100 protein-coding genes and 1 pseudogene (2 of these 101 running past the window's edge) are annotated in these 115,343 nt (G+C 66.5%); 58 read left to right on the forward strand and 43 right to left on the reverse strand.

All coding sequences use genetic code 11. The features are described from left to right. Positions 1–621, forward strand: a pseudogene (locus AruPA_RS09790) (IS5 family transposase); the annotation flags it as partial. Positions 622–976: 355 nt separating this feature from the next. On the opposite strand, the gene msrB reads toward AruPA_RS09790, so the two are convergent. The 5 genes from msrB to AruPA_RS09815 form a co-directional block, all read right to left on the reverse strand. Then, on the reverse strand, positions 977–1,378 hold the full coding sequence (msrB, locus tag AruPA_RS09795) for a peptide-methionine (R)-S-oxide reductase MsrB (protein WP_265636495.1): 402 nt from the start codon (positions 1,376–1,378) through the stop codon (positions 977–979). Positions 1,379–1,461: 83 nt separating this feature from the next. Beyond that, positions 1,462–3,237 (reverse strand): DEAD/DEAH box helicase, encoded by a 1,776-nt coding sequence (locus AruPA_RS09800; RefSeq protein ID WP_265636650.1) that lies wholly within the window; start codon positions 3,235–3,237, stop codon positions 1,462–1,464. Positions 3,238–3,372: 135 nt separating this feature from the next. Beyond that, positions 3,373–3,840, reverse strand: coding sequence for a DUF427 domain-containing protein (locus tag AruPA_RS09805; RefSeq protein ID WP_265636496.1), 468 nt, complete (start codon positions 3,838–3,840; stop codon positions 3,373–3,375). 1 nt (position 3,841) lies between these two features. Continuing rightward, a complete protein-coding gene (locus tag AruPA_RS09810) occupies positions 3,842–4,246 on the reverse strand; it encodes a VOC family protein (protein WP_265636497.1) in 405 nt (134 codons plus the stop codon). A 139-nt stretch (positions 4,247–4,385) separates the two neighbouring features. Continuing rightward, entirely contained in the window at positions 4,386–5,744 is a 1,359-nt protein-coding gene (locus AruPA_RS09815) for a carbohydrate porin (protein WP_265636498.1), read from the reverse strand. Positions 5,745–6,134: 390 nt separating this feature from the next. On the opposite strand from AruPA_RS09815, the gene AruPA_RS09820 reads away from it, so the two are divergent. Next, a complete protein-coding gene (locus AruPA_RS09820) occupies positions 6,135–7,340 on the forward strand; it encodes an ROK family transcriptional regulator (protein ID WP_265636499.1) in 1,206 nt (401 codons plus the stop codon). Between the two features lie 348 nt (positions 7,341–7,688). Here the strand turns inward: AruPA_RS09820 and hpnE are convergent, their stop codons facing one another. The 5 genes from hpnE to hpnA are packed head-to-tail and all read right to left on the reverse strand — an operon-like array spanning position 7,689 to position 12,790. Beyond that, entirely contained in the window at positions 7,689–8,921 is a 1,233-nt protein-coding gene (gene hpnE, locus AruPA_RS09825; RefSeq protein ID WP_265636500.1) for a hydroxysqualene dehydroxylase HpnE, read from the reverse strand. Beyond that, positions 8,918–9,775: a presqualene diphosphate synthase HpnD gene (gene hpnD, locus AruPA_RS09830; protein ID WP_265636501.1), complete on the reverse strand. Its 858-nt coding sequence runs from the start codon at positions 9,773–9,775 to the stop codon at positions 8,918–8,920. Before hpnD ends, hpnE begins: the two co-directional genes overlap by 4 nt. Next, complete coding sequence (gene hpnC, locus AruPA_RS09835; RefSeq protein WP_265636502.1) at positions 9,772–10,638, reverse strand: squalene synthase HpnC; 867 nt, start codon at positions 10,636–10,638, stop codon at positions 9,772–9,774. The genes hpnD and hpnC overlap by 4 nt, the downstream gene beginning before the upstream one ends. Continuing rightward, positions 10,635–11,759, reverse strand: coding sequence for a glycosyltransferase (locus AruPA_RS09840; RefSeq protein ID WP_265636503.1), 1,125 nt, complete (start codon positions 11,757–11,759; stop codon positions 10,635–10,637). Before AruPA_RS09840 ends, hpnC begins: the two co-directional genes overlap by 4 nt. Beyond that, complete coding sequence (hpnA, locus tag AruPA_RS09845; RefSeq protein ID WP_265636651.1) at positions 11,756–12,790, reverse strand: hopanoid-associated sugar epimerase; 1,035 nt, start codon at positions 12,788–12,790, stop codon at positions 11,756–11,758. Before hpnA ends, AruPA_RS09840 begins: the two co-directional genes overlap by 4 nt. Positions 12,791–13,353: 563 nt before the next feature. Here hpnA and AruPA_RS09850 point away from each other — a divergent pair. From AruPA_RS09850 to AruPA_RS09860, 3 genes are all read left to right on the forward strand, one after another. Continuing rightward, positions 13,354–14,343 (forward strand): lysylphosphatidylglycerol synthase domain-containing protein, encoded by a 990-nt coding sequence (locus AruPA_RS09850; protein ID WP_265636504.1) that lies wholly within the window; start codon positions 13,354–13,356, stop codon positions 14,341–14,343. Positions 14,344–14,413: 70 nt separating this feature from the next. Then, entirely contained in the window at positions 14,414–14,671 is a 258-nt protein-coding gene (locus AruPA_RS09855) for a GlsB/YeaQ/YmgE family stress response membrane protein (protein WP_029311132.1), read from the forward strand. A gap of 44 nt (positions 14,672–14,715) precedes the next feature. Next, a complete protein-coding gene (locus AruPA_RS09860; RefSeq protein ID WP_265636506.1) occupies positions 14,716–15,918 on the forward strand; it encodes an acyltransferase in 1,203 nt (400 codons plus the stop codon). Here the strand turns inward: AruPA_RS09860 and AruPA_RS09865 are convergent. From AruPA_RS09865 to hemC, 4 genes are read right to left on the reverse strand one after another with little or no spacing between them, the layout of a single operon-like run. Beyond that, positions 15,860–17,047 carry a heme biosynthesis HemY N-terminal domain-containing protein gene (locus AruPA_RS09865; RefSeq protein ID WP_265636508.1) on the reverse strand — a complete coding sequence of 396 codons (1,188 nt, stop codon included), beginning with the start codon at positions 17,045–17,047 and terminating at the stop codon, positions 15,860–15,862. The two genes, AruPA_RS09860 and AruPA_RS09865, sit on opposite strands and share 59 nt — an antisense overlap. Further along, positions 17,047–18,042, reverse strand: a complete 996-nt coding sequence (locus tag AruPA_RS09870) for a hypothetical protein (RefSeq protein WP_265636510.1) — start codon at positions 18,040–18,042, stop codon at positions 17,047–17,049. The genes AruPA_RS09865 and AruPA_RS09870 overlap by 1 nt, the downstream gene beginning before the upstream one ends. After that, a complete protein-coding gene (locus AruPA_RS09875) occupies positions 18,039–18,737 on the reverse strand; it encodes a uroporphyrinogen-III synthase (protein WP_265636511.1) in 699 nt (232 codons plus the stop codon). The genes AruPA_RS09870 and AruPA_RS09875 overlap by 4 nt, the downstream gene beginning before the upstream one ends. Then, positions 18,730–19,728 carry a hydroxymethylbilane synthase gene (gene hemC / locus AruPA_RS09880; protein WP_265636512.1) on the reverse strand — a complete coding sequence of 333 codons (999 nt, stop codon included), beginning with the start codon at positions 19,726–19,728 and terminating at the stop codon, positions 18,730–18,732. Before hemC ends, AruPA_RS09875 begins: the two co-directional genes overlap by 8 nt. Positions 19,729–19,751: 23 nt before the next feature. Here hemC and tsaD point away from each other — a divergent pair, with 23 nt between their 5' ends. From tsaD to glgA, 4 genes are all read left to right on the forward strand, one after another. Further along, positions 19,752–20,861, forward strand: coding sequence for a tRNA (adenosine(37)-N6)-threonylcarbamoyltransferase complex transferase subunit TsaD (gene tsaD / locus AruPA_RS09885; protein WP_265636513.1), 1,110 nt, complete (start codon positions 19,752–19,754; stop codon positions 20,859–20,861). Between the two features lie 29 nt (positions 20,862–20,890). After that, the gene (locus tag AruPA_RS09890; RefSeq protein ID WP_408858590.1) at positions 20,891–23,410 is read left to right on the forward strand and encodes a glycogen/starch/alpha-glucan phosphorylase; all 2,520 of its coding nucleotides are present in this window, start codon (positions 20,891–20,893) and stop codon (positions 23,408–23,410) included. Positions 23,411–23,472: 62 nt separating this feature from the next. Next, on the forward strand, positions 23,473–24,744 hold the full coding sequence (glgC, locus tag AruPA_RS09895; RefSeq protein WP_265636514.1) for a glucose-1-phosphate adenylyltransferase: 1,272 nt from the start codon (positions 23,473–23,475) through the stop codon (positions 24,742–24,744). Further along, positions 24,744–26,186, forward strand: a complete 1,443-nt coding sequence (gene glgA / locus AruPA_RS09900) for a glycogen synthase GlgA (protein WP_265636515.1) — start codon at positions 24,744–24,746, stop codon at positions 26,184–26,186. Before glgC ends, glgA begins: the two co-directional genes overlap by 1 nt. A 261-nt stretch (positions 26,187–26,447) precedes the next feature. Here the strand turns inward: glgA and AruPA_RS09905 are convergent, their stop codons facing one another. From AruPA_RS09905 to AruPA_RS09925, 5 genes are all read right to left on the reverse strand, one after another. Then, positions 26,448–29,540 (reverse strand): efflux RND transporter permease subunit, encoded by a 3,093-nt coding sequence (locus AruPA_RS09905; protein WP_265636516.1) that lies wholly within the window; start codon positions 29,538–29,540, stop codon positions 26,448–26,450. Positions 29,541–29,542: 2 nt separating this feature from the next. Continuing rightward, complete coding sequence (locus AruPA_RS09910; protein WP_265636517.1) at positions 29,543–32,782, reverse strand: efflux RND transporter permease subunit; 3,240 nt, start codon at positions 32,780–32,782, stop codon at positions 29,543–29,545. Further along, positions 32,779–33,945: an efflux RND transporter periplasmic adaptor subunit gene (locus AruPA_RS09915; protein ID WP_265636518.1), complete on the reverse strand. Its 1,167-nt coding sequence runs from the start codon at positions 33,943–33,945 to the stop codon at positions 32,779–32,781. Before AruPA_RS09915 ends, AruPA_RS09910 begins: the two co-directional genes overlap by 4 nt. Positions 33,946–33,947: 2 nt before the next feature. Continuing rightward, positions 33,948–35,408: an efflux transporter outer membrane subunit gene (locus AruPA_RS09920; protein ID WP_265636520.1), complete on the reverse strand. Its 1,461-nt coding sequence runs from the start codon at positions 35,406–35,408 to the stop codon at positions 33,948–33,950. A gap of 99 nt (positions 35,409–35,507) precedes the next feature. Continuing rightward, positions 35,508–36,062: a histidine phosphatase family protein gene (locus AruPA_RS09925; RefSeq protein WP_265636653.1), complete on the reverse strand. Its 555-nt coding sequence runs from the start codon at positions 36,060–36,062 to the stop codon at positions 35,508–35,510. 116 nt (positions 36,063–36,178) lie between these two features. Between AruPA_RS09925 and AruPA_RS09930 the strand changes: the two genes are divergently transcribed. The 8 genes from AruPA_RS09930 to AruPA_RS09965 all read left to right on the forward strand — a co-directional run bounded on the left by AruPA_RS09930 (position 36,179) and on the right by AruPA_RS09965 (position 45,336). Continuing rightward, on the forward strand, positions 36,179–36,847 hold the full coding sequence (locus tag AruPA_RS09930; RefSeq protein ID WP_265636654.1) for a Tim44/TimA family putative adaptor protein: 669 nt from the start codon (positions 36,179–36,181) through the stop codon (positions 36,845–36,847). A 3-nt stretch (positions 36,848–36,850) separates the two neighbouring features. Next, positions 36,851–38,077 carry a murein transglycosylase A gene (locus AruPA_RS09935; RefSeq protein ID WP_265636521.1) on the forward strand — a complete coding sequence of 409 codons (1,227 nt, stop codon included), beginning with the start codon at positions 36,851–36,853 and terminating at the stop codon, positions 38,075–38,077. Then, a complete protein-coding gene (locus AruPA_RS09940; protein WP_265636522.1) occupies positions 38,074–38,868 on the forward strand; it encodes a (Fe-S)-binding protein in 795 nt (264 codons plus the stop codon). Before AruPA_RS09935 ends, AruPA_RS09940 begins: the two co-directional genes overlap by 4 nt. After that, positions 38,865–40,757, forward strand: a complete 1,893-nt coding sequence (locus AruPA_RS09945) for a potassium transporter Kup (protein ID WP_265636523.1) — start codon at positions 38,865–38,867, stop codon at positions 40,755–40,757. The genes AruPA_RS09940 and AruPA_RS09945 overlap by 4 nt, the downstream gene beginning before the upstream one ends. A gap of 5 nt (positions 40,758–40,762) precedes the next feature. Next, positions 40,763–41,254, forward strand: a complete 492-nt coding sequence (locus tag AruPA_RS09950) for a hypothetical protein (protein ID WP_265636524.1) — start codon at positions 40,763–40,765, stop codon at positions 41,252–41,254. After that, positions 41,242–41,586 carry a hypothetical protein gene (locus AruPA_RS09955; protein WP_265636525.1) on the forward strand — a complete coding sequence of 115 codons (345 nt, stop codon included), beginning with the start codon at positions 41,242–41,244 and terminating at the stop codon, positions 41,584–41,586. The genes AruPA_RS09950 and AruPA_RS09955 overlap by 13 nt, the downstream gene beginning before the upstream one ends. Positions 41,587–41,604: 18 nt before the next feature. Next, a complete protein-coding gene (locus tag AruPA_RS09960; RefSeq protein ID WP_265636526.1) occupies positions 41,605–44,202 on the forward strand; it encodes a bifunctional acetyl coenzyme A synthetase (ADP forming), alpha domain/GNAT family N-acetyltransferase in 2,598 nt (865 codons plus the stop codon). Positions 44,203–44,454: 252 nt separating this feature from the next. Next, positions 44,455–45,336 carry a DMT family transporter gene (locus AruPA_RS09965; RefSeq protein ID WP_265636527.1) on the forward strand — a complete coding sequence of 294 codons (882 nt, stop codon included), beginning with the start codon at positions 44,455–44,457 and terminating at the stop codon, positions 45,334–45,336. Between the two features lie 12 nt (positions 45,337–45,348). Here the strand turns inward: AruPA_RS09965 and AruPA_RS09970 are convergent, their stop codons facing one another. The 5 genes from AruPA_RS09970 to AruPA_RS09990 all read right to left on the reverse strand — a co-directional run bounded on the left by AruPA_RS09970 (position 45,349) and on the right by AruPA_RS09990 (position 51,762). Next, complete coding sequence (locus tag AruPA_RS09970) at positions 45,349–45,978, reverse strand: hypothetical protein (RefSeq protein ID WP_408858593.1); 630 nt, start codon at positions 45,976–45,978, stop codon at positions 45,349–45,351. Continuing rightward, positions 45,944–46,831 carry a 3-hydroxybutyryl-CoA dehydrogenase gene (locus AruPA_RS09975; RefSeq protein WP_265636529.1) on the reverse strand — a complete coding sequence of 296 codons (888 nt, stop codon included), beginning with the start codon at positions 46,829–46,831 and terminating at the stop codon, positions 45,944–45,946. Before AruPA_RS09975 ends, AruPA_RS09970 begins: the two co-directional genes overlap by 35 nt. A gap of 1 nt (position 46,832) precedes the next feature. Next, complete coding sequence (locus tag AruPA_RS09980; protein ID WP_265636530.1) at positions 46,833–47,768, reverse strand: FAD-binding protein; 936 nt, start codon at positions 47,766–47,768, stop codon at positions 46,833–46,835. Between the two features lie 2 nt (positions 47,769–47,770). Next, positions 47,771–48,520, reverse strand: a complete 750-nt coding sequence (locus tag AruPA_RS09985) for an electron transfer flavoprotein subunit beta/FixA family protein (RefSeq protein ID WP_265636531.1) — start codon at positions 48,518–48,520, stop codon at positions 47,771–47,773. A gap of 122 nt (positions 48,521–48,642) precedes the next feature. Next, positions 48,643–51,762 (reverse strand): AsmA-like C-terminal region-containing protein, encoded by a 3,120-nt coding sequence (locus AruPA_RS09990; protein ID WP_265636532.1) that lies wholly within the window; start codon positions 51,760–51,762, stop codon positions 48,643–48,645. A 17-nt stretch (positions 51,763–51,779) separates the two neighbouring features. On the opposite strand from AruPA_RS09990, the gene AruPA_RS09995 reads away from it, so the two are divergent. The 8 genes from AruPA_RS09995 (at position 51,780) to AruPA_RS10030 (ending at position 60,806) form a co-directional block, all read left to right on the forward strand. Continuing rightward, positions 51,780–54,722: a bifunctional [glutamine synthetase] adenylyltransferase/[glutamine synthetase]-adenylyl-L-tyrosine phosphorylase gene (locus AruPA_RS09995; RefSeq protein WP_265636533.1), complete on the forward strand. Its 2,943-nt coding sequence runs from the start codon at positions 51,780–51,782 to the stop codon at positions 54,720–54,722. Further along, complete coding sequence (gene bcp, locus AruPA_RS10000; RefSeq protein WP_265636534.1) at positions 54,713–55,180, forward strand: thioredoxin-dependent thiol peroxidase; 468 nt, start codon at positions 54,713–54,715, stop codon at positions 55,178–55,180. The genes AruPA_RS09995 and bcp overlap by 10 nt, the downstream gene beginning before the upstream one ends. Beyond that, positions 55,177–55,680 carry a disulfide bond formation protein B gene (locus tag AruPA_RS10005; RefSeq protein WP_265636535.1) on the forward strand — a complete coding sequence of 168 codons (504 nt, stop codon included), beginning with the start codon at positions 55,177–55,179 and terminating at the stop codon, positions 55,678–55,680. Before bcp ends, AruPA_RS10005 begins: the two co-directional genes overlap by 4 nt. After that, positions 55,677–56,231 carry a demethoxyubiquinone hydroxylase family protein gene (locus tag AruPA_RS10010; RefSeq protein ID WP_265636536.1) on the forward strand — a complete coding sequence of 185 codons (555 nt, stop codon included), beginning with the start codon at positions 55,677–55,679 and terminating at the stop codon, positions 56,229–56,231. The genes AruPA_RS10005 and AruPA_RS10010 overlap by 4 nt, the downstream gene beginning before the upstream one ends. Before the next feature lie 213 nt (positions 56,232–56,444). After that, positions 56,445–57,080 (forward strand): TetR family transcriptional regulator, encoded by a 636-nt coding sequence (locus AruPA_RS10015; RefSeq protein ID WP_265636537.1) that lies wholly within the window; start codon positions 56,445–56,447, stop codon positions 57,078–57,080. Positions 57,081–57,297: 217 nt separating this feature from the next. After that, positions 57,298–57,774 carry a phasin family protein gene (locus AruPA_RS10020; protein ID WP_265636538.1) on the forward strand — a complete coding sequence of 159 codons (477 nt, stop codon included), beginning with the start codon at positions 57,298–57,300 and terminating at the stop codon, positions 57,772–57,774. Positions 57,775–57,822: 48 nt separating this feature from the next. After that, positions 57,823–60,003: an excinuclease ABC subunit UvrB gene (uvrB, locus tag AruPA_RS10025; protein ID WP_322784397.1), complete on the forward strand. Its 2,181-nt coding sequence runs from the start codon at positions 57,823–57,825 to the stop codon at positions 60,001–60,003. Next, positions 60,000–60,806: an EipB family protein gene (locus AruPA_RS10030; RefSeq protein ID WP_265636539.1), complete on the forward strand. Its 807-nt coding sequence runs from the start codon at positions 60,000–60,002 to the stop codon at positions 60,804–60,806. The genes uvrB and AruPA_RS10030 overlap by 4 nt, the downstream gene beginning before the upstream one ends. 99 nt (positions 60,807–60,905) lie before the next feature. Here AruPA_RS10030 and AruPA_RS10035 read toward each other — a convergent pair whose 3' ends face one another. Together AruPA_RS10035 and AruPA_RS10040 are read right to left on the reverse strand one after the other, a co-directional pair. After that, the gene (locus AruPA_RS10035; RefSeq protein ID WP_265636540.1) at positions 60,906–61,574 is read right to left on the reverse strand and encodes a hypothetical protein; all 669 of its coding nucleotides are present in this window, start codon (positions 61,572–61,574) and stop codon (positions 60,906–60,908) included. Next, positions 61,571–61,762, reverse strand: a complete 192-nt coding sequence (locus AruPA_RS10040; RefSeq protein ID WP_265636541.1) for a hypothetical protein — start codon at positions 61,760–61,762, stop codon at positions 61,571–61,573. Before AruPA_RS10040 ends, AruPA_RS10035 begins: the two co-directional genes overlap by 4 nt. Positions 61,763–62,175: 413 nt before the next feature. On the opposite strand from AruPA_RS10040, the gene AruPA_RS10045 reads away from it, so the two are divergent. The 8 genes from AruPA_RS10045 to AruPA_RS10080 all read left to right on the forward strand — a co-directional run bounded on the left by AruPA_RS10045 (position 62,176) and on the right by AruPA_RS10080 (position 73,527). Continuing rightward, complete coding sequence (locus AruPA_RS10045) at positions 62,176–62,628, forward strand: DUF983 domain-containing protein (RefSeq protein WP_265636542.1); 453 nt, start codon at positions 62,176–62,178, stop codon at positions 62,626–62,628. Beyond that, the gene (locus AruPA_RS10050) at positions 62,621–63,109 is read left to right on the forward strand and encodes a UPF0262 family protein (protein WP_265636543.1); all 489 of its coding nucleotides are present in this window, start codon (positions 62,621–62,623) and stop codon (positions 63,107–63,109) included. The genes AruPA_RS10045 and AruPA_RS10050 overlap by 8 nt, the downstream gene beginning before the upstream one ends. Positions 63,110–63,162: 53 nt before the next feature. After that, positions 63,163–64,266, forward strand: coding sequence for an S-methyl-5-thioribose-1-phosphate isomerase (gene mtnA / locus AruPA_RS10055; RefSeq protein WP_265636544.1), 1,104 nt, complete (start codon positions 63,163–63,165; stop codon positions 64,264–64,266). 38 nt (positions 64,267–64,304) lie between these two features. After that, positions 64,305–65,090 carry a DUF2272 domain-containing protein gene (locus AruPA_RS10060; protein WP_265636545.1) on the forward strand — a complete coding sequence of 262 codons (786 nt, stop codon included), beginning with the start codon at positions 64,305–64,307 and terminating at the stop codon, positions 65,088–65,090. A gap of 183 nt (positions 65,091–65,273) precedes the next feature. Continuing rightward, entirely contained in the window at positions 65,274–66,602 is a 1,329-nt protein-coding gene (locus AruPA_RS10065; protein ID WP_265636546.1) for a replication-associated recombination protein A, read from the forward strand. Next, entirely contained in the window at positions 66,599–67,585 is a 987-nt protein-coding gene (locus tag AruPA_RS10070) for an RluA family pseudouridine synthase (protein WP_265636547.1), read from the forward strand. The genes AruPA_RS10065 and AruPA_RS10070 overlap by 4 nt, the downstream gene beginning before the upstream one ends. A gap of 75 nt (positions 67,586–67,660) precedes the next feature. Then, complete coding sequence (locus tag AruPA_RS10075; RefSeq protein ID WP_265636548.1) at positions 67,661–69,574, forward strand: autotransporter assembly complex family protein; 1,914 nt, start codon at positions 67,661–67,663, stop codon at positions 69,572–69,574. Then, positions 69,574–73,527 carry a translocation/assembly module TamB domain-containing protein gene (locus tag AruPA_RS10080; protein WP_265636549.1) on the forward strand — a complete coding sequence of 1,318 codons (3,954 nt, stop codon included), beginning with the start codon at positions 69,574–69,576 and terminating at the stop codon, positions 73,525–73,527. Before AruPA_RS10075 ends, AruPA_RS10080 begins: the two co-directional genes overlap by 1 nt. Before the next feature lie 69 nt (positions 73,528–73,596). Here the strand turns inward: AruPA_RS10080 and AruPA_RS10085 are convergent, their stop codons facing one another. The 8 genes from AruPA_RS10085 to AruPA_RS10120 form a co-directional block, all read right to left on the reverse strand. Next, entirely contained in the window at positions 73,597–74,424 is an 828-nt protein-coding gene (locus tag AruPA_RS10085; protein ID WP_265636550.1) for a patatin-like phospholipase family protein, read from the reverse strand. 58 nt (positions 74,425–74,482) lie between these two features. Further along, positions 74,483–75,229, reverse strand: coding sequence for an SDR family NAD(P)-dependent oxidoreductase (locus AruPA_RS10090; protein WP_265636551.1), 747 nt, complete (start codon positions 75,227–75,229; stop codon positions 74,483–74,485). Positions 75,230–75,281: 52 nt separating this feature from the next. After that, positions 75,282–76,346 (reverse strand): alkene reductase, encoded by a 1,065-nt coding sequence (locus AruPA_RS10095; RefSeq protein ID WP_265636552.1) that lies wholly within the window; start codon positions 76,344–76,346, stop codon positions 75,282–75,284. A gap of 10 nt (positions 76,347–76,356) precedes the next feature. Continuing rightward, positions 76,357–76,722, reverse strand: a complete 366-nt coding sequence (locus AruPA_RS10100; protein WP_265636553.1) for a helix-turn-helix transcriptional regulator — start codon at positions 76,720–76,722, stop codon at positions 76,357–76,359. A gap of 86 nt (positions 76,723–76,808) precedes the next feature. Then, complete coding sequence (pstA, locus tag AruPA_RS10105; protein ID WP_265636554.1) at positions 76,809–77,678, reverse strand: phosphate ABC transporter permease PstA; 870 nt, start codon at positions 77,676–77,678, stop codon at positions 76,809–76,811. Beyond that, a complete protein-coding gene (gene pstC / locus AruPA_RS10110) occupies positions 77,662–78,678 on the reverse strand; it encodes a phosphate ABC transporter permease subunit PstC (protein WP_265636556.1) in 1,017 nt (338 codons plus the stop codon). Before pstC ends, pstA begins: the two co-directional genes overlap by 17 nt. Before the next feature lie 259 nt (positions 78,679–78,937). Continuing rightward, positions 78,938–80,014: a phosphate ABC transporter substrate-binding protein PstS gene (gene pstS, locus AruPA_RS10115; protein WP_265636558.1), complete on the reverse strand. Its 1,077-nt coding sequence runs from the start codon at positions 80,012–80,014 to the stop codon at positions 78,938–78,940. 165 nt (positions 80,015–80,179) lie between these two features. Further along, a complete protein-coding gene (locus AruPA_RS10120) occupies positions 80,180–80,770 on the reverse strand; it encodes a hypothetical protein (RefSeq protein ID WP_265636560.1) in 591 nt (196 codons plus the stop codon). Here AruPA_RS10120 and AruPA_RS10125 point away from each other — a divergent pair. The 3 genes from AruPA_RS10125 to AruPA_RS10135 all read left to right on the forward strand — a co-directional run bounded on the left by AruPA_RS10125 (position 80,769) and on the right by AruPA_RS10135 (position 82,643). Beyond that, positions 80,769–81,314: a chromate transporter gene (locus AruPA_RS10125; protein ID WP_265636561.1), complete on the forward strand. Its 546-nt coding sequence runs from the start codon at positions 80,769–80,771 to the stop codon at positions 81,312–81,314. The two genes, AruPA_RS10120 and AruPA_RS10125, sit on opposite strands and share 2 nt — an antisense overlap. Further along, positions 81,311–81,826 carry a chromate transporter gene (locus AruPA_RS10130; RefSeq protein WP_265636562.1) on the forward strand — a complete coding sequence of 172 codons (516 nt, stop codon included), beginning with the start codon at positions 81,311–81,313 and terminating at the stop codon, positions 81,824–81,826. The genes AruPA_RS10125 and AruPA_RS10130 overlap by 4 nt, the downstream gene beginning before the upstream one ends. A 187-nt stretch (positions 81,827–82,013) precedes the next feature. Beyond that, a complete protein-coding gene (locus AruPA_RS10135) occupies positions 82,014–82,643 on the forward strand; it encodes a hypothetical protein (RefSeq protein WP_265636563.1) in 630 nt (209 codons plus the stop codon). Between the two features lie 43 nt (positions 82,644–82,686). Here AruPA_RS10135 and AruPA_RS10140 read toward each other — a convergent pair whose 3' ends face one another. The 3 genes from AruPA_RS10140 to AruPA_RS10150 are packed head-to-tail and all read right to left on the reverse strand — an operon-like array spanning position 82,687 to position 85,594. Further along, positions 82,687–83,154, reverse strand: coding sequence for a CinA family protein (locus AruPA_RS10140; RefSeq protein WP_265636564.1), 468 nt, complete (start codon positions 83,152–83,154; stop codon positions 82,687–82,689). Next, entirely contained in the window at positions 83,151–83,606 is a 456-nt protein-coding gene (locus tag AruPA_RS10145) for a phosphatidylglycerophosphatase A (protein ID WP_265636565.1), read from the reverse strand. Before AruPA_RS10145 ends, AruPA_RS10140 begins: the two co-directional genes overlap by 4 nt. Next, positions 83,603–85,594 (reverse strand): lytic transglycosylase domain-containing protein, encoded by a 1,992-nt coding sequence (locus AruPA_RS10150; protein ID WP_265636566.1) that lies wholly within the window; start codon positions 85,592–85,594, stop codon positions 83,603–83,605. Before AruPA_RS10150 ends, AruPA_RS10145 begins: the two co-directional genes overlap by 4 nt. Positions 85,595–85,685: 91 nt before the next feature. Here AruPA_RS10150 and dapA point away from each other — a divergent pair, with 91 nt between their 5' ends. The 10 genes from dapA (at position 85,686) to motA (ending at position 94,427) form a co-directional block, all read left to right on the forward strand. Next, positions 85,686–86,564, forward strand: coding sequence for a 4-hydroxy-tetrahydrodipicolinate synthase (gene dapA / locus AruPA_RS10155; protein ID WP_265636656.1), 879 nt, complete (start codon positions 85,686–85,688; stop codon positions 86,562–86,564). Then, positions 86,564–87,046 (forward strand): SsrA-binding protein SmpB, encoded by a 483-nt coding sequence (smpB, locus tag AruPA_RS10160; RefSeq protein WP_265636567.1) that lies wholly within the window; start codon positions 86,564–86,566, stop codon positions 87,044–87,046. Before dapA ends, smpB begins: the two co-directional genes overlap by 1 nt. Before the next feature lie 151 nt (positions 87,047–87,197). Beyond that, complete coding sequence (locus AruPA_RS10165; RefSeq protein ID WP_265636568.1) at positions 87,198–87,653, forward strand: cupin domain-containing protein; 456 nt, start codon at positions 87,198–87,200, stop codon at positions 87,651–87,653. Between the two features lie 11 nt (positions 87,654–87,664). Next, entirely contained in the window at positions 87,665–88,339 is a 675-nt protein-coding gene (locus tag AruPA_RS10170) for a sulfite oxidase-like oxidoreductase (RefSeq protein WP_265636569.1), read from the forward strand. 75 nt (positions 88,340–88,414) lie between these two features. Then, positions 88,415–88,900, forward strand: coding sequence for a peroxiredoxin (locus tag AruPA_RS10175; RefSeq protein ID WP_265636570.1), 486 nt, complete (start codon positions 88,415–88,417; stop codon positions 88,898–88,900). 2 nt (positions 88,901–88,902) lie between these two features. After that, on the forward strand, positions 88,903–89,997 hold the full coding sequence (locus tag AruPA_RS10180; protein ID WP_265636571.1) for a glycosyltransferase family 2 protein: 1,095 nt from the start codon (positions 88,903–88,905) through the stop codon (positions 89,995–89,997). Beyond that, the gene (locus tag AruPA_RS10185; RefSeq protein WP_265636572.1) at positions 89,994–91,427 is read left to right on the forward strand and encodes a glycosyltransferase family 39 protein; all 1,434 of its coding nucleotides are present in this window, start codon (positions 89,994–89,996) and stop codon (positions 91,425–91,427) included. Before AruPA_RS10180 ends, AruPA_RS10185 begins: the two co-directional genes overlap by 4 nt. Then, positions 91,424–92,401: a threonine/serine dehydratase gene (locus tag AruPA_RS10190; protein WP_265636573.1), complete on the forward strand. Its 978-nt coding sequence runs from the start codon at positions 91,424–91,426 to the stop codon at positions 92,399–92,401. Before AruPA_RS10185 ends, AruPA_RS10190 begins: the two co-directional genes overlap by 4 nt. A 52-nt stretch (positions 92,402–92,453) precedes the next feature. Then, positions 92,454–93,518, forward strand: a complete 1,065-nt coding sequence (locus AruPA_RS10195) for a flagellar motor protein MotB (protein WP_265636574.1) — start codon at positions 92,454–92,456, stop codon at positions 93,516–93,518. Between the two features lie 39 nt (positions 93,519–93,557). Then, positions 93,558–94,427, forward strand: coding sequence for a flagellar motor stator protein MotA (gene motA, locus AruPA_RS10200; protein WP_265636575.1), 870 nt, complete (start codon positions 93,558–93,560; stop codon positions 94,425–94,427). Positions 94,428–94,439: 12 nt separating this feature from the next. Here the strand turns inward: motA and AruPA_RS10205 are convergent, their stop codons facing one another. Next, a complete protein-coding gene (locus tag AruPA_RS10205) occupies positions 94,440–94,943 on the reverse strand; it encodes a GNAT family N-acetyltransferase (RefSeq protein ID WP_265636576.1) in 504 nt (167 codons plus the stop codon). A gap of 316 nt (positions 94,944–95,259) precedes the next feature. Here AruPA_RS10205 and AruPA_RS10210 point away from each other — a divergent pair, with 316 nt between their 5' ends. The 10 genes from AruPA_RS10210 (at position 95,260) to AruPA_RS10255 (ending at position 109,998) form a co-directional block, all read left to right on the forward strand. Beyond that, on the forward strand, positions 95,260–97,503 hold the full coding sequence (locus AruPA_RS10210; RefSeq protein ID WP_265636577.1) for a peptidase domain-containing ABC transporter: 2,244 nt from the start codon (positions 95,260–95,262) through the stop codon (positions 97,501–97,503). A 4-nt stretch (positions 97,504–97,507) separates the two neighbouring features. Beyond that, positions 97,508–98,926 carry an HlyD family type I secretion periplasmic adaptor subunit gene (locus tag AruPA_RS10215; protein ID WP_265636578.1) on the forward strand — a complete coding sequence of 473 codons (1,419 nt, stop codon included), beginning with the start codon at positions 97,508–97,510 and terminating at the stop codon, positions 98,924–98,926. Positions 98,927–98,944: 18 nt separating this feature from the next. Next, positions 98,945–100,729 (forward strand): SEL1-like repeat protein, encoded by a 1,785-nt coding sequence (locus tag AruPA_RS10220; protein WP_265636579.1) that lies wholly within the window; start codon positions 98,945–98,947, stop codon positions 100,727–100,729. Next, positions 100,726–103,653, forward strand: a complete 2,928-nt coding sequence (locus tag AruPA_RS10225) for a glycosyltransferase (protein WP_265636580.1) — start codon at positions 100,726–100,728, stop codon at positions 103,651–103,653. Before AruPA_RS10220 ends, AruPA_RS10225 begins: the two co-directional genes overlap by 4 nt. Positions 103,654–103,666: 13 nt before the next feature. Then, a complete protein-coding gene (locus tag AruPA_RS10230; RefSeq protein WP_265636581.1) occupies positions 103,667–104,527 on the forward strand; it encodes a hypothetical protein in 861 nt (286 codons plus the stop codon). A 10-nt stretch (positions 104,528–104,537) separates the two neighbouring features. After that, entirely contained in the window at positions 104,538–105,893 is a 1,356-nt protein-coding gene (locus tag AruPA_RS10235; protein ID WP_265636582.1) for a glycosyltransferase, read from the forward strand. Continuing rightward, entirely contained in the window at positions 105,893–106,552 is a 660-nt protein-coding gene (gene upp, locus AruPA_RS10240; protein ID WP_265636658.1) for a uracil phosphoribosyltransferase, read from the forward strand. Before AruPA_RS10235 ends, upp begins: the two co-directional genes overlap by 1 nt. A 181-nt stretch (positions 106,553–106,733) precedes the next feature. Next, positions 106,734–107,690, forward strand: a complete 957-nt coding sequence (gene speB, locus AruPA_RS10245; RefSeq protein WP_265636583.1) for an agmatinase — start codon at positions 106,734–106,736, stop codon at positions 107,688–107,690. 114 nt (positions 107,691–107,804) lie between these two features. Further along, a complete protein-coding gene (locus AruPA_RS10250; protein WP_265636584.1) occupies positions 107,805–108,830 on the forward strand; it encodes a cation diffusion facilitator family transporter in 1,026 nt (341 codons plus the stop codon). Between the two features lie 7 nt (positions 108,831–108,837). After that, the gene (locus AruPA_RS10255; RefSeq protein ID WP_265636585.1) at positions 108,838–109,998 is read left to right on the forward strand and encodes a hypothetical protein; all 1,161 of its coding nucleotides are present in this window, start codon (positions 108,838–108,840) and stop codon (positions 109,996–109,998) included. Positions 109,999–110,017: 19 nt separating this feature from the next. Here the strand turns inward: AruPA_RS10255 and AruPA_RS10260 are convergent, their stop codons facing one another. The 5 genes from AruPA_RS10260 to AruPA_RS10280 form a co-directional block, all read right to left on the reverse strand. Beyond that, positions 110,018–110,971: an inorganic phosphate transporter gene (locus tag AruPA_RS10260; RefSeq protein WP_265636586.1), complete on the reverse strand. Its 954-nt coding sequence runs from the start codon at positions 110,969–110,971 to the stop codon at positions 110,018–110,020. A gap of 223 nt (positions 110,972–111,194) precedes the next feature. Further along, on the reverse strand, positions 111,195–111,911 hold the full coding sequence (gene flgH, locus AruPA_RS10265) for a flagellar basal body L-ring protein FlgH (protein ID WP_408858594.1): 717 nt from the start codon (positions 111,909–111,911) through the stop codon (positions 111,195–111,197). 53 nt (positions 111,912–111,964) lie between these two features. Then, the gene (gene flgA / locus AruPA_RS10270; protein ID WP_265636588.1) at positions 111,965–112,993 is read right to left on the reverse strand and encodes a flagellar basal body P-ring formation chaperone FlgA; all 1,029 of its coding nucleotides are present in this window, start codon (positions 112,991–112,993) and stop codon (positions 111,965–111,967) included. Positions 112,994–113,009: 16 nt separating this feature from the next. Continuing rightward, on the reverse strand, positions 113,010–113,792 hold the full coding sequence (flgG, locus tag AruPA_RS10275) for a flagellar basal-body rod protein FlgG (protein WP_265636589.1): 783 nt from the start codon (positions 113,790–113,792) through the stop codon (positions 113,010–113,012). A gap of 26 nt (positions 113,793–113,818) precedes the next feature. Continuing rightward, a complete protein-coding gene (locus AruPA_RS10280) occupies positions 113,819–114,562 on the reverse strand; it encodes a flagellar hook-basal body complex protein (protein WP_265636590.1) in 744 nt (247 codons plus the stop codon). 287 nt (positions 114,563–114,849) lie between these two features. Here AruPA_RS10280 and AruPA_RS10285 point away from each other — a divergent pair, with 287 nt between their 5' ends. Continuing rightward, positions 114,850–115,343, forward strand: partial view of an ImuA family protein gene (locus tag AruPA_RS10285; RefSeq protein ID WP_265636591.1) — the 5' portion only. 67 nt of this gene lie beyond the right edge of the window; the window shows 494 of its 561 coding nt (coding positions 1–494); its start codon is at positions 114,850–114,852; its stop codon lies beyond the right edge, outside the window. After that, on the forward strand, positions 115,328–115,343 hold the beginning of the coding sequence (locus tag AruPA_RS10290; protein WP_265636592.1) for a DNA polymerase Y family protein. 1,286 nt of this gene lie beyond the right edge of the window; 16 of the gene's 1,302 nt are visible here — the first part of the coding sequence; the start codon lies at positions 115,328–115,330; the stop codon falls past the right edge of the window. Before AruPA_RS10285 ends, AruPA_RS10290 begins: the two co-directional genes overlap by 83 nt.

The following is a 115,343-nucleotide window of genomic DNA, read 5'->3' on the forward strand; positions in this document are numbered from 1 at the left end:
GGCGTGCCGGGCGGCCGAAGCCACCAGAACTGGCTGACCGACAGCTAGTGCGGCCGACACCCGCTGCGGAGGGCAGGCCGATAGAGGGCGCGGACGTACTGGTCCTGCACTAACTACGAGGCGTCGCCCACAGCCGGCGTGATCGACAGCCAGTCGGTCAAGACCACCGAAGCCGGCGGGCCGTGCGGGTTCGATGCCGGAAAGAAGATCAAGGGCCGCAAGCGCCACATCATCACCGATACAATCGGCCACCTCGTCGGTGCGATCGTTCATCATGCCGGCATTCAGGATCGGGATGGGGCGCCCGACGTGCTCAAATCGGTCAAATCCCTGTATCCCTGGTTGCGGCACGTGTTCGCCGACGGCGGCTATGCCGGTCCCAAACTCAATGGACGCCTCGCCAAAATCGGCAAATGGACCATACAGATCGTCAAGCGCTCCGACACCGCCAGCGGGTTCGAACTCCTGCCGCGACGCTGGGTCGTGGAAAGAACCTTCGCCTGGTTCGGCAGATGCCGACGTCTTGCAAAGGATTTCGAGGCCACCGTTACCAGCGCCACCGCATGGCTCTTCCTTGCCCATATCCGCCTGCTCACACGGAAAATCACACGCAACCGATAGCCGCACTGCCATTCAGATTCGGGCTCTGAGAGCAAGTAAGGGCAGGGGCTCTCCCTCCGGAGCCATTCCAGCGATGAAGAGCATCGCTGGAACCTTCGGCTCCTCCGCCCCTGGACCCCGTTAAAGGCGGAGCCTTTAAAATCCATTAGTTTTAGGCAAGGGGAGGGCGACCCAGGCCAGATCGACGGAAAGTCCCAGGCAGCGCCCTCCCCTTGCCTAAAACTAGCGGGTTCTAAGGGATCGAGGCGACCGTGGCCGAAGGCCGCGTAAGCGCCGAGATGCCCTTAGTGGGGGTCGAGGGAGCAAAGCTCCACGCCTTGCTTACTCTCAGGCACCACCCCACAAGCGTCCGGTATCAGGCTGGGGTGAAATTCATGGCGATGCCGTTGATGCAGTAGCGGTGGTGGGTGGGGGCGGGGCCGTCGTTGAAGACGTGGCCGAGGTGGCTGCCGCAGGTGGCGCAGTGGACTTCGGTGCGGACCATGCCGTGGCTGCGATCGGTCGTGGTGGCGACGGCGTGGGGGAGCGGGGCGTCGAAGCTGGGCCAGCCGGTGCCGCTTTCGAATTTGCCTTCGGTGTCGAACAGCGGGGCATCGCATCCGGCACAGGTGAAGCGGCCCGGGCGTTTTTCGTGCAGGAGGGCGCAGGTGCCGGGGCGTTCGGTGCCGTGGGCGCGCATGACGGCGTATTGTTCGGGGGTGAGTTTCTGACGCCATTCGGCGTCGGACAGGACGAAGCGGTAGGTGGATTGTTCCATTGGTGTGGCTCCTTGGGTCCGGTGCGCGGCGTTGCAGACAGTGTGGGGATGGTCAGCGCGCGATCAAGGCGCCGGCGGCGGGCTCAGGCGCCGGATTTGGCCTTGTTGCGCCGGCGGCGGGCTTGTTCGTTGGGTTTGACGGGATCGGTGCCGGTGGTTTTGAAATGGGGTGGAGTGGCGGCTTTTTTGCGCCAGGGCGGGGGTGCGCCCGGCTTGCGGGTGCCTGGGCGGGTGGCGCCGATCGCATCCGGCGTGGGGCCGGTGGTGGTTTCGATGTGGATTTCGGGGTTGTTGACCGCGATGACGGATTTCATGAAGTCATCGGCGACGGATTGGTGGATTTCGAATTTGGTTTCACGGTCGAAGATGCGGATGGCGCCGATATCGCGTTTGGTGACGCCGCCGACCCGGCAGATCAGGGGGAGCAGCCATTTCGGATCGGCGTTCTTGCGGCGGCCGACGTCGGCGCGGAACCAGACCATGGGGGCGCCGCCCGGGGTGGCGGTGTGGTGGCGGGGTTCGCGGGTATTTTCGAAGCGGGGGCGGTCCGGCGGGAGGGGCGAGATATCTTCGGGTGAGGGCAGGCGGCCGCGGTAGAGGCGGATGAGGGCGGTGGCGATGGTTTCGGGCGTGTAGGTGCCAAGCAGCTCGCGGCCGGCAGTGAGATCGTCATCGAGCGGCGGTTCGGTCAGCAGCGGGTCGGTGAGCAGGCGGGCCTGATCGCGGGCGCGGATGGAGTCGGCCGAGGGTGGTTCGTCCCAGCTGGCCTTGATGTTGGCCGAGGCGAGCAGGGCTTCGGCCTGGCGGCGGCGGCTGTTGGGCACGAGCAGGACGCAGAGGCCTTTGCGTCCGGCGCGGCCGGTGCGCCCGGAGCGGTGGGTGAGGATGGCCTTGTTGTTGGGCAGGTCGGCGTGGATGACCAGATCGAGGTTGGGCAGATCGAGGCCGCGGGCGGCGACGTCGGTTGCGATGCAGACGCGGGCGCGGCCGTCGCGCAGGGATTGCAGGGCGGTGTTGCGTTCGGTCTGACTGAGTTCGCCGGAGAGGGCGACGACGGCGAAGCCGCGTTCCTGCAGGCGACCGTGCAGCTGGCGGACGGCTTCGCGCGTCGAGCAGAACACGAGGCAGCCGCCGCGTTCGTGAAAGCGCAGCAGATTGACCAGGCCGTGTTCGATTTCATGGGCCGCGACGCGGATGGCGCGGTATTCGATATCGGCGTGGGGCTGGTTGCGGGCGACGGTATCGATCCGGAAGGCGTCGCGCTGGTACTGGCGGGCGAGGGCGGCGATTTCGCGGGCGATGGTGGCGGAAAACAGCAGGGTGCGCCGCTCGGCGGGGGTGGTGCCGAGGATGAATTCAAGCTCGTCGCGAAAGCCGAGATCGAGCATTTCGTCGGCTTCGTCGAGCACGACGACTTTCAGGGCGCTGACATCGAGGTGGCGGCGTTCGAGGTGATCCTGCAGGCGGCCGGGGGTGCCGACGACGATGTGGCAGCCGGCGGCGAGGGCGCGTTGTTCGCGCCGGGGGTCCATGCCGCCGACGCAGGAGACGACGCGGGCACCGGTGAATTCGTAGAGCCAGGCGAGTTCGGCGTGGACCTGGATTGCGAGTTCGCGGGTTGGCGCGATGATCAGGGCGAGCGGGGCGGTGGGCGGCGGGAGGGCGCCGTCGTTCATGATGGTGCTGGCGAAGGCGAGGCCGTAGGCGATGGTTTTGCCCGAGCCGGTCTGGGCGGAGACCAGCAGGTCGCGCCCGGTGGCGTCGTCGGCGAGGACGGCGCTTTGGACGCTGGTGGGTTCGATGTAGCCGCGCGCGGTCAGCGCGCGTTGCAGCGCGGGGATTTCGATCGGGAAATTCATGACGGGATCGGTTTCGGCGGGGGAGTTCATGGGGGCTGATAGCGCGCGGGCGATCGTGCGGCAACCGGTGCGATCGGCTGGCTGCCGCCCGTTATCGGAGGCGTTTTACCATCTCATCATGCCGGAGGCGCGTCTTCACCACCCCATCGTGCCCGGACTGCCTTTGAAGGGGCCGATCAGATTGGCGGTGACCCAGCCGCCGTAGAAGCCGCCGGGCTGCGGGGTGACCTGTTCATCGCCGACGAAACAGGCGTCGACCTTGCCGGCGTAGACCGCGAGGTAGTCGCGGATCGGCATGAAAGCTTGTGTGGGGGTTGGGTAGCTCCAGGCGGCGTCGACCGCGATCCGGTCGCCCTGGCGCAAGGACCAGTAGGAGGCGCGGCCTTTCCATTCGCAGAAACTGCCGCCGCTGCGGGGTTCGATGCCGCAGGAGAAGGCGGCGCGCGGGAAGTAATAGACCGGCGGGTGGCTGGTTTCGAGCACGCGAAAGCCTTCGGTCGTTGCGGCGATGGTGGTGCCGTTGAAGTCGATGTGGAGCGGCAGCGGGACGGGTTCGAGCCGGGGCGGGCGCGGATAGTCCCAGACGTTTTCGATCGCTGGCATGTCAGGCCGGCTCGGCCCAGGGGTCGTAGGAGCCGAAGCTCCAGATGTTGCCTTCGCTGTCGTGTGTTTCGTAGCCGCGGCCGCCGTAGTCGTTGTCGTGCGGTGGGGCGATGATGGAGGCGCCGGCGGCGCGGGATGCTGCGTAATGTGCATCGGGGTCGGCGATGACGACGTAGATCCAGAATTTGGCGCGTCCGCTGGGGGGTGAAGCGGTTTCGTGCGCATGGGGTGAGCTGACCATGACCATGCAGCCATTCAGGACCAGTTGGGCGTGCGCGATTTCGTGCGGTTGTTCGCCGGGTACGACGATGTGGCGCTGAAAGCCGAAGGCGTCGCAGAGGAATGCGATACCGGCGGGGGCATTTTCATAGACGAGGCCGGGGATGATGGCGGGGCGGAGGGCCATGCTGAAACTCCATTCCTGCAATGCGGTGATGGTTCAAATCACATGGGGCGGCAACGGGCAAACGGAATGTGGTCCGGGTATAAAAAAACCCCGGGGACTGGCCCCGGGGTTCGTGGTTCGATCGCGTGATCGGTACCGGTTACGACTTGGTCGGGATACCGAACAGGGTCGGCAGATCGACGTAGAGCTGGATGCCGAACACGGCAGAGTTCGGCAGGTTGTGGGTCGCGTAGGTCGAGAAGCCCTGGCCGTCGGGATTGATGACGTACTGGAAGTTCGGCATCACGTTCAGCCATTTGTTGACCTGAATGGCGTAGTGGATTTCGGTCATGATCAGATTGTGATCCGGCCGGTCCACGCCGCCTTCGGCGAGGCGGGTCTGGTACAGCGAGTTCAGGTAGCGGTTGTTGTAGTGGAGACCGCTGACCGCGAGGCCGATGTTGTCGTTGGGGCGGCTGGCGAGCGGGCCTTCCCAGATCATGCCGGCTTCGGCCTGCAGGTTCGAGACCTGTTTGCCGCCGGCGGTGCCGACCATGGCTTCGCCGAACAGATAGACACCGCGCGGCGAGTTCGGTGCGGTCTGATAGACCATTTGCTGCGCCTGGGCGTAGATCGCGGCCCGGCCGAACTGGGTGTTCGGGCTGTAGAAGGCGGCATTGTAGTGGGTGCGATCGATCAGGGCGCCGACATCGTAACGGTTATTGGCGATGGCACCGGGGGTTTTAAACTTGTAGCCCAGTTCGATTGGCAGCATGTAGCCGCTCGATCCCGCCGTGCCGAAGTAGAAACCGTGATGGGCATCGGGGTTCTGGTTGTTGGTGGCCTGATAGGCCCCGACCTTGAAGTAGACGTTCGGGGTCGGCGTGATCAAAAGGCGACCGCCCCAAACCGAAATGGGGTAGAACGAGGTCGAGACAATCTTGCCCATGTCCGGCGGATTGCCGCACAGCGCGTTCGACTGGAAGTCGCAATAGAACGAGGAGACGTCAAAGCTGTCGCCCACATCGGTGCGGCCGAACTCGATATCGGCCATGTTGTTGAAGAACTTCTGTTCATAGGTCAGAATCGTCAACTGCGCGGTTTGTCCGCCGCCGTAGATCTGCTGGACCGAGACGCTGTTGTTGATCGCATCGAACGCGAGCGCGCGGCCATGGCGCTGGGTGAACAGCACATGGAACGAACCGCCCTGGATGCCGGCGAGTTTTTCCATGTCGAACGTCGCGCCGAAGTTGAGTTCGCCGGCGTAATCGGTCCCCTGGCGCTGACCGCCGCTGACCGAACCCGCGAATTCACCGAGGTAGCGCGAATTCAGATAGATGCCGTCGTTGTAGAGCGACTGGCCGAGGCTTTGGATCGGCGAGGGTGCCAGATTGACCTCGGGCGCGGCCTGCTGGGCCTGGGCGGGGCTGCTGACGCCAAGAACCGTTGCGAACAGGGCTGCTGCGGCGAATGTGCCTGCGAGCCGGTTCCGGAGCTTGGCTGGTGGGTTATGGTTCAAAACGGACCTCCATGTTGCGTGACTTTAGTTTGCGGCGAAACCTGTTTTGGTGGCGCAAAGACACCCCGGTACCGCGCCATCGGCGCCGGGCAGGACCTGGTGATGGCGGCTGCAAGGCAGCCGCCGAGTGGGCGCGGGCGATGGGAGCGCCGCGCGGGAAACATGCGCGGCGTGTGACAGAGCAGTGGTGATTGCGTGTGTCATCGTTTCGTCCCCGCTTCGATCCACGCAATTTAAAACATCATGTAGCTTGCGTGAATTATTTTTACTCTTTAAAAAACCCTTAATGAGGAGCGTCTGCGGTGTCAATGCGAAATTCAACCGGCCGGCGAAACGCCGTGCCGAAGCCATGAAACCGGCTGGAATCGCACTCGGTTTCGCGCCCGCCACATGAGTCGCACGCGTGTCAATTCGGCGCTGATCCGGCGCATCAACACGGGCCGGCTGTTTCACATCATTCGCCAGAATCCCGGGATTTCGCAGCAGAAACTCTCGCAGCAATCCGGCATCGATCCGGCGACGATTTCGATTATCATTACCAATCTGGAAGCAACCGGCATTGTGCGCCGTACCACCGATGCGCCGACCGGGCGCGCCGGACGGCCGACGGTTGCCTTGAACATCGATGCGCGCGCGGGATTTCTGGCCGGGATCGGGATCGAGCCGGATGCGATCCGTATTACGCTCGCAACGATCGACGGGACGGCGTGCGCCGATGTTACCGTTTCCGGCAGCACCGAGCCAGAACGGGCGGCGCTGGCGGCGCACGAGGGGGTGCTGGCGGCGCTGCGCAGCGTGAAGGCCAGGCGCGATGCGTTGCTGGGCGTTGGCATCGCGCTGCCGGGGCTGGTCTCGCTCGACGGCAGGGTGGTGTTCGCGCCCAACCTCGGGTGGCGCGATCTCGATATCGCGGCGATGTTGGCGCGGCATCTGAAATGCCCGATCCGGCTGGAAAACGACGTGAAGGCGGCATCGATCGCCGAGCATCTGTTCGGGGCGAGCCGCGACATCACCGATTTCGTCTATATCATGGGGCGGTCGGGCATCGGCGGCGGTTTGTACATGATGGGCGAGGTGTATCGCGGGCCGCATGGTCTGGCCGGCGAGATCGGCCATATGAAGATCGTGCCGGGTGGGCGGGCGTGTGGTTGCGGCGCGCGCGGCTGCCTCGAGGCTTATGTGTCCGAGCGCGCAATTCTGGCCGAACTGGCGGCGAAGGCGCATCCGGCGCGGGATGTTGCGGGGATTTTGCGCGGCTTTGAGCAGGACGATGCGATCATGCATGCGGTGCTGGGCGAGGCCGGCTATTACCTGGGGCTGGGGCTGGCCAATCTGATCAATATCGTGAGTCCACGCCGTATCGTGCTGGGCGGCAGCCTGGGGCGGCTGGCACCCTGCCTGCTGCCGGCCGCAATGGACTCGCTGCAAGCCAATGCGCTGGCCGCGATCATGCGCGATGTCGAACTCGTGGTGTCCGTGCTCGGCGACGATGCCGCGCCGATGGGCGGTGTCGCGCTCGCGCTGCATCAGTTTCTCGATGATCCGCCGATCAGACTGGGGCGCGGCCGCGACAGCGGGGCTGCGCTGCCCGCGTGATACCTTCGCGCGTGCCTCCGATATCGTGCATTGATGATCCAGCCGACCGGCCAAATTCCATTTCCCCCTGGGTTTGCTGTTCTTTGTAGTTTTGTGACAAATCTACCCGGGTGCTGGTCGGGTCAAGCCAATTTTGTGGAACTTGGCCCGAACGGCTGCAAATACTTGCAGGTGTTGCAAAATTACCGGTGTTTTCAACAACGACAGCGCGGCTGACTTGGTTTCGGTCCTGTCACGACGATGCCGTGTGGTGCGGCGCAGTTCGGGACGGACCGGCGGTCGGGCGCTGGCGCAGGGCGCGGTTCGACCGGTTGGTTTTCGGGTTGGCGGAACACCGTAACCGGCGTGCTACGTCATGGACGCGGCGGTTTCGCCTGAGCGGATCGCGCCTTCGATGGTCGAGGGCAGGCCGGTTGCGGTGTAGTCGCCGGCGAGTTTCAGGTTGAGCAGGCGGGTGGCAGGACCCGGGCGGCGGGCGAGTTGGGCGGGCGTGGCGGCGAAGGTTGCGCGTTTTTCGCGCACCACCCGGTAGGGCGGCATGGTGCGCGGCAGGCCGAAGCCGCGCCGGAGATCCGACCATACCTCGGCCGCGAGGGCTTCGGAATCGGTATCGAGCCGGTCGTTGGCGGCGCTGATCGTGACGGAGACGACCTCGGTCTTTTCGAATACCCACTCGGCGACGCCACCGAGCAGGCCGTAGAACCCGGCCTTGCCGGGATCGATGCCCGCGCGGAAATGCAGGTTGAGGATGGCTTCGAACGCGGTGGGCACGATCAGGCCGGGCACCAGCTCGGCCGCGACCCAGGGTGGGGTGGCGAGGATGACGCGGTCATCGGGGTCGATGATTTCATCGACGTTCGGGCCGACCAGACCGGTGACGCGATCGGCCGAGACAGTGAGCCCGGCGACGCGCGCGCCAAAACGGAACGCGGCGCCGTGCGCACGCAGGAAGGCGAGGGCGGGATCGACGAAGCTTTCCGACAGCCCGATCGCCGGGTAGCGCGGCATCGAGGCGGCGCCGCCGCGCGCGATGCTTTCAGCGACCACGGTGGCGAGCGGGGCGGCGGCGGCGATGTCGGGCTTGGTGTTGAGGGCTGCGATCGACAGCGGTTCGAGCAAGCGATCGTACAGCGGGCCGAGCGTGCCGAGCAGGGGTTCCACCAGATCATCGGGTTTGGCGCGTTGCAGGCGGCGCAGCGCCCAGTAGTCGCGCGGGCTGGTGCCGGGGACGCGCCAGGTTTTGCGCAGCACCCACCACGGTGTGGCGCCGCGGTTGAGGCGCAGGGTCCAGGCCGTACCCGACACCAGGTCGATGAAGGGGAACAGCGGTTTGTCCGGGCCGACCAGCGTATCGGCCGCGCCGATGCGGTCGAGATAGGTCATGGTGGAGCGATTACCCGACAGCAGCAGGTGGTTGCCGTTGTCGAGCCGGCAGCCGAGCGTGGCATCGTCGTACGAGCGGCAGCGGCCGCCGCCCCATTTCGCCGCCTCGTACAGGACGACGCTGACCCCGCGCGCGGCCAGCGATGTGGCGGCAGACAGGCCGGCCATGCCAGCGCCGATGACATGCACCCGGCTCATCGGCGGCGATCGGTGAGGAGGAACAATTGCGCGGCGAGCAGGAGTTTGCGCGCGGTGGACAGGCGGGGCCGGCGCTCGGGGTGGGCGAAGCCTTCGCGCCGCATCCGGCTGAGCAGGGGGCGGTAGGCGCCAGCCATCATGCGGGCGGGGCGCACCGCGCGCGGGTTGCACAGGCGCATCGCCTGCGCGGCGGCGGCGAAATGGGCTTCGGCCTGGGTGCCGATGGCAGCCATCGCGCGGGGCAGGCCGGGGTTGGTGAGGATGCGTGACGCATCGAGCGGTACATCGGCTGCGAGCAGGGCTTCGCGCGGCAGGTAGATGCGGCCCCGCGCGGCATCCTCCGCGACGTCGCGCAGGATGTTGGTGAGTTGCAGGGCGCGGCCGAGATGATGCGCGACATCGTCGCCGGCCAGGGAAACCTCGCCGAACACGCGGATGGCGAGGCGGCCGACCGCCGAGGCGACGCGGTCGCAATAGAGATCGAGAAATGCGGCATCGGGGGCGATGATCGGCGCGCCGGCGTCCATCGCCATGCCATCGATGATCGCGTGGAAATCCTCGCGGCGGAGGGCGTAGCGCAGCGAGGCGTCGCGCAGAACGCGGGTGACCGCATCCTCGCCGCCCGCGGCGAGGCGGTCGATGCGGCCACGCCAGGCGTCCAAGCCCGCCTGTTTGGCGGCGAGCGGGGCGTCTTCATCGGCGATGTCATCGACCGCGCGGCAGAACGCGTAGATGCCGTACATGGCGACGCGGCGGCGCGGTGAGAGCACGGCCATGCCACGGTAGAACGAGGTGCCGGCGGCGCGGGTCGCCGCGGTGACGGCGGCGGCATCCTCTGCGGCGCGTTCGTTCATCCGAGCGTCCGGGTCAGGCCGGCGAGCAGGGCGGCGGCGGCATCGGCCGGACGCAGTTTCACCCGCATCGCCAACGGGTCCTGCCGGCACAGGCGGGCGTGCAGGCGGCGGGCGAGGGTGAGGATGACGGCGGTTTCCACCCGCAGGCCGGGCGCGCGGACCTGGCCGGGCAGGGGGGTTGCGGCGCGATTGAGGTCGGCGGTTGCCGCCAGCATCGCATCGAGCACGCGGCGCAGGGCGGGGGATGTCGCGGGATCGGTCACGGCGGCGGCGGTCAGGCCCTCGTGGGTCAGCCAGTCGTCCGGCAGGTAGGAGCGGTCGAGTGCTGCGAAATCCTTGGCGCAATCCTGGATGTGGTTGAGCACCTGCAGGCTGGCGCACAGCGCATCGGAGGCGGGCCAGCTTGCCGCGCTCTCGCCGTGCAGCGCGAGCACGTAGCGCCCGACCGGGGCGGCGGAGTAGCGGCAGTAGTGCATCAGCTCGGCCCAGGAGGCGTAGCGGTGCTTGGTCGCGTCCTGGCGGAAGGCGATCAGCAATTCGGTGGCGTGGACCGGATCGACCCCGGTTTCGGCGAGGCTGGCGCGCAGGCGGAGTGCCGAGGTCGAGCCGCGATCGGTCGCACCGGTCAGGACCGCTTCCATCACATCGAGCCGGGCGATCTTGTCGTCGGGTTGCAGCGTCGGGTGGTCGGCGATGTCATCGGCGTTGCGGGCGAAGGCGTAATAGGCGTGGACGTGGCGGCGCAGATCGCGCCGGATCAGCCAGGAGCCGACCGGGAAATTCTCGTCGCCCTTGCCCTTGCCGGAGGCCAACTCGACATCGCCGCCGGCCGCCTGGTTCGGGTTGGTTGCTGTCACGCTCATGTCTGCGCCCCGTAATCGCGGTTTTTCCACGCCGCCCCGGCACCGCGCGCGTAGCGCCAGGCCGAGGCGATGGTGGCTTCGATATAAATGAGCGCGATCAGCGGCAATGCCAGCGCCCAGACCGCGGGCAGATGGTAGCGGCGCAAGGTGGGTTGATAGCTCAGCACGGCGAGCCCGCAGGCGAGCAGGCCGCACAGCCGCACCGCACCGGCACCGAACAGCAGCGCCAGGGGTGGTGCGAGCCAGACCAGGGCCATGCCGAGGATGGTCAACGCGAGGAGTGTATAGGAATAGCGCAGCTGGGTGAAGGCGGTGCGCGCGATCATCGCGCGGATGTCGCGATAGTGCGGATAGGGGCGGATCGAGCGGGCTAGATTGCTGTGACCGAGATAGATCGCACCCGCCTGTTTGACCCGCTGCGCCAGGGTGACATCGTCGATCAGGGCGCGTCGGATGCTCGCGATGCCGCCGATGCGCGCCAACGCCGTGCGCCGGATCAGAACGACGCCGCCAGCCGCCGCCGCCGTGCTTGCCAGCGGGTCGTTCACCCGCGCGAACGGATAAAGCATCTGAAAGAAATAGACGAAGGCGGGGATCAGCGCGCGTTCCGCCGTGCTGGTGCAGTTCAGCCGGACCATTTCGGAGACCATGTCCAGCCGCGTGCCGCGCTGGGGCGTGCTGATCCGTGCCATCAATGTGGCGAGATGGCGGGGATCATGCGTGATGTCGGCATCCGTCAGCAGCAGGAACCCGGCGTCGCTGTGGCCGACGCCCTGGTCCAGCGCCCATAATTTGCCCGACCAGCCGGGCGGTTTCGGCGCAGCGGTGATCAGGTGAAAGCGCGGATCATCGCCGGCCGCCGCAAGGGCCGCGGCGGCGGTGCCATCCGTGCTGCCATCATCGACCAGAAACAGCCGGAGCGGGCCGGCGTAATCCTGCGCCAGCAGCGAGGCGACCACCGCGGCGATGCTGCCCGCCTCGTCGCGCGCGGGCACGATGATGTCGACCGGCGGGGCTTCGGGGGGGCGTTCGGGCGCCAGCTCGGGCGTGCTGCGCCAGAAGTTGCCGTGCAGCGCATAAAGATAGAGCCAGATCAGCGCGGCCAGACCGGCGATGATCATGAAACCGCCAGCACATCGGGGTGGAACCGCGCGCGGTCGAGCAGGCCGCGCCGGCTGAAATCGGCCAGCGCATCACGCACCGCGATCGCGGCCGGGCGGGGTGCATAACCGAGCGCGCCGATCGCCTTGGCCGAGGAAAAGAACATCCGCTTGCGCGCCATGGTCAGCGTATCGCGCGTCATCAACGGTTCGGTGCCGGAAAGGCGCGCCCATGCCTCCATGGCCGCCGCCAGCGGCATCAACGGGCCGATCGGCAGCTTCACACGCGGCGGCTTGCGGCCGGCCAGGCGGGTGATCAGGCCGATGATGTCCGATAGCATCAGATCCTCGCCGCCGAGAATATAGCTCTCGCCCGATCGCCCGCGCTGCAATGCCAAAAGATGCCCCGCTGCGACATCGTCGACATGCACGATGTTCATGCCGGTTTCGACATAGGCGGGCATTTTGCCGCGCGCGGCATCGAGCACCATGCGCCCGGTCGGCGTCGGTTTGATGTCGCCCGGCCCGACCGGCGCCGTGGGGTTGACGATCACCACATCCAAACCCTGTGCGGCGAGCGATCGCACCGCCACCTCCGCCTCGTATTTCGAGCGCTTGTATGGGCCGACGTGATCGGCCGCCTCGTTCGGCGTCGCCTCGTCCGCCGGCGTCCCATCGCCGATCAGGCCAAGGGCGGCCACGCTGCTGGTATAGACCACACGCTCGACACCCGCCGCCTGCGCCGCACGCAACAACGCAACCGTGCCGTCGATGTTGATCCGCCGCATCGCCGCCGGGTCCGGCACGAACAAGCGATAATCGGCGGCAACATGAAACACATACCGACACCCCGCCACCGCGCGACCCAACGACGCCGGATCGGTCAAATCGCCCACCACACGCTCGCCCGCAAGCCCGGCCAGATTGGTCAGATCACTGCCCGCCCGATGCATCAGCCGCAGCGAAATCCCCCGCTCCGCCAAGGCACGCGCTACCGCCGCCCCGACAAACCCCGTCGCCCCCGTCACCAACACCAGCCCCGCCGCCGCAATACCGCTCACACCCGCACCCACCACTCCAAAACCCAATCCACACCCGCGCCGCATACCGGCAAAACCCCCGCCCTGCAAAAAATACCGGCGCGTGGGGCCGGGTGGCGGGGGCGTTGCCTGGAGGAAGTAAGGCCAGGGGCTCTCCCTCCGGAGCCATTCCAGCGATGAAGAGCATCGCTGGAACCTTCGGCTCCTCCGCCCCTGGATCCCGTTAAAGGCCCCGCGGGCAAGATGCCCGCTATCATACGATGAGGCGCGCGACGCGCGCCGGGCTTTAAAATCCATTCGTTTTAGGCAAGGGGAGGGCTGTCCAGGCCAGACACGCGATAAGTGCGAGGTAGCGCCCTCCCCTTGCCTAAAACTAGCGGGTTCTAAGGGATCGAGGCGACCGTGGCCGAAGGCCGCGTAAGCGCCGAGATGCCCTTAGTGGGGGTCGAGGGGGCAAAGCCCCCCGCCTTGCTTTCTCCCGGCGGCACCCCGGCCACCCGGCCCCACGCGTCGGTATATTTTGCAGGGTGCGGTGGGGTTTGGTAGGGGGTGGGGATGCGGGATGGGGGTTTTTGGTGAGTGGGTTCAGGGGGTGGCCGGCGGCGTTTGCTTTGCTTGGGCTGGTTTTGTTTACGGCGACGATTGCCTGGCTGGGGTGGGGCGGGGTTGTGCGGGCGATCGACCGGGTGAGTCTGGTTGGGTTTGCGGTGTATTTTGGTGTGCAGCTGGTGGTGATTGCGGGTTTGGCGGGGGCGTGGCGGCTGTTGCTGGATCGGGCGCAGGGCGGGCGGTATTGGCTGTTGTATTATGGGCGAATGGTGCGGGATTCGGCGGGTGAGTTTCTGCCGTTTTCGCATGTTGGCGGGTTCGTGTTGGGCGGCCGGGCGATTGCGTTGGGCGGGGTGAATGTGGCCGCAGCGACGGCTTCGACGCTGGCGGACATCACGGTGGAGTTTCTGGCCGAGCTGGTTTTTATCGCGACGGGTGTTGTGTTGCTGGCGCGGCTGGCGCCGGGCAGTGATTTGCTGGTGCCGGTTGCGGGCGGGCTTGGGGTTGCGGTGTTGGGGGCGGCGGGGTTTTTGCTGGTGCAGCGCGGCGGCGGGTGGGTGTTCCGCGGCCTTGCGATGCGGATTGCCGGGCGTTCGGCGGACGGCGTGACGGTGCGGCTGGAGCGGTTGCAGGCGGCGATCGATGCGATTTATGCCCGGCCGGGGCGGATTTTTGCGGCGGGGTTGTTGCATCTGCTGTGCTGGTTTGCAGCGGGCGTGACCTCCTACGTAGCGTTTCATGCGCTGGGGACCGCGATCAGTCTGGTTGATGCGTTGACGATCGAGGCATTGCTGCATGCGATTCTGGCGGCGGGTTTTTTCATTCCCGGGCGGATCGGGGTGCAGGAGGCGGCGTACACCCTGCTGGGGACGATTTTCGGGATTCCGCCGGATATTGCGTTGTCTGTGTCGTTGTTGCGACGGGCGCGGGATCTGATCATTGCGGTGCCGGTGTTGCTGGTATGGCAGGGGATCGAGGCGCGGCGGCTGCATCTGGCAGGCACCGACATTCGTTGAGCGTGGCGCACGGGTATGCCATAAACCGGGGTACGTGATGACATCGAGACTGCCATAAGGAGCGTGCCCCATGGGATTGCTGGCTATTATCGTTCTGGGTCTGATCGCCGGCTGGATCGCGAGCCTGATTGTGGATAACGCGGGCAAGGGGCCGCTGGTGGACATGGTGCTCGGCATTATCGGCGCGCTGGTCGGCGGCTCGATCTTTTCGGCGCTGGGCGCGGCACCGATCACCGGGTTCAATTTATATAGCCTGTTCGTCGCGGTGATCGGGTCGGTGGTGGTGCTGGTGGTGTATCACGCGATTTCGGGGCGGCGTCGCCTCTGATTTTGGTTTAGTTCGACTTAAGGTTGTGCTACTACCGCGTCATCATGGCGCGGTTTCATTTTGATTCGCCCAGGCAGACGATCGGCCGGTTGACCCGGCTGGATGGCCTGCGCGGTGTGCTCGCCGTTTATGTAATGCTGGGGCATACGGCGCCGTTCATTCCATGGCCGCCGACGGTCGGGCGCGTGATCGAAGCCTTGGTCAGTCACGGACTCGCGGCGGTAAATCTGTTTTTCGCGTTGTCGGGATTGGTGATCGTGCAGTCGATGGCGCGGTTTGGCGGGCGGGCGCGCGCGTTTCTGATGGCGCGGGGATGGCGGTTGCTGCCGGTGTATTTCGTGGTGCTGGTGCTGGCGACGGTTGGGCTGGCGTGGCGGTCGCCGTTCGATGTCATGCCCTGGGTTCATGCGGGCAACGTGGAGTATCAGTTTTGGGAGGGCGCGCTGCCGCACCCCGTGTTTGCGCATATCGTGCTTCATCTGGCGTTGCTGCAGGGATTGATGCCGCATGGTGTGCTGCAAGGTCTGGAGTTTTCGTTGCTCGGGCCGGCCTGGAGTTTGTCGACCGAGTGGCAGTTCTATGTGGTGATCGCCCTGGTGATGCCGCTGGTCGGCAGTGACGATCGGGGGTTGCGGCGGCTGGTATGGCTCTGTTTGGCGATGGCGGTGGCGGGGCGGGGTTATGCGGCGATGATGCCGTTGGATTGGCGGTTCCATCGGGCGTTTCTGCCGAACGAGGCGGCCTATTTCGCAATCGGGATTGCCGCGGCGCGGTTGTGGCGCGGGGGGGCGGGGCTGCTCGGGTTCGGGGCCGCGCTGGTGGTGGCATCAGGGATCGGTGCCAGCCATGGCAGCGGGTTTTCAATGATCGCCAAGGCGTTGCCGCCGCTGGTCTGGGCGGTTGCGGTCGCGGCTCAACGCAGGCCGGATCATTGGCTGGTCCGCCCGATCGCCCGCGCGCTGGATCATCCGGCCGTGTTGTGGCTGGGGGCGATTTCCTATCCGTTGTATCTGGTCAACGAGCCGGTCGGCCGGGCCTTGGCGGTCGTGGTGGGCGGGGCGGCCGGGGGTAATCCGGTATGGTTTTCACTCATGTGGGGCCCGCTGACGCTCGCGGGATCGATCGGGGTGGCCGCGGCGCTGCACTACACCATCGAACGGTGGTGTCTTGATTGGGCGAAAGCGCGGATCACGCCGCCGGCTGCGGTGACGCCAGCAGTACAGTCGCCGGGTCCGGCGGCGGTTTGACCCAGCCGAGGCTGCCGATCGTGCCGCATTTGCGGCAATTGGCCTGCCATTCGGCGTGTCTGGTGTCGCAGGCCGCACAGACCCAGGCGCTGCCGGCGGCGGCCATCGCGCGGGCTTCGTGGCGCTGGGCCTCGCCGGCCAGGTCGGCCGCTCTGGCGGTGCGGGCGAGCAATGCCTCGCTTTCCGGATGACCAGGATTGGCGCTGGCGAGTTTCTGCGCGGCGCGGGCGCGATCGAGCGGCAGGTTGATCGCGGTCAGGTAGGCAGCGGCGAGATCCGGGTGTGGGGCGGCTTTCCAGCCGGCGACCAGGGCGCGTTTGGCGCGCCACAGATGACCCGCGCGCTCGTGCGCGGCGTAGAGCGCGAGATAGGCGGGGGCGAGTGCCGGAGCGGCGCGGACGGCTTCGCGCGCCCAGTCGATTGCCAGCCGTTCGCCCTCGGCGGTGCGGGATGCCATGATCGCGAGGGCCGCGCGGGCCGCGGGGTCGGTCGCGAGGCGTGCGGCGTCGGCGTAGAGACCCTGGTTGAAGGCGAGTTGCACGCGCTGGTCGCGCAGCCAGGCCGAATTGGGATAGGCGACGGCGGCCTGGCGGGTCTGCGCCTCGGCTTCGGCCAGGGCGGCGGCATCGCCACCGCCCTGCGTGCGGTGTGTGACCAGACCGCGCCAGCCGAGAAACCCGGCGTCCTTATGGCGGGCCAGGGCGGCGAAATGCCGGTCGGCGGTGGCGTGATCGCCGGCACGACGCGCGGTTTCACCCGAGACGTAGAGGGTGAGTGGGGCGTCGGGCGCCTGGCGCTGGGCGATGCGGGCGTGGTTGACGGCGGTGCGGTCATCGCCGGCGGCCATGGCGGACAGGGCGCGGAGGGAGGCGGCATCGGCGTTGTTGCGGCGCGCGAGGCTGCGGCGCGCGGCGACCCGTGCGGGCGTGCGCAGCAGGGCGCGGATGATGCCGACGAACAGGATGAGGATGACGACCAGGATGGCGAGCAGCAGGATGGCGATCGGTGTCGAGGCGGTGGCGGCGTAGCTGCCGAAATCGACCGTGATGTGCCCGGGCAGCATCGCGACATACCAGACCACGCCGAGCACGATCAGGGCGACGATGGCGAAGCCGAATGCGCGCAACATCAGTGCGACCCCGCCGCGCCGGCGGCGGGCGACGCCGCCATGGTGGCCAGGGCGGTCCGCGCCGCGACGAGGTGGTTTGCCCTGGTGATCCAGGGCGCCATCACCGCTGCGGCGCCTTGGGGCAGTGGTTTCAGAGCGGTCAGTGCAGCGGTGAGATTGTTGTGATCGAGGTCGGTCTGCGCGGCGCCGAGGATGCCGGCGGCGCGGCTGCCGACCAGCACGCGCGCGTTGTGGCGGATGGTGACCATGCTTTCCACCCGGCCCTTGACCCGCTGCCAGAAGCCGCCGGATGCCGCGACATCGCCGCCTGCGACGGCAGCTTTCTGCGCGTAGCCGGGGAAACTGGCCTTGAGGCCGGCGAGGGTGGGCGGAGCGGTGGTCGCGTAGCGGACCAGGGCTTCCGGCGCGTTGGGAATGGTGCCGAGCGGCATGCCGTTTTCCAGCGCGAGGCTGGCCTGGGCGAGTTGCGCCAGCATCTGCGCCTTGGCGACCTGCTTGGGCAGGTCGGCGGCATTGGTCTGCAGCGTGGCAAGGGCGGCGTGATCGGCGAGGGCGGTGGTCGAGAGCGAGGCGATGCCGGCCTGCATGGTCTTGATCTGATCGGCCAGGGCGCTCGGGATTTTGGTCTCGACCTTGACCTGGGGTGCCGGTGGCGCCGGTGCGGGGCGGTTCGCGAGGCCCGCGACCTTGGTATTGATCGTTTCCAGCCGGGATTGCAGGGTCGCGACCTCGGATTTCAGGCTGTCGACCTGCTGATTGAGGGCCGCGATCGTGCCGGTCTGGTCGGATGCGGTGCCCTGGGCGTGAAACAGCCAAGCCTCGCCGGCCGCGAGCAGCAGGAACAGGACGATTCCGGCCACGATCGGGCCGCGATTGTCGGTGCGTTCGGGGGTCGCGGCGGGCGTTGCGGCCGGGTCCCCGATCGGGGCGGTGATCGGATGTTCGACAATCGGGTCGCCTTGCGGCGGTATCGGCTGGGTCTCGGGTTCGCTCATGGCAGTATCGCTAGCATGTGATCCTGATCCGGTGAAATCGCCGCGCGGATGGCGTGGAACGGCAGGCGGGTGAGGGGGGCGGCGGCGGCGGGGCTGATCGCGATGGCGATGGCGCGGCGGAGGGTGCCGGCGAGCGATTCGTGATCGATCAGGCTGACGAAGCGGCGGGCCGTGGCGGGGGAAAAGATCATGACGCGATCGACCGCCTCGGCGGCGAGGGCGGCGATCGCGGCGGCGGCGAGACGTTCGGCGGGGCGCGAGCGGTAGACGACGCGGCGGGTGACGCGAAACCCTGCCGTGCGCAAGGCGGCGGTGAGTTCAAGACTGTGACCGGCGCCGCAGGGCAGCACGATGGCGGCGCGCGGCGGGAGTTTCCGTGCGACCAGCTTGGCCAGGTCCCGCGCCGTGCCCGAGGCGCTTTCGACCGTGATGAAACCCATGTCGCGCGCACGGGCAGCGGTGGCATCGCCGACCGCGAACAGCGGGATGGCGCGCCATGCGGCGGGCAGGCCGGGCAGTGCCTGGGCGCTGGCGATCACGATGGCATCGCATGTGTAGGGCAGGCTGGCGGGCAGGGCTTCGATGTCGAGGCAGGGTGAGAGCACCGGCACGTGGCCGCGGGCGCGCAGCAGATCGGCCGTGGCGGAGCCGCCGGGCTCGGGCCGCGTGACCAGGATCGTCAGCGGCTCAGTCAAGAAAGATATCGGCCGGGCTGTCGCGCCGCAGGGAGGCGCCGAGTTCCCGTCCCAGGCGTTCGGCATCGGCGGCATCGGCGGTTTCGCTGCGTTTGAGCAGGAAGCTGCCGTCGGCACGGGCGGTCAGCCCCGTGAGATGCAGCGTGCCATCCGGCAGCAGACGGGCATAGCCGCCGATCGGCGTGCGGCAGGAGCCATCGAGGGCGGCGAGCAGGGCGCGCTCGGCGGTGGCGACGGCCTTGGCTTCCTTGTCCTCGATCATGGCGAGCAGGTGGCCCAGGGCGGCGTCTTCCGCGCGCACGGTGATGCCAACGATGCCCTGGCAGGCGGAGGGGACCATCGCTTCCGGGTCGATCGCGGCGGAGACCTCCGACTCGAAGCCGAGGCGGCGCAGCCCGGCGAGGGCGAGCAGCGTGGCGTCGAACTTGCCGGTGCGCGCGGCATCGAGCCGGGTGCGGACGTTGCCGCGCAGCAATTCCATTTTCAGATCGGGCCGGGCGTGCAGCAGCTGCGCCTGGCGGCGGACCGAGGAGGTGCCGATGCGGGCGTTGGCGGGCAGGGCCGACCAGATTTCGGCACCGTCCTCGATTTTGTATTCATCGGACAGGATCAGCGCGTCGCGGGCATCTTCGCGCTTCATGGTGCAGGCGAGGATGATGCCTTCGGGCAGCGTGGTTTCCAGATCTTTCAGCGAGTGGACGGCGAAATCGATTCGCTTGTCGAGCAGCGCCTCGTGGATTTCCTTGGCGAACAGGCCCTTGCCGCCAAGATCGGCCAGCGGGCGGTCGAGCACCTGATCGCCCGTGGTGCTGATGATCTCGGCGGCAAAGGCATCCGGCGCGTAGCCGAGTGCGGGACAGATCTCGCGCAGGGCGGCCAGGAACATCTCGGTCTGTTTTCGCGCGAGCGGCGAGCCGCGGGTGCCGACCCGCAGGGGCAGGCGGCCGGTATGGGGGGCGACTTTCGGTGTAGCCGTGGTTTCCTGGTCCATGCCCCTTGCTTTAAAGGATCGGCATGGAAAGAAAAGCCGCAAAGATCGGGCATGATGCCGCAGCACTGGTGCTGGGGATCGAGACCTCGTGCGATGAGACTGCCTGCGCCGTGCTGGACGGCGCCGGGGTGGTGCGGGCCGAGCTGGTGGCGAGCCAGATCGCGGATCATGCGCCGTTCGGCGGCGTGGTGCCGGAGATTGCGGCGCGCGCGCATCTGGCGGCGCTGGGACCGATGGTCGCATCCGTGCTGCGCACCGCCGGGGTGTGCGCCACCGATCTGAGCGCCGTGGCCGCGACGACCGGGCCTGGCCTGATCGGCGGGCTGATCATCGGCAGCGGTTTTGCCAGGGGCATGGCGCTCGCGACCGGGGCGGATTTTTATGCGATCAATCACCTCGAGGCGCATGCGCTGACCGCGCGCCTGCCAGGGCTTTCGGCGGTGCCGCCGGCGTTTCCTTATGTGTTGTTGCTGGTTTCGGGTGGGCATACCGCGCTGATCGCGGTTGAGGGGGTCGGGCGGTATCGCCAGCTCGGCACCACGCTCGATGACGCGGCGGGCGAGGCGTTCGACAAGGTGGCGAAGCTGCTGGGGCTCGCCTATCCGGGCGGACCGGCGCTGGAGTTGCTGGCGGCGGAAGGCGATGCGGCGCGGTTTGCCCTGCCGCGCCCGATGCTGGGGCGGCCCGGGTGCGATTTCTCGTTTTCTGGACTGAAGACGGCGGTGGCGCAGCAGGTCGCTTCCCGGCCGGCCGGCGCGCTCGACCGTGATGATGCCGCGGCGATCGCCGCTTCGTTTCAGGCCGCGGTGGTGGCGACCATGGCGGATCGGCTCGCGCATGCGCTGGCGATGATGCCATCGGCCAGCGGCGTGGTGGTGGCGGGCGGGGTTGCGGCCAACCAGGCGATCCGCGCTTCATTGCAGGCGGTTGCCGCGCGCACCGGCCATGCGCTGTTCGCACCCCCCCTGCGCCTGTGCACCGACAATGCGACGATGGTGGCGTGGGCGGCGATCGAGCGGGCGCGGGCCGGGCTCGGACCCGATGCGCTCGCGACGCCATGCCGGCCGCGCTGGCCGCTCGATATGACAGCGCAAAGTTTCATTGCAGGGAGGCGCGCTTCCGTGTCAGTCTGATCGGCAGGACAACGAGAGGTAGGCCCCTGATGAATAACACGCCTGTGCAGGATCGACCCGATCAGACCCAGCGCGCGAAGAAAATGCTCTCCAACGATCCGCCGCCTCTCGCCCCGATCCGCACCGGCCAGGACTGGCGTGAGGCGATCGTTGCCAAGCTGATCTATGGTGTCGGCAAGAACGTGGTCACGGCGAATGACCGTGACTGGTTCGTGGCACTCGCGCTTGCGCTGCGCGACCGTGTGGTGGAGCGCTGGATTGCCAGCACTAACAAAATCTACGAGCGTGGCCACAAGCGCGTGTATTACCTGTCGCTCGAGTTTCTGATCGGCCGGCTGATGTTCGACACGTTGACCAATCTCGGCATGGTCGATGTGACGCGCGCGGCACTCGCGGAACTCGGGGTTGATCTCGACCGGGTGCGCGACGCCGAGCCCGACGCCGCACTTGGCAACGGCGGGTTGGGACGCCTCGCCGCGTGTTTCATGGAGAGCATGGCGACGCTTGCGATCCCCGGCTATGGTTACGGTATTCGTTACAACAACGGATTGTTCAAGCAAGCTATCGACGATGGCCGCCAGCTCGAATTTCCCGAAGACTGGCTCGCGGTCGGCAATCCCTGGGAGTTCGAGCGACCGGAGGTTGCCTATGACATCGGCTTCGGCGGGCATGTCGAAGCGGTGCGCGACGACGAGGGCGAGGTTCGGCACGTCTGGCATCCGGGCGAGGTGGTGCGTGCGGTGGCGTACGATACGCCCGTGGTCGGCTGGCGCGGCCGGCATGTGAATTCGTTGCGCCTGTGGTCGGCCCGCGCGGTCGATCCGCTGCAACTCGAAACGTTCAACGCGGGCGATTATGTCGGCGCGCTGGCGCAGGACGTGCGCGCGCAATCGATCTCGCGGGTGCTCTACCCGTCGGATGCGACGGCGGCGGGACAGGAATTGCGGCTGCGCCAGGAGTATTTTTTCGCGGCCGCCTCGCTGCAGGACATGCTGCGCCGGCATATCACGCAGTTCAAGGATCTGCGGCTGCTGCCTGAGAAGGTTGCGATTCAGCTGAACGACACGCACCCCTCGATCGCGGTGGCCGAGTTGATGCGTCTGCTGGTCGATGTGCACGGGCTTGAATGGTCCGAGGCGTGGGAGATCACGAAAGGGACGTTCTCGTACACCAACCACACGCTGCTGCCCGAGGCGCTGGAGACCTGGCCGGTGCCGCTGATGGAGCGGATGCTGCCGCGCCAGATGCAGATTATCTATCTGATCAACGCCGATCATCTGGACCAGGTCCGCGTGCTGGGTATGGGCAGCGATGAAAAACTCGCGGGCCTGTCGCTGATCGATGAGACCCATGGCCGGCGGGTGCGCATGGGCAACCTCGCTTTCATCGGTTCGCACCGGATCAACGGTGTCTCGGCGCTGCATACGGATTTGATGCGCGAGACGGTATTTGCCGATCTGCACAAGATGTTTCCCGAGCGGATCACCAATGTCACCAACGGCATCACGTTCCGCCGCTGGCTGTATGAAGCCAACCCCGGCCTGACGCGATTGCTGGTCGAGGCGCTCGGCGAGCATGTATGCGACGACCCCGCTGAGCTTGCGGCACTGCGCGACCTTGCTTTGGACGCGGGGTTTCGCAATCGTTTGACCGCATGCCGGCGCAGCCATAAAATTATACTTTCGAAATGGGTGCGCGACCGGATGCGGATCAAGCTCGATCCGGATGCGATGTTCGATATCCATGTCAAGCGCATTCACGAATACAAGCGGCAATTGCTCAATATTCTGGAAACCATCGCGCTGTATGATGCGATCCGTGCGCGGCCTTCGGCCGGGTGGGTGCCGCGCGTCAAGATTTTCGCGGGTAAGGCGGCGGCGAGCTATCACCAGGCGAAGCTGATCATCAAACTGATCAACGATGTCGCCAAGGTGATCAACAGCGACCCGACGGTGCGGGGACTGCTGAAGGTCGTGTTCATGCCGAATTTCAACGTCAGCCTGGCCGAGATGATCATTCCGGCCGCCGATCTTTCCGAGCAGATCTCGACCGCCGGCATGGAGGCATCAGGCACCGGCAATATGAAATTTGCCCTGAACGGCGCCTTGACGATCGGCACGCTCGACGGTGCCAATGTGGAAATCCGCGACCATGTCGGCGATGAGAACATTTTCATCTTCGGCCTCACCGCCGCCGAAGTGGCCGATCGCAAGCGTGATGGCTGGCGGCCGCATCATTCGATTTCGGCCTCGCCCGCGTTGGCCGAGGTCATCGACGCCGTGTGGTCGGGCGTGTTCTCACCTGACGATACCAGCCGGTTTCACCCGCTGGTGCATGAACTGCGTGGCGATGACCGGTTTCTGGTGACTGCCGATTTCGACTCCTACGCGCAGGCGCAGCGCCGGGTCGATCGGCTGTGGGGCGACCAGGAGGCGTGGTGGCGCGCATCGATCATGAACACTGCCGGCATGGCGTATTTTTCGTCCGACCGCGCGATCAATGATTACGCCCGCACCATCTGGCGCACGACGGGTCTGGAGACCACATGAGCAAGACATAATCACAAGCCCGACCGGGAAACCCGGCGGGTGGCACGGGAAGGAACACCGCCATGAACAATCGAGACAGCCTCAACACACCGCTATCGCGCAATGCGATGGCATATGTTCTGGCCGGGGGGCGGGGATCGCGCCTCTACGATCTGACCGACAAACGAGCGAAGCCGGCCGTGCATTTCGGGGGTAAATGGCGGATCATCGATTTCGCGCTGTCGAATGCGCTGAATTCGGGTATCCGCCACATCGGTGTTGCGACACAGTATAAGGCGCATAGCCTGATCCGCCATTTACAGTTGGGCTGGACCTTCTTTCGGCGCGAACGCAATGAAAGCTTCGACATATTGCCTGCAAGCCAGCGGGTTTCGGAGAACAGCTGGTATCTGGGTACGGCCGATGCCGTGTATCAGAACATCGAGATCATCGAGAGCATCGCACCCGCGCATATCATCATTCTTGCGGGCGATCATATATATAAAATGGACTACGAGGTTCTTCTGCAGCAGCACGTCGCCCAGCAGGCGGATGTGACGGTTGCCTGCGTCGAAGTGCCTCTGGCCGAGGCGACCGGCTTTGGCGTGATGCACACCGATGCGAGCGACCGGATCATCGAATTCCTCGAAAAACCGGCCAACCCGCCGCCTATGCCGGGGCGCAGCGATGTCGCGCTCGCGAGCATGGGCATTTACGTGTTCGACACCAAATTCCTGTTCGACGCGTTACGGCGCGATGCCGCCAACCCCGATTCCGAACATGATTTCGGCAAGGATATCATCCCCGACCTGGTGCGCAACGGGCGGGCCATGGCGCATCATTTCTCGCGCTCCTGCGTGCGGTCCAGCAAGGAGGCGGAGCCGTATTGGCGCGATGTCGGCACGGTCGATGCGTATTGGGAGGCGAATATCGATCTTACCGACTTCGTGCCCTCGCTCGATATCTATGACCGCAGTTGGCCGATCTGGACCTATACCGAAGGCACGCCGCCCGCCAAATTCATTCATGACGAAGATGGCAGGCGCGGGCTTGCGGTTTCATCGCTGGTGTGCGGCGGCTGCGTGGTCTCGGGAGCGGCGCTGCGGCGCAGCCTGTTGTTCACAGGCGTGCGGGTCAATTCGTTCGCGCAGGTCACCGCCGCGGTGCTGCTGCCGGATGTCGATGTCGGGCGGTACGCGCGCCTGACCAATGTGGTGATCGACCGCGGTGTGCGTATCCCCGAAGGCCTGGTGGTCGGCGAGAACGCGGCCGAGGACGCGCTGCGGTTTCGAAGGACCGACAAAGGCGTCTGCCTGATCACCCAGGCGATGATCGACCGGCTGGATAGCCATTAGTGCTCAAGGTCCTGTCGGTCGGTTCGGAGGTCTATCCGCTGGTGAAAACCGGCGGGCTCGCCGATGTGATGGGCGCGTTGCCGGGCGCATTGGCGCCCGAGGGCGTCGCCATGCGGGTCCTGGTGCCAGGCTATCCCGCCGTGATGGCGGCGCTCGCGGGGGCGGAGACGGTGCTGCCGATCGCGGATTTATTCGGCGGGCCAGCACGGGTCGTGGCGGGCGCGCCGGATGGATTGCCGATGTTCGCGCTCGATGCGCCGCATCTGTTCGCCCGGCCCGGCAACCCGTATCTCGCCTCGAACGGTGCCGACTGGCCGGATAACGCACAACGCTTTGCCGCCCTCTGCCGCGCCGGTGCGCTGATCGCGCAGGGTGCGATCGCCGGCTTCGTGCCGGATGTGGTGCACGCGCACGATTGGCAGGCCGGGCTGCTGCCCACCTATCTGCACTATGCGCCTGGCGGCGGCCCGCCCTGTGTGATGACGGTGCATAACCTGGCCTATCAAGGCCAGTTTCCCGCCGCTCTGCTCGGCGCGCTCGGGCTGCCGGCGTCGGCCTACACGATCGATGGTGTGGAATACTACGGCAGTATCGGGTTTCTGAAGGCGGGCCTGCAGTTTGCCGATGCGATCACCACCGTCTCGCCGCGCTACGCGGTCGAGATTGCCACACCCGAAGGCGGCATGGGTCTCGATGGGTTGATCCGCGCCCGGGCCGGGGTGATGCACGGCATTCTGAACGGGCTCGATACCATCGCCTGGAACCCGGCGCGCGATCCCCTGCTGGTCGCACCCTTCGGACCCGGCGATCTGTCACCGCGCGCCACGAACAAAGCCGCGCTGCAGGCGCGCATGGGGCTGGATGTGCGGCCGGATGCGCTGCTGTTTGGCGTGATCAGCCGGCTGGCCGGGCAGAAGGGGATCGACCTGATCATCGAGGCCTTGCCGCTGCTTACCGCACTCGGCGCGCAACTGGCGGTACTGGGCAGCGGTGAGCCCGCGCTCGAGGCCGGGTTGCGCGCGGCCATGGCACGCTGGCCGGGATCGGTCGCCGCGGTCATCGGTTTCGAGGAACGATTGTCGCACCTCATCCAGGGCGGCGCCGACGCCATCCTCGTGCCGTCACGCTTCGAGCCATGCGGCCTGACCCAGCTCGCCGCACAACATTACGGTGCCATCCCCGTCGTCTCGCTGGTCGGCGGCCTGGTCGATACCGTGATCGACGCCAATCCCGCAGCACTCAGCGCCGGCGTCGCAACCGGCATCCAGTTCGGCCCCGTCACCACCAACGGCCTCGCCGACGGACTGCGGCGCACCGCAGCCCTGTTCGCCGATCAGCCCCGCTGGCAACAAATACAAACCAACGCCATGACACTCGACGTCTCCTGGACCCAACCCGCCAAACACTACGCCACCCTGTACCACGCCCTGGTGCTCGAATAACGCCCGGCTTGGGTGGGTGGGTGCCGGTGAGGAAGCAAGGCCAGGGGCTCTGCCCCTGGACCCCGTTAAAGGCGGAGCCTTTAAAATCCATTAGTTTTAGGCAAGGGGAGGGCTGTCGAGGCCAGATCGACGGAAAATCCGAGGCAGCGCCCTCCCCTTGCCTAAAACTAGCGGGTTCTAAGGGCTCCGCCCTTAGTGGGGGTCGAGGGGGCAAAGCCCCCCGCCTTACTTCCTCACCGGCGCCACCACTCAAGCTGGGCGTTATTCGGCAGGCATGGTGGTGATGCGGCGGGCGCGGCGTTTGCCGAAGCCGCCGAGGGCCAGGTAGATGACCGGCGTGGTGTAGAGGGTCAGGGCCTGGCAGACGATCAGGCCGCCGATGACGGCGATGCCGAGGGGGCGGCGGAGTTGTTCGCCGGTGCCGACGGCGAAGGCGAGGGGCAGGGCGCCGAGCATGGCGGCGATAGTGGTCATCATGATCGGGCGGAAGCGTTCGATGCAGGCGGCGCGGATGGCTTGTTGGGGTGTCATGCCGCCGATACGTTCCGCGTTGAGGGCGAAATCGACCAGCATGATGCCATTTTTTTTCACAATGCCCATCAGCAGGAACACGCCGATCACGCCGATGACCGACAGGGGTGTGCCGGTGATCAGCAAAGCGAGCAGGGCACCGACGCCGGCGGAGGGCAGGGTGGAGAGGATGGTGAGCGGCTGGGTCAGGCTTTCGTAGAGCACGCCGAGCACGATGTAGATGGCGACGAGGGCTGCGGCGATCAGCAGGGGTTCTTTTTCGATCGACGCGAGGAAGTATTTCGCGTTGCCGCCGAACTGGATTTTGACAGTATCGGGCAGCGGCATCGAGGCGATGGCGGCTTTGACCTGCGCGATCGCGGGGCCGAGTGAGGTACCTTTGCCGACGTTGAAGCTGATGGTGCCGGCGGGTTCGCCATCGAGATGGGTGACGGAGAGTGGCGCGGTGGTGCGGCTGTAGGTTGCGACCTGATCGAGCGGGACCGGGCCCTTCGAGCCGTTGACGAAAAGGTGGCTGAGGTCGCTCGGTGCACGGTCGAGCCTGGCGGGGACTTTCATAACGACTTCGTACTGATTTTGCGCCTGATAGATGCGCGAGATCTGCTGTTGGGCGTAGGCGTTCTGCAAGACACCGTCGATCGCGGCGATCGAGACGCCGAGGCGAGCGGCGGCGTTGCGGTTGATCTCGATCATGATTTCGGTCTGGGCCTTGTCCTGGTCGGTGCCGATATTGTTGATCGATTTGAGCGTGCGGAGTTTGGCTTCGATCTGGCGGGTCACGGTGTCGAGCCCATCGAGCGAGGGATCGACCACGGAGAAACTGTATTCGCCGCCGTTCGACTGGCCGCCGAAAAATATGTCCTGGGCGACCTGCATGTTGGTGGTTATGCCGGGAATCCGTTCGAGTTTTTTCTGCAGGCGCAGGATGACGTTCTGCGCCGAGATCGAGCGGTCCGACAGCGGTTTCAGGCCGATGAACATGGTGCCGCGGTTTGCGGTGGAGAAGCCGTTGGCAACGCCGATGCGTGAACTGACGGTAGCGACCGCATTGTCGTGCAGCACGATTTTGACAACGCGCGCCTCAAGCCGCTGCATGCGGTTGAACGAGACATCGGTGGGTGCGAGGGTTTGCGCAATGATCAGGCCGCTGTCTTCCTCGGGGATGAAGGATTTCGGCACCTTGATGTAGAGGAAAATGGTGAGGACCAGGGTGAGCGCGAAGCTGATCAGCATCAGCCAGCGGTGGCGGAGCGCCCAGTCGAGGCTGCGGGCGTAGGCTTCCAGCGTGTTGCGGTACAGGCGGTCGATGCCGCGGGCGAGGCGGGAATCGCGGCCGATGGTCGGGGTGCGGCCCATGAAATGCGCGCAGATCATGGGCGTGACGGTGAGCGATATGATCCCGGAAATCACGATCGCGACCGAGAGTGTCATTGCGAATTCGTAGAACAGGCTGCCGATGATGCCGCCCATCAGGGTAAGCGGCAGGAACACGACGACGAGCGATACGGTGATCGAGAACACGGTGAAGCCGATCTGCCGCGCGCCGATCAGCGCGGCTTGTACGCCGGACAACCCGCGTTCGTGTTGGGCGACGATGTTTTCGATCATGACGATCGCATCGTCGACCACGAAGCCGACGCAGATGGTCAGGGCGAGCAGCGAGAAATTATCGAGCGAGAAGCCCATCGCCCACATGACGGCAACGGTCCCGGCGAGGGAGAGCGGCACGGTGATGCCGGCGGCGATGGTGGGTGTGAGGCGGCGCATGAACAGCGTGACGACGGCGAGCACCAGCAAAATGGTGATCAGCAGGGTCAACTGGATATCGGCGACGCTGGCGCGGATGGTGGTGGTGCGGTCAGTCAGGACTGTTAGTTTGACCGAAGGCGGCAGAAATTTGCGAACTTCCGGCAGCAGCGCCTTGATGCCTTCGACGGTCTTGATCACGTTGGCCTGGGCGGTCTTGGTGATTTCGATGGTGATGGCGGGGTGGCCATCGGCCGAGGCGGCGAGCTGGGTGTTGGCGACGCTGTCAACCACCGAGGCGACATCCGACAGGCGCAGCATGGCGCCGGATTTCGATTTCAGGACGATGCGGCCATATTCGGCCGCGGTGTGCAACTGACCGTTGGTTGCGATGATCGAGGCGGTGCGCCTGCCTTGCAGCACGCCGATCGGCTCGATTTCATTGGCGGATCGGACCGAATTATAGACATCCGTGCTGGTCAGCCCGGCCGCGGCGAGAGCCTGGGTGTTGAGGCGGATGCGCACGGCCGGCGAGCCGCCGCCATAAAGGTTCACCTGGGCGACGCCGGGGATTTGCGCAAGGCGCTGATCGAGCGTGGTGTCGGCAACGTTGTAGATATTGCCGAGGCTCATGGTTTTCGATGACAGCGCGATGGTCATCACCGGGCGGGATGCCGGGTTGAACTCCTTGTAGAACGGCCGGCTGGGCATGGATGAGGGCAGGTTGGGCAGGGCCGCGTTGATGGCGGCCTGCACGGCGTGGGCATCGGCAGTGATGCTGGTGCCGGTATCGAACAACAGGATGACCGAGGCTGAGCCTGTGGAATTGATCGAGCGGACATCATCGATGCCGGGAATGGTTCCGAGCGTGTGTTCGAGCGGCGAGGCGATGGTGCTCGCCATGATGCTGGGCGATGCGCCGGGTTCGGAGGCGAACACCACGATCGCGGGGATCGGGATGCTGGGTACGGCGGCGACCGGTAACTGGAAGTAGGCGAGGGTGCCCGCGATCAGAATGCCCAAAGCGAGCAGGGCGGTGCCGATCGGCCGGCGGATGAAGGGGTCGGAAAACCCCATCGCTATTCGGCCGGAACGGGCGTTGCGCCGAGGCTGCGGCGGGCGGAGGGGCGCAGCCGCTCCATTGCGAGGTAGACGACGGGCGTGGTGAACAGCGTGAGCAGCTGGCTGACCAGCAGACCGCCGATGATGGCGATGCCGAGCGGTGCGCGCAGCTCCGAGCCGGCGCCGCCTTCGAGCACCAGCGGCACCGCGCCGAACAGGGCGGCCATGGTCGTCATCATGATCGGGCGAAAGCGCAGGATGGCGGCTTCCATGATCGCGGCCTCGGGGGTAAGGCCGCGGTCGCGTTCCGCCTCGATCGCGAAATCGACCATGATGATGCCGTTCTTTTTCACGATGCCCATCAGCAGCACGATGCCGACCAGCGCCACCAGGGTGAATTCGGTGCCGGTCAGCATGAGCGCGAGCAACGCGCCGATGCCGGCGGAGGGCAGGGTGGAGAGAATCGTGATCGGGTGGATCACGGATTCATAGAGCACGCCAAGCACGATATAGATAACGACAAGGGCGGCGGCGATCAGCCACGGTTCCTCGGAGAGGGCGGTCTGGAATTCGGCGGCAGCGCCGGAGAACGTGCCGCTGATGGTCTGCGGCACGCCGAGCGCCTGCTGGGCCTTGGCAATCGCCGTCTCGGCGCTGCCCAGCGAGGCGCCGTTGGCCAGGTTGAAACTCAGCGTCACCGAGGGGAACTGGTCTTCGCGGGTGATCGCGAGGGGGCCGAATTTGCGCTGGATCGTGGCGATCTGGAGCAGCGGCACTTGCGATGCGACGGCGCTGGCGCTCGCCGTGCTGGTGCCGGCGTTGTTCGAACCGCTGGTGGTGGTGCCGCTGGTCGCGCCGAGCGTGGTGGTGCTGTTGCCGCTGACCGACCCGCCCGGGCCGAGCGCCGCGGTGCTGGTGCTGGTGGTCAGGTTGCCGGTCGGCACGAACAGATTGGCGAGCGCCTGTGGCGATGCGGCGTAGCCGGGATCGACGCCGAGGATGACGCGGTATTGCGCGTTCTGGGTATAGATGGTCGAGATCTGGCGCTGGCCGAATGCGTCGTACAGCACGGCCTCGATCGTCGCCATGCTGATCCCGAGCCGCGATGCGGCGGCGCGATTGACATCGACATAGGTCTCAAGCCCCTGATTCTGCTGGTCGCTCGCGAGATCGGCGATCTGCGGCAGTTTTTTCAGCGCGGCCTCGATTTTGGTGGTCCAGCGATCGAGCTCGGTCTGGTTGGTATCGGTCAGGGTGTATTGGTACTGGGTCGGTGAAATGCGGGACGACAGCGTGATATCCTGCACCGGCTGCATGTAGATGCTGAACCCCGGAATGCCGCTGAGCGCGGCTTGCAACTGGCGCATCACGGTGCCGATGGCCGGCCGCGTGCCGAACGGTTTGAGGGTGATGTTCAGCCGCCCGGTGTTCGGCGTCGGGTTGGTCAGGCCCGAGCCGAGCAGCGAGGTGACGCCGGCCACCGCCTTGTTGTGCAGGATGATGCCGACCGCCTGGGTCTGGAGCGTGTTCATCGCATCGAGCGAGACGCTCTGCCCGGCCTCGGTCACCGCGACGATCGCGCCGGTGTCTTCCTGCGGCAGCAGCGCCTTGGGGATCACCACGAACAGCAAGCCGGTAATCACCACGGTTGCGGCGAACACCAGCATCATGAAACGCTGATGCGCGAGGCTCCAGTTCAGGCCGCGCTGATATGAATTGCGCACGCGCAGCAGCACCGCCTCGGCGCCACGGGCAATCCGGCCCGGCCGGGCATCGTTCGCGGGGCGCAGCAGGCGCGCGCTCATCATCGGTGTCAGGGTGAGTGAGATCACCGCCGAAATCACCACGGCGACCGCGAGTGTCACCGCGAATTCCGAGAACAGCCGGCCGATCACGCCGGGCATGAACAGCAGCGGGATGAACACCGCGACCAGCGAGATGGTGAGCGAGACGATGGTAAAACCGATCTGGCGCGACCCGAGATAGGCCGCGCGCATCGGTGTCTCGCCGGCTTCGATGAAGCGGACGATGTTCTCGATCATGACGATCGCATCATCGACCACGAATCCCGATGCGACGGTGAGTGCCATCAGCGACAGATTGTCGAGCTGATAGCCAAGCTCGCTCATCACCGCGAAGGTCGCAACGATCGAGAGCGGCAGCGCGACCGCGGGGATCAGCACCGCGCGCGGGTTGGGCAGGAACAGAAAGATCACCAGCACCACCAGCAGGGCCGAGGTGAGCAGGGTGATCTGCACGTCGTTGACCGAGGCCTTGATGGTGCCGGTGCGGTTCGCGACGATTTGCAGCTTGATGCCGGGCGGCAGATCCTTGCCCAGATCGCTGAGCGCGGATTGCACGTTCTGCACCGTGCTCACGATATTGGCGCCGGGTTGGCGCTCGATATCGATCACCACCGCCGGCGTGTTGTTATAGCTTGCGATCTGCTGGTTGTTTTCCAGCCCGTCGGTCACCGAACCGACCGCTGAAAGCCGCACCGGTGCCTTGTTCTGGTAGGCGATGATCACGTTGCGATATTGCGCGGGATCGGTGATCTGGTCGTTGGCACCGAGCGTGTAGGCCTGGTTGGTGCCGTTGAACGCGCCCTTGGCCCCGCTCTGGTTCGCATTGGCGATCGCGTTGCGGACGTCTTCAAGCGAAATGCCATAGGCCGCGAGGCGCGCGGGATTGACGTTGATGCGGATCGCCTTGGTCATGCCGCCTTCGACCGAAACATTGCCGACGCCGCTGATCTCGGACAGTTTCGGCACAATCTGCGTCTGGGCGGCGTTGGCGATTGTGTAGATCGGCACGGTTTTCGACGTCAGCGCCAGGGTGATGATCGGCGCATCGGCCGGGTTCACCTCGGTGTAGGTCGGCGGATACTGCAGATTGGGCGGCAGTGTGCCGGAGGCGGCGTTGATCGCGGCCTGCACGTTCTGCGCGGCGGTGTCGAGCGAAACCGACAAATCGAACCGCAGGGTGATCGCGCTGGTGCCCTGGCTCGAGATCGAACTCATCGAGGCGAGGCCGGCGATTTCGCCGAACTGGCGCTCGAGCGGAGCGGTCAGCAGTTTCGATGCGGTATCGGGCGAGGCGCCGGGCAGTTTGGTGACCACCTGGATGGTCGGGAAATCGACCTGCGGCAGGGATGAGACCGGCAGCGCCTGATAGCCGAGGACGCCGAGCAGAAAGATCGCAATGGCCAGCAGCGTGGTGGCAACGGGGCGGCCGATGAAAGGGCCCGAAATGTTCACGCCGCGTCGGCTTTCGGGGCGGTGACGATCTTGATCTTGGCCCCATCCTTCAGGCGCGAATTGCCTTCGGTGACGACCTGATCGCCGGCGGCGAGCCCCTTGGCGACCACGACCAATTGTTCGGTTTCGTAGCCGATCGTGATCGGCTGATCGACCACGGTGGCGTCTTTATGTCCCGCCGCGGCAGGCTTGACCAGAAACACGAAACTGCCGCCCGGCCCCTGCTGCACCGCGACCGGCGGCACCGTGACGGCGTTTGGAATGCTGCGCACCAATGTGCGCACATTCACATAGGCGCCGGGCCAGAGTTCGAGCTTCGGATTGGGGAATTTGCCTTTCAGCGTCAATGTGCCGGTGTTGGCGTTCACCGTGTTGTCGAGCACCGACAATGTGCCGTGATCGAGTACGGTCGCGGTTTGCGGATCGCCTTCGGCCGTCGCCACCAGTCTCACCGGCGCGCCACCCTGCATCGCTGCCGTGATCTGCGACAGATCCTGCTGCGGCAGGCTGAACTGTACCGAGATCGGCTGCAGCGTGTTGATCACGACGATACCGTTGGCGAGGTTGGGATTGACGATATTGCCGGCGTTGACCTGCAGAATGCCGGTCAGGCCCGAAATCGGCGCCCTGATTTTCGTATAACCCAGGTTGATCAGGTCGGTCTCGATCGCGGCCTGATCCTGCTTGACCAGCGCGCGATCTTCGGCGGCCGTGGCGTTGGCGGTCGCGGCCTGTTGTTTCGAGGTATAGTTCTGCGCCACCAGCGAGGCATATTGCCGCGCCTGCAATGCCGCGTTGAGCAGGCTTGCCTTGTCCTGCGCCAGTTTCGCTTTGGCCTGATCGAGCGTCGCCTGATACGGTGCGGGGTCGATCTCGGCGATCTCCTGGCCCCGCTTGACGAACTGGCCCTCGTGGAACAGCACTTTTTTCAGCGGCCCGGTGATCATCGGCTGCACCGTCACGGTGCGGTAGGGCACGACGGTGCCGAGCGCATCCAGATAGACCGGCACGGTCTGCACGACCGATTGCGCGATTTTGACGGGGATTGCGGTGGAGGCGACATGCTTTTTCTTGGCGCCGCCATGGTGCAGCCGGATCACCACGATGGCGACCAGCACCAGCACCACCACGACGGCAATTATCGTTCCGCGTCGCTTCGCCATGATCATCGAACCTCGTTTGTCGGAATAGCCCAGCCGCCGCCCATCGCCTTGTATAAATTCACCGCCGCATCGAGCCGCGTCAGCCGCGCCTGTTCCAGCGTGTTTTCATCCGACAGCAGGGTTTCCTCGGCGTTCAGCACGGTGCTGACATCGACCACGCCGGCCCGCAACTGCGCCCGCGCGCCGGCGAGTGCTGCCTGCGCGCGCTGCACCGCAATGCGCTGCAGATGTTCCTGATCGGTCGCGTAATGCAGCGCGGTCATCGCGGTCTCGACATCGGTGAACGCCTGCACCACCGCCTGCTCGTATTTCGCGACATCCTCACGATACGTCGCGCGATCGACACCAAGCGTACCCGTGAGCGCACCGCCCTCAAAGATCGGTTGGCTGAGCGATGCCGCGGCCGAGAGCAGCAGCGAGCCCGGGTTGATCAGCGTGTTCAGCGCCGTGCTCTGCCACCCCGCAGACCCGGTCAGGCTGATCGCGGGAAAGAACGCGGCAATCGCGCCGCGCACCGTGGCATTGGCGCCGATCAGCGTCGCCTCCGCCTCCGCGACATCCGGCCGGCGGGTCAGCAATGCCGAGGGCACACCGGGGCGGAGCGGCGGGACGGTAATGTCGTTCAGCGAACCGCCCTGAACGCGCAGAAACTCCGGCGCCTCGCCGGTCAGAATCCCCAGCCCCAGAGCCTGCTGGCGCAGTTCCGAGACCAGGTTGGGGATCGTCGCGCGCTCCGAGGCCACCAGCGCGGCCTGCTGTGCGACGGTCGGTTGATCAACCACGCCGGCATGGAACTCGGCGTTCAGCTGATCGAGCAGACCTTGCGCGGCACTCAGATTCCGGCGCGCGATCGCCAGCTCGTCCTGATAGGCGAGCACCTGGAAATAGGTGGTCGCGACCGCGGCTTCCTCGGTCAGCGCCACCGTGGCGGCGTTGAACTGCGCGGCGGCGGCGTTCGCCTGGGCGGCGCGCAGCGCATCATAATTCTTGCCCCAGAAATCGAGCTGATAGGACGCCTGGAAATTCGCCGAATAATTATGGGTGGTGGAATTCTTGTTCGAACCCAGGCCGCCGAATTGCGAGAACGACGAGCGTGACGACGCCCCGGCCGCACCGGAACCGGCCTGCTGGAAATTACCGCTGCCGGCGCCGGTGATGGTCGGCAGCAACGATGATCCTGATACCTCGATCTGGGCGTTGGCGGCTTCGAGCTGATCGATCGCCTCGACCACCGAGAAATTGTGCTGTTTCGCGGCGGCCACCAGCGTATCGAGTTCAGCCGAGCCGAAAGTCCGCCACCAGCCGGGCTTCGGCCAGGCGGGTTGTGCCGAAGCCGGCGCGACGAACGCGGTCGGCACCGCGGTTTTCGGCGCGTGAAACGCGGGGCCGACGACGCACCCCGCCAGGAGCAGCGGCATCAGGACCGGGCCCAGGCGACGGAACCGCCGGTTTTGCAGGATCATCGGCGGCGGTATCCGTCGGATAAAAAAGCGGGTCGGTAAATCACCATGGCCGACGGGTCATATCGATCAATTGTAACAGCCGCATTGCGCCGGGTCGGCTCAAGGATGCCATACCAGATCGGTCGGTGCCGGGGTGTTCGGGTCATACACCATCCAGGTGCCGTTCATCAGCGAGCGCCCGGTCAGGGCCAGAATGAATGCCCAATGGCTGACCACGATGGTCTCCCGCCAGTCGGGCCGCGTGGCCATTCGTGCGCGGAACTGCGCCGCCCGTTCGATCACCGCGGCCTCGGGTTCGAACCCGGCGGGCCACCACGGGTCAGGCAGATGCGCGAAATCGTGATCCGGAAACCGCGCCCCCAGGGTGCGCGGGCTGGTGCCGATGTCGCAGCTGAACGCGTAGCGCTCGCGGATCAGCGGATCGATCTCGATCGTCAGGGCCCGACTCGCAATGATCGGCGCGGCCGTCTGCAACGTCCTCGTATAGGGCGAGATGATCATGCGGGTCAGGTTCATGTCGCGGAGCGCGGCGGCCGCCGCCTGCGCCTGGGCATGACCCTCCGGGGTGAGCTGCGGGTCCTCGATTCCGGGATCGCGCCGGGTCGCGCTGAAATGCAGGTTGAATTCGCTTTGGCCGTGGCGGAGCAGGATCATCCGGGATCGATACATGGCTGCGCGAGCCTCGGCAAACAGCCCGAAGGTTGCGGCATCGCGCCGCACGGCCTATCACCTCCACCCGGGTTGCATCCCGAACAAGGTGCTTGTCAGCCATGTATAACGGATTTCCGATCGACCTCATTCTGCTCGCCCTGGTGGCGGGCTTCCTGGTGCTGCGCCTGCGCAGCGTGCTGGGCAAACGGACCGGCTATGAACGCCCGCCGCTGCCCGACCAGCAGGCTGTCGGCCTGCGTGGTCCCGCCGCACCGGTGATCGATGGTTTCGCCGAGGCGCCGCGCGCACGGCCGGGCCGGCCGATCCCCTCGCCGCACACCGCCGTCGGTCAGGTGCTCGGCCGCATCGCGCAATCGGATCTCGGGTTCGACCCCGTCAAATTCATCGACTCGGCCGAAGCGTCGTTCCGCCGGATCGTCACCGCCTTCGCCGCCGGCGATCTGACCACGCTGCGCAGCCTGTTGACGCCGACGGTGTATGCCACTTTCGAACACGCGATCACCCAGCGCGCCGAGGCGGGCGAAACCCAGCAGACCGAAATCAAACAGATCGTCGAGGCGAGCATCGACGAGGCCGAGATGCTCGGCGATCACGCCGTCATCGTCGTGCGTTTCGTCTCCGATCAGGAAAACTTCACGCGCGACCGCACAGGGCAGGTGGTCGCCGGGACCGAGGCCGTGACCGAGATCGTCGATCTGTGGAGTTTCGAGCGGAGCGTGAACGGCTCGGACCCGGTCTGGCGCCTCGCCGCGGCGCGCAGCGGCTGAACCATGCCGAGACCAGCGATCGGCTTGACGGCCCGCCTCTTTATCGTGCCCGCAATTCTGTCACTCGGCCTCGCCGGTTGTGCGATCAAGCCGGCCGCGACCACAGGGGGGCCGGGCACCGCATCGCTCAGGCCGGTGGCGTTCAGCGCCCTGCCGGGCTGGGGGCCTGCAACGGCAGCGGCTGGCCTGCCCGCTTTCGTCCGGTCGTGCCGCGCCATCGCGGTGATGCCGGAGGACCAGAGCCTGGGTGGCGATGGCGTGGCTGGATCGCTCGGCGGCAAGGCAGGGTTGTGGCGCGGTGTCTGCGCAGCCGCACGCGCCGTGCCGCCCGATGATGCCGCGGCGGCGCAGAATTTTTTCCAGACCTATTTCGTGCCGTACCAGGTCGCCCACCCCACCCGCATCAGCGGCTATTACGAGCCCGTCTATGCCGGGTCGGAAGTAAAACTGCCCGGCTACGATGTGCCGCTCTATGCCAAGCCGCGCGATCTGGTCGCGGCCAACCTCGCCGGATTTCACGACAGCACCGGCAAGCAGCGCATCGTCGGCCGGCTGCGCTACGGCAAGCTGGTGCCCTATTACAGCCGTGCGCGGATCGAGGCGGGCGCCATCCGCCATCAGGCGCATGTCGTGGCCTGGCTGCGCGACCCGGTGGATGCCTACATGGCAGAGGTGCAGGGCGCGGCACGGCTGCGCCTGCCGGACGGCACGTTGATCGACCTCGGCTTCGACGGCACCAACGGGCGCGCCTACACGCCGATCGGCAAGCTTATGGTCAAACAGGGCGATCTCGCAGCGAACGATGTGTCGATCCAGTCGATCAGCGCCTGGCTGCGCGCGCATCCGGCCCAGGCGCAGGGCGTGATGAACGCAAACCGCAATTATGTATTTTTCAAACGCCTCCATGATGTGCCGGATGGTCTGGGTGCCCCCGGCGCGCTCGGCGTACCGCTGACGCCGGAAGGCTCGATCGCGGTCGATCAGAAAGCGATCCCCCTCGGTGCGCCGGTGTTCGTTGCCACCACGACGCTCGACCGGCTGACCACGGCGCAGGATATCGACGTCGGCGCCAAAGGTGCCACCGCGGCCCAGATATTCTTCGGCATCGGCCGCAACGCTGCCCAAATGGCCGGCAGCACGGATGCGGCGGGCACATTGTTCGTGTTGCTGCCGCGCCCGATTCAGCAATCCAGTCCCACCACCGCGCCCGCGACAGGAGCAACCTCGTGACCCAACCCTCTTCGGCCCGCCCGCGCGTGGCGCTTTTCGTGACCTGCCTTGCCGATCTCTATCGGCCCAGCGTCGGGTTTGCCGCGATCAAGCTGCTCGAAGCCGCCGGCTGCACGGTGGAAGTACCGCGCGCGCAGACCTGCTGCGGCCAGCCCGCCTATAATTCGGGCGATCGTGCGACCGCGCGTGCCCTGGCGGAAGGGCTGCTCACCGCCTTCGCCGGGTATGATTATGTCGTGGCGCCCTCTGGCTCATGCGCAGGCATGCTGCGCAAACACATGCCCGAATTGTTCGATCAGGACCCCGATCTGCGCAGCCGCGCCGAGGCGCTCGCCGCGAAAACCTGGGAACTCACCGGGTTTCTGGTCGATGTCATGGGGTTCGCCGGGCTCGAATCCAGCCTGAATATCCGCGCGACTTACCACGACAGTTGCGCCGGCCTGCGGGAACTCGGCGTCAAGACCCAGCCGCGCGCCCTGCTCGGCAAGATTGCCGGACTCGAGCTGGTCGAAATGAGCGAGCCCGAAATCTGCTGCGGCTTCGGCGGCACGTTCTGCGTCAAATATCCCGACATCTCCGCGCGCATGACCGCCGATAAAACCAACGACATCGCCGCGACCGGGGCCGATCTGCTGCTCGCGGGCGACCTCGGCTGCCTGCTCAACATGGCCGGCAAGCTCTCGCGCGAAGGCAAGCCGATCGCGGTGCGCCATGTCGCCGAGGTGCTGGCCGGCATGACAGGCGATGTCGCACCGATCGGCGCCGCGGCACCCGGCGGGGGGCGCGGTTGAGCGACGTCGCGATCGAACCGTCCACCCCGGCCGAACAGCTCAAATTCGCCGCGGTGATCGGCGCGCTCGGCATCGTGTACGGCGATATCGGAACCTCGCCGCTGTACGCACTGCAGGCCTGCCTCGGTTATGTCACCAAGGGCGGCTTGAAACCCGAGGACGTGCTCGGTTTGCTCAGCCTGATCTTCTGGGCGTTGATCATTACCGTGACGCTCAAATACGTCACCTTCGTGATGCGCGCCGATAACAACGGCGAGGGCGGGATTCTCGCACTGATGGCCCTGGCCCAGCGCGTCGCCCGGACCGATCGGGTCCGTTACGGGCTGATGGTGGTCGGCATCGTCGGTGCTGGGCTGTTTCTCGGCGATGGCGTGATCACGCCGGCGATTTCGGTGCTTTCGGCGGTCGAGGGGCTGAGCGTCGCCTCGCCCGATTTCAGCCGGTTCGTGCTGCCGATCTCGGTTGCCATCATCATCGGCCTGTTCCTGGTGCAGCGCCGGGGCACCGGCGCGGTGGGCAAGCTATTCGGCCCGATCATGGTGATCTGGTTCGTCACGATCGCCGGGTGCGGTCTGTATCGCATCATTCTCAACCCGCATGTCCTGGCAGCGATGATCCCGTTTCAGGGCATCAGGTTCATCGTCCGGCACGATGTGCTGGCGTTCGTGGCGCTTGGCGCGGTCGTTCTCGCGGTCACGGGTGCCGAAGCGCTATATGCGGACATGAGCCATTTCGGCCGCCGGCCAATCCGGGCGACGTGGCGCTTCTTTGTTCTACCCGCGCTGGTGCTGAACTATTTCGGTCAGGGCGCCCTGGTGATCGCGAACCCGCAAGCCGCCGACAACCCGTTCTATCTGCTCGTGCCGCACGCTGTCTTGATCCCGATGGTCATTCTCGCGACCATCGCCACGATCATCGCGAGCCAGGCGGTGATTTCGGGCGCATTCACCCTGGGCAGCCAGTGCGTGCAGCTCGGCCTGCTGCCGCGCATGGAAATCCGCCATACCTCGGTCACCACCGAGGGGCAGGTCTATGTGCCGCAGATGAACGCGGCCCTTGCGGTCGGCGTGCTGATCCTGGTGCTCGGGTTTCGCTCCTCCAACGCGCTCGCCTCGGCCTACGGTATCGCGGTGACCGGCACGTTCCTCTGCACCAATGTCCTGTCCGCTCTCGTGTTTCACCGGCATTTCAACTGGCCGCGGTGGAAGACCGGCCTGGTCTGGGGGTCGTTCTTTGCGGTCGATGCCGCGTTCTTCGGCGCGAATATCCTCAAGATTTTCGAGGGCGGCTGGGTGCCGCTGGTAATCGGGCTGAGCATCGTCACGCTGATGACCACGTGGCGGCGTGGCCGCAGCCTGCTGTTCGCCCGCTGGCAGCAGGACAGCCTGCCGCTCGCCTCGTTCCTGGGGCGGCTGCCGCAATCGCGCATCGTCCGCGTGCCGGGTATCGCGGTATTCCTCACGGGCAGTCCGGAATACACGCCCGCCTCGCTGCTGCATAACCTCAAGCACAACAAAGTGCTGCATGAGACGGTGTTTTTCGTCACCGTCCGCAATCTCGATGTTCCGACCGCGAGCGGCGCGGACCGGGTGCATTGCGAGGAGCTGGCGACCGGCATCTATCGGGTCGGCATCGGCTACGGTTTCATGGATGTGCCGAACCTGCCGGGCTCGCTCGATCTGCTGCGCGAGCAGGGTCTGCCGTTCAACCCCATGCAGACCAGCTATTTCCTCGGCCGTGAAACCGTGGTGCCGGCAACCGTGCCGAAACTGGGCTTCGTACGCCGCGCCCTGTTCCTGTTCATGCTGCGCAACGCGATCTCGGCCACCGAATTTTTCCAGATCCCGTCCGACCGGGTCGTGGAACTCGGCGTGCGCGTCGCCATTTGATAATCATGTCAGGGCCGATCCAGCGTGAAATCGCCGCCGACGGCACGGAGTTGCATCTGGTGCCGATTGCGCCCGCCCGTCTGCCGCGCGTCGCCAAGCGCGACCTCGAGCAGGCATGGGATGCCGCACACGATGCCGCCCGCGCCGGCTACGACGGCCCGACCCGCGGCTTTCGCTTCGCCGGCGGCCCGGATGTCGTGCTGCGCGACCGCGATGCCCGGGCCTGGGCGTCATCGGTCGATCGCATCGCCGATCTGTCGACGCCGCATGGTGTTTCGGTCTGCCTGCGCCTGCTCGGTCTGGTCGCGCTGATCGGCGATGCCGCCTGGCTGGCCCCGTTCATCCAGATCAGGCGCGGCGCCGCCGCGATCGACGGCGCGCTGCTCCAGGCCGCCGCGCTCACCCGCTTGACCGACACCGGCGGTCTCGATGAAACTGAACTCCGCGCCATGCTGATCACGCGCCCTGCCGAGGACAATGCCCCATGCTCCGCCTGACCCTGATGCTCACGGCGATCGCGCTGCCGCTCGCTTCATGCAGCTTCGGCGCGCCGCCGCCGCAATCCGCCGCCGACAAGGCCGATCTGGCAGCATGCACGCAGCAGGCGAGGCAGATCGATACCGCGCGTCACTACGCCTATCTCTCGCGCACCGACCAGTTCGCGACCCCCTTCATCGGCTCGCCCAACCCCGCCTACATCACCAACAAGCTTGCCGAACAGCACGATCAGATCGACCGGATCAACAATTGCGTCAGCAATGCCAACCAGGCCTACGCCGGCACCGGCGGCGCTTTGCCGGCGCCGGTCATCGTCGGGCCCGCCCAGTAGGGCGCAGGGCCGCGGGCGATGAGCCTCGTCGGCTATAAGCGCGTCAATAAATTCAACCCCGACGTTCTGTTCCACCCTGCGACCATTCTGGTCTCCGGCGCCGCACATCCGCTGGGAGCCCGCCTGCTGGCCGAGCTGGCACCCGCCTACACCGGCCGCATCGTCACCTCGCTCGACGATGCCGCCATGATCGATCTCGCGCTGATCGCCGACCCGGCGGATAAGGTGCCCGCGGTCATCGCCAGCCTGTCGGGGCGCCTTGCCGGTGCCGCCATCGTCTACGCCGAGGTCGAGGGGCTGCGCGCCATGGCGCTCGCCGCCAAAATCCGTGTGATCGGGCCGCGCTCCTTCGGCCTCGCGGTTCCCGGCGCCGGGTTGAACGCGCTGCTCACGCATCTGCCGGTGCCGCCCGGCCGGGTCGCCCTGCTCGGCCAATCCCCCGCCCTGGCGCGCGCCGTGATCGACTGGGCGGAACCCAACGGCATCGGCTTCTCGCATATCGTGGGCATCGGCGGCAACGCCGATATCGGCTTCGGCCGCGTGCTCGATCATCTGGCCCGCGACCCCGGTACCGGCCCGATCCTGCTGGAAATCGCCGGCCTGCGCGATCCACGGCTGTTCCTCTCGGCCGCCCGCGCCGCATCCCGCCTGCGCCCGATCGTCGCCCTCGCGCCGGGCGCGCGCCTCGCGGACCCGAGCTTCACCGCCTTCGCCGGGTTCGAGGCCGCGCTGGCCCGCGCCGGTGTGCTGCTGACCACCACGCTCGGCGCCTTCCTCGCCGCCGCCGAAACCCTCACCCGCGCCCGGCCCGCCCGCACCGACCGGCTCGCAATCCTCGGCAACAGCCGCGGCGCCTGCCGCCTTGCCGCCGATGCCGCGCTGGCCTCCGGCATCGGGCTTGCCGCATTATCGCCGGAAACCCGTCGCGTGCTCGGCCTGATGCTGGGCGCCGAACCGCCCGCCGATGCCCCGATCGCGCTGCCTGATACGCCGGGGACCAGGCTCGCCGATCTCGCCGCCATGCTCGCCGCCGCGCCCGAGGTCGGCGGCGTCCTGGTCATCCACGCCCCCGCCGGAGCGGACGACGATGCCGCCATCGCCGGGCTGATCGCCTGCGCCGCCAGCATCAAGGCGCCGCTGCTCGTCACCGTGCTCGGTCAGACCACCGGTGGTGCGCGCCGCCGCCGCCTCGCCGGCCACGGCGTCGCGGTATTCGCGACCCCCGAAGAAGCGGTCGGCGGCTTCCGCGACCTGCTGCGCCATCGCGACATCCGCGCCGCCGCCCGCGAATTGCCGCCCTCCGCCGTGCTCGATGTCGCGCCGGACCGCGCGACCGTGCAAGCCGCCATCGCCCAGGCCCGCGCCACAGGCCGCGCGATGTTGACCCAGGAGGAAGCCTTCGGCGTACTGCGCGCCTACGGCATCGACATCGTAGCCTCCCACCTTGCCGCCACGCCGGACGATGTCGCCCAGGCCGCCACCGACATCGGCTTTCCGGTTGTCGTCAAACTGTCCCATCCCGGTCTCGCCCGGCAACGCCCGCTCGGCAGCGTCGCACTCGACCTGCCGGACGCGCCATCCGCCGCCGCCGCCGCCCGGGTGATCGCCGCACGCCTGCGCCAGCGCGGCGCATTCCCACCCGATGCCCGCTTCATGGTGCAACACCAGATCGACCGCGCCCGCCCCCTGCGGATCTTGGTCGGCGAACATCTGTTCGTCGGCCCGACCATCAGCTTTGGTGTCGGCGGCGGCGAAGGCACGGCAGCGCCCGCGGTCGATCTGCCGCCGCTCAACCTCGCGCTGGCACAGGCCCTGATCGAACGCGCCGGCGGGACCGATCTGCTCCGCCTCGCGCGCGGGCTCGATGAGGCCGATCGCGCCGCCGTCGCCGGCACGCTGGTGCGGGTCAGCCAGTTGATCATCGATTGGCCGGAATTCAGCGCGATCGAGATCGATCCGCTGTTTGCGAGCGAACACGGCATCGCAGTGGCCAACGCGCGCCTGACCCTGCGCGCACCGGGCGAACGCCGCCCGCACCTCGCCATTGCCCCCTATCCCGCCGAACTCGCGCAAACGGTCGACCTCCGCGGCCAGCACTTCACCATCCGCCCGATCCGCCCGGAAGATGCCGCCGCCCACCAGCGCCTGTTCAGCCGGCTGAACCCGGAAGACGTGCGCTTTCGCTTCTTCTCGGCGGTCCGTGCGCTGACCGCCGAACAGATCGTGCGGATGACCGAAGTCGACTACGGCCGCGAAATGGCGCTCATCGCGGTCGATCAGGCGAGCGGCGAAACCCGCGGCGTCGCCCGCCTGGTGCGCTCGGATACCGATGGCAACGAAGGCGAATTCGCCGTACTGGTCGAAACCGCCGCCAAAGGCCTCGGCCTCGGCTCGGCCCTGATGCGCCACCTCATCGCCTGGGCCCGCGCCGAAGGCATGCAAACGATCGTAGGCCAAATCCTCGCGGATAATCATCCGATGCTCGCCTTCATCCGCCACCTCGGCTTCACCCTGCACCACACAAAAGGCGAAGACGACGTCGTCGAAGCACGTCTGACGCTGGGGTGCGTGCCTGGAGAAAGTAAGGCCAGGGGCTCTGCCCCTGGACCCCGTTAAAGGCGGAGCCTTTAAAATCCATTAGTTTTAGGCAAGGGGAGGGCGACCCAGGCCAGATCGACTGAACCACCGAGGCAGCGCCCTCCCCTTGCCTAAAACTAGCGGGTTCTAAGGGCTAAGCCCTTAGTGGGGGTCGAGGGGGCAAAGCCCCCCGCCTTGCTTCCTCCAGCCACCTACCCCAGCGTCAGACGTGATCAGGGTTGCGTTCGGTTGGGCTTGCTCTGTTTGCGGGGGTCGCGTTGATGGGCTGCCATGAGTGAGGTCAGTGAGAGCGGGGTGAAGCCCTTGCGTTTGCCGTCGCCGGTTCTGGTGCTGGTGTTCATGACGATGTTGTGGGGTGGCACGTTTCTGGTCACGCGCACGTCGCTGCATTTCATTGGTCCGTTTGCGTTTGTCGGCTGGCGGTTTGGTGTGGCGGCGGTGGTGGTTGCGTTGGTGGTTCGGCCGCATCCGGCCAGTTTCCAGCGGCGTGAGCTGGTGGGCGGCATTGCGGTCGGGGTCGTGTTGTATTTCGGCTACGGGTTGCAGGCGGTCGGGCTGAAGACGGTGGCGAGCGGCGAGTCGGCGTTTCTGACCGCGCTGTATGTGCCGATGGTGCCGGTGCTCGAGTTTGTGTTGTTCCGCCGCCGGCCATCGGGGGTGGCGCTGGTTGGTGTGATCATGGCGTTCATCGGGCTGGTGCTGGTCTCGGGCATTACGCCTGGCCGGCTCGATCTGGGCACCGGCCAGTGGCTGACGGTGATTGCGGCGTTATCGGCGGCGCTCGAGATCGTGCTGATCAGCCGCAGTTCGAAGCGAACCGATCCGCGGCGCCTGGCGCTGGTGCAGTTGATGACGGTGAGCGTGCTCGCGCTGGGAACGGCGGGGGTCCGTGGCGGACCGATGATCAGCCTGCGCTGGTTTCCGGTTCTGGCGGTGCTGGGCATGGGGCTGATCACCGCGTTCATCATGGTGGCGCAGAACTGGGCGCAGCGCAGCGTGCCGGCGAATCGGGCGACGTTGATCTACGCGCTGGAGCCGGTCTGGGCCGGGTTGATCGGGGCGGCGTTCGGCGAGATGTTCAGTGTGGGGCAGGTGCTTGGCGGTGCCATGATCATCGGCAGCGTTGTGTTGAGCCAGTGGCGCGCCGGATGATGCGGTGTGCGCTTATCGCGCTTCCATCCGTCGATAGATCGCAAGGCGAAACCAGCCGAATATGATCAACAGGATGCCGGGGCTGATCGTGTTGAGAATGAACAATTGATGCAGCGCGGCCGGACCGTAGCGATGCAGCGGCGCCGGCGCGTGGCCGAGCATGACATACCATACCACGAGGGGCAGGGCGGTCAGCCCGGTCATCAGCCAGCGTTCGTTGTGGCGAAACGTCATGGATGACAGCGCCGCGCAGGGAACCAGGAACAGCTCCGAACCGGACGCGACGCCGAGGATCCAGGTGGTGAAGATTGCATTGGCGATGCCGAACAGCGGCATTGCGATGCGGGCCGCGCGCGCATTGCGGCGCGACAAGGCCGGGATCAGCAGGAACACCGGCGTGAAGGTGATCGTCAGCAGGCTGGTCGGCAGGCTCTGCCATCCCGCGCACCACAGAACATAGAGCGGCCAGAACGGCAGGTGGGTGCCGACAATCATGGCGACCCAGTTGTTGACCTCGACGAGCGGATCGGCATGCTGGGTATAGGCATGAAACGCCGCGGAAAGTCGGCGGTACCAGGACGCGATGCTGATGATGCGAAGGGGTTCCCTATCGCGTCGGCACGGGCGGGTTGGTCGCGTAATCGTAAAATCCCCGCCCGGTTTTCCGGCCCAGCCAGCCGGCGGCGACGTAGTTCACCAGCAGCGGGCAGGGGCGATATTTGTCTTCGCCAAGGCCTTCGTGCAGCACGCGCATCACGTCGAGCACGATGTCGAGCCCGACGAAATCGGCGAGCGTGAGCGGGCCCATCGGGTGTGCCGCGCCGAGTTTCATGCCGTTGTCGATCGAGGTGATCGTGCCGATGCCTTCATGCAGCGCGAAGATCGCTTCGTTGATCATCGGCACCAGGATGCGGTTGACGATGAAGCCGGAGAAATCGGCGGCGACGATGGTGGTCTTGCCCATCCGTTTCGCCAGGTCTTCGACGGCGGCGAGGGTTGCGGGCGCGGTCGCGATGCCGCTGATGATCTCGACGAGTTTCATCATCGGCACCGGGTTGAAGAAATGCATGCCCACGAACCGCTCGGCGATGCCGCTCGCCGTGCCCAACCGCGTGATCGAGATCGACGAGGTGTTGGACGCGAGAATGGCGTGGGGCGCCAGATGCGGAATGATCTGTGCATAGACCGCGCGCTTGATATCCTCGCGTTCCGGCACCGCCTCGATCACGATGTCGCAGGCAGCGAAGGCATCATGCGTGGTCGAGCGGGCGACGCGCGCTAACGCGGCATCGCGCGCGGCGGCATCGATCGTATTTTTCTCAACCTGCCGTGCCATGTTTTTCTCCATGGTGGCAAGGCTTTTATCGAGCACGCCCTGGGCTGTATCCACTAACACGATCTCGAAACCGGACAGGGCCGCGACATGCGCGATGCCGTTGCCCATGGCCCCGGCGCCGAGCACGCCGACCCGCTGTATCGCGCCGGGCGCGGTCATGTCAGCCGAGTTCCTTTTCAAGCTCGGGCAATATGGCGAACAGATCGCCCACCAGGCCGTAATCGGCCACCTGGAAAATCGGCGCGTCCTCATCCTTGTTGATCGCGACGATCACCTTCGAATCCTTCATGCCCGCCAGATGCTGGATGGCACCCGAAATACCGACCGCCATATAGAGATCCGGTGCGACGATCTTGCCGGTCTGGCCGACCTGATAATCGTTCGGCACGAACCCGGCATCGACCGCCGCGCGCGATGCGCCGACGGCGGCGTGCAATTTATCCGCGACGGGGTCGAGCAGCTTGGTGAAATTATCGCCGTTCTGCATGCCACGCCCGCCCGAGATCACGATTTTCGCCGCCGTCAGTTCGGGGCGTTCGCTTTTCGAGAGTTCGGCGCTGATGAATTTCGAGATCGTGTTGGTCACGGCCGCGTCGATCGGCTCGATCGCGCCGGTGCCGCCGGTTGCGGCCACCGGGTCGAAACTCGCGGCGCGCACGGTGATCAGTTTTTTCGCATCCGACGATTTCACCGTCGCCATCGCATTGCCGGCATAGATCGGGCGAACGAAGGTATCGGCATCGATCACTTCGGCGATGTCGCTGATCGGCTGCACATCGAGCAGCGCGGCCGCGCGCGGCATCACGTTCTTGCCGATCGCGGTGGAGGCCGCGAGAACATGGCTGTAATCGCCGGCGAGCTTGACGATCAGATCGGCCAGTGGTTCGGCCAGCGCATGGGCAAAGGCCGGCCCATCGGCGACCAGCACCTTCGCAACCCCGGCGATCGCGGCGGCGGCCTTGGCCGCGTCGCCAACGCCTTCGCCGGCGATCAAGGCATGCACCGTGCCGAGCTTCAGCGCCGCCGCCACCGCGCTGCGCGCCGGCTGCTTGATGCCGTGCTCGTCATGATCGAGCAGAACCAGAACATTTGCCATGGTCAGATCACCTTCGCTTCGTTGCGGAGTTTTTCGACGAGTTCATGCACCGAGCCCACCTTGATGCCGGCCTGGCGCTTGGGCGGGTCCATCACCGTCACAGTGGTCAGGCGCGGCGCGGGATCGACGCCGAGGTCATCCGGCTTGATCGTCTCGATCGGTTTCTTGCGCGCCTTCATGATGTTCGGCAGCGAGGCATAGCGCGGTTCGTTGAGCCGCAGATCGCTGGTGACGACCGCGGGCAGGGTGAGTGAAATCGTCTCGAGCCCGCCGTCGATCTCGCGGATCACGGTGGCATGATCACCATCGATCGTCAGCTTGCTGGCGAACGTGCCCTGCGGCCAGCCGAGCAGCGCCGCCAGCATCTGCCCGGTCGCGTTCATGTCGTCATCGATCGCCTGCTTGCCCATGATGACCATGCGCGGCTGCTCGCGCTCGACCAGCGCCTTTAACAGCTTGGCGACCGCCAGCGGTTGCAGCTCCACATCGGTCTCGACCAGAATGCCGCGATCGGCTCCCATGGCGAGTGCGGTGCGCAGCGTTTCCTGGCAGGCGGCAACCCCCATCGACACCGCGATGATTTCGGTGGCGATGCCTTTTTCACGCAGCCGCACCGCTTCCTCGACCGCGATTTCATCGAACGGGTTCATCGACATCTTCACCCCGGCCAGCTCGACGCCGGAATGGTCGGATTTGACCCGGACCTTGACGTTGTAATCGACGACGCGCTTGACCGGAACAAGGAGCTTCATGGTTTCACCATTCAAAGCGGTTGCAGTGAGTGTAGGGCGGACTGACGAAACGACGGGGGATGGATGATCTATTGATGATCGCCCCGCAAGTCAATGTATAGGGATGTTTCCTGCCGCATACGTTATGGCTTGGTGGCCGCCGGCGCGTTGAACATGCCGAAAATCTCGCGCAGAAACCCAGGTGTCAGCGCCGAGAGCGGATTGACCGCGATATGCGGGTCGGCAAACGGCCCAACCACGCTGTAGCGCGCCGCGAACAGCCCGCTGCCCTTTTCCGGGCTGAACAGTTTGCCGATCAGCGGAATCCGCCCCGGCAGCGCATTCAGCGCATAGGCGGGTACGATGGTGCCGGACAGATCATAACGTTTCCGCCGCACATCGATCGTGCCGGTCGCGGTAAAGCCGAGCGAGGCGGAATAGGCGCGCCCGCTGCCCAGCCGCACGAGCGGGCCGGTGATACTGAACGGCGCTGTCAAACGCGTGATCGCAAGACCGGGGCCGGAGGTCGCGGCCGGCACGCCATAGAGCGACATTCCCTGCAAGACTTTCGCGATCACCGGCGCATGGCGCAGCCGGAAATCCGTCATCACCGCCTCGCCCGTGGTCGTGGCGCCGCGCGTCACGGCGTTCAGCACCAACCGGCCCCGCGCAATGTCCCCGGTGGTGCCGATTGCCGCGAACAGCGCCCCCGCATCGCCCGCGGTGAGCCTGACCGTATCGGTGCCCGCCTGCCGGCCGAATTCCAGCCGCGCGTCGTGGTTGGGGTCGGTCCGTACCACGGCGGTCATCCTCGTCAGCGTGCCGGCGTTGCCGGTCGCATCGACATGCACGCCGCCCAGCGCCGGCGCCGGCGCCTTGTCCAGGCGGATGCGATCGAACGCGGCGCGCAACCGCCAGGGCAGGGCAGGGGGCGCGGGCGGCTTCGATGCCGGTGCGCCGGTAGCGGCCGGATGCGACGGATTCGCCGCGTTCAGCGCGGCGGACAAATCAAGCGTCGGACCGGCCAGCGCCAGCACCCAGGGCGCACCCGCGCGGTCGGGCGGGGTCAGCTTGCCGGTCGCACGGGTGCCGCCCAGCCGCGCCGCGCTGATCACCAGGGCGCCGCCCGTGGTCTCGCCGCGCAACGCCAGCCCTGGCGCGCCGATATCGACAGTTCGTACCGCGCGCGGCCGGCCATGGCGCAGTACCAGCCCCAGCATCGCGTGGCCCGCCGCCCCGGCTGGCTTGCGCCAACCCGCCACCGGCAGCGCCAGCGCGACCGGCGTGAGATCGGCGGCCAGGTCGAGCATGCCGCGCCCCCGTGCATCCCGATACACGATCGCGAGCGGCGCCGCCCCGCTGCGCCACAGCGCGGTCTCAACGCCGAGTTTCGCGAGCAGCGCGTGTCCGGCGGTGGTATCGGCCTTCAGGGTGAAATCGCCGTCCGGCAGCGCCATCGCCGCATGAAACCGCGCCCGCTCGCCGGCCAGCATCCCCTCGCCCTGCATTGAAATACGATCGAGCGCGGCGTTCAGCACCATCTGCCCCCGATCGAGCGCAAGCCCGGCCACCGGCAGGGGCAAATGCAGGTGCCCGAGCCGGACGCGGGCGGCGAGCTTCACATCCGCCAGCGTCACGTGTTTGGTCAGCCGGATGCCTACATCGATCCCCGCGTTCAGCGTGCCGGCAACCCCCGCCAGGGCGATGCCGCGCGCCGCCAGTTTCAGCGGCGGCGCATCGAGCAGCGGCACCGCCGCGGCGGCATTGCCGGTCAGTTGCGCCAGCACCAGCGACGTCTGATCATGATGCCCGAGCGATGAAATGATCATCCGGCCGATCAGATCGAGCCCGCCCAGCCGCCCGGATGTCGCGCGGATCATCAGGATATCCTGATCGATGAACCGCAGCGTGCCGGCGAGCCCGGTCATCGGCACGGCGTGCTTGAACCATTTCAGCGTCACGCCGCTGGCGGCAAACCCGCCGCTGAACCGATCGAGCCGCACCATCCGGCCAGGGGGCGCGAGCGTGAACCGCGCATCGAACACCCCATCGCGCGCGGTGCCGGCGATGACGTGATTGACCACATATTTCCGTGGCCCCCGCGCCAGCGCCAGCGGCCAGTCGCCCGCCAGTTCCGCTGCCGTGACATGATCGACCCGTGCTGCGATCCGCCCGGTCATGGCCCCGGTCAGCCCCAGCGTGCCACTCAACCGCGCGGTCGGCCCCGGCGCGTCACCCAGGCCCGCCAGCGTGAGACGCGCGTGCGCCAGCGTCGCGGTCCGCGGCGTCGCGGTCAGCGCCGCCGTGATGGCCGATACCGCGATCACACTACCCCCCGCGCGCACATGGCCGGGCCCTGCCCGCAGCGTCACATCGAGCCGCGCCGGCGCGCGCGGGCCGATCGGCCAGCGCACGGTCAGCGTGACCGGCAGATCCGCCCGCGCGCAGTCAGCCTGCCGCGGCGCGATCATCGCCGGATCGACCGGCCCCAACACCGCCTTCACCCTGCCCAGCCCCGCCGCGCCGGTAATGTCGATCACGAGCGGCGCCGTGCTGGCGCCGTGCCGCAACACCGCCCGGGCGGTGCCATGCAGCGTGCCGGCCGCGCTGCGCGTCAGGGCAAGCCGCGCATCGTCCGTGCTCAGCTCCAGCCCGCGCGCCGGGTCATCGAGTGCGAGATGCGCGCGCGCGATGCTGATCCGCCGCAGCGCCGCCAGGTCGAGCCCGCCGGCCCGCGGCATCTGCGCGAAGGTCCCGATCAGCCGCCCCAGCGCCGCCGCCGCATCGGCAATCCCCGCCGTCCCCGCCGGCACGGCCGGCGCCGCAACCGCCGGGCTCGCCGCCGGCCGCACCACCACGGCGGTTTGGCGCGCGATGATCTCGATCGGCGCAATCCGCCCGCGCAGCAGCAAAACCGGCGACAGCGTGATCCGCAAACGCGACAGCCGCGCCGCGACCGCGCCATGCCGCCCGAAAATCGCAATGTCGGACAGGCGCAGATCGATCGGCGCGCCGCCCCGGTTGAACCCCTCCCACGCCAGCCCGGCCTGCCCGATCGTGACGATGCTGCCCGGCATCGCCGCCGTCGCCGCCGCGGCGATCCGGCTCGCCAGCGCCGGCAGTTCGACCGGCCCGCGTCCCAGCCGCCACGCCGCCGCGCCGATCAGCAGCATCCCCACCAGCGCCAGCGTGCCGATCAGCCGCAGCGCATGATGGCTGACCTGCCCCGCGACCGCGCCGCCTTGACGAAACCATCGCCTCATCGAACACTGGACCGGGCATGCAACGACCCCGCGCCTCCTTGACCGGCCTGCCACCGCCAGCCGATGCCGCCGCGGCGGCACGGTTGATCGAGGATTTCACCGCGCTCGGCCGCACCGAGGCGCGATTCGCCGCCTCCCGCGCGGGGCTCGCGGCCCTGCAGGCGCTCGGCGGCAACGCGCCCTATCTCGCGGGTCTCGCGCTGCGCGAGCCAGATATCCTGATCGGCGCGACCCGGCAATCCGCCGCCGCGATGCTCGCGGCCGTCATGGCCACGCTGCGCGCGACGCCGCCCACCGCGCCCCGGCCGCACATCGCGCGCGCCCTGCGGGCCGCGAAACGCCGCGCCGCCCTCGCCATCGCCCTGGCCGATCTCGCCGGGCAATGGCGCGTCGAAGCCGTGACCCTCGCCTTGTCCGATCTGGCCGATCAGAGCATCGCCGTCGCCCTGCGCCATCTGCTGCGCGGCCTGCACGAGCGCGGCACGATCATCCTGCCCGATCCGGCCCAGCCCGAAGCCGGCAGCCATTTCGCCGTCCTCGGCATGGGCAAGCTCGGCGCGCGTGAGTTGAATTATTCCAGCGATATCGACCTCGTGCTCCTGTTCGACCCGTCATGTCGGGTTTACCGGGATGACGCGCAATCCGCCATGGCGCGGCTCGCGCGCGATTTCGTGCCGCTGCTCGCCGAGCGCGATGCCGATGGCATGGTCTTCCGGGTCGATCTGCGCCTCCGCCCCGACCCCGCCGCCACGCCCCCGGTCATCAGCCTCGCCGCCGCGCTCGCCTATTACGAAAGCCACGGCCGCACCTGGGAACGCGCGGCCTTTTCCAAGGCCCGCCCGGTCGCCGGCGACATCGGCTTCGGCGCCGCCTTCCTCGAACAGATCCGCCCCTTCATCTGGCGCCGCAATCTCGATTTCGCCGCGATCAGCGAAATCCACGACATGAAGCGCCGGATCGACCAGCGCTATCACGACACGCCGGGCCACCTGCTCGGCCGCGACGTCAAACTCGGGCGCGGCGGCATTCGTGAGATCGAATTCATCGTCCAGACGCTCGAACTCGTCTGGGGCGGCCACGAACCCGCCCTGCGCATTCCGGCAACCCTGCCCGGACTGCGCGCGCTCGCCGCCGCGCAACACCTGCCGCGCCCCGTGGTCCGCCAGCTCGGCGCCGCCTACCGCCGGCTGCGCAGCATCGAGCATCGCCTGCAGATGATCGACGATCGCCAGACCCACCGCCTGCCCGAAACCGATGCCGGCTTCGCGGCCTTCGCAATCTTCATGGGCGAGCCGGACGCCGCCCGCTTCGCCGCCCGGCTCGATGCGCTGTTCGAGCAGGTCCACGGCCATTTCGCCGCGTTCTTCGATACCGATGCCGGTGCCGGTGCCGGCCTCGACCCCGGTGAAACCGGCGCCGCACCCGCTGCCTTTCGCGATCACGCCGCCGCGCTCGGCTTCAGGAACACGGCGCATCTGGTCGAGCGCCTGCGCGCCTGGCGCGGCGGCACGCTGCCCGCCCTGCGCGCCGCCCGCGCCCGCGCGCTGCTCGATGCCCTGCTGCCCGCGCTGCTTGCCGCGCTGGCCCGCCAGCCCGACCCCGATCTCGCATTCCGCCGGTTCGATCAGATGCTGGAACGCCAGCGCGCGGGCATCGCCCTGCTCTCGCTGTTCCAGCACAATCCGGCCCTGCTCGGCCGTCTCGCCACCGTGCTCGGCGCCGCTGCCCCGCTGGCCGATCACCTCGCCGCGCATCCCGGCGCGCTCGATGCGCTGCTCGCCCCGGTTGCCCGCTTCACCAAACCCGCCCCGGTCCTGCGCCGCCTGCTGCGCGAGGCCGACGATCTCGAACTCACGGTCAACGCGCTGCGCCGCTTCGTCCGGCGCGAGGAGTTCCACCTGGCCGTCGCCACCCTCGAACGCCGGATCGATGTCGATCAGGCCGGCGCCTGGCGGTCCGATCTCGCGCGCGCCGCCATGGTCGCACTGCTGCCGCGCGTGATGGCCGATTTCGCCCGGCGCTACGGCGCGCTGCGCGGCGGCCGCTTCGCCATCGTCGCCCTCGGCCGCGCCGGTGCCGGCGAGATGCAGCCGGGCTCGGACCTCGACCTGATGCTGATCTACGATCATCCGCCCGCCGTGTCGCAGACCACCCGTCTGCCGGCCAGCCAGTATTTCAGCCGTCTCGCCCAGGCGCTGGTCGGCGCGATCACCGCACCCGGCGCCGAGGGGCCGATCTACCCGGTTGACATGCGGCTGCGCCCCTCGGGCAACAAGGGCCCGGTCGCCGTCTCGCTCGCCGCCTTCCGCCACTACCATCGGGAAACCGCCTGGACCTGGGAGCGTCTGGCGCTGACCCGCGCCCGCGTGATCGCCGCAACCCGCGGCTTCGCACCCGTGGTCGAAGCCGCGATCCGCACATCCCTCTGCCGCGCGGTCGATCCCGCCACCATCCGCGCCGACACGGTGGCGATGCGTGCCCGCCTCACCGCCGATGCGCCCCCCTCCGGCCCGTTCGACCTGAAACACCGCCCGGGCGGCATGATGGAGCTCGGCTTCATCGTTGAGGCACTCCAACTCATCCATGGCCGAACCATCCCCGCCCTGTTCCAGCCCCGCACCGCCGCGGCGCTGGCCGCCCTCGCCGATGCCCGCATCATGGAGGCGGACGAGGCCGCCGCCCTGACGGAAGCCGATCACTGGTTCCGCGCCGTGCAGGCCATGCGCCGCATCACCGGTCTGGCCGCCCCGACAGAAGATGCCGCCCCCGCATCCCTGGCCCCCATCCTCGCCGCCGCCGGCGCGCTTGATTTTACCGCGCTGATCGCCAGGATGGAGGCACACGCCGCGGTGGTGCGGCGCGCCTTCATCCGCCACCTCGGCGACCCCGACCACGTCACACCCGATCCCGTCACGATCGACAGCAGCGAACCCGCAGGAGATACGACCCGATGGAACTGACCGCAGGCAGCCACGCCCCCGCGTTCTCGATGCCGGCCACCGCCGGCCGCACCGTCTCGCTCGAAGGTTTCAAGGGCAAACCCTTCGTGCTCTATTTCTACCCCAAGGCCGATACGCCAGGTTGCACCAAGGAAGCCTGCGCCTTTCAGGAGGCACTGCCCCAGCTCGGCCACATCGGCATCGAAGTCGTCGGCGTCTCGAAGGATAAATTGCCCGCGCTCGAAAAATTCGCCGCCAAATACAACCTCACCTTCCCGCTCGCCTCCGACGAGGCCGGCACGGTGGTCGAGGCATTCGGCGCCTGGGTCGAAAAATCGATGTACGGCAAAAAATACATGGGCATCGACCGCTCGACCTTCCTGATCGACAAAACCGGCACCATCGCCCAGGTCTGGCGCAACGTGAAAGTCCCCGGCCACGCCAAGGCCGTGATGGACGCCGTCGCAGCCCTGGCATGAGCGCGACCAGCCTGCCCGGCGCGCCCCGCGCCACCACCCGCCAGGCCGGCATCGCGCTCGCCGCCGCCGGGCTGTTCGCGCTCGGCATGGCCTATTTCGCCGAATTCGTCCTGCACATGATCCCGTGCCCGCTCTGCTACATCGAGCGCTGGCCCTACCGCATCATCGTCGGTCTCGGCCTGATCGCCGCCTTCGCGCCGCCCAAATTCGCCCGCGTCCTGCTCGGCCTCGCGGTCCTGACCATGCTGGGCGATGTCGCCATCGCCTTCGTGCATGTCGGTGCCGAGCAGCATTGGTGGAACAGCCCGCTGCCGGAATGCAACATCGCCCCGCCCGGCTTCGGTGCCATGCCGCTGCGCCCCTCGGCCTCGTGCGACGATCCGGTCTACCTGATCCCCGGCCTGCCGATCAGCTTCGCGACGATGGATTTGATCTACGCCCTGGCTGTTGCTTTCGCCACCGCTGCCTATCTGAGAGCCAGACCCTGGAGCGCACGATGACCCAATCAGCCGAAACCACCCGCCTGCCGGGCGATCCAACCGAGCGCGCCGCGCTCGCACGGATGATCCGCGTCGATCACGCCGGCGAATATGGCGCCAAACAAATCTACGCCGGCCAGCTCGCCGTGCTCGGCCGCTCGCGTCACGGCGACACGCTGCGCCACATGCAGCAGCAGGAACAGCACCATCTCGACACGTTTTCGCGATTGATCATCGAACGCCGGGTCCGCCCCACCGCGCTGCTGCCGTTCTGGCGCGTGGCCGGCTTCGCGCTCGGCGCCGTCACCGCCGCCATGGGGTCGCGCGCGGCCATGGCCTGCACCGTCGCGGTCGAGGAGACCATCGACGCCCATTACGCCGCCCAGAGCGCCGAACTCGGCGAGGATGAAACCGTCCTGCGCGCCCTGATCGAGGAGTTCCGCGCCGAAGAGCTCGAACACCGCGACATCGGCCTCGCGAACGAGGCGGAGCAGGCGCCGTTCTACAAGTTATTGTCTGCCGTAATCCGGACCGGGTGCAAGGTGGCGATTGCGGCAAGTGAGCGCGTTTGAAGGACAGGAGAGTCTTCTTTTTTGTGAACAAAAAAGAAGCAAAAAAAACTTTGTTAATCTGGGCCCGTGCCGTTTCAAACGCCCGTGCCCCAGCGTCAGAAAGTTTTTTGCTTCTTTTTTCCAAAAAAGAAGCGCTTGCTTTCTGATGTCCACCTTCGACCCCACAACCGGTTTTGATTGGCAGAACCAAGCTTTAACCCTACATACCGAGCCATGAGCAAAGACAGTTTCGAGCGTGATCTCATCAAGGCCGCTTTCGATCTCGCGGCCCAGCAAGGCTGGCGTCGCGTCTCCGTCGCCGCCGCGGCCAGGCACGGCGGACTCGAACTCGCCAAGGCGCGCCGCCATTTTTCCTGCACCGGCATGATCCTCGCGAAATTCGGCCGCGCGGCCGATGTTCACGCCCTGCACGGTGCGATGACCGATGGCCTGGTGCGCGACCGCCTGTTCGACATCATCATGCGCAGGTTCGACTATCTGCAGCAGCATCGCGAGGGCGTGATCGCGCTGATCCGCTTCGCACCCACGGACCCGCTGCTCGCCCTCTGGCTGCAACGCACCAACCTCGCCTCGATGGGCTGGATTCTCGAAGGGGCCGGGGTCTCATCGCGCGGCCTGCGCGGCGCCCTGCGCAAGCGCGGCCTGCTCGCGGTCTGCGCCTGGGCGCTGCGCGCCTGGATGCGCGATGACAGCGAAGACCTCTCAGCCACGATGGCCGCCCTCGACGTCGCGCTGATGCGCGCCGATCAGGCCGCCAACCAGTTCTCCCCCGGTGCCGCCAGCACGCCGGACCCGACGGTGGAGCCTGATGCGCCGTTTGCGCTCGATGATCCGGCCCGGCCCAATTGAGGCCGGAGGATCTCGTTCCAAGGGAAGGACGTCTTCTTTTGAAAAAAAAGAAGCGAAAAAACTTTTATTCGCTGGGTATGCGTTCGTGACAGCGGTCTCGTATCGCCGGTTCCCTGGCGTTCGAATTGGCCTCGCGCTTTCCGACGCGCGGGTCTAATCTGATCCACAAGGTGCCAAATCCAGGCCCGACCCAACAACAAACGAGAGGATGCTGTCCATGGCCGAACAACCAAAATCCAAATCGAAGGCAACCGGAGCCGAAGCCAACCCGATGGCGATGTTCATGCCCGATTTCGATTTCACCAAGGCCTTCGCCGCGTTGAAATCACCCGCCATGCCCGGCATGGAGGTGGTGCTGAGCGCCTATCGCCGCAATCTCGAAGCCCTGTCGGAAGCCAATCGCGTCGCCCTCGAAGGCGCACAGGCGGTGGCCCGGCGCCACATGGAAATCATGCAGCGCACGATGACCGACCTCACCGAGCAGATGCGCGACCTCAACATGCATGACACGCCACAGGCCCGCGCCACCAAACAGGCCGAATTGCTCAAACACGCCTATGAAACCGCCGTCGCCAACATGCGCGACCTCGGCGATCTGATCCAGCGCTCGAACCACGATGCGGTGGAAAAACTCAACCGCCGCTTCTCCGAGGCGATGGACGAAATGAAGACCCTGATTGATAAAAAATCTTGACCCTGCCACAATCTTGCAGAAACGGCCGGGCGTGGTGATATAATTCCCATGTCGCAAGCGATCATCACCCCGCCGCGTCCGCAATTCATCCCGGCCCGCCAGAGCGCCCGACCGATGCACAAGCCGCTGCGCATCGCCTCGGATTACCAACCGGCGGGCGATCAACCCACCGCCATCGCGGAACTGGTCCGCGGCATCGAAGCCGACGAGCGCGACCAGGTGCTGCTCGGCGTCACCGGTTCAGGCAAGACCTTCACCATGGCCAAGGTGATCGAGGCGGTACAACGCCCCGCCCTGGTGCTCGCCCCGAACAAGACGCTGGCCGCCCAGCTCTACGCCGAAATGAAGTCGTTCTTTCCGGATAACGCGGTCGAATACTTCGTATCCTACTACGATTACTACCAGCCCGAAGCCTATGTGCCGCGCACCGACACCTACATCGAAAAAGACGCCCAGATCAACGAGGCGATCGACCGCATGCGCCACGCCGCCACCCAGGCATTGCTCGAGCGCGGCGATGTCATCATCGTCGCCTCGGTCTCCTGCATCTACGGCATCGGCTCGGTCGAAACCTACAGCCAGATGGTCGTGCGCCTCGAAGTCGGCGGCCGGATCGACCGCGATCGTCTGGCCAAGGCGCTGGTCGAACTGCAATACCGCCGCAACGACGCGGCCTTTCAGCGCGGCACGTTCCGCCTGCGCGGCGAAACCGTCGATATCTTTCCCAGCCAGTACGAAGACCGCGCCTGGCGGGTCAGCCTGTTCGGCGACGAGATCGAAAGCATTGCCGAATTCGACCCGCTCACCGGCGAGCGCATGGCCGACCTCACCGCGATCGCCGTCTATGCCAACAGCCATTACGTCACGCCCCGCCCCACGCTCGGTCAGGCGATCGGCAAGATCAAGGCCGAGCTGAAAACCCGCCTCGCCGAACTCGCCGAACAGGGCAAGCTGCTCGAGGTCGAGCGGCTGCAGCAGCGCACCACCTTCGACATCGAAATGATGGAAACCACCGGCGCCTGCAAGGGGATCGAGAATTACTCCCGCTACCTGTCCGGCCGCGAACCCGGCGATCCGCCGCCCACCTTGTTCGAATACCTGCCGGAAAACGCCCTGCTGATCGTCGATGAAAGCCACGTCACGGTGCCGCAGATCGGCGGCATGTACAAAGGCGATTTCGCGCGCAAATCGGTGCTGTCGGATTTCGGCTTCCGCCTGCCCTCCTGCATCGACAACCGCCCCCTCAAATTCGAGGAATGGGACCGCTTCCGCCCGCAGACCACCTTCGTCTCCGCCACCCCCGGCCCGTGGGAAATGGAGCGCACCGGCGGCGTGTTCGCCGAACAGGTGATCCGCCCGACCGGTCTGGTCGACCCGATGGTCGAGGTCCGCCCGGTCGAGCATCAGGTCGATGACCTGCTGGCCGAATGTCGCGCAACCGCCAAGGCCGGCGGCCGCGTGCTGGTCACCACCCTGACCAAGCGCATGTCCGAAGAGCTGACCGAGTACCTCACCGAGCAGGGCATCAAGGTCCGCTATCTCCATTCCGATATCGATACGCTGGAACGCATCGAGATCATCCGCGATCTTCGCCTCGGCGTGTACGACGTGCTGGTCGGCATCAACCTGCTGCGCGAAGGGCTCGACATTCCCGAATGCATGTTAGTCGCAATCCTCGATGCCGATAAGGAAGGCTTCCTGCGCTCCGCGACATCCCTGGTGCAGACCATCGGCCGCGCCGCGCGCAATGTCGATGGCCGTGTTATTCTCTACGCCGACACCATGACCCGCAGCCTCACCTACGCGATCGGCGAAACCGAGCGCCGCCGCATCAAACAGACCGCCTGGAACGAGGCGCACGGCATCACGCCGCAGAGCGTTAAAAAACAGATCGGCGAAATCCTGCATTCGGTCTATGAACAGGATTACGTCACCGTCGCCCCGATCAAGGACAGTCTCACCACCGAGTTCGTCGGCAAGGATCTGAAATCGACCATGGCTGAACTGGAGAAACGCATGCGCAACGCAGCGGCCGATCTGGAATTCGAAGAGGCAGCCCGCCTGCGCGACGAAATCAAGCGCATCGAGGCGCTGGAACTCGGCCTCGCCCCGCCGCCGGTGCCAAGCGCGCGCCGCCCGCGCGACCGCACACCCGAACCGCTCGGCCCCGGCGGCGGCGGCTACGACCCGGAGAAACGGCGTGGCGGCAGGCGGGGGCGCGGCCGATGAAAACCATCCTGCTCGCAGGCTGCGCCTGCTGCCTCGCCACCACCGCGCTCGCCGCCGCACCGGTCAAACTCACCGGCCAGACCGCGACCTACACGCTCGCGCTCTCGAAAGTCCGTGGCCACGCGGTCACCGGTGCCACCGGCCGGCTGCAGTTCAACGTGCTCGAAACCTGCAACGCCTACACCGTCAGCCAGCGCATGACGCTGCTGATCCGCAACCAGGACGGCAGCCTGAGCCGCACGGTCAGCAATTACGATACCTGGGAAAGCAAGGGCGGCCATCGGCTCACCTTCGTGCTGCGCCAGACCGAAGGCGGCAAGACCAAGGTCGAGGATCAGGGCAGCGCCACCACCGGCCCCGCCGGCGGTGAGGTGCATTACCTCGTACCCAAGGGCAAAGTGGTGAAACTGCCGCCAGGCACCCTGTTTCCCATGGCGCACACCCGCCAGATCCTGCTCGCCGCCGAAGCCGGCAAACCCTATATCGATCCGCCCTTGTTCGATGGCACCTCGACCCACGGCGCCGAACATACATTCGTTGCGATCCTCGGCGAGCGCAAACCCGCGCACAGCAAATTCCCCTCGCTCGCGGTCCTGCCATCCACCCTGGTCGACATCGGATTTTTCCGCCGCACGAACAACGACACCGAACCCGATTTCCGCACCCAGATGCGCTACTACACCAATGGCGTCTCGCGTGACGTCAGGCTCGACTTCGGCAGTTTCGTCCTGCACGGCGATCTGACGGCGCTGACCGTACCACCCGAGGCCTGCCCCGATAAAACGGCGCCGCACCGCCCGTAGGCAAGACCCGCTCCCCATCCATCAAGGCCAGCAGAAAGGGCGATGATCGTGCGATCATCGCCCTTCCTCGTCGCTCATCCCAATCGCTGGGCCTTGCGCTCAGCTCGATGTATCGGGCGTACTCTCCGGCGACGTCGTGGTGTCAGCCGGCTTGCGGGTCGTCTTTTTGGCTGGCTTCGCCGGCGCCGCCGCCTTGCTCGCAACGGGTTTCGCCGCCATCGACTTGGGTGCCGCGGCGCGCGGCGCGGGCGTCTTGCGCGCGGTGCTGGTCGCCTTGCCGTTCACGGTCTTGCGGGTCGTCGCCGCGGTCCGCTTGGCGGCCGGTTTCGCCACGGCGGCTTTCGTGGCCGGCTTGGCCGCCGCCTTGGCAACGGTCTTCTTGGCGGCAGCAGGTTTGCCAGCCGCCGCCTTGGTCGCCGCCTTCGCCTTCGGCGCAGCGGCGGCCTTCGCGGTGGATGGCTTGCTCGCCGCCGCGGCCGGTTTCGCAGCCGCGGTCTTGCCGGCCGGTTTCGCGGCCGGCTTGGCTGCAGCTTTCGCAGCCGTGGTCTTGGCGGCGGGCTTGGCTGCGGCCTTCGCGGCGGGCTTCGCCGCCGGCTTGGCGGCGGGTTTCTTCGCAACCGCTTTCGGCGTCGCGATCTTGGCAGCGACGACCTTGGTCTTTGCCTTGGCGGCCGATTTCGCCGGCGCTGCTTTCGCAGCCGGTTTGGCGGTCTTGGTCGCGGCACGTATCGCCATCGGCTGTGCGCGGTATTCGGTTTCAGTGGTCACGAGACTGCTCCTTCGGTCGAGGTTGTAGGTAACGCGGGCAACACGCCCCCATGGACGACGGTCGGCACGTCGATAACAATCATGCACAACCGCACAACAACGGATTTCATCACACGAATGATCATCAGGATCACCGCCGGATCGATCGCTTGACAGTCATCATCCGGCATTACGTCATCCGCGGTCATCGACCGTCCTTCCTTTCCGCGTGCGATACTCGATCAGACCAATCTGTGCTCGACCAGGTTGCGACGCGAATCGCGCGACGCACGCTAAGAATCGCTATTCACTGTCTGCAGAGACGATGTCAACAAAAAGCGGCAGATTTACAGATCATTCGCATGATTTTTTTGTAAGCGTTGCGTAAACGACAATCGAGACCCGATGCGAAGCGCGCGACACACCAGCAAACGGACGTATGACCGATTTAGAAGTCGCACGGCCAACCCTGCGCTTTTTGAAATCTTAACAATTTCGGCGCATATTGTTGCCTCGCGTTTCAGACATGCGCCGCACGCCGTCACCTTCGCACTTGCAACGCAACCCGAACGGGCGGAACATGGCGCACGCGTTCATCATTTTTCGTGAAAGAATCCAGCAAGTGTCCGACCCGATGCCCCATGAATGGCGGCCCCAACGCGCAGCGACGACACCGCTCGTCGCCATGCCAGGCTGGGGCACCGCACTCCGGCGCGGCCTCGCCATGCGGTGCCCGGCCTGCGGCGAAGCCCCCGCCTTCGCCGGCTACCTCACCGTGCAACCCGTCTGCCCGCGGTGCGACGCGCCGCTGGGCCGCGTGCCGTGCGATGATGCGCCGCCCTACATCACTTTGCTGATCGCGCTGCATTTCATCGTCATCGTCATGGTCCTTGCCGATTACGATGGCGGCATGAACTGGATCACCTCGATGCTGATCTTCGTCCCGCTCACCATCGTGCTGCTGCTCGCCATGCTGCGCCCGATCAAAGGTGCGACGCTTGCCATCATGCTGAAGATCAACATGCTCCGCCCGCTGCCGCCGTCCGCAAAACCGGTCGCGATTGTCCATGGCTGAACCCGCCACCAAAACCGCTGGCCGCCTCATCCGCGTCGTCCTCGCTGACGATCCGTCAGGCAGCCTCACCCCGATGCAGGAGGCCGATCGCAACCAGGCCATCGCCGATCTCGCCGCCGATAACAATTTCGCCCTCACCACCCACCCCGACCGCCAGACCATCCTGCATCTCTCGGTGCAGGACGGCCGCCTCGTGTTCGACATCCGCACCGAAACCGACGAGACATTGCAAACCCTCGTGCTTGCGCCTGGCCCGTTCCGCTCCATGATCCGCGACTACCAGATGCTGCTCGACAGCTACGCCGCCGCCGTCGCCGAAGGCCGCGAAGCCCGCATCCAGGCGATCGACATGGGCCGCCGCGGCCTGCACAACGAAGGGGCCGAACTCGTCATGGCCCGGCTCGACGGCAAAGTCCTGCTCGATTTCGACACCGCCCGCCGCATCTTCACCCTGATCTGCGCGCTCCACCGGCGGGTGTAGAAAATCCCCATTCGTGGTATGCAGGCGCGCAACCTCCAGCGCGGATCTTCAACATGAAAATCGACGGCACCGCCTTTCGCTCCCTCTGGCTCGACGAAACCGACCATTGGTCGCTCCGCATCATCGACCAGACCAAACTGCCCTGGGCGCTCGAAATGCCGCGCCTTGCGACCCTCGATGAAGTCGCCCACGCCATCAGCGCCATGCTCGTGCGCGGCGCCCCGCTGATCGGCGCCACCGCCGCCTACGGCGTCGCCATCGCAATGCGCGCCGATCCCTCGGACCACGCCCTGCAACACGCCGTCACCACCCTCGCCGCAACCCGCCCCACCGCGATCAACCTGCGCTGGGCGCTCCAGCGCATGCAGGGCGTGCTGCAGGATCACCCGAAGTCCGAACGCGCCGAAATCGCCTACGCCGAAGCCGCCGCCATCTGCGATGAAGACGTCGCCACCAACCGCGCCATCGGCAAACATGGCCTCGCACTGATCAAATCCCGCGCCACCGCCGGCAGGCGCGTCAACATCCTCACCCATTGCAACGCCGGCTGGATCGCCACGGTCGATTGGGGCACCGCACTCGCGCCGATCTACATGGCGCACGACGCCGGCATCGACGTTCACGTCTATGTCGATGAAACCCGCCCCCGCAACCAGGGCGCCTCGCTCACCGCCTGGGAACTCGGCAAGCACGGCGTCAAACACACCGTCATCGTCGATAACGCCGGCGGTCACCTGATGCAGCGCGGCGCGATCGACATGGTCATCGTCGGCACCGATCGCGTCACCAACGCCGGCGACGTCTGCAACAAGATCGGCACCTACCTCAAAGCCCTCGCCGCGCGCGACAACGGCATCCCCTTCTACGTCGCCCTGCCGTCCTCCACGATCGACTGGACCCTCGCCGACGGGCTGACCGATATCCCGATCGAGGAACGCGCCGCCACCGAGGTTACCACCATGACCGGCCGCGCCCTCGATGGTTCGATCACCACCATCCGCATCGTCCCGAAAGACAGCCCCGCCGCCAACCCCGCGTTCGACGTCACACCCGCCCGCCTGGTCTCCGGCCTGATCACCGAACGCGGCATCTGCTCCGCCGATGCGGCTTCGCTGGCGGCGATGTTTCCGGAGTATCGGACGCAGGAGGCAGCGTAAGCGGTTCTTTTTTGAAAAAAAGAACCAAAAAACTTTTGTTGGCTGGCGCCGTGCTGTTGGCGCTGTCCGGCTGCGCGGTTCAGCCGGATGCGCATGCGCCGCCGTTTGCCGACAAACCCTACGAGGCGTTTTCGCGCACATCCGCCATCGCCATCGCGCTTGGCCAGTGGCGCTATTGGGGCAGCCGGATCGTCGACACCCCGCCCGCCGCCTATCACCCGGCCGATGCCCAGGTGATGCAGGAACGCGACCCCGGCGACTGGCAACAGGTCGGCCTCTACTGGTGGCTCGGCATGAACGCGGGTCATTTCTACGACCGCTGGACCGGCAAGCACGATGCCACCGGCAGAAAATTCCCCCCCGCCATCAACGGCCGTTTCGCCTGGTCGGCCGCCTTCATCTCCTATGTCATGCGCATCGCCGGCGCCGGTCCCGATTTCCCCTACTCCCCCAACCACGCCAAATACATCGACTACGCCTGGCACGCTGCCCACGGCACCATCCCCAACCCGCTCCTGCTGGCCGAAAACCCCACCACCTACGCCCCGGTCCCCGGCGACCTGATCTGCGCCGGTCGCGACCGCGCCAGCACCATCACTTACGCGGCCTTGCCCAGCCACGGCTTCTTCCCCGCCCACTGCGCCATCGTCGTCAACCAGACCCCGGGCATGCTCTCGGTGATCGGCGGCAACGTGGACGATACGGTCGCCCTGACCCACGTCCCCACCACCACCCGCAACACCCTGCAACACCGCAACGGCGCCATCGTTGACCCGCGCTACGACTGGTTTGTGGCGCTGAAGGTGCTTTACCAACGTCAGTAACGAGGCGCCGACAGCAAAACCACACAGGCGCAAACAAGTGACACACCATCGCGCAACAGCCACTCATCCAGACATCCAAAAGTTTTTTGCTTCTTTTTTACAAAAAAGAAGTCTTCCTCACTGACCTTCCTCTCCCGGCGCGCGGGAAGTGCCATCCCCCCGCATTTCGCCTATAACCACCCGATGCCCCGTCATCCCCAACCCACCGACGATCTGTTCGGCGCAGCCCCGCCCCAACCCGGCCGCGGCGGTCCCGCACCGATGGCCGAATCCCTCCGCCCGCACGATCTCTCGGCGGTGGTCGGGCAGGATCATCTGGTCGGCCCGCAGGGCAGCCTGACGCGTATGCTCGAACGCGGCTCGCTCGCCTCGCTCATCCTGTGGGGGCCGCCCGGCGTCGGCAAAACCACCATCGCGCGTCTGCTGGCCGACCGGGCCGGGCTGATCTTCGTGCAGATCTCGGCGGTGTTTTCCGGCGTGGCCGACCTCAAACGCGTGTTCGAGGATGCCACCCGCCGCCGTCGCACCGGCGACCGGACGTTGCTGTTCGTCGATGAAATCCACCGGTTCAACCGTGCGCAGCAGGACGGGTTTCTGCCCGTGGTCGAAGACGGCACCATCACCCTGATCGGTGCGACCACCGAAAACCCCTCGTTCGAGCTCAACGGCGCGCTGCTTTCGCGCTGCCAGGTACTGGTGCTCAAGCGCCTCGATGACGATGCGCTCGAACTGTTGCTCGCCCGCGCCGAGGCCGCCGCCGGCACGGCGTTGCCCCTCACGCCAGCCGCTCGATCCAGCCTGCGCGCGATGGCCGATGGCGATGGCCGCGCCGTCCTCAACATGGCCGAACAGGTGTTCGCCGCGCGCGCCACCATCCCGCTCGACGAGGCCGAGCTCACCAACCTCGTCGCCCGCCGTGCCGCCTTGTACGACCGCGACCGCGAAGAGCATTACAACCTGATCTCCGCCCTGCATAAATCGATGCGCGGTTCCGACCCGGATGCCGCCCTCTACTGGCTCGCCCGCATGCTGGCGGGTGGGGAGGATGCGCGCTACATCGCCCGCCGGCTGACCCGTTTCGCGGTGGAGGACATCGGCCTTGCCGATCCCGCGGCCCTGACCCAATCGATCGCGGCGTGGGAAGCCTACGAGCGGCTGGGCAGCCCGGAGGGCGATCTCGCGATCGCCCAACTCGTGCTCTATCTTGCCACCGCGCCGAAATCCAACGCCGGCTACCGCGCCTTCGGCGCGGCAAAGCGCGCGGCGCAGGCGACAGGCAGCCTCCCACCGCCCGCGCATATCCTGAACGCGCCGACCAAACTGATGAAAACCCTCGGCTACGGCGCCGGCTACGCCTACGACCACGATACGCAGGATGCGTTTTCCGGCCAGAACTACTTCCCCGATGGCATACCGCGCGAGCAGTTCTACCGCCCCGAGGGTCGCGGCCACGAGCACGAAATCAAGCGCCGGCTGGACCATTGGGCAAAATTACGGGATGAGCGCGCATGAGCGTTCAAACCATCACCGTCGAACCCGATCAGGCCGATATGCGGCTCGACCGGTTTCTCCGCCGCCATCACCCGCATCTCACCCAGGGTGCCATCCAGAAACTGTGCCGCACCGGCCAGATCAGGGTCGATGGCAAGCGGGTCGAAGCCTCGGTCCACGTCGCCGAAGGCCAGTCCGTCCGCATCCCGCCGCTGCCCGACCCCGCGGCCGCGCCCAGGCCGCGCCAGATCGTCGCGATGGACCAGTACGACACCAAGGAACTCCTCGCCCGCGTGCTCTACCGCGATGAAGACGTGCTGGTGATCGACAAGCCCGCCGGTCTCGCGACGCAGGGCGGCAAGGGCATCGCGCGCCATCTCGATGGCATGCTCGATGCGCTGCGCTTCGGCGCGGAAGACCGCCCGCGCCTGGTCCACCGGCTCGACCGCGATACGTCCGGCGTGCTCATCCTCGCCCGCAACGCCTTCGCCGCCGGCAAGCTCGCCGCCGCCTTTCGCGGACGCGACATGGACAAAACCTACTGGGCCATCGTCGTCGGCCTGCCGGTGCCGCTGGAAGGCCAGATCGATCTGCCGCTCGCCCGCATCGGCGGCTCGCAGGGCGCGCGCACCAAGCCGGTCGGCCGCGATGCCGAAGGGGCTGCCAAAGCCGTCACCGAATACCGCACGATCGACCATGCCGGCCGCAAATTCTCCTGGCTCGAGCTCCAGCCGCTCACCGGGCGCACCCACCAGCTGCGCGCCCATTGCGCCGCGATCAAAACACCGATCCTCGGTGACGCCCCCTACGGCGAAGACCGCGCCTTTGCCGAAGGCTTCGCCCGCCAGCTGCACCTGCACGCCCGCCGCCTCGTGCTGCCGCACCCGCGCGGCGGCACCCTCAGCGTCGAGGCCGAATTGCCACCGCACATGAAGGCCGCCTTCGCCACGCTCGGCTTCACCGCCGAGCCCGCGAAAGGGGCCAACAAGCACGGAAAATCCTGATTATCACGACATCGTGAGCACGTCGTTCCGGTTTCGGCGTGTTCCGCCCGGCGATTTTACCCCATCTGACAGCGGATGAATTGTGGAGCGTCGCGCAAGCGGCCCCTGCGGGGGACGCATATCGGATCAGGTCTGATCGGTCCCAGTCTCGGTGCGGCGCTCCTTTCCGCCTGCATCCCGCCCCTGGCCCGCGCGGCCGACCCGCAACCCTACAAGGTCACCTTCAAACCCAGTGGCGACAAGGCGCTGGACCATCTGATCAAAGCGACCTCCAGCCTCGAAACCCTGCGCAAAAAACTGAAAATCGGCCCCTTCGCCCTGATCGGCCGGGCGAAATCCGATCAGGCGAAATTCATCACCGTGATGGAAAGTCAGGGCTATGATTCCGGCGCCGCGCATCTCACCATCGATGGCCACAGCCTGTCCGACCCCGCGCTGCCCCGCCTGCTGCGCCGCGCCCCGGCGACACCGCCCGCCGCCATCGTCGTCACCATCGACAAAGGCCCGCTCTATCACATCAGCAGCATCGCCACCCCCGGCCTGACCGACCCCGCCGCGACCGCCGCACTCGCTATCAAACCGGGGGATGCCGCCAAGGCCGCCCCGGTGATCGGTGCCGCCGCCAAGCTCGAAACCAAACTCCGCAACAGCGGCTACGCCTTCGCCAAGGTCGCCGAACCCATCGCCATCGCCGACACCAGGCGCCACACGCTGGCGATCAAATACCCCGTCACCATGGGCGAGCGCGTCGCGATCGGCCAGATCACCTACACCGGCATGCAGCACATGAGCGGCCGTTTCATCGCCCGCCACGTCAAGCTGCGCCCTGGCCAGCCCTACAGCGAAACCATCCTCAACCAGGCGCGCGACAGCCTGCTCGGCCTCGGCGTGTTCTCCTCGGTCTCCACCCACACCGCAACGGCGCCGAACCCGCCCGGTGAAGTCCCCGTCACCATTCTGGTCCACGAACAGAAGCTCCACGCCGTCTCGATCGGCGCGTCCTACTCCACCGACCTCGGCATCGATGCCGATCTGTCCTGGATGGACCGCGACCTGTTCGGCGAGGCGCAGAACCTCACCATCTCGCTCGGCGCCACCGGCCTCGGCGGCACCGGCTCGACCCGCAACGCCACCTACGGCAAGCATAATTACGTCATCAAACCCGGCTACGACGCCAAGGCAGTCTACCGCGTCCCCGATTTCATCAACCGCAGCCAGTCGATCGCCGCGACCATCGAGGCCCTGAAGGAATATCTCCCCGCCTACAGCCGCACCGCCGCGCTTGGCAGCGCCGAAGTCACCTGGAATTTCGCGAAAAACTGGTCGTTCGACTACGGCGCCGGGTTCATCTTCGAAAAGGTCGATCAGGAAAACATCAGCCGCAGCTATCGCCTTGGCCAGATCCCCCTGACACTGCGCTACGACACCGCCAATTCGCTGCTCAACCCGACCAGGGGCGTGAAAATCGCGCTGCACGTCACGCCCACCGTGGCGCTCGGCGCCGGCTCATCCGCCTTCACCATCGCCGAACTCACCGGCAATACCTACATCAATCTCGAAGCCCCCGGCCGCGGCGTGCTTGCGGTGCGCGGCCTGCTCGGGCGCATCTTCGGTGCCAGCCAGTTCCAGATCCCGCCCGACCAGCGCTTCTACGCCGGCGGCACCGGCACCGTGCGCGGCTTCACCTACCAGACCGTCGGGCCGCTGTTCTTCGATGGCATTCCCCAGGGCGGCACCGCGATCGATGCGGTGGAAACCGAATTCCGCCAGCGCATCGGCGCGCATTTCGGCATCGCCCCCTTCGTCGATGCCGGGCAGGTCTCGGCCAACGGCACGCCCTTCACCGGCACGCTACGCGTCGGCGTCGGGCTCGGCGCGCTCTATTACACCGGCATCGGCCCGATCCGCGTCGATGTCGGCGTGCCGGTCAACCGCCCGCCCGGCGGCGCCTCGGTTGCGGTCTATATCGGCCTCGGACAGGCCTTCTGATGCGCCGCGCCCTCAAGATCATCGGCATCATCATCGCCATCCTGATCGCCCTGCCGATCGTCGCGGTCATCGCGCTCGACATCACGCTGAACACCGGGGCAGGGCGCTCTTTCGCCGCGAGCAAAATCGATCGCCTGACCGGCGGTGAGGTCAAAATAACAGGCCTGTCCGGCCATTTTCCGAAATACATCGCCGCCCGCCGCATCAGCATCGCCGATGCCAAGGGCACCTACCTCACCATCGATAACATCGTGCTCCGCTGGTCGCCCTTCGCCCTGCTGCACCGCGCTGCCGATGTGCAAAATCTGACCGCGCAAAGCATCGACCTCACCCGCCTGCCGGTCGCCTCCAAAACGAAGCCGAAATCGAAATCCTCAACCGGCATCCCGATCAAATCCGCGATCATCGATCACCTCGCAATCGCGCATCTCGCCATCGGCAAACCGGTGATCGGCCACGCCATCGCCCTCCGCCTCCGCGGCCACGCGGTCGCGACATCGCTCACCCATATCCAACTCGCCCTCGCCGCAACATCGCTGGACCAGCCTGGACAATACGATATCCACACCACGGTCGATCCGCAGACCGTCGCCGCCAAAATCGCCCTGCACGAACCCCAAGGCGGCCTGATCGAATCGCTCTCCGGCATCGCCGCCAACAAATCCCTCGCCGGCCCGCTCGATGTCACGCTCGGCCTGAACGGCCCGCGCCATACCGCGGCACTCGACCTCACCGCTTCCCTCGGTGCCCTCCATGCCAGTGCAACCGGCACGGTCGATCTCTCCCGCACCGCGCCGGGTGGCGATGTCACCCTCACCATCCCCGAAATCGCGCCCTACGCAGCACTCGGCCACCGCCAGCTCACCGGCCGCAACGTCCTGCACCTGACCGCGAAAAAATCCGGCACCGCAACCAATATCCATCTCAACGATGCCGTGGAAATCACCAACGGTGCCAAACCCATCCCCGCCCTGGTCGGCAAACGTGCGACCATCGCCGGCGACATCACGCTCGATCAGGGCACCACCACCATCCACCGCCTCACCATCGATGCCGCCGCCATCACCGCCAAACTCGCCGGCATGATCGATGCCAAAACCATCGCCCTGCACGGCAGGCTAACCCAGCCCGACATCGCCTTGATCGACCCGCAACTCGCAGGCCACGTCAGCGAACATCTCAAACTCAATGGTCCGCGCACCGATTTCGCGCTCGATACCAAAATCGCCGGCGTTATCACCACCAGGGCGATCAAATCAGGCCCGTTCAACCTCGCCATCGCCATGACCAACCTGCCCAAAACCCCCAAAGGCAGTATCACCGGCACCGGCTCGCTCGATGACGCCCCGCTTGCCATCAACGCCGATTTCGCCCGCAGCGCCGCCGGCGATCTCGATGTCGCGCTCCACCAACTGTCCTGGAAATCCCTCACCGGCCACGGCACCATCACCCGCGCCGCAGGTGCCAGGCTGCCGGACGGCAATCTCCACCTCGCCATCACCAAACTTGCCGATTTCGGTCAACTGCTGAACATCGCCGTCGCCGGCTCGATCGATGCCGATTTCGCCCACACCCAGGGCCAGCCCGCCACCATCAAACTCACCGCCGCCAACATCGCCGAGGGCCGCTCGATCGGCGTCACCAAAGCGATCATCGCCGCCAGCCTCGATCACATCGAAACCACCCCCGCGCTCGATGCCAGCGCCACCATCACCGGCCTGCGCGCCCCCTCGGTCGCCGGCGGGCTCGATCTCGCGGCCAAAGGCACCGAAACCGCGCTCGACGTCAAAGCCAGAGCCGCATTCAGCAACCTCGCCGGCAAACCCGCCAATCTCACCCTCGCCGGCGTGCTCGATGGCAAGGACCGCACCGTCCACCTCGCAACCCTCACCGCCGCCGCGCGCGGCGTCACCGCCCGGCTGCTCGGCCCGGCAACCATCATCGCGAAACCCGGCCTCGAGATCCACCACCTCGCCCTCGGGCTCGGCGGCCTCGGCGGCAACGCCCGCATCACCGCCAACGGCCGCATCAAACCCACGCTCGATCTCACCGCCGCCATCCAGAACCTGCCCGCCGCGCTCGCCCGCGCCGCCGACCCCAAACTCACTGCGCACGGCACGATAAATGCCAACGCCCACATCACCCGCAGCCTCACGGCCCCCACCGGCACCGTCCAGCTCACCGGCCGCAATCTCGGTGTCGCCACCGGCCCCGGCGCCGGCCTGCCCGCCGCCAATCTCACCGCCAACGAAACCCTGCTCGGCCACGCCATGCGCGGCACCATCGCCGCCACGCTCGGCGCCGCACGCCTAAACCTCACCGGCACCGCGCCGCTGTCGATGACCGGCCCGATGGCGCTCACCGCCAGCCTCACCAACGTCTCGGCAACCCTGGTCCACGCGGTCGATCCGAAACTCGACGCGCGCGGCACCATCAACGCCCACGCCAAACTCGTCGGCACCCCCCGCGCCCCGCGCGGCACGATCGACCTCACAGCCCGCGGCATGCGCCTGCTCAACGGCACCACCGCATCGCTCCCCGCCGCCGACCTCATCGCCCATGAAACCCTGAGCGGCACATCCGCGCGCGGCACCGCCCATCTCACCCTCGGCCGCAGCGCCAACCTCGATATCAACGGCACCGTCCCGCTGACCCGCACCGGCGCCATCGCGCTCGCCGTCACCGGCCGCACCGATCTGCGCCTGGTCGACCCGATCACCGAAGCCCAGGGTACCCGCATCACCGGCATCCTCACGCCCGATCTGCGCATCGGCGGCACCGCCGCCGCGCCCCAGGCCAGCGGCCGCATCACCCTCGCCGGTGCCAGCGTCGAAAACATCACCTCCGGCCTCGACCTCACCAAAATCGACGCCTTGGTCACCGCCGCCGGCCAGACCATCACGCTCGATCATCTGTCCGCCCAGGCCGGCAAGGGCACCATCACCGGCCAGGGCACCATCGGCCTGCAACCGCCGATGCCCGTGAACCTCCGCATCGCCTTCGACAACGCAAGCCCGGTGTCCAGCGATATCATCACCGAATCCCTCGGCGGCGCCGTCGCGATCTCCGGCGCCGTCAAAACCGCCCTCAATCTCGGCGGCACCATCGACATCAACAGCGCCAACATCGAAATCCCCAAAGGCCTGCCGCCCTCGGTCACCACGCTCAAAATCATCCGCCCCGGCGTCAAACCGCCGCCACCACCCGCGCCGGCACCCCCCATCGGCCTCGCGCTGAACATCGTCGCCAAAAACCAGGTGTTCATCCGCGGTGACGGCATCTTCGCCAATCTCGGCGGCGCCCTGCACCTCGCCGGCACCGCCGCCCACCCGATCCCGTCGGGCGGCTTTCACCTCATCCGCGGCTCCTTCAACCTCGGCGGCAAAAACCTCAAATTCACCAAAGGCACCATCGACTTCAACGGCGGCGGCTTCATGCCCCAACTCGACCTCGAAGCCAGCAACACCGCCGCCGATGGCACCACCTCGACCCTCGCGGTCACCGGCACCCCGACCAACCCGAAAATCGGCCTCTCCAGCAGCCCCACCCTGCCGTCCGATGAAGTGCTGGCCCACCTGCTCTACGGCACCGGCACCCAAAGCCTGTCCGCCTTCCAGGCCGTCTCCCTCGCCGCCTCGCTCGCCCAGCTCGCCGGCATCGGCGGCGGCGGCAGCGGCCCGCTCGGCGGCGTCCGCAAGGCGCTCGGCCTCGACGAACTCTCCCTCGGCGGCGGTGCCAACGGCAGCGCCGCCCCCACCATCAACGCCGGCCGCTACGTCGCACCGGGCGTCTACGTCGGCGCCCAACAATCCGCGAGCGGGCAGGGGTCCACCGCCAAAGTCGAAATCAACCTCTACAAAGGCCTGAAACTGGACACCAAAGTCGGCACCGGCGGGGGCGCCGCCAGCGACAACGGCGAAAGCATCGGGCTCAAGTACCAGTTCAATTACTGAGTTGGTGCACTGCTGGCGTTGGGCTTTGGCAGCGCCGCCGGGCCGATATCTCCTTTCAACGCGGAGCCGTCACGTCGGCTTTGCGGTCAACGTGCCGAGCGCGGTGGTCGCCGCCTCGAACCCGGCGGCGATCAATTTCTGGCGCACGACCACCGAAATGCCGGTGTCGAAAATCGGCACATCGACCCCTTCGACATAAGCGAGCGCGGTGCCCTCTTTCGGCAAGCTATCCACCACATGTGCGGAATTGGCCAGAAACAGCGTCTCGATATCGCGCATCAACAGCCCGATCAGGCTGGGCGAGCCGACCAGCGGTGTCGGTCTGCCCCCGACAATCACACCAAGGCGCAGCGCCTGCGTAAGCTGATCGACGGGGATATCGTCGAACAAGCCACCGTCCTGCAACCATGATCCCCCGAGGCGGACAGGCGGAAACACCATGGGAAACGCGGCCGAAGCCATCACCGCCTGCCATAACGGGATGTCAGGCGTCGTGCCGCTCCGCCAAATCTCGCTCCGCTCCGTGGTGAGGTTGGAGGCGACAATGGTGCAGGGAACCCGCGTCTGCCCCAGTGTCGCCGCCCCCAAAGTCTGGCGCAACCACGCCTCGAACGGAGCCGGACTGACCAGTCCTTTGGTCAGCAGCAGCCTGATGCCCGCCGTCAGGTAAAAACGCAGCGGCAGCAGGGCCCGGAAATCAGCCGCGAGATATAACCGCTCCAGCACATCCGGCGTCATGCCGGCGGCGTAACTGGCGGCGATGATCGCACCGCCGCTGGTGCCGGCGATTTCCGCCACGGAAAATCCCGCCTGCTCCACGGCACGCAATGCCCCGATATGCGCCCCCAACAACAAGCCCGAACCCGATAATGCAATCCCGATATCGCGTTTTGTCATGCATCGTATCTACCATAGGGTCAGAGGGGGTAGGCAATCGTAAACACCGGCGGTGGTATCAGCTGAGCAGTTGACCGCCATCGACCACGATGTTTTGCCCGGTGATCCAGCGTGCGGCCGGTGATGCCAGGAACAGGGCGACGTCCGCGATCTCTTCGGCGGTTCCCAGCCGTCCGAACGGGATGGAGGCGAGGGTCGTTTCGTATAATTTCGGGTTTTCGTGTTTGCGCTTGTCCCAGACCCCGCCGGGGAATTCGATGGCGCCGGGGGAAATCGCGTTGACCCTGATGTTCTGGCGCGCCAGTTTTGCCGCTTGCGAGGCGGTATAATTGATCACCGCCGCCTTGGCCGCCGCGTAGGGACCACTGCGTGTCGAGGCCCGCATCCCCGAGATCGAGGCGATATTGATGATCGACCCGCCTTCGTCAGCCTGCAGGAAGGCAACCGCCGCCTGGCTCGCCCGCACGATCGCCATGATATCGACGCGCAGCGACGCATCCCACCCGGTCTCGTCATCGGTCATCCCGAAGCCGGACGCGTTGTTCACCAGCACGTCCATCCCGCCCAGCGCCCCGGCCGCCTCGGGAACGAACGAAGCGATCTGCGCCGCATCCGCGAGGTCGCACGGGGCGGCGAACACCGCACCGCCCAGCGCGCCGATCTCCTTGCGTGCCGCCTCCAGCCCTTCGGCCCCGCGCGCGCAAATCGCGACAGAAGCGCCCTCGGCGGCAAATCCCTTGGCGATCGCCAGCCCGATCCCCCGGCTGCCACCCATCACCACCACGCGCCGATCCCTGAATCGCATTGTCATCCCTCCCAAAAAAAACCGGGGCTCGAAGGCCCCGGCCGTTGTCGGATCAGGCCGCCTTCTGTGCCAGCGGATAATCCGTATACCCCTCGGCGCCGCCCTGATAGAACGTCGCCATGCTGAGCGGCGGATTGAGCGGCAGATCGCCGGCAAACCGCGCCACCAGGTCCGGATTGGCGATATACGCCTTGCCGAACGCCACCGCATCGACCTCGCCGGCCGCAATCGCCGCCTCGGCGCTCTCCTTGGTGAAACCTTCGTTGCCGATGTAAACCCCGCCGAACGCTGCCTTCAACTGGGGCCCGATCCAATCCGCCGCCTTGTGCTCGCGCGCCGCAATGAACGCGATGCCGCGCTTGCCCAATTCCCGCGCCACATAGCTGAACGTCGTCAATTTGTCGGAATCGCCCATCGAATGCGCATCGCCGCGCGGCGCCAGATGCATCCCGACCCGGTCCGCACCCCACACGCCGATCACCGCATCCGTCACCTCCAGCATCAGCCGCGCGCGGTTTTCCAGCGAGCCGCCGTAGCGATCCGTGCGCTGATTGGTGCCGTCCTGCAGGAACTGGTCGAGCAGATACCCGTTCGCCCCGTGGATCTCGACCCCGTCGAACCCGGCCAGCTTCGCATGCGCCGCCGCCACCCGATACGCCTCGATCACGCCGGGAAGTTCCGCCGTCTCCAGCGCGCGCGGCGTCACATAGGGCTTTTCCGGCCGCACCAGGCTCACATGGCCCGCCGCCGCGATCGCGCTCGGCGCCACCGGCAGTTCGCCATCCAGGAACATCGGATCGGAAATCCGCCCGACGTGCCACAATTGCGCGAGGATCAACCCGCCCTTGCGATGCACCGCCTCGGTCACCAGCCGCCAGCCCGCGACCTGCGCGTCCGACCACAGGCCCGGCGTCGCCGCATAACCCACGCCCATCGGCGTCACCGAGGTCGCTTCGGAAAGGATCATCCCCGCATCGGCGCGCTGCGCGTAATATTCCGCCATCAACGCGTTCGGAATCCGCACATCGCCGGCCCGCGCGCGCGTCAGCGGCGCCATGATGATGCGGTTGCGGAGCGTGAACGCCCCGGCCTTCAAAGGTTCGAACAATTTAGACATGGTCAGCCTTTCAGGATGATTTCTCTGGTTCAGGAGCACATTCCGGCCGGTCGAGCGAAGCGCGCAGCAGCGCCAGCAGCCGCTCGATCGCCGGATCATCACGTTTGTAGAACACATAGGGCCCGACCCGCCGGCCATTGATCAGCCCGGCCGCCTGCAACGCAGCCAGATGGGCCGAAATGCTGGATTGCGATAGCGGGCAGGATTGTTCGATCTGCCCGGCGCAGACCCCCAGGCTCAATGGCTGCGCCTGTTCGGCGAAATACCGCTCAGGCTCACGCAGCTTGGCCAGAATCGCGCGCCGCACCGGATGAGCCAGGGCCTTGATCCCCTCATCCAACCCGTGCGCCGCGCCTGTGATGTCCACAATCGTCATGGACCGATATATAGATCGGACCTACCCGATATGAAGATCGCAATAACCCGATTTGTGCAATGCAGCGATGCGCGCACGCCGCCGCGTCACACTTTCGGCCGCAACACCAGCCGCACACCGATATTGATCGCCAGCACCACCAGCATCACCAGCAGCGCCGCCGCAAATGCCAGCGCATGCGCCGATTTGTAGGGCTGGTCGATGAACGTCCAGATCACATAGGTCAGATACCCGATCGGCTGATGGATGAATTTGCCGTTCCAGACGTAATTCGACCATCCGGCGGTATAGATCAGCGGCGCCGTCTCCCCCACCGAAATCGCAAGCCCGAGCAGCACGCCGGTGATCACCCCCGGCAACCCGGCCGACAGCACCACCCGGAACGCCACCGTGCGCTCCTGCGCGCCCAGCGCGAACGCCGCCTCGCGCATCGCCACCGGCACCCGCTGCAACGACAATTCGGTGATCCGCGCCAGATACGGCACGATCATGATGGCGAGCGTGATCGACCCCGCCAGCGCCGAAAACTGCCAGCCGAACCCGATCACCATGGTGATGTACGAAAAATACCCCAGCACCACCGAAGGCATGCCGGTCAGCGTGTCGGATAGAAACCGGACCACCGAACCCAGCCGGTTCTGCCCGTATTCCGACAAATAAAGCCCCGCCCCCACGCCGATCGGCACGGCAAACACCAGCGAGCCGAGCGACAGCACCGTGGTCCCCACGATCGCGGCCAGCAACCCGCCCTTCACCCCGTTGCTCGAGGTCGTGAACAGTTTGATCGAAAACGCCGCAGCACCCTTGATCACGACGGTCAGCACCAGATCGAGCAGCGGCACCGCCACCAGCAGAAACGCGAACCCGCACAACCCCCAGCCGACCGCGCTGACGATCATCCGCCGCCGTTCGAGCGAGGAACGCTTCGGCGCGGCAGCTTCAAACGTTACGGACAAAGGTCGCTCCCCGCACGATCACCCGTGCCAATGCATTGACCGCCAGCGTGATCAGAAACAGCACCAGCGCAATCTCCGCCAGCGATTTCACCGCCATATTGGTCGGATCACCCAGCGCGCTGTCCAGCTGCGACAATATAAACGCCGCCATCGTGCTGATCGGCGTGAACAGCGTCTTCGGCAGATAATTCAACGCCCCGCCCGAAACCATCAGCACCGCCATCGTCTCGCCCAGCGCGCGGCCCAGCCCGAGCACCACGCCTCCCACCAGCGTCACCCGCACGGTCGGCAGCATGGTCTTGGTCACCACCTCGAACCGCGTCGCCCCCAGCGCCACCGCCGATTCCCGCAACTCGCGCGGCACCTGGCGCAGCGCGTCATACAGCGTCGTCGCAATGATCGGCGTAATCATCAGCGCCAGCACAATCGCCGCCGCCAGCAGCCCGAAGCCGCTGCCCGTGCTGTTATGGATGTTGAAAAACGGAATGAACCCGAGCACCGCGGTAATCCCCGGCCCAATGTAATGCGAAATCAGCGGCGCCAGCACATAAATGCCCCACAGCCCGAACACCACGCTCGGCACCACCGCGACCAGCTCCACCAGCAGCGACAGCGCCGGCCGCAACCGCTCCGGCGCCGCCTCGGCCAGAAAAATCGCGGTCCCCACCGCCACCGGCAACGCGAACAACAACGCCAGGAACGAGGAAAACAGCGTACCCACAATGAACGCCAGAATGCCGTAATTCGCCCCCAGCGGCACGGAATACCCGCGCGTCACCACCGGGTTCATATATAAATTGCCCAGGCTCCAATCGATCGTACCGATAAACCTGATCCCGTTGAACCCGATCGCCTGCCACGCATACTGCCCAAGAAACAGCACGATCACGAACAGCGCGATCGGAATCAGCAATGCAATCCCGGTCAGCCCCAGTTCAAACCGGCTGCGCTTGCGCTTAATCGGGACGGCGGACGCCGGTGGATCATCGGGCAGGGACATCGATCTTCAACTCCGAATACACCATGACAGGATAAGCTTAACGCAAAGTTAAGCGAAGCAAAGAATCTTCTTTTTTGTGAACAAAAAAGAAGCAAAAAAACTCTATTAATGTGAGCCCGTGCCGCGGCAAACGCCCCAGCCCCAGATAAATAAAAGTTTTTTGCTACTTTTTTACAAAAAAGTAGTCTTCTTCTCCCTACCCTAAAAACACAAAACGCCCCGCCCGAATCGCCGGGCAGGGCGTCCTGCATCACCTCAATCAGCCACCGATCTTGGCGATCTGCGCGGCCGAAAGCTTCTTCACCGCCGGCGGCAGCGCCTTGAACTCGACCTGCTTCAGATAGTGCTCGCTGTTGCCCTGATTGCTGGCCCAGGTCAGCAGCTCCTTCACCGCCTTCGCGGTTGCGGCGTTCTTCTGCTTGGCGTTCACGATCGCATATTCGTAATTGATGATCGGGTAGCTCATCGCGCCGGGCGCGAACACCAGGCTGATCCGCTCATCCTTCGGCGTCTTGCCGACCAGCTGATCCGCGGCCGCGCTGATCGTCTTTGCGGTCGGCAGCACGAACTTGCCTGCCTTGTTCAGCAGCATCGCCTTGCCGAGGTGGGCGGCGGCCACTTCCTTGTAGAACGACACGCCGATATAGGCGATCGCATACGGGTTCTGCTTCAGCGCCTCGACCATGCCGGGGTTGCCGTTCGCACCCAGCCCGCCCTGCACCGCCGGCCACGAAACCGTGGTGCCGTAGCCCACCGTGTTCGCCCAGGACGGCGTCGAGAAATCAAGATACTGGCTGAAAATGAACGTGTCGCCCGAACCATCGGTCCGGTGCACCGGAATGATCTGATGATCCGGCAGCTTCACGCCCGGGTTCAGCTTCGCGATCGCCGGATCGTTCCACTTGGTGATCTTGCCGGTGTAGATCCCCGCCAGCACCGGACCCGAGAATTTCAGATGCTTGTCGTTCAGACCCGGCAGGTTGTAGTTGATCGCCTGCGCCGAAATCGCCAGCGGAATGTTCAGAATATCGGGGTTCTGCTTGATCTGCTGGTCCGACATGTAAGCGTCCGACGCCCCGATCTGCACAACGCCGGAAATCGCCTGCGCGATACCCGCACCCGAACCGGTGCCCTGGGTCGTCACCTTCACGCCCGGATAGGCCTTCTCGAAATGCGGCACCCAGATGTTGAACAGCGGATAGAGCAGGGTCGAACCGGTCTCGACCAGTGAAACACCCGCGGCCTGGGCAACGCCCATGCCGAGCCCGGCGACCAGAGCAGCGGCCGCGGCGGCGCGCAGCAAGGTGGAGCGGCGCAGTTTGGAATCGGATCGCACGATGGATCTCCCTTTCGGTTGCGAACAGCGGATTGATAACCAGCGGGGCTTTAATCTTACTAAATGCCCCTGCCGCGCCGTCTAAGCGATCAACCATGACAAGGCGACGGGGTTTCGATGAAGCTTTCATGACATCGTTGCCGTCATCACGCGTTTGTCAGCCGATCAAGGGTGTGATTCGCGCTTAGCGTGCATCGCTACCGCAATCCGCCCCTCCAGCAGCGCAACCGGCGTCTCCAGCGCGCTGTAGCGAATCGCCCGCCGCGTCACCTTGCCCGCCGCATCGCTCAGATGCAGCGTGAATACCGAGCGGCTGACGAACGCCCCCGCAATCTCGTCCCACCCATACACCTCACGCTGCCCCGGCTGCGCCATCACCGTCACCCCGCCCGGGGCGATGATCGCCCGCGCCCGTACCGCAGGGTCGGCCCGCCGCCGCCGCCACGAGCCCACCGCGGCAATCACCGCCACCGCCCCCGCCACCGGCATCAACAGACTCGCGATCGTCAGAAACACGCTGGGCACCGCATCGCGCACGAACACCACCGGCCCCACCAGCCCGAGCACCAGGATCATGAACGCCACGATCAACGGCGGCGAGGTCGGCGGCGGCCCCGCGCGCAACGCCAGCGCCTCATCGGCCATGAAACCTGGCAGAACCGCACCCGCCGTCGTCGCGTCTTCGCTCATCGCGCAACCCTGCCAACAACCTGCCGGATTGTCGATCACCCCGGCCTCGGCGTACCCTTTTCCCATGGCCGACGAGTTGAACCGCCTGACCCACGCCGCCCTGTTCGAAGGTTTCTTCATCGCCGGGCTGTCCGGGTTCGGCGGCGTGCTGCCGTTCGCCCGCCGGATCATCGTCGATCGCCGCCACTGGCTGACCGATGCCGAATTCGCCGATCTGTTCAGCCTCTGCCAGTTTCTGCCCGGCCCCAACATCGTCAACCTCTCCGCCGCCTTCGGCGCCCGCCACCGCGGCATCACCGGCGCGCTCGCCGCCATGGCCGGCCTGCTCGCCGCCCCCATCACCATCGTCATCACCCTCGGCCTGCTGTTCGAGCGCTTCGGCAGAAACCCCCTGGTCCATCACGGCATCGAAGGCCTCACCGCCGCCGCCTCCGGCCTCATCCTCGCCACCGCGCTGAAAATCGCCGGCCCCGCGCTGCGCATCCCCGCCAGCCTCGCCATGGTGGTGCTCGCCTTCACCCTGTTCGCCATCCTCCACCTCACCCTGCCGCTCGTCATCCTGATCGCCCTGCCGATCTCGCTGCTGCTCGCCGCCCGGCGGGTCAAATGATCCTGCTCACCCTCGCGCTGCTGTTCGCCGAATTCTCCATCCTCGCCATCGGTGGCGTCGCCAGCACGCTGCCCGCCATGGCCCGCGCCGTCGTCGCCCATCACTGGCTCACCCCGGCCCAGTTCGCCGCCCTGTTCGGCGTCGCCCAGTCCAGCCCCGGCCCCAACATGCTGATCTCGACGCTGATCGGCCTGCATGTCGCCGGCCTGCCCGGTGCCGCCGTCGCCACCCTCGGCATGATCGGCCCGTCCAGCACCCTCACCGTGCTGGTCTCGGGCGTGTGGCACCGCTTCCGCGAAGCGCGCTGGCGCCGCATCGTCCAGGCCGCCATCACCCCCATCACCGGCGGCATGGTCCTCGCCGCCGCCACCTTCCTGCTCCGCACCGCCGACCACAACTGGCGCCTCGCCCTCATCTCCGCCGCCGCCGCCATCCTCACCCTGCGCAGCAAGATCCACCCGCTGGCGTTCCTCGCGATCGGCGCCGGTCTGGGGCTGGTGGGGTTTAGTTAAGGGAAGGAAAAGACGTCTTTTTTGGAAAAAAGAAGCAAAAAACTCTTTCAGTCCGGGGCAGGGGGGTTTGGGCGGTCCGCGCGTCAGGGCCACGCAGCTTCCGGCTTTGCGGGCGGGAAAATCCCAGCGGACTAACCGATCGTTATTTTTCTTGCCCACCCCCCGCCTGTCGTGGTCATCTCCCCGCGTGAACACCAACGGCCCCGCCCCGCAAGACCTCGCCGCCGACCGCTTCGCCGCGTTCATGGTCTACCTGTGCGACACGCTGATCGCCGAGGCGTTCGAATCCCGCCTGCCCGGCGCGCTCCGCCACCTGCTCTGGGTGCGCCTCACCAGGCTCGCCGCCCGCTTCGCCCGGTGGTTCGCCAACCCGCCCCCGCACCCCGCAACGCAGCCGCCAGCCCCATCCCGCAACCCCGCCCCGCCGCGCGCCAAACCCGCGCCCGCCGTCCCGGTCGACTACGTCCTGCCGCGCGGCTTCTTCTGGCTGCGCCACATCCTGCCGGTCCGCTTCCACCGCATCACCTGCGCCCAGGCCGAATTGATCCACCTGCTCGAGGATCCGGCCATGATCCAGCTGATCTCCGAAAACCCGTCCCTCGGCCGCGCCCTGCGCCCGCTCTGCCACATGCTCGGCGTCAGCCGCCCACCCCATCTCGCCCCGCGGCCGCCCGCCGTTGCCCGCCGGCCGCACCGCAAACGCCCGAAACAGAACCGCCGGACGCCGCCCGGCGCCATCCCGGACCGCATCACCCCGCCCGGCCCCGGCAGCCGCTTCTGGCCGCCCTGGTACAAACCGCTCGAAAATCCCGCCTGACGCCAGGCCGTCCAACCACACCCAATTCGTTACGATATCGAAACTAAACCACGAGCCGCGCCATCACCATCTCCAGCGCCCAAGCCACCGTCGCCGCCCGCACTGCCGCCCGATCGCCGGCAAACACCCGCCGCGCCGCCACCAGCCCATCCCGCCCGGCCGTCGCCAGCCACACGGTGCCCACCGGCTTGTCCGCCGACCCGCCCTCCGGCCCCGCAATCCCGGTCACCGCCACGGCGACCTCCGCACCCGATCGCGCCCGCGCCCCGGCCGCCATCGCCCGCGCCACCGCCTCGCTCACCGCCCCCTCGGCGGCCAGCATCGCCGCATCCACCCCCAGCAGCGCCACCTTCGCCTCATTGGCATAGGTCACGAACCCGAACCCGAACACCGCCGAAGACCCCGCCACATCGGTCAACGCCGCCGCGATCATCCCGCCGGTGCAGCTCTCCGCGGTCGCCACCCGCAGCCCTAAAGCCTTCGCCCGCGCGACCACCGCCGCCGCGCTCACAACCCGCTCCCCGGCCAGATCGGCCGCAACCCCAGCAAAATCACCGCCACGAACGCCCCCGCGATCCAGTCATCCGCCATGATCCCCCATTCATCCGCCCGCGCATCCGCCAGCGAAATCGGCCAGGGCTTGCGAATATCGAACAGCCGGAACAACAAAAACGCCAGCAGCACGCCCGATCCGGTCAGAAACGGCAGCCCCAGCAGCGCGATCATCTGCCCCGCCACCTCATCGATCACGATCCACCCGGGATCGGCCGCGGCCTTGCCGGTCCGGGGGATTGCCACAAGCCCGATCACGCTCGCCACCACCACCCCCGCCGCCAGCACCGCATGACCATGGTCGAGCAGCACGCACCCGATCACCACGCCCAGCACCGAGCCGAACGTCCCCGGCGCCCAGCGCGCATACCCCACCCCGCACCCCGAAGCCGCCAGCGCCGCCATCTTCATGAAGCCGGCAACCAGCGCGCCAGCGGATTGCGCGCGGCCTTTCCCGCCAGAGCCCGATACACCACGATCCCCTCGGTCACCCGCTGCACGTAATTGCGCGTCTCGGCAAACGGGATCAGCTCGATCCAGGTGATCATATTCACCCCGCCCGAACCCACCGGCAGGCGCGGATCACCGTTGGCCGCCAGCCAGGTCTCCACATTGCGCGGCCCCGCGTTATACGCCGCGATCGCCAGCGGCAGGCAGTTGCCGAACCGGCTCATCAGCGTCGCAAAATACGCCGATCCCAGCCCGATATTCGCCGCCGGATCACCCATCAACCCCGCCGCCGGCAGACCAAGCCCCGACCGCGCCGCAATCATCCGCGCCGTCCCCGGCATCAGCTGCATCAACCCCTCGGCACCGGAGCCACTCATCGCGCCAGGATCGAAACTGCTCTCCTGGCGGATCAGCGATAAAATCACGCTCGGCCCCACCCCGCCCGCCGGCGGATCGGCCGGCACCAGCCCCGCCGGAATCGGCCAGCCCAGCCCCACCAGCATGTCCCCCGCCACACCGGCAATCCGCGCGATCATCACCGCACTCGGCAATTGCCCCAATCCCTCGGCGAGTCGCGCATCGAGGTAGCGATCATCCAGCGCCGGGGCGACCTCCGCCATCCGGTACAAAAACGCCCGCGCCCGGCGCGGCGCGCCCATCTCGGTCAGAACCACCGCCGCCTGCGGCAATTCCCGCTCGGCGAACCCCGCCTCCTCGGCGACGGTAATCCGCGGCGTCGCGATCGCGCGGATCACCCCGCCCAGATGCGCCGCACTCTCTCCCAGCTGCAAGGACGCCAACTGCCCATAATACGTGTCCGGATACGCCGCCGCATCGGTCAGATCCGCGCGCGCCGCCCCGCCGGTTTCGGTCTGCGCCAGCCAGTAGAATGCCCGCGCCCGCGTGATCACCGCCGTCGAATCATGGCTCAGCGCCAGAAACCACGGCCGCGCCAGCGTCGGATCGTTCAGGAACCGCAACGCGATGAAACCCGCCAGAAAATCCCGGCTCGCCTTCTGCGCCGCACTCTCCGGCCGCGCCGCCGCAACGATCGTGTAGGCGTCCCTGGCATCGTTGGTCTGCAGCAAATCCCGCGCCAGGGCCTGCCGCCGGATCCAGAACAACGCCCGCGCCAGCCCGCTCGCCCGCAGCTCCGCCGCACTTCCGCCCGACAGCCAGAGTGCCAGCTTGCTCGCCTGATCCGGCGCCGCCGCCACCGCCGCCAGAAACAACCCCGGCGTCGCCCGCTGCACCGGCGTCAGCGCCGCGAGCATCCCGGCCGCCCCGGTCTGCCCCTGCGCCAACGCCAGCCAGGCCTGCCCGGTCGCCTGGTCGCCGGGCGCGAGCAGCGGCAGCGTCGCCCGCGCGCCCGCAACATTCCCCGCCAGTGCAAACCGTTGAAACCGCGCCCAGTTCGTCTGCGGCGTCAGCATCGGCGCGTATTGCGCCAGAAACGCCGCGGCGTCGGCGGCACCAGTGTATCCGTCGATCCACGCGCGCCGCGCGAATTTCGCCGCCTTGCGCGGATCACTGACATCGAACGCCGCCGCGCAGCGCGCATCCGCCGCCGCGGTCACCGGCAGGCGCTGCCCGCATTCCTGGCGGACGATCCTGTCATCCGGGTCCGCCGCCAGCGCCTCGCTCCAGCGCCGCGCCAGCACCGCCTGTTCCGGCCAGTCCGGATTGCGCGCCATGAACGCGCCGATCTGCACCTCGTTCGCCTCGCCGGGATCGAGCAGCCGGAAATACGTCACCAGCTTGGCCACCAGCCGATCCGGCTGCGCCGCCGCCAGGTTCTGCGCCTGATTCCAGTGGTTCGACCGCACATCGTTCATGATGGTCACGAGCGCCGGATCGGGCGCGGGCGGGGCGGCGGTGGCCCGGGCCGCCGGCGCGCGGGCCGCCCCAAGGGTCATCAACAGCGCCAGCAGCATCGTCAGTCTCGTCATGCCACACGGTTTAGCAGGACTGCCCGCGCGCTCCCATCCCTTGCCCAGCCCCCCGTACTGCGAATAAGTATCCGCCATGGCGGAGACGACAATGTTCCACGGCTCACTGGTAGCGCTGATCACCCCGATGCAGGCCGACGGCAGCATCGACGAGGCGGCGCTCGAAAACTTCATCGAATGGCAGATCGCCGAAGGCACCCACGGCCTCGTGCCGGTCGGCACCACCGGTGAATCACCGACGCTGAGCCACGAGGAGCACAAGCGCGTGGTCGAACTGACCATCCGCATCGCGGCGAAGCGCGTGCCGGTCATCGCCGGCGCCGGCTCCAACGCCACCGCCGAGGCGATCAACCTCGCCCAGCACGCCCAGTCGGTCGGCGCGGATGGCGTCCTGGTCGTCACACCTTATTACAACAAACCCACCCAGGACGGCCTGATCCTGCACTACACCGCCATCGCCGATGCAATCGACATTCCGGTGATCATCTACAACATCCCGTCCCGCTCGGTGATCGACATGAGCGTGGCAACCATGGCCAAGCTCGCCAAACACCGCAACATCGCCGGCGTGAAAGACGCAACCGCCAACCTCTCGCGCCCGCTGCACACCGCGGCCGCCTGCGGCCCCGATTTCTGCCAACTCTCCGGCGAAGACCACACGGCACTCGCCTTCCTCGCCGCCGGCGGCCACGGCTGCATCTCGGTCAGCGCCAACATCGCACCCCGCCTCTGCGCCGAACTGCACAACGCCTGGCAGCGCGGCGATATCGCCGCCGCCATGGCGATCCAGGCGCGGCTGCTGCCCCTGCACGATGCCATGTTCGTCGAAACCAACCCCGCGCCGGCCAAATACGCCGCCTCCCTGCTCGGCTACGGCACGCCCGACTGCCGCCTGCCGCTCGCCCCGCTGAGTGAAGCCGCCCGCGCCCAGATGCACGCCGCCATGGTCTCCGTCGGGTTGATCAACTGATGGCGGAGCCGAAAAAGAAATCGATGCTGATCTCCCACGGCATCGCAGCACAGAACCGCAAGGCGCGCTTCAATTACACCATCCTCAGCACGGTCGAAGCCGGCATCGTGCTGCGCGGCGCCGAGGTGAAATCGCTCCGCATGGGCCGCGCCACCCTCACCGAAGCCTTCGCCGGTGAACGCGACGGTGAGATGTTCCTGTTCAACATGTACATCCCCGAATACCAGGGCGGCGTCCTCTCACGCTTCGACACCAAAGCCCCGCGCAAACTCCTGCTCAAACGCCGCGAAATCAACACCCTGATCGGCGCCGTCGCCCGCGCGGGCTCCACCGTCGTCCCGCTCGACGTCCATTTCAACCCGCGCGGCATCGCCAAAGTCACGCTCGGCATCGCCGAAGGCCGCAAACAACACGACAAACGCGCCGCCGTCGCGAAACGGGATTGGGAGCGGGACAAGGCGCGGCTGCTTCGGAACAGATAAAGCAAGGCGTTCTTTTTTGAAAAAAAGAACCAAAAAACTTTCTGACTCTGGGGCACCGGCGTTTGCACCGGCACGGACCCAAATTAACAAAGTTTTTTGCTTCTTTTTTACAAAAAAGAAGGCCTTACTTAACATTTCCCCGGAGCACCCCATGGACTGGCAACACAACGGCGTCCGCGTCATCCCCGGCGACCAACTCGACCCCAACACCCCGCAGACCCCCGGCATGAGCCGCGCCGCGGCGATCAACCACGCCCGCGTCGGTGCGCAGAAACTCTGGGCCGGCACCGTCACCATCGATCCCGATGCCAAGACCGGCGCGCATCATCATGGCGCGCTGGAGAGCGTGATCTTCGTGGTGAAGGGCAGGGCGCGCATGCGCTGGGGCGAGCGCCTCGAATTCACCGCCGAAGCCGGGCCGGGCGATTTCATCTTCATCCCCCCCTACGTGCCGCACCAGGAAATCAATGCCAGCACCGATGAACGGCTGGAATGCATGCTGGTCCGCTCCGACAACGAAGCGGTGGTGGTCAATCTCGACATCGAACCGGTGGAAACCCCCAGCGAAGTCGCCTGGATCGACCCGATCCACCAACACAAGCACTGAAAGACGCCGTCATGACCGAGACCGACAAGGACAGCATCAGCCTGTTCGGCCAGATCAAGGACAAGCTGATCGGCCGCAAACAGGATTGGTCGCGCGACGGCCGCGCGCTCACCGGCACCACCGCGCCGCACGCCCAGCGCCTGCCGCCCGGCCAGCGCCTGGTGACCGACTGGCCGGTGCTCGATCTCGGCATCCAGCCGGAGATCCCGCACGCCGCCTTCCGCCTGACCATCGACGGCGACGTTGCCAACCCGGTCACGCTCGACTGGAACGCCCTGATGGACCTGCCCCAGCACGACAGCGTGTCGGACATGCACTGCGTCACCACCTGGTCGCGCTACGACAACCATTGGCGCGGCATCCGAGTCGCCACCATCCTCGACCTCGTCCAACCGCACAACACCGCCACCCACGTGCTGTTCGAATCGCACGACGACTACACAACCAACCTCACGCTCGAACAATTCGCCGCCGAGGATTGCCACCTGGTCCACACCTGGGAGGGCAAACCCATCTCGCGCCAGCACGGCGGCCCGCTGCGCGTCCTGGTACCGCGCTATTATCTCTGGAAATCGGCCAAATGGGTCCGCCGCATCACCTTCGCCACCGCCGACCACCCGGGTTTCTGGGAAACCCGCGGCTACAACAACAACGCCGACCCCTGGCTCGAAGAACGCTACAGCTGAGCGGGTACCGCTTCACGGATCACGGCACTTCAGCTACCAGACCGCTGAGCGATCCCCCAATCAGGAGACCAGACCATGATCAAAGTCGGTGACAAGCTGCCGTCCATGAAACTGATGACCCCCGGTGCCGAAGGCCCGCGCGAGGTCGATACCGCCGATCTGTTCGCCGGCAAGACCGTGGTGATGTTCGCCGTCCCCGGCGCCTTCACCCCCACCTGCAGCGCCAAGCACCTGCCCGGCTTTACCGAGCATTACGACGCGCTGAAGGCCAAGGGCGTCGATTCCATCATCTGCCTCGCGGTCAACGACGTGTTCGTGATGGGTGCCTGGGCCGCCAGCCAGAAGGGCGCCGAGCACATCACCTTCCTGGCCGATGGGTCGGGCATGTTCACCCGCGCGCTCGGTCTCGAGCTCGATCTCGTTGCACGCGGCCTCGGGGTGCGCAGCCAGCGGTTCGCCCTGATCGCCAAGGACGGCGTGGTCACCCATCTCGCGGTCGAGCAGGCCGGCGGGTTCGAGGTCAGCCGCGCCGAGGCGATCCTGGAGGCGCTGCCCGCCTGACCATGACCGATGCGCCAGCTCCGGCGCTCTGCGTTGTCGTGCCGTGCTACAACGAAGCCCTGAACGTCGCCCCGATGGTCGCGGCCCTCGATGCCGCGCTCACCGGCATCGCCTGGGAAGTCGTGTTCGTCGATGACGACAGCCCGGATGGCACGGCCGATACGGTCCGCGCGATCGCGCGCACCGACCCGCGGGTGCGCTGCCTGCGCCGGATCGGCCGGCGCGGCCTGTCCTCGGCGGTGATCGAGGGTGCCTTGTCGAGTTCGGCCGATTTCATCGCGGTGATCGATGGCGATCTCCAGCACGACGAAACCCGCCTGCCGATCATGCTGGAAACCGTCGCAAACGGTGCGGATATCGCGATCGGCAGCCGCCACGTCGGCGATGGCGATGCCGCGGGCCTCGCCTCGCCGCTGCGCGAACGCCTGTCCGCCGGCGGCATCCGCCTCGCGCAGATGCTGGCGCGCGCACCGGTCAACGACCCGATGAGCGGATTTTTTCTGCTCCGCCGCACCAGGTTCGAAGCGCTGGCGCATCGGCTGAACGGGCAGGGGTTCAAGATCTTGCTCGACCTGCTGCTGGCCTCGCCGCAGCCGCTCACAATCGTCGAGGTGCCGTACCGGTTCCGCCCGCGCGCCGCCGGCCAGAGCAAGCTCGACATTCTGGTGCTGGTGCAGTTCGCCGGCCTGCTGATCGATAAATCGCTGGGCGGCATTGTGCCGCTGCGCTTCCTCGCCTTCGCGCTGGTCGGCGCGTTCGGCATGCTGGTCAATCTGCTGGTCACCGGCGCCGCCCGCCGCCTCGGCCTCGATTTCGGTACCGCCCAGACCATCGGCACGATCATCGCGATGGTCGCGAATTTCGAGCTGAACAACCGCCTGACCTATCGCACCCTGCAGCTGCGCGCCGGCGGCTACTGGCGCGGCCTCGTATTGTTCATGCTGGTCTGCGGTCTCGGCGCGATCGCCAATATCGGCATCGCGCGCGCCCTTTATCACGACAACACCGCCGGCTTCGCGGCGAGTGCCGCGGGTGCCGCGATCGGCGTGGTCTGGAATTACGCGGTATCGGCCACGCTGGTCTGGCGCGCACGGTGACCCCGCGCGCCTGGCTCATCCTGCTCGCGGCGCTGACCGCGCTGCGGCTGATCGTCGCCGCAATCGTCCCGCTCGCGCCGGACGAGGCGTATTACTGGCTCTGGTCGCGCCACCTCCAGCCCGGCTATCTCGACGATTCGCCGCTGATCGCGTGGTGGATCCGCATCGGAACCGCGGTGGGCGGCGCATCGACCCTGGGGATCCGCCTGCTCTCACCGATCAGTGCGGCCATCGGCTCGCTCCTGCTCTGGCGCACCGGCGAGGATCTGTTTCCCGCACGCAACGCCGGGCTGATGGCGGCGGTACTGCTCAACGCCACGCTGCTGCTCAACGCCGGCGCGATCATCACCACGCCCGACACACCTTTATTATTGTTCTGGACCGCCACACTCGCCGCCGTCGCGCGCTGGCATGCCACCGCCGACGACCGCTGGTGGCTCGCCGCCGGCATCGCCGCCGGCCTCGCGCTCGATGCCAAATACACCGGCCTGCTCATCCTGGTCGCGATCGGGCTGTGGCTGCTGATCACCCCGCAAGGCCGCTCTGCCCTGGCGCGCCCGCTGCCCTGGCTCGGTCTCGCCCTGTCCTGCGGGGTGTTCGCCCCGGTCATCCTCTGGAATGCCGATCACGGCTGGGCCAGCTTCGCCAAACAGGGCGGCCGCAGCGCGCATCTCGATCTCGCGGGCGCGCCCGCCCATCTGGCGGGGCTGATCGGCGGCCAGATCGGTCTGGTCACGCCCGGGGTGATCCTGTTGATGACGATCGGCCTCTGCCGCGCGCTGCGCCGCCGCAGCCCCGCCGGCGATCTGGTCGCGCTTACCGTGCTGGTTCCCGGCGCGGTGTTCGCCGAACATATCCTCTCGGGTCCGGTGCAGCCCAACTGGCCGGCCATCATGATCCCCGGCGCCGCGCTGGCCGCCGCCGGTGCCGCGCCCGCCATCACAAGCCGCTTCATCACGCCGGCCGCCGCACTGGGTGCGGCGCTGTCCGCCCTGGTCTATGCCCAGGCGGTCGCGGCACCGCTGCCGCTCCCGGCCGCGCGCGATCCCACCGCCCTGCAACTCGCCGGCTGGCGCGGCCTCGCCACGGCGTTGGATGCGCTGGCGCGGACCCATCACGTCGATACCATCGGCGCGGTCGATTACGGTCTGGTCGCCGAACTCGGCCATGACGCGTCATCCCATCTCGCGGTGGCCGGCATCGGCGCGCGCTGGCAGTATTTCGCGCGCCCCCGGCTGAGGGCCGGCCAGACCCTGCTGCTGATCGCGCCGGTTTATCTGCCCGCCCCGGTCGCGCCGCGGTTTACCCGCATCGTTTTCCTCGGCACGATGGCGCGCCGGCGCGCCGGCGCGGTGATCCGATCCTACAACGTCTTCGAGGTGACATTCATGGGCCACGCACAATCCGCCATCATGAGGGCCGCCCGATGACCCCGACGCCCGACGATGTACACCGCGCCGCCGCGCTGATCGGCCCGCATATCGTCCGCACCCCCACGCTGCGCTCGGCAGCGCTCGATCAACGCACCGGCACGACCGCCTTCGTCAAGGCCGAACCCCTGCAACGTACCGGCAGCTTCAAGCTGCGCGGTGCCACCAACGCGCTGCACCTCCTGCCGGAAGCGGTGCGGCGGCACGGCGTGGTCACCTATTCCTCGGGCAATCACGGCCAGGCGATCGCCTGCGCCGCCGCGGCGCTCGGCATCGGTGCGACCATCGTGATGCCGGCCGATGCGCCCTCGATCAAGCGCGAAGCGACCGCCGCCTGGGGTGCGACGATCGTGCCGTTCGACCGGCGGACCGAGGACCGCGCCGCGATCGGCCGGGACATCGCGGCCCGCACCGGCGCCGCGCTGATCCCGCCGTTCGAGCATGCGGACGTGATCGCCGGGCAGGGCACGCTCGCGCTCGAACTGGTGGCGGATGCGCGCGCGGCGGGGGTCGAACTCGATATCATGCTCGTCTGCACCGGTGGAGGCGGCCTCACCGCCGGCTGCGCGCTGGCGCTGCAGAGCGTCTCGCCGGCGACGCGCCTGATCGCGGTCGAACCCGAGGGCTGGGACGATACCGGCCGCTCCCTCGTCGCGGGCAGCCTTGTCACCAACGACGGTGCCGGTTCACCGCTGTGCGACGCGCTGCTGGCGATGGCGCCGGGCGCGTTGACCTTCTCGATCAACCAGCGCCTGCTCGCCGGCGCGGTGGCGGTGGCCGATGCCGCGGTGCTGCGCGCGATCGGTTTTGCGGCGAAACACCTGAAACTGGTCGTCGAGCCCGGCGGCGCGGTGGCGCTCGCGGCGCTGCTCGGCGAGGCCCTGCCGCTGGCGGGGCTTAGCGTCGGCGTCATCCTGTCCGGCGGCAATATCGACCCCGCGATCTTCGCCCGCGCATTAACCGACCCCGATTAGTCTTTCGTTAACCCCGCCCCGCGATACTGCCCCCGAAGGCGGTGCAACAACGATGGCTTCACGGAAACCACGAGCGGGCAAGGCGGGTAATCAGGCGGTCAACGTCATTATCCGCAAGGAAGAGATTGTCGAGGGCGGCCATCATGGCGGCGCCTGGAAGGTCGCCTACGCCGATTTCGTGACCGCGATGATGGCGTTCTTTCTGCTGATGTGGCTGATCAACGCGACCACGCAAGCCCAGCGCATCGGCCTTGCCGATTATTTCAGCCAGGCGAATGTGCTCAACCGCGGCGCCTCCGGCGAAGGCAAGCCGTTCGGCGGCCGCACGCCGTTCGATCACGGCGCCCTGACGTCCGATCTCGGGGCCGTGCGCGTCACCGTCGGGCACAATCCGGTCCCGCCCACCGTGCCGCACGTGCCGCAGGGCGAGCAGATCCGCCCGGTCAACGCGACGGGCGAACATCTCGCCAATGTCACGACGACCCTGCAAGGCACCGCCCACCCTGGCAGCGGCGCGGTGCCGAGCATGGCGCCCCCGGCCGCGCCACCCGCCAGAGCCACGGTGGCCGCCGCCGTTGCCAACGGCGGTCTGGCCCCCGGCGATCTGGGCCACCGCCGCTTCGCCGCCGCTTCCCATGCGATGAAACAGGCCATCGCGGCCGATCCGTCGCTGCGGGTGCTTTCGCATCAGGTCAGCATCCACGAAACGCCGCAGGGGCTCGAAATCCAGATCATGGACACCCACAAGCGGCCAATGTTCAAACTCGGTTCATCCGAACCCAACGCCATGACCGGCGCGCTGATCCGCAAGATCACCCCGATCCTGGTCAAGCTGGCGGACCCGATCAAGATTTCCGGCTATACCGATGCGACACCTTATGTCGGCACCGGCCAGAGTAACTGGGATCTATCGGTCGAGCGCGCGAACGCGACGCGCCGCTTGATGGAACAGGCCGGTCTGCCGAAACCGCTCGTCAGCGCCGTGGTCGGCTATGCCGATCACGATCTGCTGCTGCCAAAAACGCCGCGCGCCGCAGGCAACCGGCGGGTCGCAATCCTGGTCTTGCGTCCCGCACCGGTGAATGGGGTCAAAACATATGGTGCGACCGCACCATGACCCGATATTCGAAGATCCATTTGAATAATTCGGTGAGTGATGCTGACTTTGGGAGGCGTGGCTTTTCTGCTCGTCTGTGTATTCGGGGTATTTATCGCCACCGGCGGCGCAATCGGGCCCTTGATGAAATCGATGCCGCTGGAATTCGTCACGATCGGCGGGGCCGCGATCGGTACGTTCATCGCCGGCAATTCGATGCACCACATCAAACACACGCTGGGCGATTTCAAGAAGGTGATGAAGGGCGGTTCCTTCAAAAAATCCGACTATACCGAACTGCTCTGCATGCTGTTCTACCTGGTGCGGCTCGCCTCGACCAAAGGGGCGATGGCGCTCGAAGCCCATATCGAACGGCCGGAGGAAAGCCCGGTGTTCCAGCATTTTCCGCGCATTCTGAAAAACCATCACGCAACCGCCATCATGTGCGACTATCTGCGCATGGTCGGCATGAACGCCGATGATCCGCACCAGATCGAAGACGTCATGGCCCGCGAACTGCGCAAGACGCTGACCGAGGAACTGCACGGTGCCCACACCTTGCAGACCATGGCGGATGGGCTGCCCGCGCTCGGCATCGTCGCCGCCGTGCTCGGCGTCATCAAGACCATGGCCCACATCAGTCAGCCGCCCGCCATTCTCGGCGAAATGATCGGCGAGGCGCTCACCGGCACATTCCTCGGCGTTCTGCTGGCGTATGGCATCGTCGGCCCGCTCGCCGTGCGGATGCGCGGCGTGGTCGAGGAGGATTCGCGCTATTTCGAAGTGATCAGGGCCGTGCTGGTGGCCCATCTGCACGGCAACGCGCCGCAGGTCAGTGTCGAGATCGGGCGTAAAATGGTGCCCAACCTCCATATGCCGAGTTTCTCCGAGCTTGAGGAATCGGTACAGACCTTGAAAATCGGCGCCTGACGATGTGCGGGTTCAAATATCGGTGTCGAGTCCGCGTTGCATGATGATCACATCAAGCCAACGGCCAAATTTGAACCCGACATCGCGCAGCGTGCCGACGCGCTGAAACCCGAGGCTCGCATGGACCCCGATCGAGCCGGTATTCTCGGAATCCCCGATCACCGCCAGCATCTGGCGAAACCCGCGGGCCCGCGCATCGCTCAGCAACCGCGCGACCAGCGCCTTGCCGACCCCCTGACCCCGCACATTCTCGCGGACATAAACACTGTCCTCGGCGGTGAACCGATAGGCCGAGCGCGCGCGGTACTGATCGAAATAGGCAAACCCCAGCAAACCGGTCGCATCGGTCGCCACCAGCCAAGACCGGCCGGCGCCCACGATCTGCCGATGGCGCGCCGCAATCTCCTCGAGTGCCGGGGGAATTTCCTCGAACGTGCCGGTGCCCTCAAGCACATGATGGGCGTAAATCGCCTGGCACTCGGGCAGATCCTCAGCGGTCGCGGCGCGGATTTCCATGGGCAATCGACTCCAGGTGAACGAACCTCAGTGATGCCGCCGCCACCGCGACATCGCAAGAGCCCGGGGCCGATCCATCCCGCCCGCGGCCACCCATCCGGTCGATCGAGCGGTCCATCCGGCTCTGGAAGCGGACGCAGGTTTTGTGCTATTATCGAGACCGGGTTGGAGATTTGATCTATTTCATTGAATTCTGCCGCCGTTTCTGGTCTGTTGCAGCGCGGCGTAAACCGTGCGCATCTCAATCGCGTTCGCCATGCATTTACCGTCACCCGGCAAGACCCAGACCGGGCCAATACAAGGGACATCTCGCCCCATGAATGATATCGTCGACAGCGCCGGCGCCGCCTCCCCCGATCGCGGTAACGAGCAGACCGAGGCGGAACACGTCCGCATCCTCGCGGTCAAGGCCGCCGCACGGTTCCACGGCGTCGATCTCGCGACCGAGACGCTGACGCTCGATCCCAAGGACCCGGTGCCATCCTCGCCGCATCTGGTCGAATGGCTGCGCGAATCCGGCCTGTGGGTGCGCGGCATCATGCTGAATTTCCGTCAGTTGATGAAGGTCGAAACCACCGCACCTGTCGTCCTCCTGCTGCGCGACGGCGGTGCCGCGCTGATGGTCTCGCACGATCGCGACCGGTCGATCATCTTCGTGCGCGACCCGCGCGCACCGCTCGGCTCGGCACCGATCGCGGTCGATGAAATCCAACTGCGCCAGGTCTGGGATGGCGCGGTGCTGCTGATCCGCGGCGAGCGCGACGGTCAGGATGTCGAGCCGCCCTTCAATTTCTCCTTGCTGTGGCGCATGGTGCTGATCGAGAAGCGCATCCTGCGCGATGTCGCGATCAGTTCGATCACGCTGACCATCCTGCAGGTCCTGCCCATTCTGATGATCATGGTCGTGCTCAACACCGTGATCATTTACAAGAGCATCAACACCCTCATTCTCGTCACGCTGGTGTTCATCGTCTGCATCCTGTGGGAAGCGCTGCTCACCTGGGGACGGCGGATGATGCTGGTCATCCTGTCCACCAGGATCGACGCCCGGCTCAACCTGATGATCTTCGATCGGTTGATGACCCTGCCGATCGATTTCTTCGAGAAAAACCAGGCCGGTGATCTGTCCTACAAGGTCGGTCAGATCTACCGGGTGCGCGATTTCATCACCGGCCGGCTGCTCTCCACCTTCATCGACATGTTCATGGTCGCGCTGATCCTGCCGATCCTGTTCTACCTCGATGCGTTCCTGGCCTGGACCATCCTGATCGCTTCCGGCATCATCGCCGTCATCATCACCTCGTTCCTGCCGGCCATCGCGCGGCTCACCGGCAAGATCATCGAGGCGGAAAGCCTCAAGGGCGCAGTCCTGGTCGAGAGCATCTACGGCATCCGCACCGTCAAGGCGCTCGCGCTTGAAAAAGTACGCGCCGACGAATGGGACGCCCGCGTCGCCCAGACCAGCAGCCTCAACATGCAGATGGGCAAGCTCTCCAACTGGCCGGTCGTGCTGTCGCTGCCGTTCGAGCGCTACGCCCAGGGTGGCGTCCTGCTGCTGGGTGGCTACATCGCGCTCACCTCGCAGAATCCGCTGGCGCTGGGTGGCCTGGTCGGCTTCATGCTGCTCGGCGGCCGCGTCGCCGGGCCGCTGGTCTCCTTCGCCCGGCTGATCCAGGATGCGCAGGAAGCGCGCGCCGCCGTCGCGATCGTCGGGCAGGTGTTGAACCGCCCGACCGAGCGCCGGGCGCTCAACACGGGCCTGCGCCCGCAGTTCCGCGGTTCGGTCGCGTTCGAAAACGTCACGTTCAGCTACGAGGGCACCAAGACGCCGGCGCTGAACAAGGTCAGTTTCGCAGTGCCGGAAGGGACCATGCTCGGCATCGTCGGGCGGTCGGGCTCGGGAAAATCGACCGTGACGCGCCTGCTCCAGGGCATCAACCGCGAATACACCGGCGCGGTCAAAATCGACAACACCGAGCTGCGCGAGATCAACCTGCGGCATCTGCGCAGAAGTTTCGGCGTCGTGCTCCAGGATAATTTCCTGTTCCGCGGTTCGGTGCGTGACAATATCATCGCCGGCCGCCCCGGCCTCAGCTTCGAGGATGCGATCCGCGCCGCAAGGCTGGCCGGTGCGGAGGAGTTCATCGAGCGCCTGCCGCAAGGCTATGAAACCTTCATCCAGGAAGGCTCGCCCAACCTGTCCGGCGGCCAGAAGCAGCGCCTCGCGATCGCCCGCGCCCTGATCGCCGACCCGCGCCTGCTGATCCTCGATGAAGCGACCAGCGCGCTCGATCCGGAAAGCGAGGCGCTGATCAACGCGAACCTGCTGCGCATCGCCAGCAACCGGACCATGGTGATCATTTCGCACCGTCTCGCCTCGCTGGTCGAATGCGACCAGATCCTGGTGATGGATTCGGGCCAGGTGGTCGATCTCGGCAAGCATGGCGAGCTGGTCGAACGCTGCGCGATCTATCGTCATCTGTGGTTGCAGCAGAACCGCCACATGAACCCCGAAGGGGCGCGCAACGCACCGACCCCGACACTCGCGCAGGGAGACTGAGCCGATGGCAAACCCAACCCCGCCGCGCGCATCCGGTGCGACCGGCTCCGGTCTCGCCCTCGCCAGCCCCGCCCAACTCGGCGACACGCCGATGGCGCTGCTCGAGTTCCAGTCGCCCACCGCCGCGGTCATCGCGATCCCGGTACCCGCAATCTCGCGCTACACCGCGCTCATCGTCACCGCGATGGTGTTCGCCCTGATCATCATCGCCTCGACCGTCCGGGTCAGCAAGGTGGTTACCGCCCAGGGCAAGCTGGTCTCCTCCGCACCGACCATCATGCTCCAGCCGTTCGATACCTCGATCGTCCAGTCGATCGACGTGCACGAAGGCCAGATCGTTCACAAAGGCGAATTGCTCGCCCGGCTGAACCCCACCTTCGCGCGGGCCAACCTCACCGCGCTGCGCGCCCAGGTCGTCGCCCTGGCGGCCCAGCAGGCAAGGCTGGTCGCCGAAGCCACCGGCAAGACCTACGCGCCATCCCACCCCAACCCCGCCCAGGCGCTGCAAGCCGCGATTTTCGCGAGCCGCAAGGCCGAGCGGACCTACACGGTCGAGAATTACGATCAGAAGATCGCCGAACTCCATCTGATCGTGACCAAGAGCGTGCAGGAAGCCGGGTTCTTCAAAAAGCAGGTCGGTGTCGCGCAGGATGTCGAGAACATGCGCAACCAGCTGCAGAAAATGCAGGTGGGCAGCAAACTCAACTCGCTGCTCGCGTTGAACGACCGGCTGACCGTATCGAGCTCGCTGTCGAGTGCGATCGCCACGGCCTCGGCCGGCGAGCGCGATCTCGCGGCCCAGCGCGCCGAGCGCGACGCCTATGAGAAGAAATGGGCGGCCGCCGTCTCGGAAGATCTCGCCGAAACGACCAGCAAGCTGGTCACGGCGCAGCAGGATCTGTCCAAGGCGCAGTTGCAGAGCCAGCTGGTCGTGCTGCGCGCGCCGCGTGACGCCATTGTTCTCACGGTCGCGCATGTATCGGTCGGCTCGGTTTTGCAATCGGGCGAGAAATTCATCTCGCTGGTGCCGGTCGATGCGCCGCTGACCGTCGAGGCCGATATCAGCGGCACGGAATCGGGCTATGTCCATATCGGCGATCCAGTCACGATCAATTTCGACACGTTCGATTTCCTGCGCTACGGCTCGGCCAAGGGCACGCTGAAATCGATCAGCGCCGACAGTTTCAGCCCGGAGCAAACCCCGGGCGAGGGTGGGTCCGCGCTGCCCAACCGGCCGCATTCGCTCTATTATCGCGCCAATATCTCGCTCGACGAGTTGATGCTGCACAACGTGCCGCCGGGTTTCCGCCTGGTGCCCGGCATGCCGCTGAACGCGAACATCAAGGTAGGACGCCGCACCATCATGTCGTACTTCATCACCAAGATCATGCCGGTCGCGTACGACAGTATGCGTGAGCCGTGATCGGCGCCTGTAGCGGTCATGCTGAACGCGATCGATAAACTCGCCGCGCTGTCTCCCCGGCGTGCCTTCAAGCGGGCAGGGGAGCTCGCCGGCGAGCAGCAATGGCAGCGCGCGGCGCGGCTCTACAGCATTGCCGCCGAAGCGGGGCTGGCCGAAGCGCAATTCGCCCTCGGTGAAGCCTACATGGCCGGGCGCGGCCTGTCGCAGAACCCGCGCGAGGCCGCACGCTGGTTCCAGCGCGCGGCGGAAGCCGGCCATGTCGAAAGCCAGTGCCGGCTCGCCGGCATGTTCATCCACGGGCTGAAGGCGCCGTCGCCCGATCAGGCGGCATCGCTGTTCGGCGATCATGTCCAGCCCAGCGAAACCGCCAATGCGGCCGATTTCGCCTCGGCGCTGATCTGGGCCCGCCGCGCGGCCGAGGCGGGCTCCGCCGATGGCGAGGCGCTGCTCGGATACATCCTGTCGAACGGTCCGGACGATATCCGCGATCTGGCGGCGGCCGAACTCTATTACCGCCGCTCAGCCGCGCAAAACTGGCCGCAGGGCCATCTCGGCCTCGGCATGATCCTGATGCGCCAGGCCGATACCGCCGAGAAAACCGTCGCCGCGATGCGCGAGTTCGAGGAGGCGGTGAAGGCCGATCTGCCGACCGCGCATTATCTGCTCGGGGTCATCCACGAGCAGGCAGTCGGCGTCCTGCCCGACCCCGCGCGTGCCCTGACCCATTACCGCAAGGCCGCGATCCACGGCATCCGCAACGCCCAGGCCAAACTCGGGGCCATGCTGCTGGCCGGCCACGGCTGCGCGCCGGACCCGATCGAGGGTGAATCCTGGCTGCGTCGCGCGGCCATCGCGGGCGATCCGGAAGCGGCCGCGCTGGTGGCCGATCTGTACGCCCGCGGCGGCGCTCTGCCACCCAATTATGCCGAAGCCGCGCTCTGGTTCCGCGTCGCCGCCGAGGCCGGGCACCGCGTCGCGGCGCGCGCCTTGGGCATGCTCTACCTCACCGGCGCCGGCGTCGCGCGCGACCCCGAGGAAGCCGCCCGCTGGCTCGCCCGCGCCGCCCAGCAAGGTGACATCGTCGCCGGTGCCGATCTCGGTAATCTCATGCTGCGCGGCGAAGTCAGGCAATCCTCGGTCGATGGTCTGCCGATCCATGAATGGTTCGAAAAAGCCGCCGAATCGGGCGATCTGATCGGTGCGTTCAACTACGGCGTCTGTCTGGCCGAGGGCGTCGGCGTCAAGCGTGACGATGCGCGCGCCGCGATCTGGCTCCGGCGCGCCGCCGAGGGTGTGGTCAACGCGCAATACTGGTACGGCCGTCTTTTGTTCGAGGGGCGCGGCATCCCGGCCGATCCGGTCGAGGCCCACCGCTGGATCGCCCGCGCCGCGGAAACCGGCATGGTCGAGGCGCTGGCCCTGCTCGCCGAAATGAAGCTGCACGGCCACGGCTGCCCGCGCGATCACGCCGGCGCGCGCGACATGTTCCTCCGCGTCGCCGCCAGCGGCCATGCCGGTGCGATGTTCGCACTTGGTGCGCTCTATGGTGGCGGCCACGATATCCCGACCGACCGGATCGAGGCGCAGGCCTGGTTCGCCAAGGCGGCGGCGCTCAATCACCCGGTCGCGCAACTCATGCTCGGGCGCTATCTGCGCAAGGGATTGGCCGGCCCGCCCGACCCGGTGCAGGCGGCGCGCTGGCTCAACCGCGCCCTCGCGCAAGGCGTCGACGAGGCACGGATCGACCTCGCCGAACTCGCCCTGCCGGACGCGCCGCAGCCGCGCCAAGCCGCCGGCGATTGACCGCCGCCGACCCCGATGCCGTCCGGCAGCGTCGCCACGCCGAAGCTGCGGACGCCTGGGCGCGGGGCCGCGACGCCCTGAATACCGGCGATCTGGCGACGGCCGCGTTCTGGCTCGAACGCGTCAGCCGCATCGCGCCACAGGACCCGCGCCCCACCTTCGAACGCGCCCTGATCCTTGCCGCCACACAGGACCCCGCGGCCGAACGCGCGCTCCACGCCATCGCCACCGCGCATGATCTGGCCGGCGCCTGGCTCGCCCTGGCGCGGGTACGCTGGCGGGCGGGTGATCGCCCGGGTGCCGCGGCCGCGCTGGCGACCCTGTTCCAACGCCACGAACTGCCCGACGATGCCGATCTCGCCCCCTTCGCGGATGCGGTCGCCAGGGCCGCCGGCGCGCCCGGCTGGTGCGCGATCGCCGATGGCGCACTGGTGCTGCACGCCGCCGCCCCGACCATCCGGGCCGATGGCGTGGAATGCCCCGGCGTGCCGCGCAGGCTCGCCGGCCTCGCATTCCTGCAGATCGAGGCTGACGAAAATCCCCTGCTGGGCAGCCCGCTCGACCTCGCCACACTGCGCCGCACCGGCGGCATCGCCCATGCCGAGCGCGGCGGCATCACCGGCTGGGTCACAAACCCGGCCGCGCCGGACCGTGCCCCGAACCTGACCCTGATCGACCGGCGCGGCACCGCGCGCGCCCTGCATCCGCGCCGCCGGCTGCCGCCGGATGCGCCGGCATGGTTCCTGCCGCGCCACGCGTTCCGCATCGGTGCCAAGGTGTTGCAAGGGCTGCAACCGCCGTTCCGCATCGTCACACCCGATGGCAGGCCGCTGCACGGCACCCCGCTCGACCCGGCGGTGCTGACCGACCTGCCGGCGTTCCGCGCGCGCAGCCGCACCCGCACGAGGCCCGCCATCGCCGGTCTCTGCGCGGTGATGCCGGTCTATCGCAACGCTGCCGCCACGCTCGCCGCGCTGCAATCGCTCTACGCGGCGCTCGGCCCGAAGCGTGGCGGTGCCGTGCCGATCGTTGTGGTCGATGATGCCAGCCCCGAGCCCGACCTGGTCCGCATGATCGATGCCGAACACCGGGCAGGCCGCATCCATCTGCGCCGCCACCGCCGCAATCGCGGCTTCCCCGGCGCGGCCAACACCGGCATCGGCGCCGCGCGCCGTCTGCTGCCGGGCTGCGACATCCTGCTGCTGAACGCCGATATTGTGATTCCGCCCGGCGCGCCGGCGCGTCTGCAGGCGGCACTCTATGCCGGCGAGGCGATCGCGAGCGCCACGCCGCTGTCGAACGAGGCGACCATCCTGAGCTACCCCGCGCCGCAGGGCGGCAACCCGCCGCCCGATCTCGCGGCAACCACCAGGCTCGACCGGCTGGCCCGCCGCGCCAATCGGGCCGGCATCGTCGAGATCCCGACCGCGATCGGCTTCTGCATGGCGATCCGCCACGATGCGCTCGACGCCACCGGTCTTTTCGATCGGCGCCTGTTCGCGCAAGGCTATGGCGAGGAGAACGACTGGTGCCGCCGCGCGGCGGCACTCGGGTTCCGCCACGTGGGCGTTCCGGGCGTATATGTCGCGCATCATGCGAATACGTCGTTCGGCGCCGCGGCATCGTCGCTCTGCGCGCGCAATCTCGCGATCCTCGAACGCCGCCACCCCGGCTATCACGCGCTGATCGCCGCCCATCACGCCGATGATCCGCTGCAACCCGCGCGCTTTCGGCTCGACCGCGCGCGGTTTCAATCCACCACCGGCAACAGCGGCGCGGTCGTGCTGGTCTCGCACGACCATGGCGGCGGCATCGCCCGGGTCATCGCGGCGCGGATGGCATCGCTGCGCGCCGCCGGGCTGCGCCCGATCCTGATCCAGCCCGATTTCACCGATCCGGCCAGCCGCGCGAGCCTGATCGGCACCGCAAGGCTGACCGACGATGCGCCGCACGACTATCCCAACCTGCGGTACGCGATGCCCGGCCGGTTTGCTGCCTTGGTCGCGCTGCTGCGCCGCGAATCGGTGCGCCATGTTGAGTTCCACCACACGCTCGGCCACCACCCGATCATGCGCGGTCTGGCCACGGCGCTCGGTGTGCCGGCCGAGCACATCATCCATGACTACGCCAGTTTCTGTAAGCGGGTGAACCTGATCGGCCCGGCCCGGCGCTATTGCGGCGAGCCGGATGTGGCGGGCTGCAATGCCTGCATCGCCACCGCCGGCAGCGAACTGACCGACCCGATCAGCCCGGCGGCCCTGATCACCCGCTCGCGCGCCGAATTGCGCACCGCGCGCCGGATCAGCGTGCCCTCGGCCGATGTCAAGGCGCGGCTGCAGCGGCATTTCCCCGGCATCAAACCCACGGTCACGCCCTGGGAAGACGATACCGCGCAATTCGCCCTGCGCGCCCCGCCGCCAGCCGGCGCGCGGCTGATCGCGGTGGTCGGCGGCATCGGACCGGCCAAGGGGTTCGATGTGCTGCTCGATTGCGCGCGCGATGCGGCTTCGAACAACCTGCCGCTGCGCTTCGTGCTGATCGGCACCAGCGAGGATGATGCGGCGCTGATCGCAACCGGGCGCGTGCTGATCACCGGCGCCTATCAGGAAGGCGAGGCGGCTGGGTTGATCGCGCGGTCCGGCGCGCAGCTCGGCTTCCTGCCCTCGATCTGGCCCGAGACCTGGTGCTTCGCGCTGACCGAGGCGTGGCGCGGCGGGTTGTACGTCGTGGGATTCGACCTTGGGGCCCAGGCGGCGCGCATCAAAGCCACAGGGCGCGGATTTCTGTTGCCGCTCGGCCTGCCGACGGCGCGGATCAACCAGACCCTGCTTGCGTGGCGACCAAATTTAGGCAATCTCAATAATCGTATACAACCTCTGATGAGTTCCGCCCCCACCCCCGCCGACGCCAACCCGCTATCTTAACGGAGACGCCTTGATGTCAAAAGCCGCCGCCAAGTCTGCACCCCAGGCTGGAAATGCCCCTGCGCCCGCGCCGGAATTGCAGGCCGGATCGATCCAGGAGCTGAAAGTCTCGGGTCACCTGATGACGTTGGACACCGGCTTGTTCTGCATCGTCAACGAGGCGAATACCGGCGCGGCGCTCGACCAGGGCCTGCCGGGCGTGCGGATTTCGCCGCCGCCGCTGGGCGTCAACAGCGTTGAAATCACCGGCTTCCGCGCGGATGGCTGGCTGACCGGCCAGGGCGATGCGGCGTTGGTGCGCGTGGCCAAGGGGCCGGCGCAGGTGCTCGTCACGGTCTATCAGGTCGCCGGCCGCGCCGATGCCGCACCGCGGTTGCAGGTGATGCGCCTCGCCCAGGGCATGGCCGCCCCGGCCGCGCCCGCGGTGACCGAACCGGTCGCGATGGATGTTCTCGCCCATATCCAGACGCGCGGCGACGTGGGGGCAAAATTCGGCGACTGGCTGGGTGAGCCGGGCTCCGGCAACTGGATCGAGGGCATCGCGATCGCGGCGCCCGAAGGCGTCGCGCCGGAAGATTTATCGTATCAGGCCGTGCTTGGTCGCGGCTGGCTGTCTCCCTGGGTCGCCGCCGGCGATTATTGCGGCAGCCGCGGCATGGCGCTGCCGCTGCTGGGGCTGCGGGTGCGGCTGGAGGGCAAGGCGGCCGAGGCGTTCGAATTGTCGTGCGAGGCAAGCTTTGTCGATGGCTCGAAGGCCGGGCCGGTCGGCAGCGATGAAACCTGCGAGGCGGACAGTCTGGCGGCACTCGAAGCGGTCCGCCTGACCCTGGTGCCGCGCGCCAAAATCAAGGCGGTCGCGCGCGGCCGACGCTGAGCGGCGCGCCGTGAAATTCCTGTTCGTTCACCAGAACTTCCCCGGCCAGTACCTGCACATCGTGCGCGATCTGCTGGCCGAGGGCGGTCATGAAATCGTGTTCATGACCGAACCGAACATCAACCACATGGCCGGGGTCCGCAAGGTCACCTATGCCCGCCCGCCGGCGACCCACGCGGCGGTGCACCCGAGTGCCCGGGAATTCGACGTCGCGATGCGCCGCGCCGAGGCCGGCTATGCCGGGGCCAAGCAGATCAAGGCGCTGGGGTTCGTGCCCGACATCATCATCGGTCATCACGGCTGGGGTGAATTGCTCAATCTGGTCGATGTCTTTCCGGGCGTGCCGATCCTCGGCTATTTCGAATTCTATTACCGGCTCGACGGCACGGATGTGAATTTCGACCCCGAATTCATCATGCCGGAAGCCCAGTTCGGGGCGGTGCGCGCCAAAAACGGCGTCAACCATCTGGCGATCGCGCTCGAACAATACGGCCAGACCCCCACGACCTGGCAATGGCAGACCTACCCCGCCTGGGCGCGCGACCGCATTACGGTGCTGCGCGAGGGCGTCGATCTCACCATCTGCAAGCCCGATCCGGCGCTGCGCAAACAGAAACTCTCGGTCGGGCCGCTCACCGTCGGGCCGAAACAGCGGCTGATCACCTATGTCGCGCGCAACCTCGAACCCTATCGCGGCTTTCATACCATGATGCGCGCGCTGCCCGCGATCCTGCAGGCGCGCAAGGACGTGGTGGTCTCGATCGTCGGCGGCGACGACGTCAGCTACGGAGCCGCACCGCCCAAAGGCACCTGGCGATCGGAACTGCTGGCCGAGGTGGGCGACCGGCTCGATCTTTCGCGGGTGCATTTCATGGGTCGCGTGACGTATGAAGATCACGTGAAACTTCTGCAGCGCTCGGACAGCCACATCTATTTCTCCTACCCCTTCGTGGCCTCCTGGAGCCTGCGCGAGGCACTGGCGGTCGGCGCGCCCGTGATCGGATCGGATACCGCGACCGTCACCGAATTCGTGCACGACGGCGTAACCGGACTCGTGACCCCCTCGCTCGATCATGCCTCCCTCGCGGACACCACGCTGCGCATGCTCGAGGATCGGGCGCTGGCCGCAAAGCTCTCGGCCGGCGCGCGCGATTACGCGACGGAAAATCTCGATCTGAAGCGCTACCTGCGCGCGTTCCGCGCCGAGATCGAACGCATCGTCGGCAGAAAAATGACCGCCGAAATCCACCCGCCGCGCCGCACCGCCAAGCAAGACGCCACGACCAGGACCGCCAGGCCCCCGAAATCCGAAGCGGTGCAGCCGCCGCCATCGCCCGCCCGTAAACGCCGGACCGTCGCGGCGTGATGCCGACCAGCCAGGGAGAGACCACGACACCGGCCGGTGTGACCATCGTCGATCATCCGCTCGTCGAACATAAACTCACCCTGCTGCGCAGCCTCGCCACCCCGACCGGCGATTTCCGCCGCCTTGCGCGGGAAATCAGCCTGCTGATGGGCTACGAGGTGCTGCGCGACCTGCCGCTGCAGCCGGTCGATATCCAGACCCCGATGGAGCCGATGATCGCGCGCCAGGTCTCGGGCAAGAAACTCTGCTTCATCTCGATCCTGCGCGCCGGCGACGGTATTCTGGGCGGCATGATCGACCTCGTGCCCTCGGCACGCATCGGCCACATCGGCCTCTACCGCGATCCCGTCAGCCACGAACCGATCGAATACTATTTCAAAGTCCCCGAAGACATGGCCGAACGCCTCACCATCGTGGTCGACCCGATGCTCGCGACCGGACATTCCGCCGCCGCCGCCGTGAGCCGCCTGAAACGCGCCGGCGCTGCCGCCATCAAATTCGTCTGCCTGATCGCCGCCCCCGAAGGCGTCGCCGTGCTGCGCGCGGCTCACCCCGACGTGCCGATTTTTACCGCTGCACTCGATCGCGAACTCGATGAACACGCCTACATCCGCCCCGGCCTCGGCGACGCCGGGGATCGGCTGTTTGGTACGAAATGAGGCTGGGGGCAAGAAGGCCAGGGGGCTCTGCCCCCTGGCCCCCGTTAAAGGCGGAGCCTTTAAAATCCGCTAGTTTTAGGCGAGAGGAGGGCTGTGCAGGCCAGATCGGTTGAAACTCCGAGACAGCGCCCCTGGCCTTGCTGTCCTCAGCCTCACCTCACACCAACCAGGAGACCCCGCCGTGACCGGACCATACAACCAGCCGACCAGTGCGAACGAGATGCCGCGTTTTGCGGGGATTGCGACGATGATGCGTCTGCCGCAGGCGGCGAGTGCGGCCGGGCTGAATGCGGCGTTCATTGGTGTGCCGATGGACATCGGCACGTCCAACCGGGCTGGCACGCGGTTCGGGCCACGCGCGATCCGTTCGGAATCGGTCATGTTGCGGCCTTACAACATGGCGACGGGTGCGGCCCCGTTCGAGCGGATGCAGGTGGCTGATCTGGGTGATATCGCGACCAATCCGTACAATCTCGAAAAATCGATCGGGCTGATCGAGGCGGGGATTGCCGCGGTCATCGCGCATGGGTGTATCCCGCTGATACTGGGGGGCGATCATACGTTGACCTATCCGGTGTTGCGCGCCATGGCGGCGAAGCACGGGCCGGTCGGGTTCATTCACATCGATGCGCATGCGGACGTGAACGACACGATGTTCGGCGAGCGGATTGCGCATGGCACGCCGTTCCGTCGCGCGGTCGAGGATGGCGCGATCGATCCGCATCGCGCGATCCAGATCGGGTTGCGCGGCACCGGCTATTATCCGACCGATTTCGACTGGCAGCGCGCGCAGGGGTTTCGGGTCGTCCCGGTCGAGGCGTGCTGGCACCGCTCGCTGACGCCGTTGATGGCGGAGGTGCGCGCCATGATGGGCAGCGGGCCGGTGTATCTGACCTATGACATCGACAGCCTCGACCCCTCGGTGGCGCCGGGCACCGGCACGCCGGAAATCGGCGGCCTGACCACGATTCAGGCGCTGGAGATCATTCGCGGCTGCGCCGGGCTCAATCTGGTCGGTGCCGATCTGGTCGAGGTCGCACCGGCCTATGACACGACCGGCACGACCGCCCTGATCGGCGCAAATCTGCTCTATGAAATGCTGTGCGTGCTGCCGGATCGCCGGCCTGAAGCGCGATAATCCGCGCTGACCGGGCGGACTGGGCGGGATTGCTTGACCCTGAAGCGGCTTCACGGTTGATAATGCGATGCTGGCGCCGATGCGCCGGGTGCAGCCGCTTCACAGGAGATGCCGATGAACACGCCGCACGAGAGCGACCACAACCATGTGGGTCATCACCACGCGGCCCATCACCACGCGGGGCATGACCACGCAGGGCACGACCACGCGGGGCATCACCACGGACCGGGCGGCCATCATCACCATGCGCCGCCGGCGGGGTTCGACGGCGCGTTTGCTTTCGGCGCGCTGCTCAACGCGGGCTTCGTCGCGGCCGAGGTCGTGTTCGGCATCGCCGCCCACTCGGTGGTATTGCTGGCGGATGCCGCGCATAATCTGGGCGATGTGCTCGGCCTGTTGCTCGCCTGGGGTGCGGCGGTGCTGGGGCGGCGCCGGCCCAGCCGCCTGCGTACCTACGGCTTCGGGCGCAGTTCCATCCTTGCATCGTTGACCAATGCGGTCGTGCTGCTGGTCGGCGTCGGTGCCATCGCGGTCGAGGCGATCCAGCGGCTGGTCGTCGGCGTCCCGCGCGGTGCGGTCGGCAGTTCCACCATCATCATCGTCGCGGCTGCCGGCATCGCCGTCAACGGCGTCACGGCGTGGCTGTTCGCCCGCGGCCGCAAGGGGGATCTGAACGTGCGCGCGGCCTTCAGCCATATGGCAGCGGATGCGGTGGTTTCGCTCGGCGTGGTGATATCCGGCCTCATCATTCTGTTCACCGGCTGGACCTGGGTCGATCCCGCCGCGAGCCTGGTGGTGGCGGGTCTCATTCTCGTCTCCACCTGGTCGGTCCTGCGCGACAGCCTCGACCTCGCGCTCGATAAGGTGCCCGGCAGCGTCGATGCCGAGGCGGTGCGCCGCTACCTCGCCGCCCTGCCGGGCGTGAGCGAGGTGCATGATCTGCATATCTGGGGGCTGAGCACCACCGAGATCGCCTTGACGGTGCATCTGGTGCGCCCCGGTGCCGCGATGGACGATGCGCTGCTGCATCGCACCTGCGATACGCTGCGCGATCGGTTTGGCATCGGCCACGCCACGATGCAGATCGAGGATGGCGCGTCGGGCCGGATCTGTGCCCTGTCTCCCGAACATGTGATATGATCCGGCCATGAATACCGAGGCGCTGTTTCTGATCGTGGGTGTTGCCGGCGTCGGCGTGCTGCATACGATCGTGCCGGACCATTGGGTGCCGATCACGTTGATCGCGCGCCAGCGCGGCTGGTCGCACGGCGAGACGGCGCGTGTCGCGTTCCGCGCCGGGATCGGCCATGTGTTGTCCACCCTCGCGATCGGCGTCGCGGTCTGGATTGCCGGTGCCGCGTTCGCGGTGAAATTCGGCGGTTTCGTCGATGCTGCGGCGAGTGTCGCGCTGATCGCCTTCGGCGGCTGGATTGCGCTGTCTGCGCTGCGCGAGATGCGCGGCGGCGCGGGCCATGGCCACCATCATCATGGCCACAGCCACGGGCCGGTTGAGGAGGGCACGATCCACGGGCCCGAGCTGCAGACGATCGATACCGGCCATGGCGCCATTCTGCTCTCGATTTTCGAGGCCGGCGCGCCGCCCCGCTTCCGGCTCACCGGACCGGAGGCCGATACCATGCATGTCGAGACGCATCGTGACGATGCCACCCGGCAGAGTTTCGCGATGGTCAATCGCGGCGCGTATTGGGAATCGCTCGACGAAATTCCCGAGCCGCATGGTTTTGCGGTCACCATCACCATGGCGCACGGCGGTCACGCGCACCGTTACGACACCGCATTCGCCGAGCACGGCCATGGCGATCATGCACATCACCATCATGCGCCGCCGGGCGATGCGCTCTATCAGCCGGCGAGCGGCGATGTCGCGGTGATGCAGCGGCACGTGCATGTCCACCGGCACGGGTCCGGCCCGGCGCACGGCCACCTGCACGATCATGACGGTGCCACGATGCACGACATCGCGATCGATGGCGATGATGTGCCGTTGCACGAGCATGCGCATAAAACCTCATCGCGCACGGCGCTGATGCTGATTCTGGGGTCCTCGCCGATGGTCGAGGGGATTCCGGCGTTTTTCGCCGCCAGCAAATTCGGCTTCGGTGTGATTGCGATCATGGCGATTGTATTCTCGATCAGCACGATCGTGACCTATGTCGCGCTGTGTCTCGCCTCGACCGCCGGTTTGCAGCGGATCAGCCTCGGCCCGCTCGAGCGCTACGGCGAGGTGCTGAGCGGCGCGTTCATCATGCTGGTCGGCGTGGTGTTCTGGGTGTGGCCGGTCATCTGACCGCCGTGCGGCCTCGGCCTCATGGGTGCATGGTGGTGCGGAACAGCGCGGCCGCCGCGTAGGAAAGCACGAACCCGGCACCGGGGCCGATGATCCAGCCGCGCCCGATGCCGCGAAGGACCCTACCATCGATCGTCTGCCGCCCCCGCGCGAGGCCGGCGCCGGCCATTGCACCGATCAGCGCCTGATTCATCGACGTAAAATCTCCGAACGCCACCGCGCCGAGCACCACCAGCGCCTGCACGCTCTGCGCCGCGGTCGCCATCGTCGCATCCAGTTTCACCACATCGAACGCGACGCGCTCCAGCAGCGGGCGGCCCCATGTCAGCACCCCGGCGGCCAGGCCGATGCCGCCGATGATGCCGGCTGCGCGCACGCCGGTGATATGCGCCGACAGAAACACCGCCGTTGCGTTCGACACATCATTCGCCCCCATCGTCAGTGAGGCGATCGCGCCCGCGCCGACCAGTGCCCGGCCGATGATCGGCGTATGGCGATGCGCCGCAAGCGCCGGGATGCGGTCGAGCAGGCGGGTGAACAGAAAGCCACAGCCGCAGGCGATGAACGGCGCCAGCACCCAGAGCAGCGCGAGATGCAGGATCGCCGCCCAATATACGCCCAGCCGTAGCGCCAGGCCGGCACCGACCATAGCGAACACCAGGATCTGGATCGTCGAGGTTGGAATCCGGTGCCGGGTGAATAGTGTCGTCAGTGCGAAGGCGGTGCCGATCACGATGATCGCCGGCACCGTGCCGAGCCCACCTTTGAGAATACCGTGCCCGACATGGGTCAGAACCTCATGGCTGAACGCGGCCGCGCCGATCAGCGTCGCGACCGCCATCAGCCGCAGGGCAGACGTCCGGCCGATCGATCCCGTGGCATAAGGCATGCCCATGCACGCGCCGGTATACTGGGCACCCATGCTCCAGGCGAAGGCGAGTGAAATCAGCACCAGCAGGTTCGTCGTGATCATCGGTTCATCCGGCCGGCGAACCGGCCATCCTTTCCGGCCGGTCCGCGAAGCGGCGCCGGTGGATATCATCATCGCATCGTTGGCCGCGTCGGCCTGCAGCGAAACCCTCCATAATGGAGCACCGCCGCCGCAGCAATCGAGCCATCCCTCGGAATGGTCGGCCACTACGAGTGGCAACGCCTGCGCACCGGGATCGCGCGTGCCGGGTCGTGCACGCGCCCTGTCAGAACGGCACGATGTCGTCGAGAATCTGCTGACCAACCCGCGGCGATTGCTCACCGCTGAGCAAACCACGGCCACCATAGGATATGCGCGCTTCGGCCAGTTGATCCGCCTGGACGATATTGTTGCTCGCAATATCTTGCGGCCGGCAGATGCCCGACACGGTCAGCACCCTGAGTTCGTTGTTCACCCGCATTTCCTGCCGGGCGACCACGACGAAATTGCCGTTTGGCAGCACCTGGGTGATCTCGCCGGCCAAAGACAGGGTGACACTTTCATTCCGCTGGATCTGCCCGGTTCCGGTCGAATTGCCGGCCCCCGATACCGAAACGAGGCTGGATGGATTGACGCTCTTGCCGAGCACCCGCGGGATCAGGCTCTCCAACCCGAACAAATTCGGCACGCCCATCGATTCAGAGCCGGTACGGCCGAGCGTCGTCTGGTCTTTCAGCGTTGCGGCATCGTTGATGTTGACGGTGATCGTGATGATGTCGCCCACCCGCGATGCCCGTTGATCCTTGAAAAACGCCCGCGCGCCGCGCCGCCAGAGACTGTCGGGTGCGCTCGGCACCTCGCGGAGCGGCGGCATCGGCATACTCACCGGCCGCCAGGTTGCGGCCTGCGTCGGATTGGTGATCGGCGTCATCGGCGGCGCATGACCGACATAGGACAGGTTCGAGAACGCACCGCAACCCCCCAGCGACAAAACCGACATCATCGCGCCGATTGCGCGGGCATGACGGCCGCCCCGGTGATGGATCGCATCACGTCTCACGGTTGACGCCCCGCCAGATCGTAATACCGATTGGCATTATCGCTCCGGGTCGGCATGCTGCCCGGCAGCACATGCGCATGGTCCGGCCCATCGATGACGGCCTGGACGATTTCGTGGGACGACGGGTTGATCACCGGGATCACATGGCCCGATCCGCCCGCCTCCAGGGCGACGCCCTGTGCGGTGACTTCAAGCCCGGGCATGTCCACCGCCAGGCTTACCGTGGCGCCGCGCGCGACCAGGATCGGATCGGCGATCATACGGCGCGACAACGGCATTCCTTTGAGGATCGACTGATCGACCTGCATGCCGATGACGCGCGAAAGCGTCCTGATCGCGTCGCGCGGGTCATCGTCCTGCGCCACCCAGGTCAGCCGTACGTCACTGTCGTTCAGTATGTCGCCGCGGGTCAGATCGTGGGTTGCGATCACCCGTTGGGCTTCGGGTTTCGCAACACCGCCGATCGTGGTGCTGATTGTCTCCATCTGGGGCGCCGCGATGTGGGCAATCGCGCGGAACGCCCCGGTATTGTGATCGAAAACCATTTGATCGATCGAAATGTCCGGCTGCGAATTGGGCGGCACCATCGGGAATTGTTCGCCTTCGAGGTTGATCGCCAGATGACCGGCCGCACCCGCCTGCCGCAGGGCCCGCCGTACCGCGGCGACGATCCGATCATGCCCGATCGGTGAGCCAGGTCGTTCGATCGAAACGGATGGATCGGAATCGCCGGGAAACCAGGCAACGCCGTATCGCAGCGCGATCGCCGCCAGTTGTCGGCTGCCGACCACGATCCGCGCCCCGGGGAGCGGTGCCGGCCCCAGGACCGCATCCGCGTTGATTCCGGCGTGATGAAACAGATCTTTCAACTCGACGACGGGCCGGTCGATCAACACCAGCGTGCGGGGCAGCGGCGGGGAGGGAGCGGCGGCTATCGATAACGGGTGTTCAGGCGATTGCGCCGTGGCTGCAGGTGCGCCGGCAGACATCGCGATTAACAGCAGGATCGTTGCGCGTCGGATCAACCGGGGTGTCATGTCATCACAACTGCGTCAGCGTGTTCAACATCTGGTTCGACGTCGTGATCACCTTGCTGTTCATCTCGTAGGCGCGCTGGGCCGTGATCAGGTCGGTGATTTCGCTGACGACATTGACGTTCGAGTTTTCCACGAAACCCTGCTGGACCGAGCCGAAACCGGGCGAACTCGGCACCGCCGTCACCGGCGAGCCGGATGCCGCGGTCTGGATGAACAGATTGCCGCCCTGTGCTTCGAGCCCCGCATCGTTCGGGAAGGCCGCGAGCTGGAGCTGGCCGACGGTTTGCGGCGCCGTCTGCCCCGACAGGCTGACCTGCACCTGCCCCGACGCGTTGATCGTCACGTTGGTGGCATTGGACGGGATCTGGATGCCCGGCTGCACGATATAACCATCGGCCGTCACGATTTCACCGCTCGGCGACAGGCCGAACGTGCCATCCCGCGTATAGGCCGTCTGACCGGATGGCAGCGTGACCTGAAACCACCCGTTCCCCGAAATGGCGAGATCGAGCGAATTATTGGTCTGCTGCAGATTGCCTTGCTGATCGATGCGATAGATCGCCGCCGTCTTGACGCCGAGACCGATCTGGGTGCCGGAAGGCACGATCGTGCCGGCATCCGAACTGTTCGAACCGGCGCGCCGCAGATCCTGATACAGCAGGTCCTGAAACTCGACCCGCTGGCGTTGATATCCGGTCGTGGTCATGTTGGCGATGTTGTTGGCGATGACTTCAACATTGGTCTGCTGAGCCTGCATGCCGGTTGCCGCGATATCGAGAGCGCGCATTCATGATCTCCAAAAAAGCGTAAAAATTAGCTGGTGGTCGCGCCGAGAATCTTGCTGATCGCCGACTGATCGCGCGCTCTTTCCGCCGTGACGAATTGTGCGATCATGCGGAAATTCTGACTGGCCTCGATCATTTTGGTGATTTCGACGATGGGCTGAACATTCGAACCCTCGAGCGCGCCTTGCACGATACCAGGCGTCGCACTCGGCACGGGTGGCACCGTCGTTTGAAACAGATTGCCCCCCGAGGCCTTGAGCGTTTGCGGGTCGGGAACGGTCACGACGCCGACCTGACCGATGATGCCCTGCGCCGTGCTGATCGTGCCATCCGCCGCGATCGTCAGTGTGCCGCTTTGTGGGGGGACGGTGATCGGCTGGCCTCCGGGGTCAAGCAGCGCATCGCCCGAGGCATTGGCGATCGTGCCGTTCGGTAACAGGCCGAACCGGCCGTCGCGGGTCAGGCGCGGGCCATTGGCGGTCGCCACCGTGAAATAGCCGCCGCCCGGCAACGCCAGATCGAGCGGGTTGCCGGTCTGGTGCACGGGGCCCGGCCTGGCATCGCGCCACGTGCCGACGGCTTGGGTGTATGACAATTTCGATCCGCCCGGCGGCGCGGTGACGCCGCGCATTCGATCGATCCAGGCGGCGGATTCGAGGTGGGTGGCCTCGTAGCCCGGTGTCGCCACGTTGGCGATGTTGTTGGCGATCACGTCCACCGTGCGGGACGCGGTAATCATGCGCGAAAGAATGATACTGGTTGTATTGTCCATCAGCCCTGTCACCGTTTTGGGGACGTATCGTGTCGTTCGTCTGAGACGGATCATGACGATGAAAACTTAAGAATCACCTAAAGCGCCCTATGTTTTTTTGCCGTGTAGATATCCGCGGTCGATCCGGCGCGCGCCCTTGACTCCTGCAAAAACTAGAACAAAATAAGAACATGGTACACCGCTCTCCATCAATGATCCGACCCGGGCGCGATCGGTCCGGCGCTCAGGACACGGATGATGCCGCGTCGAGCCCTGATCCCGCTCGGCGTTTCCCAATGGAGTCCTTCATGCGTGGCGCCGTGCACGACATTGCCGGCGGCGATGCCGTTTTGGGATTTGCGGTGGTGTGCCTGGCCGGCACGGTCGGCGTGCCGATCCTGTGGACCGGCTGCCGGCTCGATCTGTATCCGCCCGGTCTGGCCTGGTGCGCGCTCGACCCCGCGCGGGTGATCCTGGCTGAAACGCCGCATGAATGTGAACGGCTGGGCGCACTCGAAATCGCGCTGCGCGGCGGCATGCACGGGGTTGCGATGGTCGAGACCGTGTCCCGCCTCGCCGCACGCCGCTTGTCCCTGGCGGCTCGCAGCGGCGGGGGGATCGGCCTGATCCTGCGTCAGCGCAGTGCCAGCGACTCAACCGCCTTCGCCGCCCGATGGCGCATCAGTACGGCACGCTCCGGGCCGGATGGCGCGGCGCGCTGGTACGCGCAATTGCTCTACGCACGGGGCATGCCCCCGGGTGTTTTTATGGTCGAGGTCGATCGCCATGCATCGCCGCCTGC

It is taken from the genome of Acidiphilium sp. PA, from assembly GCF_026191915.1.
Taxonomy (GTDB): domain Bacteria; phylum Pseudomonadota; class Alphaproteobacteria; order Acetobacterales; family Acetobacteraceae; genus Acidiphilium.

What these genes read in the sequence shown, in the direction of transcription:
- AruPA_RS10125 (WP_265636561.1), top strand. Translation starts at nt 80,769, where the DNA reads ATGGCCGACGAGTTGAACCGCCTGACCCACGCCGCCCTGTTCGAAGGT.
- AruPA_RS10010 (WP_265636536.1), top strand. Translation starts at nt 55,677, where the DNA reads ATGACCCAATCAGCCGAAACCACCCGCCTGCCGGGCGATCCAACCGAG.
- AruPA_RS09930 (WP_265636654.1), top strand. Translation starts at nt 36,179, where the DNA reads ATGTATAACGGATTTCCGATCGACCTCATTCTGCTCGCCCTGGTGGCG.
- AruPA_RS09990 (WP_265636532.1), bottom strand. Translation starts at nt 51,762, where the DNA reads ATGAGGCGATGGTTTCGTCAAGGCGGCGCGGTCGCGGGGCAGGTCAGC.
- AruPA_RS10070 (WP_265636547.1), top strand. Translation starts at nt 66,599, where the DNA reads ATGAGCGTTCAAACCATCACCGTCGAACCCGATCAGGCCGATATGCGG.
- AruPA_RS10065 (WP_265636546.1), top strand. Translation starts at nt 65,274, where the DNA reads ATGCCCCGTCATCCCCAACCCACCGACGATCTGTTCGGCGCAGCCCCG.
- AruPA_RS09800 (WP_265636650.1), bottom strand. Translation starts at nt 3,237, where the DNA reads ATGAATTTCCCGATCGAAATCCCCGCGCTGCAACGCGCGCTGACCGCG.
- AruPA_RS09965 (WP_265636527.1), top strand. Translation starts at nt 44,455, where the DNA reads ATGAGTGAGGTCAGTGAGAGCGGGGTGAAGCCCTTGCGTTTGCCGTCG.
- AruPA_RS10075 (WP_265636548.1), top strand. Translation starts at nt 67,661, where the DNA reads ATGAATTGTGGAGCGTCGCGCAAGCGGCCCCTGCGGGGGACGCATATC.
- AruPA_RS09870 (WP_265636510.1), bottom strand. Translation starts at nt 18,042, where the DNA reads ATGAGCGAACCCGAGACCCAGCCGATACCGCCGCAAGGCGACCCGATT.
- AruPA_RS09855 (WP_029311132.1), top strand. Translation starts at nt 14,414, where the DNA reads ATGGGATTGCTGGCTATTATCGTTCTGGGTCTGATCGCCGGCTGGATC.
- AruPA_RS10085 (WP_265636550.1), bottom strand. Translation starts at nt 74,424, where the DNA reads ATGACAAAACGCGATATCGGGATTGCATTATCGGGTTCGGGCTTGTTG.
- AruPA_RS09810 (WP_265636497.1), bottom strand. Translation starts at nt 4,246, where the DNA reads ATGGCCCTCCGCCCCGCCATCATCCCCGGCCTCGTCTATGAAAATGCC.
- bcp (WP_265636534.1), top strand. Translation starts at nt 54,713, where the DNA reads ATGGAACTGACCGCAGGCAGCCACGCCCCCGCGTTCTCGATGCCGGCC.
- AruPA_RS09935 (WP_265636521.1), top strand. Translation starts at nt 36,851, where the DNA reads ATGCCGAGACCAGCGATCGGCTTGACGGCCCGCCTCTTTATCGTGCCC.
- AruPA_RS09975 (WP_265636529.1), bottom strand. Translation starts at nt 46,831, where the DNA reads ATGACCGCGCCCGGCGCGATACAGCGGGTCGGCGTGCTCGGCGCCGGG.
- AruPA_RS10145 (WP_265636565.1), bottom strand. Translation starts at nt 83,606, where the DNA reads ATGAAGATGGCGGCGCTGGCGGCTTCGGGGTGCGGGGTGGGGTATGCG.
- AruPA_RS09840 (WP_265636503.1), bottom strand. Translation starts at nt 11,759, where the DNA reads ATGATCATCGCCGGTCTGGCCGCGCTGATCTGGCTCTATCTTTATGCG.
- flgH (WP_408858594.1), bottom strand. Translation starts at nt 111,911, where the DNA reads ATGATGTCGGTTTTGTCGCTGGGGGGTTGCGGTGCGTTCTCGAACCTG.
- AruPA_RS10090 (WP_265636551.1), bottom strand. Translation starts at nt 75,229, where the DNA reads ATGCGATTCAGGGATCGGCGCGTGGTGGTGATGGGTGGCAGCCGGGGG.
- pstC (WP_265636556.1), bottom strand. Translation starts at nt 78,678, where the DNA reads ATGTCCCTGCCCGATGATCCACCGGCGTCCGCCGTCCCGATTAAGCGC.
- AruPA_RS10205 (WP_265636576.1), bottom strand. Translation starts at nt 94,943, where the DNA reads ATGGAAATCCGCGCCGCGACCGCTGAGGATCTGCCCGAGTGCCAGGCG.
- AruPA_RS10210 (WP_265636577.1), top strand. Translation starts at nt 95,260, where the DNA reads ATGAATGATATCGTCGACAGCGCCGGCGCCGCCTCCCCCGATCGCGGT.
- AruPA_RS10260 (WP_265636586.1), bottom strand. Translation starts at nt 110,971, where the DNA reads ATGATCACGACGAACCTGCTGGTGCTGATTTCACTCGCCTTCGCCTGG.
- motA (WP_265636575.1), top strand. Translation starts at nt 93,558, where the DNA reads ATGCTGACTTTGGGAGGCGTGGCTTTTCTGCTCGTCTGTGTATTCGGG.
- AruPA_RS09860 (WP_265636506.1), top strand. Translation starts at nt 14,716, where the DNA reads ATGGCGCGGTTTCATTTTGATTCGCCCAGGCAGACGATCGGCCGGTTG.
- hpnE (WP_265636500.1), bottom strand. Translation starts at nt 8,921, where the DNA reads ATGAGCCGGGTGCATGTCATCGGCGCTGGCATGGCCGGCCTGTCTGCC.
- AruPA_RS10005 (WP_265636535.1), top strand. Translation starts at nt 55,177, where the DNA reads ATGAGCGCGACCAGCCTGCCCGGCGCGCCCCGCGCCACCACCCGCCAG.
- AruPA_RS09905 (WP_265636516.1), bottom strand. Translation starts at nt 29,540, where the DNA reads ATGGGGTTTTCCGACCCCTTCATCCGCCGGCCGATCGGCACCGCCCTG.
- AruPA_RS10020 (WP_265636538.1), top strand. Translation starts at nt 57,298, where the DNA reads ATGGCCGAACAACCAAAATCCAAATCGAAGGCAACCGGAGCCGAAGCC.
- hemC (WP_265636512.1), bottom strand. Translation starts at nt 19,728, where the DNA reads ATGGACCAGGAAACCACGGCTACACCGAAAGTCGCCCCCCATACCGGC.
- AruPA_RS09925 (WP_265636653.1), bottom strand. Translation starts at nt 36,062, where the DNA reads ATGATCCTGCTCCGCCACGGCCAAAGCGAATTCAACCTGCATTTCAGC.
- msrB (WP_265636495.1), bottom strand. Translation starts at nt 1,378, where the DNA reads ATGGAACAATCCACCTACCGCTTCGTCCTGTCCGACGCCGAATGGCGT.
- AruPA_RS10050 (WP_265636543.1), top strand. Translation starts at nt 62,621, where the DNA reads ATGGCTGAACCCGCCACCAAAACCGCTGGCCGCCTCATCCGCGTCGTC.
- AruPA_RS09980 (WP_265636530.1), bottom strand. Translation starts at nt 47,768, where the DNA reads ATGGCAAATGTTCTGGTTCTGCTCGATCATGACGAGCACGGCATCAAG.
- AruPA_RS09995 (WP_265636533.1), top strand. Translation starts at nt 51,780, where the DNA reads ATGCAACGACCCCGCGCCTCCTTGACCGGCCTGCCACCGCCAGCCGAT.
- AruPA_RS10170 (WP_265636569.1), top strand. Translation starts at nt 87,665, where the DNA reads ATGACCGAGACCGACAAGGACAGCATCAGCCTGTTCGGCCAGATCAAG.
- tsaD (WP_265636513.1), top strand. Translation starts at nt 19,752, where the DNA reads ATGGAAAGAAAAGCCGCAAAGATCGGGCATGATGCCGCAGCACTGGTG.
- AruPA_RS10095 (WP_265636552.1), bottom strand. Translation starts at nt 76,346, where the DNA reads ATGTCTAAATTGTTCGAACCTTTGAAGGCCGGGGCGTTCACGCTCCGC.
- AruPA_RS10230 (WP_265636581.1), top strand. Translation starts at nt 103,667, where the DNA reads ATGTCAAAAGCCGCCGCCAAGTCTGCACCCCAGGCTGGAAATGCCCCT.
- AruPA_RS09955 (WP_265636525.1), top strand. Translation starts at nt 41,242, where the DNA reads ATGCTCCGCCTGACCCTGATGCTCACGGCGATCGCGCTGCCGCTCGCT.
- AruPA_RS10175 (WP_265636570.1), top strand. Translation starts at nt 88,415, where the DNA reads ATGATCAAAGTCGGTGACAAGCTGCCGTCCATGAAACTGATGACCCCC.
- AruPA_RS10195 (WP_265636574.1), top strand. Translation starts at nt 92,454, where the DNA reads ATGGCTTCACGGAAACCACGAGCGGGCAAGGCGGGTAATCAGGCGGTC.
- AruPA_RS10120 (WP_265636560.1), bottom strand. Translation starts at nt 80,770, where the DNA reads ATGGGAAAAGGGTACGCCGAGGCCGGGGTGATCGACAATCCGGCAGGT.
- AruPA_RS10100 (WP_265636553.1), bottom strand. Translation starts at nt 76,722, where the DNA reads ATGACGATTGTGGACATCACAGGCGCGGCGCACGGGTTGGATGAGGGG.
- AruPA_RS10215 (WP_265636578.1), top strand. Translation starts at nt 97,508, where the DNA reads ATGGCAAACCCAACCCCGCCGCGCGCATCCGGTGCGACCGGCTCCGGT.
- AruPA_RS10220 (WP_265636579.1), top strand. Translation starts at nt 98,945, where the DNA reads ATGCTGAACGCGATCGATAAACTCGCCGCGCTGTCTCCCCGGCGTGCC.
- AruPA_RS09960 (WP_265636526.1), top strand. Translation starts at nt 41,605, where the DNA reads ATGAGCCTCGTCGGCTATAAGCGCGTCAATAAATTCAACCCCGACGTT.
- AruPA_RS10190 (WP_265636573.1), top strand. Translation starts at nt 91,424, where the DNA reads ATGACCCCGACGCCCGACGATGTACACCGCGCCGCCGCGCTGATCGGC.
- AruPA_RS09985 (WP_265636531.1), bottom strand. Translation starts at nt 48,520, where the DNA reads ATGAAGCTCCTTGTTCCGGTCAAGCGCGTCGTCGATTACAACGTCAAG.
- AruPA_RS10165 (WP_265636568.1), top strand. Translation starts at nt 87,198, where the DNA reads ATGGACTGGCAACACAACGGCGTCCGCGTCATCCCCGGCGACCAACTC.
- AruPA_RS10080 (WP_265636549.1), top strand. Translation starts at nt 69,574, where the DNA reads ATGCGCCGCGCCCTCAAGATCATCGGCATCATCATCGCCATCCTGATC.
- AruPA_RS09805 (WP_265636496.1), bottom strand. Translation starts at nt 3,840, where the DNA reads ATGCCAGCGATCGAAAACGTCTGGGACTATCCGCGCCCGCCCCGGCTC.
- glgC (WP_265636514.1), top strand. Translation starts at nt 23,473, where the DNA reads ATGAACAATCGAGACAGCCTCAACACACCGCTATCGCGCAATGCGATG.
- AruPA_RS09820 (WP_265636499.1), top strand. Translation starts at nt 6,135, where the DNA reads ATGAGTCGCACGCGTGTCAATTCGGCGCTGATCCGGCGCATCAACACG.
- AruPA_RS09915 (WP_265636518.1), bottom strand. Translation starts at nt 33,945, where the DNA reads ATGGCGAAGCGACGCGGAACGATAATTGCCGTCGTGGTGGTGCTGGTG.
- AruPA_RS10255 (WP_265636585.1), top strand. Translation starts at nt 108,838, where the DNA reads ATGAATACCGAGGCGCTGTTTCTGATCGTGGGTGTTGCCGGCGTCGGC.
- uvrB (WP_322784397.1), top strand. Translation starts at nt 57,823, where the DNA reads ATGTCGCAAGCGATCATCACCCCGCCGCGTCCGCAATTCATCCCGGCC.
- mtnA (WP_265636544.1), top strand. Translation starts at nt 63,163, where the DNA reads ATGAAAATCGACGGCACCGCCTTTCGCTCCCTCTGGCTCGACGAAACC.
- AruPA_RS09920 (WP_265636520.1), bottom strand. Translation starts at nt 35,408, where the DNA reads ATGATCCTGCAAAACCGGCGGTTCCGTCGCCTGGGCCCGGTCCTGATG.
- AruPA_RS10040 (WP_265636541.1), bottom strand. Translation starts at nt 61,762, where the DNA reads ATGACCGCGGATGACGTAATGCCGGATGATGACTGTCAAGCGATCGAT.
- hpnD (WP_265636501.1), bottom strand. Translation starts at nt 9,775, where the DNA reads ATGAACGAACGCGCCGCAGAGGATGCCGCCGCCGTCACCGCGGCGACC.
- AruPA_RS10030 (WP_265636539.1), top strand. Translation starts at nt 60,000, where the DNA reads ATGAAAACCATCCTGCTCGCAGGCTGCGCCTGCTGCCTCGCCACCACC.
- dapA (WP_265636656.1), top strand. Translation starts at nt 85,686, where the DNA reads ATGTTCCACGGCTCACTGGTAGCGCTGATCACCCCGATGCAGGCCGAC.
- AruPA_RS10280 (WP_265636590.1), bottom strand. Translation starts at nt 114,562, where the DNA reads ATGGACAATACAACCAGTATCATTCTTTCGCGCATGATTACCGCGTCC.
- hpnC (WP_265636502.1), bottom strand. Translation starts at nt 10,638, where the DNA reads ATGAGCGTGACAGCAACCAACCCGAACCAGGCGGCCGGCGGCGATGTC.
- AruPA_RS10250 (WP_265636584.1), top strand. Translation starts at nt 107,805, where the DNA reads ATGAACACGCCGCACGAGAGCGACCACAACCATGTGGGTCATCACCAC.
- AruPA_RS10180 (WP_265636571.1), top strand. Translation starts at nt 88,903, where the DNA reads ATGACCGATGCGCCAGCTCCGGCGCTCTGCGTTGTCGTGCCGTGCTAC.
- AruPA_RS09950 (WP_265636524.1), top strand. Translation starts at nt 40,763, where the DNA reads ATGTCAGGGCCGATCCAGCGTGAAATCGCCGCCGACGGCACGGAGTTG.
- AruPA_RS09890 (WP_408858590.1), top strand. Translation starts at nt 20,891, where the DNA reads ATGAATAACACGCCTGTGCAGGATCGACCCGATCAGACCCAGCGCGCG.
- smpB (WP_265636567.1), top strand. Translation starts at nt 86,564, where the DNA reads ATGGCGGAGCCGAAAAAGAAATCGATGCTGATCTCCCACGGCATCGCA.
- AruPA_RS09865 (WP_265636508.1), bottom strand. Translation starts at nt 17,047, where the DNA reads ATGTTGCGCGCATTCGGCTTCGCCATCGTCGCCCTGATCGTGCTCGGC.
- AruPA_RS10130 (WP_265636562.1), top strand. Translation starts at nt 81,311, where the DNA reads ATGATCCTGCTCACCCTCGCGCTGCTGTTCGCCGAATTCTCCATCCTC.
- flgG (WP_265636589.1), bottom strand. Translation starts at nt 113,792, where the DNA reads ATGCGCGCTCTCGATATCGCGGCAACCGGCATGCAGGCTCAGCAGACC.
- upp (WP_265636658.1), top strand. Translation starts at nt 105,893, where the DNA reads ATGCCGACCAGCCAGGGAGAGACCACGACACCGGCCGGTGTGACCATC.
- AruPA_RS10150 (WP_265636566.1), bottom strand. Translation starts at nt 85,594, where the DNA reads ATGACGAGACTGACGATGCTGCTGGCGCTGTTGATGACCCTTGGGGCG.
- AruPA_RS10015 (WP_265636537.1), top strand. Translation starts at nt 56,445, where the DNA reads ATGAGCAAAGACAGTTTCGAGCGTGATCTCATCAAGGCCGCTTTCGAT.